The organism is Aquimarina besae (assembly GCF_042434905.1).
In the GTDB taxonomy this organism is placed as follows: Bacteria; Bacteroidota; Bacteroidia; order Flavobacteriales; family Flavobacteriaceae; genus Aquimarina.
The window spans coordinates 4,646,372-4,761,714 of the sequence record NZ_CP170199.1 but is presented as its reverse complement, the minus strand read 5'-3'; the positions used below and the strand labels follow the sequence as shown (position 1 = coordinate 4,761,714).

Genomic DNA, 115,343 nt, shown 5'->3' with positions numbered 1-115,343 from the left:
GCATTTTTTTTGTGGCTTTATGTTTTTAAAACCAATCTCTTCATGAAATCAATTATTGTAAGAACTATATTATTTTTTGTACTTCTGTCTCCCGTAAAAGTCAGTTATAGCCAAAGTACTTTAACCCTGAAAAAAGGAGTGGTAATAGATTCTCTTGCAGTACCTTCTAGCGAAGGCGTGTATAGTATATATCTACCTAAATCTTTTGACCTAAATAAAGGTTGGCCAATTCTTTTTGGTTTCGATAGTACCGGATCGATGAGCTCATTGACCCAACTTTTTAGTAAATCGGCGGAGGAGTTTGGATATATCGTAGTCGTTTCTAATTATGGTGAAAAATTAAGCGTAGATGATAAATCAACTTATGTAGAACTTTTTATAAAACATATAGTCTCTCTTTTTCCTGTTCAAAATAAAAGAATGTATGTTTTTGGTGTAGGTAAAGATGCTCCTCTCAATACTTCTTTACCACTGCTATATAAACAGTTTTATGGGGTTTTGGCAATTGGTGATGGTTATGATTATAAGCTAAAATTGAATAGGAATAGAAATTTCTCATATATCGGAATGGTAGGTGACCAAAATTTCAAATATCAAAATTTCGTAAATACGCACAAATATTTCAAGAAGAAAGGTATCGCTTCTGAAGTTTATGTGTACCAAGGAAACGAAGGATTACCATCAGAAAAAATAATTGCCAAGGCTTTGCCATACTTTACCTTGGATGCTATGATAAAAGGAAATATCCCTAAAGACTCTGTTTGGATTGAAAACGAATATCAAAAAGAACTTAAAGAAGTTGAACTATTAAAAAAAGATGGTAAATATCTTTTGGCATATGATCAATTAGAAAAAATGAGGGATAAATATGATCGATTTTTAGGAGATGAAGAGCTTAAAAATGCACAAAAGGGAATAAGAAAAATTAAATCCTTTAAAAAACAAAAAAGGCTTAGAACTAAGTACAAAAATCAAGAAATATATTTAAGACAGTTTTATGTTTTGGCACTAGACGAGGATATAGTACTTAGTGCTTATGATAATTTAGGATGGTGGCAGTATAGGATACAGGAACTAGACAAATTAAAGAAAGAGAATAATAAATATGCCGGCGATCTGGTGGTTAGAATAAGAGGATTTCTTAAGTATATTCTTTCTGAGTATAAAAAGGAGTTGTCGAGAGACCCCAAGTTAATAGATAAGATGATTTTATTAAATATTCTAAGTACAATAGTGGATAAACATGACTTTGACGCCTATCGAAAAATTATTTCTCTAAGTGTATTAGATGGAGATAATGGAACCGCTCTTTTCTATTTAGAAAAAATGTTGCAAAATGGGTTTAAAGATCTAGAAGCGCTCTACACTATAGAAGGAACTCTTCCTTTAAGAATATCAAAAGAGTATAATGAAATCATTAAAAAACACTTAGGGAGGTCGAAATATTTTTCTTTAGACTGATTGTATATTGCTTAAAAAGGTATTTCATCCTGTTAAATACGCATTTAATCGATATTTTGTTAATAACTTTTTAAAAGCATACCGTTTTGACTTAAAATTTAATATATCTTTATAAAACGTAAAATATAACATGTGTGTTATACAGATTAACGTATCAAGAAATATGACGATATGGATTTGAAATTTTAATTTGGAATACGCATTGGGATAAATTAAGTGTGAGGACATTAGTCTAAAGACCCCAAATCTAATAACTAAAGAGAGTACATAATTTACCCCATAAGAAAAAGCAATCTTTCCCTAGATTGCTTTTCTTTTTATACTACTTCCTAAGTTTGCTTTTCAATTAAGTCAGTAAATTCATCAGTAAAAATGTGGAGAAGTTTTTGTCTGGGCGATACTAATAACTATCCAGAATCATTAAATTTGTGTATTTCATCGATTTTTTAAGTTTTTTATCGGTTAAATTTTTGTGTTAACGATTTTTTTACAATATATTTACGATAACATAAAAATACTGGTGTATGACCAGAATTAACATTTTAAACTGTATGACGATATGGATTTAAAATTTTAGTTTGGAATACGTCAGGGCGCATTAAGTGTGAGGACATTAGTCTGAAAGACCCCAAATCCGGAAGCTAAAGAGAGTACGTAATTTGCCCTAAAATTGATGAAAGCGTTCTGTAAAAGAGCGCTTTTTTAATTTTTTGGTAGTTTGTTCTTATTTGGAAATTATTAAATGCGGAACGTCTTCTAATTTCCAGTCTATTACAAGTCCTTTTGCCAGTGATTGTGCAATTTCTACTCCGTATAAATATTCACATAAATATAAAGCAGCTTCAAAACTTTTGGCTCCTCCTGCAGAGGTAATGTATTTTCCATCGTGAACGAACAAAACTTTTTCCCTTATGTCCAGATCAGGAAACATATTGCGCATTTTATGGATGTCACTCGGAAAAGTAGTAGATACTACGTCATTTAGCAAACCTGCTTTAGCTAGCACAAAGGCACCATCACAATGCGAGGTTATGTAAGTAGCTGTCTGATCTACTTTTTTAACAAAATCAATCATAGCCGTGTCTTCCAGGTCGGTGTCTAGATGATGTTCTGCACTTGGTACTACCAGAATATCGATTTTTGGTAGTGAATCCTTGAGGTAATTGAAATCTGGTATAATTTTTATACCTTCAAAAGTAGTGATGGGGTCATCAGTGCTAGCAACAGTAAAAACATTCATTTGTTTAATGTTTTTACGGTACTGTGTATGTTGAAAAATATCAAAAGGAGCAGTAAATTCTGTATTGTAGGTACCATCCATAATTAAGAAAGCTACATTATATCGGTTGGGTTCCAGTGTAGGAAATGTTTTTTCTTTTTCAATTATTTGGATCGGCTGTTTCGAGTTCACCTTTGATGTCTCTTTCTCTTTTTCTGTACAACCAATAATTAGAATGCCTACCAATGTAAATAATAAGTACTTTATCATATTTTTTGTTAAAAAGATTTCAATATTTGTATTCTATTTTCTTTATCAACTTTCTGTTTCAGTATAAGTAGCAAAAATATTCCAATTGCAGAAATTGCCGCCATACATAACCAAGCATTATCGTAACCGTATTGATTAATAAATTGCATACCCGAATTATGTCCTAGGATATGGGCCATAGAAAAAGACATGCTATATAATCCCATATAATCCCCTTGCCTTCCTTTTTTTGATCGATCTAATGCAAAGGCGTTTCCAAAAGGAAACGAAATCATTTCTCCAATTGTTGCTATGATCATCCCAATAATGACTATTCCCGCCCAAGGAGTTATTAAAAGTATAGCAAAACTAATTCCCGTCAAGATAAATCCATTAATCACATTTCCAATTTTAGAAAATGAGGTAGATTCTAAATATGCAATCAAAGGCATTTCAAAAATAAAAATGAGTGCCCCATTTAATGCCAATAGTAATCCGATACTTTGTTCGGATAAAAAGTGAACTTCTTCGTAGTATAGCGGAATCGTAGAAAAATATTGAACAAAAATAAATCCGAATAGCGTTAAGGTGACTAGAAAAAGTATATAGTTTTTATCCATATATGCGGGTGTAGGATTATCTACGACAATTTCTTTGTCAATTACTCTGGCTTTTTTAGGATGTAAGGTTTTCATCATAAGGAAACTTGCAATGATACAGGTAATCCCATCTACCCAAAATAAGCCTGCATACCCGACCGCACCAATGATCAAACCTCCCAGAGCAGGTCCCATTGAAAACCCTAGATTTATAGCTAATCTTATAAAAGTTAAGGATCTGGTTTTATTTTCTGGTTTACTATAGGCACTTAACGCAACAAAAAATGCCGGGCGTGCAGCATCAGCAATGGCTATAAGAATAAAAAAACTAATACAAATACTCCAGAAACTAGTAAAATACTGAACGATAAAAAAAGAGATGCCCGTTAACAATAGTGAACCTAAAATTACTTTATAATACCCGATGCGATCACTAAGTTTTCCTCCTAGCCAGGCTCCTAATAAAGAACCCAATCCATAACTGGTCATTACCCAACCAATCTGTCCTAACGAAAAGCATAAATTATTTGATAAATACAAAGACAAAAAAGGGATGACCATAGCTCCCATTCTGTTTATTAGTGTAATAAGAGCTAACCACCAAACTTCTTTGGATAAACCAGAAAAAGTATCAAAATAGGTGAGTAACAGTTTTTTCAATTTGTTGATGGCAGGTTAGTTAAGAAACGATAAAATTAGCTTTTTGCCTAAAAACTAGATGCAATTTTAGAGAATATTAACTGGTTTATTGCGAATGCTTTGTACTTTTGCAAAAAAATAGGGGACAGTGTACAGATTATCTTTTTTATTATTACTATTCTTTGGTCATATTGTGGCTCAAGATTCTACAACTATTAAAAAAATATTGTTGTTTCAGGAAGAGCTAAATAAAGAGTTTGCCTCTGAAGAAAAATCACCATTAACTCCAAAAGATCTTAAGACTTTTAAGGAATTAGACTTTTTTGATATTGATACTACGTATAGTATTTTGGCAAAATTTGTGCGAACACCTTATGAGACTCCTTTTATTATGAAAACTACTACAAATAGAGAGCCTGTATATGTTAAATATGGAGAGGCTCATTTTGTACTCCAGGAAAAAGAGTGGATTTTAAATATATATCAAAATCAAGGATTAAAGACACAAGCTGAGTATGAAGATTATTTATTTCTTCCTTTTACCGATTTGACTAATGGAGAAACTAGTTATGGAGGAGGTAGATTTATGGATCTCAAAATACCAGAAGGTGAAGAAATTCTGATTGATTTCAATACTGCGTATAATCCTTATTGTGCCTATAGTGAAAGATATTCTTGTCCAATACCCCCAGAAGAAAATCATTTGGAAATAAAAATACCTGTAGGGGTAAAAAAGTATAACAAACACGAAGCTAACAGATAAAAAAAGCGCTCCTAGAAATCTTGGAGCGCTTTTAGCATAAACAAACAATATATTAAACTATAATATATTAAAACTTATAGATGGCACCGAGTACAAAAGATGATAAACTCTTTGTAAAATCACCATCATTATCCTGAAAAGTATCCTCAGAAGTAGCATCCAATCTTAATTCAGGTTTAAGTGTAAGGTTGCCAATGTCATAACTGCCTGTAAGTGTAGCAGCAACAACACTTCCGTCTCCGTCAGTATCTGTAACCAGAGCTCCGGCACCACCTTCAAATTCAGCAAAATATTCTCCTCTAAGTCCGATACTAAATTTTTCTGTCGCTTTAAACTGTGGATATAACGCTACCCCATAAAACCCTGATGCATCAGCATCTCCTTGATCTTCTGTAGTTAGATAAGTTGCATTAACTCCTAAGTAAAACTTTTCTGAAAGATCCCATCCTGTCGTTAAATCAACTTGAAAAGTAGGCCCTACTAATCCTGGCTCACCTTCATTTCCATATCTAAAGTTAAGGTATGCGCTACCATTATCAGCAGCATATCCTACCTGAGCACCAAAAATATAGGTGTCAAATGGATTGTTTTCAGTATAATCAGTTGGGTTCATAATGGCTACCATTGCAGACCATTTATCGCTAAGTGCAAAGTCCGCTTTTAGTCCAGTATGTGAAAATGGACCATAAGAGAACATATAAGAAGTAGAATAATTAAAGTTTCCTGTAGGAGAAATTACTTCGTATCCCAGATATGTATTGAAATTACCAAAGGTAAGTTTGAATTTTTCAGTCACATTCCAGTACACATATAACTGGTTAATAATTTGTGCAGAATCTGTCGAGTTAAAAACAGCATCTTCACCTCTTTGACCATATACAAGGTCAGCTACAAATCCTACTTTTTCTCCTTCATAACCAAGAATTACATTGGCCATACCCAGAGCAAATCCTGATTCATTAACAAAAGAAGTGGCAGGTGCTGTAGAATTATCATTTTGTGCCCCAAAATTATATCTGAAATATCCATCTACAGATCCATTAACAGAAAAATTATCGAACCATTTCTTTTCTTCTTCCTCTTGTGCGATTGATGTAAAGCTGAGTAGTGCTAAAGAAAAAAGACATACTTTTTTAAAAAGTTTTGTTACGGTTTTTGTTTTCATAATAAACATTAATTGGTATTAATTTGTTTTTAATTGGAGTTGTAAAACTAGTTCAAAAGTATTTCACCCCAATAAAAAAAGGGGCAATGACTGGCATTTTTATGTATTTTTAATTTTATACCCCCAAAAAATTAGACATTAACGTTTATTTAAAGGTTTTTTAAGAATTTGAAAGTCTATCTTTTATTCGTATTGTTAAATACAATAACAATCTGTAATAATTGTTAGATTTTGATAATGAAAATTACGAAGACCTGAATAGCACGAAATAAAAAAGGCTTATCAAAATCGATAAGCCTAACTTAAATAATAATTTTTTATTAGCTTAAAGCTTGATTACCGTGTTCTTCGGTTCGTATTCTATATGTATTTTGTATTTCGGATACAAATATCTTTCCGTCACCTATTTCACCAGTTTTAGCGGCATCAATAATTGTTCGTACCGTTTTTTCTTCAAATTCATCTGATACAACTAAAGAAAGATATCTTCGTTGTATATCTGATGTACTATAGGTAATTCCTCTATAGACGTGACCTTTTTTTTCGTTTCCAACACCGGTAACATCCCAATACGTAAAAAAATTCACTTCGATTTCGTGCAATGCATCTCGTACTTCTTTAAATCGAGATTTGCGTATGATGGCTTCAATTTTTTTCATATAGGGTTATTTGTTTTAGATTAAAAAATGTTAGGAAGGCTTAATTGGTGCTTTCGGCAATGATTTTTATTTTACCATCCACATACCTAAAAATACTAAAAGAAATCCTATGATAAAAGAACCAATGGTATAAATACCGAAACTTATAAAGTCTCCCGATTTTATGAGGATATGGTTCTCATAAGCAAAAGTAGAAAAGGTTGTCAATCCGCCACAAAATCCTGTAGCAAGTAATAAAACCGAGTTTTGTGATAAGAAATTGTTTTTTAGTGACAGTCCGAGAATAATACCAATGAGAAAGCTACCTAGAACATTGACTGTAAATGTTCCATATGGAATTCCAGAGGTATCACTATTTATATATTTGCTGATCAAAAATCTGGCTACACTACCTATACCACCTCCTATAAAAACCAGTATTAATTGTTTCATTTTGTAGGGTAGTTTGTAAGTGATCAAAAGCTAAAATTCGACTAACTTTTCTCGTCTAATCTTAGCTTTTGAAATTAATATACTATTCTTTTATTGGGATATATATTTCTGTGATCCATTCTGCTGGATTTGGTTGTATGCTTGGATCGGTTCTATATACTTCGAATGCTGGGGATGTTGGATTTGCCTCCATACCGTTATCTTTAATATATTTATAACCTTTATCCCAGGCTTCTTTCAGGTTTACATAATCTCCCTTCAAAGTAATTTTTACCACTTTTTGTTGAGGTAAAGAACCGCATAGAATATTGCTATCGGCTGGGGTTACTACTTCATTCCTAACGGGTATTCCTGTAGAATAAATTGCAGTTCCTTGTTCTTCATTATAATCATTGTAAATGGTAAGAGGCATTCCTGTTTGAGGTAAATTATTTCTTCTTATATATGACATTACAGCTGGTAGCATTTGTCCCATTTTCTCAGAAATTTCTGAGATTGGAGATGCAGTGGCCATATACATATAGAAACCGCCTCTGTGTTCTGTGACTCCATCGACATTTACCGAATATTCTTTCATTTTTTCGTTTACAAATGCATCTAGTTTCTCTAATCCCTCTGCATACATGGGTCTGATACTTTGAGATAGTGTGCTATCTTGTGTCATCCAGAAGGCTTTTTCCATAAAGGATTGTTCTCCCTTCATACCCCAAGTCACTTTAGTTTTTTTATCCTCTAGCTTTTCAAATTCCCAATAAATTTCGCTTTTACTCTCTCCCATTGGAGTTATAAAAGTAATCGTTTGATCGATACTGGTAAATGGCGCTAACTTCACCGTTTTCATACTTCCATCTCCCTGTGTTTCACTTTTCCAGCTATAAGATGCTCCTTTACCGCTCGTCTGGTTACCATATTCTAAAATCATATCATCAGAGTCGTCCATCCAGGGGCCCCATTTCTCCCAGGTTTTGTACTCATTTATGGTATTAAAGAGTAGCTCATCCGGAGCATCGATCACTCTGCTTTCTTCTACCTGAAAAGTGCCATCTGTCATAGCTATATAAGCACCACCCCCGATCACAACAAGTAATAATAGAAAGAATAAATATTTGATGATTTTCATGTTAGTTAGTTTAGATTGTTTCTGTAGCTAATATAATCAATTTTTGAGACGCTTTTTAGATCAAAGATTTTCAAGGAGTTGGCTGTTTCGATCTTTGTGTATTTTAGTTTTAACTCAAAATGAATTTTCAAATCTTGATTTTTTTTATTTCGTTACATTTGCTGAGAACAATAAACATAAACAAATGAAAATTAATCGTATACTATTTTTTATAGCTATAAGTATGATGCTTATAGCTTGTAAAAAAGATCCAAGCATACAGGATCAAATTAATCAACAAGAAACTGCTCAACAAGAAGTTGAAGAAAAATTTGACTATACGGTCGAGCAATTTGCTGATATCAAAGTGCTTAGGTATCAAATTCCCGGCTGGGAAAATCTTTCTTTAAAAGAACAGAAGCTTGTATACTATCTGGTACAGGCAGGTCTTAGCGGAAGAGACATTATGTGGGACCAAAACTATCGTCATAACCTTTCTATCCGTAAGGCATTAGAAAAGGTATATACTTCTTATACTGGAGATAAAACTACAGATGACTGGAAAGCATTTGAAACATATCTTAAACGAGTATGGTTTTCTAATGGAATCCACCATCATTATAGTAATGATAAACTTAAACCCGATTTTGATAAGGAATATCTGATTTCTCTGTTAAAGGAAACCAATACAGAGTTACCTCAGGCTGCGATTGATGTTGTGTTTAACGAAGAAGATGCTAAAAAAGTCAATCAAGGAAAAGGCATTGATAATGTAGCCTTATCAGCTGTTAACTTCTATGGACCCGGTGTGACTAATAAGGATGTAGAATCATTTTACAGTAAAATGAAGTCTCCTAATCCAGAAAAGCCATTATCGTTTGGCCTAAATTCTCAATTGATTAAAGAAAACGGAGAGCTCAAAGAGCGTGTTTATAAATCAGGAGGATTATACGGTGCTGCTATAGATGAAATTATCAAATGGTTAGAAAAAGCACAATCGGTTGCAGAGAATCAAGCACAAGGAGATGCTATAGGATTGTTAATCGAATATTACAAAACAGGAGATTTAAAAACTTGGGATGATTATAATGTTGCCTGGACCAAGGCCACAGAAGGTAATATTGATTATATTAATAGTTTTATCGAAGTATATAATGATCCATTGGGATATAGAGGGTCGTATGAAACAATCGTTCAGATCAAAGATTTCGACATGTCTAAGAAAATGGCGGTATTGTCTGACAACGCACAATGGTTTGAAGATAATTCTCCCTTAATGGATGAGCATAAAAAAGATAGCGTTGTTGGAGTTACTTATAAAGTGGTGACTGTTGCCGGAGAAGCCGGAGATGCCTCGCCAAGTACACCAATTGGAGTAAACTTACCTAATGCCAACTGGATTAGAGCCGCAGTTGGATCTAAGTCGGTATCCCTTGGAAATATTATTGATGCATATAACAATGCGGGTGGATCAGGAAGATTGAAAGAATTTGTTCACGATGAAGAAGAATATGAGCTGGAAGAAAAATATGGTAAATTAGCGGATAAGCTGCACACGGCATTACACGAAGTGGTGGGACATGCATCAGGACAATTGAATCCGGGAGTTGGAGAAACCAAAGAAACGCTTAAAAATTATGCATCTACTTTGGAAGAAGGGAGAGCTGATTTGGTAGGGTTATACTACTTGATGGATCCTAAATTACAAGAGTTAGGATTGGTCGTAGATTGGGAAAAAGTAGGTAAAGCTGCGTATGATGGATATATAAGAAATGGATTGCTAACTCAGTTAATACGTTTAAATCTTGGAGATGATGTAGAAGAAGCACATATGCGTAATCGCCAGTGGGTGAGTGCCTGGGCTTTTGAGCAAGGTGCCAAGGATAATGTTATCGAAAAGGTTACCAGAGACGGAAAAACATATTATAATATTAATGACTATGCAAAACTACGCGAGATCTTTGGTCGTTTATTGCGTGAAACCCAACGTATCAAATCTGAAGGAGATTATAAAGCGGCTGAAGCATTGGTAGAAGGATATGGAGTAAAAGTTGACCAGGCAATTCACGCTGAAGTACTTAAAAGAAACGAGAAGTTTACCGCGGCTCCGTATAGCGGATTTGTTAACCCGGTGCTAGTTCCTGAAATGGATGAAAATGGAGAGATTATTAAGATTAATGTAACTCAACCAAAGGATTTTGTTTCTCAAATGCTAGAATATAGCAAGACCTATGGATTCTTACCTGAAGTGAATTAATAAATAAAAATACTTTAAAATATAAATCACCTTCTGGATGAATCAATCCAAAAGGTGATTTTTTAATTTACGAAGCAATGTCCAGTACTCCAATTTTAGAGAGTTGTTTGGTTATCAAAATTTTGCTTTCGTCATCCAGATCACAATTGATTTTATGGATGGGTAACGGCTCGTTCTTTGTTATCAAGCTGTTTAGAAATGACTCACATTGTATCGGCATAGATAACTTTAAATCGTAGAATTTTACATCAATTTTCTCGCAATTTCTGTTCATTCTAAACTTATTCTTCTCTCGAATTTTAATTTTAGAATCTTTATCAATTTGATCAATATTCACCATCTGGTTCAATTGTCCTTGCGCAATAGGTTTTTGTCTGCTGTAGAAATCGTCGATGATTTCTTCGTCTTGTAGCAATTCTTTAATAAGAGTTATGACAACGTTCGTAACTTCATTTATTTCAGCATTTTTATCATTTTCGTCCATTGTGTGAAATTTGGTAAACTTTCTTAACGGAAGAATAGATTTAGACTTCTCAATTAGAACTTCTGCCAAATGTTCTGCCCAGGTTTTACCAATAATTCCTGTAGTGATGTGTCCAGAGTTTTGATTTGTACAGTAGGCATCGTGTACAATACCTCTAGGAATATATAAGACGTCTCCTTTTTCTAATGTGAATTCGTCAATTACCTTACCAGGAATAAAGGTTTCTTTATTAAAAGGAGTCGTCTTGTCAGCGAGCGGTAAAGCTTGATCATATATGCGCCAGTGTTTAGAGCCTTCAAACTGAAAAATAAAAACATCGTGAGTATCGTAATGAGTGGAAAACCCTTGAGATTTTTTAGGAGTCAGATAAATATTGGTTTGTATACGATGTTTGAAAAAAGTTTCTAACTCATTCGTTAGTTTTCTTAAACTATAAATTTTATTCTGAAGTCCTGACATCACTAAAGTACTTCCATTTTCAAAAGCATTGGAGAATTTCAATGGATCGATAATATCAGAACCTTTTATAGTATATTCCCTAGAGTTGGGTCTTTCTGTTTTAGAATGATCTGCTAACCTAAAATCAGGATGATGATTGGTCAAAGAAAACAAAATTGTATCCAAATCTTTTATCGAGAGTAATTCATCAAAGAAGTTTTTTTCTCTGTTCTTGATAACCAGATGTTTTTTTTCGAAATATTCTTCAAAAAAAGTAGCTGTCGCAACCGGATGTAGTATTTCTTGTAAATTCATAATCTAATGTTTTTAAATAAATGAAGTTTTTCTTTTGGTTAAGAGTATGGTTTGCAAGTGATTTATAAACGAATAGGATTGTGATAAGAACAAGAGGAGAGAATAAAAAGACAGCCGAAAAAAATGAAAATCTTTATCTTTTTTAGAATTATTGTTACAAAACCCGTGGTCATAATTTTAAGACTGGTTTGGATATAACTAATCATAATATAGGAGTTTACTATTATGTTAAAATTACATCGGGATCTAGCGAAAAAAAATACCCAAAAGAGGGTATTTTTCCAGTTACAATTTGATTTTTAGCAACTTTTTTGTTTCCGTAATTAATTAATCTGCATCTGCACAGTTGACACCGGCACCCACAGCATCTCCGCTGTTACTATCGGTACAAATTGGACTATCTGTAGTGCAAGAGGTTGTTACAGCTAATGACGACACTAATAAGGCTGAATAAAAGGTTCTCCTGAAATTGTAGTTTTTGGAAACATTGTCAATTTCGAAATCCGAAAGTTTCAATTTAGTCATAATTAAATAATTTAAAAGTTTCCTAAAGTTACTTGTCAGATAAGCACAAAAAAATACCCGGTTACAGGTATTTTTTTGACATAATTCAATTAATAAATGAATAAACTTAACTTTTTGTGTAGCTCAATGTATTAGAGTTTCCGCTATTGATCGTACCATTATAGGTGTTTACAGTACGACCATTATCTCTCACAGTTATGGTGTAAGATGTTGAATTACCACTGTAAATGTTTACATAGAATTGATAGGTTCCGGATGGTCCTCCATTGGTCCAAGTAATGTTTTCTGAATTACCTCCGGCACAGTTTCCGGTACAATCTACATCTAATGCGCCACCAGAGCTTGACTGGGGATTGCTAAAGGATAACGTTTCTCCACTAGGATCTCTTACATATAAATCTAAATCTGCGCTACCAGACCAGGTAAGATTAAATCGAGGACTTCCGTCTTGTCCCTGTAATCCACCACAATCTGCTGGATCGACTAGTCCTTGACAAGAAGGTTCATCACAATTACCGCAAAGCATGGCTACATCCCTGATATTACCTCTAGAAATGTTACCGGCCGATGTTTGTGCAAATTCATAACACTTAATATCGTGGCACACCTGTGAGAGGTCTGCACAAATGCCTTGGTTGATCAAGAAATCAAAATTTCCGGCTCCCGAAGTCGCTCCATTAGTATTTATCGGTACAAAATAAATCGGACCTGTAGTCCCAAAGCGCATTCCTACAGCATTGACATTACCGTTTGGGGCATTAAAAGAAATAGAATTAGTCATAGCCTGTCCCGAAGCGATGGGTACTACAGCAGAAGACCCATTACCGATAGTAATAGATTCGTCAATTTGTGCAGTACTTGGATCTACTACAAAAGAACCGGCAGGAAGAACTAAATTATCGTTCATGATATTTGCAATTTGTGCTGGATCAGAAATCCCAGGGTTTCCTGAATCGCCATTGTCCTCGCTACAACTGTAGCAGAAGAGTAATCCAATAATCGTAATTAGATAGAAATTTTTCATTTGAATGGTATTTTTTGTTCAACCAAATCTACCCAGCAAACAAGCACAAAAAAATACCCGTAACAGGGTATTTTTGGTTCATTATAAAAGTGCCTTAGGCACTAAAAATCATATTTTTTCTCAATGGCATAACGCAGCAGTTCTCCTTTTCCGTGGAGTCCTAGTTTACGAATGATATTTTTTCTGTGAGTCTCAACAGTGGATACAGAATTAAAACGAATAGTCGCAATTTCTGAGGAGGTTTTTCCTTGTCCGATAAGGGTTAATATTTCGCGTTCACTTTTGGATAAAACTGTTTTTTTTGTCTTCTGTTCAGTATCTTCTGAGAAGAAAGAAGGGTCAATCGTGGCATCATAATAAGTATTGCCTTTCATTACTTCATGAATCGCAGTTAGTACTTCTTCCAGGGGAGAGTTTTTTAGTAAATATCCTACAGCTCCGGCAGTTACCATTTGCCGTACTGCATCTTCCTGATCAAACATAGAGAATGCTATAATTTTAGTATGTGGTAGTTCTTTTTTAATGATTTTAGTAGCAGCAATCCCATCAATCTTGGGCATGCGGATATCCATAAGCACTACTTTGGGCTGTTTTCTTCGTACAATCTCCAGCAATTCCTCTCCATCATTGGCCATTCCTACGATGCTAATTTCTTCTTCATATTTTAATAATAAATGGATACCGTCTATAAGTGACTGGTGATCTTCTGCTATGGCTACTGTGATCATATTGGTATGTTTATGATGATGATGGTTCCTTTTCCTATGGTAGAATCAATCTCAAAAGTTCCTTCCATATGTTCTATCCGTTTTTCAATACTTTTTAATCCCATACCATCTTTTTCGGGTAGTGTTTTTGAATTAAATCCTTTGCCATTGTCCTCAACGATGATATTAAGTAGTGAATCGTGATTGGTTAACGAAACTTGGATTTCGGAAGCTTGAGCATGTTTAATGGTATTGGTAATAAGTTCCTGGATGATCCTGAAAATTGAAATCTCTAGAGCATTGTCCAATCGCTCGTCTAGTCCATAGTCCTGTACTTCTATTTGTAATTGATTACCGTTTGATGCTTTTTGCGCTAAATTCTTTACTGCTGGTAGCAATCCTTGTTTTGCCATCACACCACTGTTTTTTTCGTGTGCGATCGTTCTCACTTTTTGATAGGCTTCATCGAGCAGAATATTAGTTTTATGATACAATTCTTGGATATTTTGCGCTTTGGGATTGTTATGATTATTTTTTAAGTGATCAAAATGTAGTTTAACAGTGGCGAGCGTACTCCCTAAATTGTCATGCAGGTCATTGGCTAATCGTTGTCGCTCTTTTTCCTGACCGGAGATCATGGCATCAATAGCCGTAAGCTCCTGTTCTTTTAATAGTTTCTCGGTTTTTTGAATTTCGATTTCTCGTTCTTGTTCTGCGATCCGTTGTTTTCGTTTGGTGTTTCTGTAAATCAGAATAGCAATGATGCTTCCTAAAAAAAGGGATCCGCCTAGGCCTAGAGCAATGTTTTGATTTCGCTTCTTTTTTTGTTGCTCAATTAGTATTTGTTTTTCTTTTTCGGCCGTTCGGTATTTTGTTTCATATTCTGAGACAAGTTGAAGATTTTTTGCTTGATGATTATCAAGTTCATTAATTAAATACTTATTATAATATTGCATACTTTTAGCTGAATCACCTTTGGTTTCATAAACTTTATATTTCCAAAAATGTATGTAGGTCTTTAATAACTTAAACAAATAATCATCATTACTTATTTCAATATCATTAAGTAATCCTTCACTTTTTTTTAATAGTCCTTTTTCAAATTGTAAAACAGCATTATTTATTTTAGCAGCCTGCAGACGTTCTTTTTCAAAATAACCATTTAAATTCTTTAGTATACTTATGGAATTAGACAAATAAATGAGACTACTATCTAAATTTTTGGTAACTAGTTGATGATACGCAGAGTTTGTTATTTGAAGCTTAGCCTTTAAAAAACTTGGACTATCTTCATCAATAATATTGTTAGCTTTTATATAATAACGATGTATTCTCTCTGGGGTTTTATAGAAATATCTTTGTGTAATACGATAATCATAGAAGGTATATATTTGTTTGTCTAATTTACTACTGGCATTATCTTGAAATTCTTTTATAAAATATTTGTAGGATGTATCATCAATCATAATATTGAATCGTTCGTAGATTTCTAGTATATATTTAATTGATTCACGAATTAATATCTTGTCTTTTCTTTTTTTTGCAATTTCTAAGCTTTTTTTGAAAGCTTTAAAACCAGAGATTTCATTACCTTCTTTTAAGTAATAATATAAACCACTGTTTAATGTTGCAATATTGTTTCGAACAGAAATAGGATTACCCGTGTTTGCTTTTTTGTAATTTTCTGGAAAGAATCCTAGATGGATAATATTCAAAAATGTATTTAGTTCGCTTCTTATTTCATTGTTGGGTAATTCATTCAATAAAGTTCTTGCTTTATTGTAGTTTCCGGTATTAATGTAATTGAAAAAAATCTCCATCTCATTTGCATTTGATGAAATGGAGAACATTAAAAATATCAACAAAATTTTTTTCAAGTCTTTTAGTTTACTTTATAATAGAGCGATCAGGAATACACGGTCCATGTTTGCACCCAATATCTTTGGGAATGGGAAATGGTGCGTTAGAGCTCAATTTTCTGGTTGATATTTCAGAATAAGCCTCTCCATCTCTAATCAGACGGTAAGGATTTAAGTAAACAGATTTATCTGGGTTTGAAGGGTCAAAAAGATGTTGTGGAGGTGGGTTTAAAGTAAAATTAGTTTGTAATGTCATTCCTGCTTCAAGAGGTGAGTTAAGAATGATATCTTCATTAAGTATTTCATTATTAACAAGAAATGGGGATACTGAAATATTTAAAAATACATCAACTCCATCAACGCTATCTTCAAAATTCATATCAGGAGAGCCAGATAATCCCATAGTGATAGCTCCTCTATAATTTTGTAATTTAAAGTCGCAGTTATAAAGGTAAAAAGTGTTAGAACTTCCTCCTTGTGCAGGGATGTCTTGAATACTATTTATTTTGATATATATCATGTAGAAGGTTCCATAATCCTGTGAGCCAAAAACTGGTTGCCAAACATCTAAGTCTTCTAAACGAATTACGAATTTTAAATTTTCATGTGCCATAGTAGCGTTAATTATTTGTATAGTTATTTAGTCTTCAAAAAATATTCCTTTGGGTTGATTCTGTAATATCTCATAAAATTTATCAAATTCTTGCCAAGTTGCATCTAATTTATAGTTCAATGGAAAAGTGATAGGTTTTATTTCCTTATTACCCAGATTATCTCTTACTATCGCAGTAGTGAAAAAATCATTAAAGGTTACAATATATAAATCACTTATTTCTTCGTCAGGAGAAATTTTTTCTCTTATCTTTTCTAATATATCAAGTTCGGCATAAAAACCTATTGGGACTTTTGGAGTACACCTAATATCAGGAAATCGGTTAAAATCTTTCCAATCGTTGTTGAAATTTGCATTAATAAGTAATGGTACTTCAAATTCAAGATTCTTTTTTCTAAAGGAAATATTTACTTTAAAATTAGACTTAAAGTTATTTATTTTTTCAATTCTAGAACTGTAAGCTTTTGAAAACTCTTCTGGATCATTCGGAACCTCAGAATCTAGTTCTAAGTTTTTTTTGTTGATGTCAATTTTTTTGATTTTGGAAGTCCAAAACTTTGATATTTTTGAATTGGAGATATATTCATTTTTAAATAAATCAAAACGGATGTACTTTTCTCCGTAACCCGGGGAAGGATCACCAATAAATACATATTTACAACCGTTTTTCTCTCCATAACCACTTATTAAAACCATATGAGCCATAGAGGTATTTAATTTTAGAATAATAGGAGAATCATTTTTTTGGAGTTGCTCAATTATAAAATCAATGTTTTTAAGCTTATTAATTTCTTCTGATTCTTTGCATTTAAATCCTGCTTGATCAAAAATTTTGATAAAGTGTTTGTCTTTTAAACCAATATTACACTCATCAAAAACTTCGGTTGAATTGTTATAATTACAACAGTTAGTAAGGTTAGTTTTATCATCACTGTTGTTGGTTGAATTGTTCGTGGAATTATTTGTGGTCTTGTCTGAGGAGTCATTTGTTGTCAAAGTATGATTCTTGTAATAAGATACTATTTGACATTGACAATTACCTATTTTTGATTTAGATTTAAGTCCTTTAATCATTTTTTCTACACATGCTGCCCAACACCAATATGAGTTTTCGGGTTGTGAAACGTGTTGAAGGTCAATAAAGCGATAAAATCTATCTTCCATTTTCGGTTTTTTTAATCTCTCTAAATCTCCTCAAAAAAATAAAAGCATTCCATACCCAATACAAGGTATTTTTTCTTTTTCGGGTTCAATGATTCCAAAAAAGAATGTATCCACTTATCAAAAGATATGGATCTTATCTACAATTATTTAATTGAAAACTAGGGGTATAGTTTGTTTATTCTGGTCTCAAATACGTTTTTAACGCAAAAAGTAATAAAATAAAGATAATAAAACCGATGAGAATAAAGATACTACCTTTGTAATATTTACGATGTAGTTTTAGATCTTTTCGGTAACTAAATATCATCAAAATGACAAAAGCAACTACAAAGCAACCTGCAAATATCCACTGACCAGTACTAAACATAAATCTTTATTTTGCAGCAAAGATATAAGTTATTTACATATCATTTCTGATAAATTTATTACATCGAAGTTCTTTCCAGGATGTATGGGTGATCAAAATAAAGTTTAATAACTGTGTTGAAAAAGTTTTGGGTAAATTCAGATTGAAGATGATATATTTTTTAATTTTCGTCCTAAGAATTATCAAAACTTTTAACTACATAATGAAAGATAAAATCGCTGCTGTACAAGAATTTCATACAGCTTTTGAAATTGGATATAAAAATCAGCCTGTGGCCAATCTTGGAGAGGCTAAAAACAAACTTCGTTTCAATTTGATGAAAGAAGAAAATGAAGAATATCTTGAAGCTGCTCAGAACAATGATCTGGTAGAAGTCGCAGATGCCCTTGGAGATATGTTATATATTTTATGTGGTACGATTATCGAACACGGTATGCAGCATAAAATAGAAGAAGTGTTTTCGGAAATTCAGCGCAGTAATATGAGTAAGCTAGGAGAAAATGGCAAGCCTATTTATCGTGAAGATGGTAAGGTGCTTAAAGGACCTAATTACTTTAAACCCAATATCAAAGAAATTCTGGATAGATAAAAATGCAAAACAAAAAATGCCTCAAGGAATTCCTCGAGGCATTTTTTAATATCTAAATTCATAATTCGTAATTCGTCAATCGCAATTAGAGAATTACACCTTCACTCTCCATCCAAAAGGATCATCAGCTTTATTGTACTGTATATTCATTAACTCTTTTTTGAAATGAGAAGCGTAAGAGTTTTCTTGTTTGTCCAGTTCATAGTGCTCGCCTTTGTAACCAAAAGCTTTAACAGGACTAACTACAGCAGCGGTTCCCGCTCCAAAAATCTCCTTTAAACTACCATTTTTATGAGCTTCTACGATTTCACTGACTTTTATAGGTCTTACCTCTATGGTATATCCTTGTCTTTCTGCCAGAGCTATCAAACTTTTTCTAGTGATTCCATCCAAAATTCGATCGCTGATGGGGGCAGTCAGTAAAGTGTCGTTGATTCTAAAGAAAACGTTCATAGTCCCCGCTTCTTCTACATATTCGTGAGTATTAGAATCTGTCCAGATGATCTGTTGGTATCCCTGTTCTTTAGCAAGTTTTGTTGGATAAAACTGACCCGCATAATTACCTGCAGCTTTTGCGTATCCAAAACCTCCGCTAGCAGAACGGCTAAACTTTTCTGCAACCAATACACTTACGTCTCCACTATAGTACGACTGAGCAGGAGAACAAATAATCATAAAACGATATTGGTCTGCTTCTGATGCAGAAACGCTCGGTTGTGTTGCAATTACAAAAGGTCGAATATATAATGAATTGCCAAAACCCGGTTTGATCCACTCATTATCTAACTTGAGTAGAGTGTTTAAGCCATCAAAGAAATACTCTTCAGGAAATTCGGGCATTGCTAAGCGCTCCGCAGATTTGTTAATTCTTCTGAAGTTTTCATCAGGTCTAAACAGAAAAGTATCGCCTTGGTCGTCTTTATATGCTTTCATTCCTTCAAAGACTGCTTGACCGTAATGAAATACTCTTGCAGATGGATCGAGTGTAAGAGGTCCATAAGGAACAATTTTAGGTGTTTGCCATTCGCCATTTTCATAATCGCACACAAACATATGGTCAGTAAAAACTTTACCAAAAGCTAAGTTTTCAAAATCTACTTGTCCAATTTTAGACTGATTTACTTTAGTAATTTTGATCTCTTGCGGAACTGCATTTCTCATCCGATTGTTATTTATAAGGTTGTGAAAGTTTTTAATCAACTGCTTTACTGTTTCCCAACAGAACCTGAAGGATTCCTAATGTTGGGATATTTTATATTTTAAACAAAAATACCCTTTTCTTGTAAATTAAGAATTTTAAAAATGTTTAATTTTGCCAAACACTATTAATAATAATGTATTATGAAAAAAATCGGACTATTTTTTGCAGTATTGTCATCTTTGTTAGCTTGTAATTCTGTTCAAAAAGAAAAAGAATCTTTCTCGGTTCAGGATATAGCGTTAAGTGAATATAGTAGTTACGGAGGTGAAATCTCTGCTGAAACAGTTTTGTATAAAGGTGCTATTGCCGATAAATATAAAAGTCTTAAAGAAGGGGATACGATTGATGTGGCATTTTCTAGCACGGTAAATGATGTTTGTAAAGCAAAAGGTTGCTGGATGAAGGTGGCGTTGGATGACGAGCAGACTACGATGGTAAAATTTAAGGATTATGGTTTTTTTGTTCCAAAGGATATAGAAAACGATACTATCATTGTACAGGGCAGAGCATATGTATCAGAAACTTCGGTTGATGAGTTGCGTCATTTAGCCTCTGATGCAGGTAAATCTGAGGAAGAGATTGCAGCGATCACCGCTCCAAAGAAAACCTACTCATTTATGGCAGATGGGGTTTTAGTAAAGCAATAATGGAAAAAAACCTGAAACGTGAGATTATAATAACTTCTGATGGCTCTTCTACAATTCATTTTCCTGAGTTAGATGAGCATTATCATTCTAAACACGGCGCCATCATTGAGGCAAAGCACGTTTTTATCAAGCATGGCTTCGAGTATATTTTGTCTTCTAAAAAAAAGTCTGAATTGCGCATTTTGGAAATTGGTTTTGGAACCGGTTTGAATGCTTTCATCACATATCTTGAAGCAAAAAAAAATCAACAAAAGACTAACTATGTTGGAGTTGAGGCCTATCCTGTAGAAATGTCCGAAATTAAACTGCTTAATTATGTAGAACAATTATCTGCCGGTGAAGAACAGGAGGTTTTTGATAGAATGCACGAATCACCTTGGGAGGAGCAAAATACGGTATCCTCTAATTTTTCTTTAAAAAAACGTAAGCAGTTTTTTACACAGATTAAAGACGAGAATAGTTTTGACCTGATTTATTTTGACGCTTTTGGAGCAAGAGTGCAACCAGAATTATGGGGGGTAGAAATATTTACAAAAATGTATGATGCTCTTGTCGTTCAAGGGGTGCTGGTTACTTACGCTGCAAAAGGTAGTGTAAGAAGAGCGATGCAAGAAGTTGGTTTTGAAGTAGAAAGGCTTCCAGGTCCACCTGGTAAACGAGAAATGCTGAGAGCTATAAAAAAATGAATTTATAGTTTATTCAGAAAACTTGCCAATAGTTATTTGTTAAACCTATAATAAAGCGATAGGTTTTGTTAAAAGGGGATGCTATTTTGCAGTAAATAACGCAACAATGAAAGTTTTAATTACTGGGGCAACCGGGCTTATTGGTCAGGAAATTGTAGGGCTTTGTCATCAATCCAATATCGATGTAAACTACCTTACAACAAGTAAAGAAAAGCTTACTTCAGAAAAGAACTACAAAGGATTTTTTTGGAATCCGTCATCTGGTGAAATCGATATAAACTGCTTTGAGGATGTGGAGGTGATCATTAATCTGGTAGGAGCGACTGTAGCAAAACGTTGGACAAAAAAATATAAACAAGAAATTATTGATAGCCGTGTGGATACAGCTTCCCTTGTTTTAGAATCTTTAAAAAAAATCAAGCATTCCGTAAGACACATTGTTTCGGCTAGTGCTATTGGTGTTTATCCGGATTCTTTTCAAAATTATTATAAAGAAAATACAGATGAGGTGGCTTCGGGATTTCTTGGAGAAGTAGTTACCAAGTGGGAAGCGGCGGTTAGAGAATTCGAAACCTTAAATATCGAAGTAGGACTGCTTAGAATTGGTCTAGTGCTTTCTGAAAAAGGAGGAGCATTTCCGAAAATCTCAAAACCCATAGAAAAAGGTGTAGGCGCAGCTTTTGGAAACGGTAAACAATGGCAGAGTTGGATTCATCTAGAAGATCTGGCGCGCATGTTTATGTATGCAGTAGAAGAAGAATTATCAGGAGTCTATAATGCTGTTGCTCCTAATCCGATTTCTAATGATCGATTAACGCATGTGATTGCAGATCAAATGGGTAAAAAGATAATATTACCTAATGTACCTCGATTTATGATGAAACTGATTTTAGGAGAAATGCACGTTATACTATTTAGTAGTCAAAGAGTTTGTAACGATAAAATCGCAGAAGCCGGGTATAAATTTAAGTATGAAAACATTACTCAGGCAGTGGGAGATCTGGTATAGTGTTTCTAATAATTCACAAGATAAAAGGTCAGCATTTTTTCTAATGCTGACCTTTTTAGTATATTAATTCCTAATCTCGAACTATGCTTTGTTAGCTTTTAAGCTTACTTTAAGTTCGATATCATCGTTGATAAATTTATCTCCTAAGTTCTCAAAAACAGACTTAGAACCGTAATTTACTCCCCATTCTGTACGATTGATAGTAAATACTTCACTTGTTAAAGTCATTGTGTCTCCTTCTACAGATGTCGAAGCCGGAAAAGATATATTTTTCTTTATTCCTTTAATAGTAAGGTTTCCTTCAACCATTGATTTTCCATCTTTTTCAGAAATGCCTGTTACTTCAAAAGAAGCAGTTGGAAACTTAGCTACATTAAAGAAATGATCTTCTTTTCCTTCACCTTCACCTTTTAGATGTCCTTCTAGACCTGCTTTATCATCACCTTCCAGATCTGTTACATTAATAGAAGTCATATCAATTACAAAAGATCCACTTTGTATTTCTCCTTCCTGTGCTTTTACCTTTCCTTCAGAAATACTAATGGTTCCAGTATGTTCTCCGGTAGGTTTTTTACCAGTCCATTCTATAGTACTTGCCTCAGTATCTACTGCATATGTGATAGCTTCTGCAGGAGCTTCTACTACTTCTTCTGCTGCGGTTGCTTCAGATTCATTTTTTTTCTCACCCTTACAAGATGCTGTTGCTGCTATTATAGCAGTGATAGCAAATAAGTTTATTAATTTGGTTTTCATAATAATGTTAGTTTATAGTTTTAGAATACCAAAATTATTTTTTTAGAAAAGGAATATTCTTAAATATATACTAAAATATTCCTGTGACATTATGACATTTATTCAAAAATGGCAGTACTTTTGCATCTTCAAAAAGGAAACTAATAAAAAGTACTGTTTACATGAGTAAGAAAAATAAAAATACTGAAGATGTAAAGGATCAAGTAGAAGAGACACTTGATACAACTGTTGAGGAAACAGAAACAGAATTAGGAGTAGAAGATGTAGACGTTGAAACGCAATTAAAAGAAGACCTAGCAAAAGAAAAAGATAAATTCTTAAGACTTTTTGCAGAGTTCGAAAATTATAAAAAGCGTACTTCTAAAGAGCGAATTGAATTGTTTAAAACAGCAAGTCAAGATGTGATACAATCAATGTTACCTATATTAGATGATTTTGATCGTGCTCTTAAAGAGATTGAAAAATCTGCAGACAAGGACGTAATAAAGGGTGTAGAACTTATCCATAACAAACTTAAAGAAACTCTGAAAAGTAAAGGATTGTCTGAAGTGGAAGTTCAAGCAGGAGACGCATTCAACGCTGATGATCACGAAGCAATTACACAAATTCCTGCACCAAGTGATGATCTAAAGGGTAAGATTGTAGACGTAATAGAAAAGGGATATAAATTAGGAGACAAAGTCATTCGCTTTCCTAAGGTGGTAACCGGACAATAAGATAAATTACATGAAAGAAGATTTTTATGATATTTTAGGAGTTAGCAAAAATGCTAGCGAAGCTGAAATTAAAAAAGCATATCGTAAAAAAGCGATAGAATATCATCCGGACAAAAACCCAGGCGATGCTACTGCTGAAGAGAAATTTAAGAAAGCGGCAGAAGCATACGAGGTGCTAAGTGATCCTGATAAAAAAGCAAGATATGATCAATTTGGTCACCAGGCGTTTGAAGGCGCGGGTGGTTTTGGTGGTGGCGGAATGAATATGGATGACATATTCAGTCAGTTTGGTGATATTTTTGGTGGCGGAGGCTTTGGAGGTTTCGGTGGCTTCGGCGGTGGCGGAGGAAGACAGCGTCGTGTAAAAGGAAGCAATTTGCGCATACGAGTAAAGCTTACTCTAGAGGAGATTGCGAACGGAGTTGAGAAAAAAATCAAAGTAAAGCGTAAGGTTCAAGCTCCTGGAACAACCTATAAAACCTGTGGAACCTGTAATGGTAGTGGTCAGATGACAAGAATTACCAATACAATTTTGGGTAGAATGCAAACTTCTACTACCTGTTCTACCTGTGGTGGTGCCGGACAAACTATTGATCATAAACCATCAGATGCCGATGCACAAGGTTTAAAAGTTTCGGAAGAAACTGTAAGTATTAAAATCCCGGCAGGTGTAGAAGATGGAATGCAGCTAAAGGTAGCTGGAAAAGGTAACGAAGCTCCCGGAAACGGAATAGCGGGAGATCTTTTGGTTGCTATAGAAGAACAAGAACATCCATTATTACAGCGTGAAGGTGATAATCTTCATTATGATCTGTATATAAGCTTCTCTGAAGCCGCTTTGGGAGCGTCAAGAGAGATCGAAACGGTTTCAGGTAAGGTGCGTATTAAGATCGAAGAAGGAGTGCAGAGTGGAAAAATATTAAGACTTAGAGGAAAAGGAATCCCAAGTATTAACGGATACGGAAAGGGAGATCTATTAGTGCACGTAAATGTTTGGACACCAAAAACCCTTAACAAGGAGCAAAGAGAATTTTTTGAAAGAATGGCACAGGATGAGCATTTTAAGCCTAGCCCTGATAGCAAAGACAAATCATTTTTCGAAAAAGTAAAAGATATGTTTTCGTAGAAATATGGAATCATATGTACTATGATTATAATCATAGCTAAATGCTGATTTTGTTTAATAAAAATTTGTATATTTGAAACATCACTAGCGCATTTAGTGATAATTTTTCTTTTTCATAGCAATTTTTTTCCCATCCTTAATACTTGTATTTAGGGTGGGTTTTGTTTTTATAATGGTTAGATTTGATCATATGCTGCATTTTAATTTATACATAATTTAAAATAATTATGAGGCAAGATTATTACACAGCAAGACTTAATATGTGGTAGTTTATTTCATTTCATTAATATTTTGACGTACTTAGCATCGTATTTTAAACTTAAAGTAAATTACATTTTTATATGACCAATCTTTTGGAAGTACAACAAGCAACAAAGCAGTTTGGAGATTTTATTGCTCTGAATGATGTTTCTATAAAAGTGCCAAAAGGAAGTATTTTTGGATTATTAGGTCCTAACGGTGCCGGAAAAACAACTTTGATAAGAATTATTAATCAAATTACATTGCCCGATACAGGGAGTGTATTTCTTGATGGTGAACCACTGCAACCTCATCATATTAAAGATATAGGCTATTTGCCAGAAGAAAGAGGTTTGTATAAATCTATGAAAGTTGGTGAGCAAGCTTTATACCTTGCACAACTCAAAGGCTTGAGTAAAAAAGAGGCCAGAGAACGCTTAAAATATTGGTTTGATAAATTTGATATTTCTCATTGGTGGGATAAAAAAATACAGGAACTATCTAAGGGGATGGCACAAAAGGTACAGTTTATTGTTACAGTACTTCACAAACCCAAGTTGTTAATATTTGATGAACCTTTTAGCGGTTTTGATCCAATCAATGCTAATGTTATTAAGGATGAAATTCTTCAATTACGAGATGAAGGCGCTACAGTAATTTTTTCTACCCATAGAATGGAAAGTGTAGAAGAATTGTGCGATCATATAGCACTGATCAATAAATCCAATAAAATACTGGAAGGAAAAGTTTCTGATATTAAAAGAGAGTATAAATCAAATACATTTGAAGTTGGCCTTTTGTCTGACGACAAGGATGAATTACAGAAAAACTTGCAAGATAAATTCGTGATCACACCTGCTGACTTCAAAACCATAGAAGATCAGCTTAAATTAAAAGTATCATTAGATCAAAATACCACACCTAATGAACTGTTAAGATATTTATCCGATAAGGCACAGGTAGTTAGATTCAATGAAGTAATACCAAGTGTAAACGAAATATTCATTAAAACCATTACCGAAAATGAGTAGTAATTTACAGTTAATCATTAGAAGAGAATTTATCTCACGTGTACGCAATAGAACGTTTATTGTGATGACGTTCTTAAGTCCTTTAATTGTAGTGGGAATGATTGCTTTGATCACTTGGCTAACAACTCTTAATAATGATGATGTTAAAAAAATCGCGGTTGTTGATGAAACATCTTTATTTATTCCTGACCTAAAGGATACTGATGAAGTAACATTTATTGATTACAGTAAAGTGAATTTGGAGACTGTAAAGGATTCGGTGATATCAAAGAATCTATATGGACTGCTTTATATCCCAAAAAAAGACTCTAATCAAGAACTGTCTGGATCTATACAATTTTATGCAGAAGAATCTCCTAATTTTTCAGTGTTAAATAGAATAGAGCGCATTATTGCTAATAAACTCACTAAACAGAATTACATAGCTGAGGGGTTGAATTTAGAAACGATAGAAAATGCTAAAGCAAAAATAAATATTCAGATAGAAAACTTTTCGGGAGAGAAGACTTCTAAAATGTCAAATTATGTAAAAATGGCGTTTGGTGGTCTTGCCGGATATTTGTTAATGATGTTTATTATTATATATGGTAACATGGTTATGCGATCGGTAATTGAGGAAAAAACCAATCGTATAATCGAAATCATCATTTCTTCTGTAAGACCGATGCAATTAATGATGGGTAAAATTTTAGGAACTTCTTTTGCCGGAATCCTTCAATTTCTTGTTTGGGTAATCCTTGGAGGAGTTTTATTATTAGTAGCAACAACTGTATTTGGTGTTGATCCGCAACCGGTAGGAGTCGATCCATCCGTAGCTTTACAAGAGAATAATCAACAAGAAGTTCAACTTCTGATTCAAGATATATTGAAGCTTCCATTACTAACATTAGTACTTTCGTTTTTTGTGTACTTTATTGGAGGTTATTTTTTATACAGTTCGATCTATGCTGCGATTGGAGCAGCAGTCGATAGCGAAACAGATTCACAACAGTTTATGCTACCTATTATACTACCTTTGATGTTGGGTATTTATGTAGGTTTCTTTGCAGTAATAGAAAACCCACATGGCACTGTTTCTACAGTTTTTTCTATGATTCCGCTGACATCTCCGATCGTAATGTTAATGCGGATACCCTTTGGCGTTCCGTGGTGGGAAATATTGTTGTCTATAGTATTACTCATCGGAAGTATTATTTTTATGGTATGGCTAGCGGGTAAAATCTACAGAATTGGTATCTTGATGTACGGTAAAAAACCTAGTTATAAAGAATTGTTTAAGTGGTTAAAATATTGAGATGATTCAAGAAGAAATTAAAGAACAGGTTGAAGAAATAACAGAACAGGTAAAGGAAGTTATAGAAGAAGATGTATGGGGCACTATCAAGCATTTTCTAGACTATGAAATATTTCATTTTGGAACAAAAGATCCAGTAATACTCACCGTTCGCGTAGTGGTTTTGGTAGCCATCTCATTATTATTGGCTTCCATTTTTCTAAAGTTCGTTAGAAGGATTATTACAAAAAAACTAGCGCATCAGGATAAGATCAAATTTGAATCTGTATTTTCTTTTGCTAAGTATTTTATCTATCTGATTATCCTTTTTATTACTTTGGATAATATAGGATTTAATATTACTGCGGTTTTTGCAGCATCGGCCGCACTGTTGGTGGGAGTTGGTTTAGCACTGCAGACGTTAATTCAGGATATTATATCAGGCGTTTTTATTTTTATTGACAAGACCGTTCATGTAGGCGATATCATAGAATTAGACGGAAAAGTTGGTAGAGTAGAAGAAATAAAATTAAGAACTACAAGAGCGGTGACAATTGATAATAAGGTTTTGATAATTCCTAATCATAAATATCTTACTTCTACACTATATAACTGGACTCAAAATGGTTCGATTACTAGAGAGGCTGTAGAAGTTGGTGTCGCCTACGGCAGTGATACTGCTTTGGTAAAAAAATTATTAACACGCGCAGCATTAAGTAACAAAAGTACTTTAAAAGAACCACCTCCATTGGTATTGTTTACCGGTTTTGGTGATAGTTCTCTTAATTTTAAACTAGTTTTTACAATCAACGATAGTTTTCAGGCGGCAATTCCTAAAAGTGAAATAAGATTTGAGATCGATCGTTTGTTTAGAGAGCATAATGTAAATATTCCATTCCCACAACGAGTAGTGACTATGGTAACACCAAAAGAATAAACTATAGTAGCCCCTAGATAATTAATATGAATAATCAGAAATTACTTATAGTTTATTGTATAATGTTTGGCATGCTACATTCGATTAGATCTCAAGATACGGATTTGGCAAGAATCGAATATGCCTATATACCGCAATCTAAAAGTGATAATGCTTATAGTAGATTTAGAATTTCTGGTAATTATCCAATTAAGATAAATGAGAAAGGAACCTATTTAGTTTTATCTTTTCAGTATAGATTGAATAGCTTACAGTTAAATGATGATACTATTGTTGTAGACAAAGTTGGATTAGAAGAGTTTCATACGATTGGGTTTGAACTTGGGTATACATTCAAAATGAAAAATGATTGGAGATTTGGTGTGAAAGGGGGGGCAAGACTTTCTTCTAATCTGGAAGCTTCGGGAATTGATGAGGATGATTTTAGGTATGCAGGTTCAGTGTATTTTATAAAAAGCTACGGAGATAAGAATTCACCAAAGACGGCCAGATTAATTTTAGGCCTAAGATATGCATCACCGGCAAGTATTAATTTCCCCTTACCTATTATTAATTATTCAAAAAGATTTCATCCTAGTTGGTCTTATGCACTAGGAACTCCAAAAACGAGTATAAAATATTTTTTTAACGAAACAAATACATTACAAGCATTTATAAGTTTAGACCGTTTTTATGGTAATATTCAGAATAACAGAGTGTTTGTAGACGAAAATGGGGAGACCAAAGTGGCAGCAAATGCTTCCATGCTACTTATAAATAGTGCTTTGGGATATGAATATTATTTTACGGAACACTTATTGTTCTATGCATATGCCGGATATACGTTAAGCAATGAAATCCGTTTAAGAGATAGAAATCAAGAAAATGTTTTAATTCTCAACGATAGGAATACTTTTTATCTGCGAGGTGGAATTAAATTAAAATTATAATGGCGAAAATATTAGTAATAGAAGACGAGGCAGCAATCAGAAGAGTATTGGTTAAGATATTATCAGAAGAAAGCGATAAATACGAAGTTTCTGAGGCAGAAGATGGATTGGTAGGTATTGAGAAGATCAAAAATGAAGATTATGATTTGGTGTTGTGTGATATCAAAATGCCTAAAATGGATGGTGTAGAGGTTTTGGAAGCTGCTAAGAAAATCAAACCAGAGATTCCAATGGTTATGATTTCAGGACATGGGGATTTAGATACTGCAGTTAATACAATGCGATTAGGAGCATTTGATTATATTTCAAAACCGCCTGATCTCAATCGTCTGTTAAATACAGTTCGTAATGCCCTAGACAGAAAAGAACTTGTTGTAGAAAACAAAATGCTTAAAAAGAAAGTCTCTAAGAATTATGAGATGATTGGAGAGTCTGATGCAATTTCGGATATCAAAAATATTATAGAAAAAGTTGCGGCCACAGATGCCAGAGTTTTAATAACCGGACCAAACGGAACCGGTAAAGAATTAGTAGCGCACTGGATTCATCAAAAGAGTGAACGTTCTAAAGGCCCAATGATAGAAGTGAATTGTGCTGCGATTCCAGGAGAACTTATCGAAAGTGAACTTTTTGGTCACGTAAAAGGCGCATTTACATCTGCCAATAAAGATCGTGCCGGTAAGTTTGAAGCCGCTAACGGAGGCACCATATTTCTTGATGAAATTGGCGATATGAGTCTTTCGGCTCAAGCTAAAGTATTAAGAGCATTACAAGAAAATAAAATTCAGCGTGTAGGAAGTGATAAAGATATTAAGGTCGACGTCCGTGTAGTTGCTGCAACAAATAAAGATTTAAAAAAGGAAATTGCCGATAATAAGTTTAGAGAGGATTTATACCATCGACTAGCAGTTATTTTGATCAAAGTGCCAGCCTTAAACGACCGTAGAGAAGATATTCCTTTACTAGTTGACTATTTTACCCAAAAGATTGCCGGAGAACAAGGATCGACGGTAAAAACGTTTTCTGACAAAGCTATCAAGCAATTGCAGCAATATGATTGGACGGGTAATATCAGAGAGTTACGTAATGTGGTAGAACGACTTATTATTTTAGGAGGTAAAGAGGTAAGCGAAGAGGATGTTAAACTTTTTGCCGCGAAGTAAGAAGAATTCTTATCTTTCGACTTATCTCTAAAACTATGCGCCCCTAAAATGAAGAGAGTACTAATTACTATGATACTACTATGCGTTTGTTTGATGTCAAACGCTCAATATGAACCTAGCGCCATAAATTATGGTTTGGTAGCTATCAAAAGTTTTGGTTCTGCAGATGAGATTGGGTTAGGAGCTAGAATTGAATATGCTCCTAATTGTTACACTACGTATTTAGGAGAATATAATCGATTATTTTCACTCAGCGCTGATGATGAGGTAGAAGGCTATAACGAATTGGCTCTTGGAGTGAACCTGATTTTATTCAATTGGTATCCTACCACAATCACCGCAGGATTCGGTTATATAGGAAATGATAGTAGTGTGTTTGAGGAGATTGAAGATGATGCACTTATCGCTTTCAGAACAGGCAACTTTAATCACGGAGCCCAAATCAAGATAAGAGCATTACATCAGATAGCAATTCCTGTTCATATCTTCGCAGAACTAAATATAAAAAGCCTAGGTAATCAATATCATACCTTTCTTATAGGATTTAGCTATGATTTTGATGCAAGATAAATACTAAACATAATAGGTAAAGAAAGTATTAATTATTCCTATTCTACTGATTTTGATCAGCATGCTTTCACAGGAGGTTTATCAGAGCGGCACCATAGATTTTGGATTAGGAGCTGTTATAAGTGTAGGTTTACAAGAAGAAGTAGGCTTTGATATTAGATTTCAATTTATATCATCACCCAGAAAAACTAGCTACATTGTAGCGTATCATCGTTTTTTATCAAAGAACTCGAAAATGCTGGATTGTATAATGATATCGGTTTTTAAATAACATTCTATTCATTCATAACGAAACCCTCAATATAACTGCAGGAATTGGTTATGTTGGAAACGATTATGAAGTGCTAAGTAAAAAGAAGATATTTCTAATCTTTTATTTCTACAGGTAATTTAATAAAGGAGTCTTACTTAAATTTAGAGGATTATATAATAGTACTAATCCGATTCATCTATTTGTGGAGTTAAATCTGAAAAGTTTTAGAAGACTTTATGATACCTTCTCTTTTAGTCTTGCCTATTCTTATTCTTAGGATATTTAATCTTCCTTAACATTTTTCTTTTTAGAGGCATTCAAAACTTTAGTATCTTACCAGAGATAATACAAAATCAGAATATGACTAACATAAATCACGAGGATTTTCGGGTCACTAACCCAATAGACTTATCAAAAATCCCTACCTCTTATGACTTGGATGCCAGCGAAAAAAAGATAGAAAAAGAGCTGGAAGAGGTAAGAGAAAAACTAGGTAAATTTCAGGATACTATTTATGCACACGATAAATATGCTGTACTCATTTGTTTACAAGGAATGGATACAGCCGGAAAAGATAGTCTGATTCGCGAAGTATTTAAAGATTTTAATAGCAGAGGTGTTGTGGTACATAGTTTTAAAGTACCCACAGAATTAGAACTGGGGCACGATTATTTATGGAGGCATTATATTGCATTGCCACAACGGGGTAAGTTTTCTGTCTTTAATAGAACACATTATGAAAACGTTTTGGTAACCAGAGTACATCCGCAATACATATTGAGTGAAAAATTACCAGATGTCCATTCAATAGAAGATATTGACGATGCCTTTTGGGAAAAACGTTTTGAGCAAATCAGAAACTTTGAAAAGCATATAGCTGAAAATGGGACGTTGATTTATAAGTTTTATCTTCATTTATCTAAAGACGAACAAAAAAATAGGTTATTAAGAAGGTTAGAAAAGAAAGAGAAAAACTGGAAATTCTCTTCAGGAGATCTCAAAGAAAGAAAATTATGGGATAAATATCAATCCTGTTATCAGGACGCCATCAATAAAACCTCATTACCACACGCTCCCTGGTACGTGGTTCCGGCAGATAATAAACCTGTTGCAAGATATATTGTTGCAAGGACTTTATATGATACACTAAAAGAATACAATGACATCAGAGAGCCAGAACTGGACGAAGAAACAAAATCCAATATAGAGTTATACAAACAGCAATTAGAAAACGAATAATAATATCATTAAAGATTAACCAATAATAGCTAATAAAAATATTTCTGTGAAAAACATAATTTTAATTACTTTTTTAGTTTTTTCTTCGATTTCTTTTAGTCAAAAAAATGCAAGTAAAGAAGATTCGATAGCATTAAAAAGCTTTTACAGCACGTCATTATTAAAGGGGAAAAGTTACGCTTGGCTTGATCATTTATCTAATCAGATCGGACCACGATTATCAGGTTCTTTGAATGCCCAAAAAGCGGTTGAATGGACAGAGCAGGAATTAAAAACAATTGGACTTGATAAAGTGTGGCTACAATCAGTAATGGTACCAAAATGGACCAGAGGAGTTACAGAGTTTGCTTATATAGAAACCGAACCGGGACAATCTACTAATGTTCCCATTTGTGCGCTGGGTGGGTCCGTGCCTACACCTATTGGAGGTGTAAAAGCGGAAATTGTAGAAGTAAAAGGGTTAGAAGATCTTCGTAAGCTGGGAACCAGTAAAATAGAGGGTAAAATAGTATTTTACAACCGTCCTATGCAAGCGGATCTTATTAATACTTTTGAAGCATATGGAGGATGTGTAGACCAGCGATACTCGGGAGCGGCAGAAGCAGCTAAATTTGGAGCTGTTGGCGTAATCGTACGCTCTATGAATTTACGATTAGACGATTTCCCACATACGGGAACAATGAGTTACGGAGATTTAACAGATTTAGAAAAAATACCAGCTGCCGCTATCAGTACAAATGGAGCTGAACTATTACACTCGATGCTTGCATTAAATCCAAATATTAAGTTTTTGATGAATATGAATTGCCGAACCTGGAAAGATGTAGAGTCTTTTAATGTAATCGGAGAAATTACCGGAAGCGAATTTCCCGATGAATATATGGTAGTCGGAGGTCATTTAGATTCTTGGGATCTGGGCGATGGCTCTCACGATGATGGTGCTGGGGTAGTTCAATCTATGGAGGTGTTAAGGTTATTTAAAGAAACCGGATACAAACCAAAAAGATCTATACGAGTAGTATTATTTATGAATGAAGAAAACGGATTGCGTGGAGGAAAAAAATATGCTGAAGTTGCCAAAAATAAGGCAGAAAATCATGTCTTTGCTTTAGAAAGTGATGCTGGCGGTTTTACACCCAGAGGTTTCTCTTTTGATTGTAATGATGAAAACTTTACTCAGATTCAAAGCTGGAAACCACTGTTTGAACCTTATTTGATTCATTATTTTGCTAAAGGAGGTAGTGGAGCCGATATTGGTCCCCTGAAAAAAGATGGAATTGTTTTGGCAGGACTTCGTCCAGATTCTCAGCGATATTTTGATTATCATCACGCCAAGAACGATACATTTGATGCAATTAATAAACGTGAATTAGAACTGGGAGCAGCTACTATGGCAAGTCTGGTGTATCTTTTCGATAAATACGGTGTGAAATAATATATTTACGATCTAATCAAAGGTGACGATCAAAATTCCATTTACAGCATATGAATAATATCGCTATTACAATAATTCCAAAAATACTATTTATAAGGGATACAGTTGAGAATAGAAGAACTTCCATATTTTCTCGCTATAAATCAAATCCAACCACGAGCAACTCTACAAAATTGCTGGTATTGGGGTAAGAAACTATAGATAACAAGATGGTAATGGTGGTTTTACTATCTTATGATCAGGAACTATTAAACATCATAGCCGATATCATAATTATGGTAGTGTTGGTATATCAATAAACCAATGGCACGCTCGTTATGATTAGATAGATTGTATTTTTTTGCTTTTATTATATTCAATGGCTAAAAATGTTTCGTAAAATAGGTGTAATATTATTTTCTCATAGTACACTAGAAATTTATGTTTTTCATCCGATATTGCATCAGAATAGAGAAATTATGTAAGTTGTTTCTTGTTTAATTTTTTAACATTTTTAACAATATTTTCGTAAGAATTGTCTCTTGAAAATGACTTTTTGTTAAATAAGTTTGTGGTTTTACCCTTGTTAAGGTTTCATTTTTTTATAAAATCATCATTTCTTGATTTTATTTTTCTCTGTTTTTTCTTAGTATCTTCTTAACAATTTGGTTTTTCGTTTTTCTGAAATAAAATTTTTTTACGTTTTTCAATATTTGTCAATCCTCTTATAAATGTATGTTCTGAGCATAACTTACTGATTTACTTGAAGAAATAGAATGCAATGTTAAGATGTAGTAAAGGTGTAAGGAGCTATATTTTTACCTTCAAGATGTTATAACTTTAATCAATGTTCGTTGAGGTATTTCTGCTATTAGGTAATCACTCCATAACCAAGACCAGATAAAAAATAACTCGATAAACGAATAATGTAAGCACAATAATCGTCATATCAGAAACTTTTGTAATAATTGTTTTGATATGGTTTTTAAGAGAACATAAACTCAAAACTATACGAACCATGAATAATTTCACAATCAAAAATGGTATTTCACCATAGATTAATATGTTTATAGTAAACCCCTTACGTATGGGGTGTGCTAATAGTGAAGCATATTGCTTTTCGATCTTCGTCAAATATTAATGATAATTCAATTAATATTTGAAATCATGAAATAGATGTTTTAAAAAATTGGTTGACCAATTTAGAATCGAATTCTATTTATTTCCATTCAAATTCTATTCAAAGAACAACAAATAATAGTTAAGACCTTTAAACAATCAACCATAGGATTATTTTCATCCTAGATATTAACCTAAATACTAAAAAAGAACGACAGAAATTAATTCCAAAAACAATTTAAAAATTACACAAATCCATAAACTATACTAACAATGAAAAATTTTATTAAAATAGGCACGATAATGCTATGGTGCTTATTCTGCGTCAAATCTACAGCGCAGTTTAATTATGGAGAAGCACTTCAAAAATCGTTGCTTTTCTATGAAACACAGCAATCAGGAAAATTACCGGATTGGAACAGAATAAGTTGGCGATCCGATTCGGGTGTTAATGATGGGGCGGATGTAGGTCTTGACCTTACCGGTGGTTGGAATGATGCAGGAGACCACGTTAAATTTGGTTTCCCTATGGCTTTTTCTGTAACCGCTCTTAATTGGGGTTTTCTTGAATACAAAGATGGATACGATGCAGCAAATCAGACAGAGCACTTTAAGAGAAATATAAAATGGGTGACAGATTACTTCATAAAATGTCATCCTTCACCAAATGTTTTCTATGCACAGGTAGCCGATAGTAAATCTCAGGATCATAATTTTTGGATGCCGGCAGAGATGGTAGATGTACACCCAATGTATGGGCAACGTAAATCTTATGCTTTAACTACGAGTAATCCGGGGACAGATGTAGCGTGTGAAACCGCAGCGGCATTGGCTTCTGCCAGTATCATTTTTAAAGACAGTGATCCGGCATATAGTGCTACATTATTGAGTCACGCCATCGAGCTGTATGAATTTGGTGATAACCACAGAGGTCTTTATACTTCAGAAGGTAATATTCCTGCCGTAGGAACCTATACTTCAGGAAATTATCAGGACGAATTAACCTGGGGGGCACTTTGGCTCTACAAAGCCACCGGAGATCAAAAATATCTGGATAAAGCTGAAGCGGAATACACACAACCAGATTTCTTATGGAGTCTTGTATGGGAAGATAAATCCTATGGTAATATGGTTTTGTTGTCTATTATTACAGGAAAAGAGACTTACAAAGCGGATGCTGAGCGTCATTTGGATTGGTGGCAACAAGGAAACGGTGGAGTTAATTATTCACCAGGTGGTCAGGCTCATTTAACACAATGGGGATCATTACGTCACGCGATGAATGCTTCTTTAACAGCACTTATTTATAGTGATAATATAAATACTCCAAAAAGAGATCAATACCGCAATTTTGCCATTAATCAAGTTAACTATGCTTTGGGTGACAACCCTAACAATAGAAGTTTGGTGACAGGATTTGGAGTGAATCCGCCAACAAAACCACATCACCGAGGACAACACTCAAGTTGGACAAGAAGTAGTGCAAATCCGGTAGAATCCAGACATACTATGTGGGGAGCCTTGATGGGAGGTCCGTCTAAACCAGATGATGCTTTCGAAGAAGATCGTGATGACTTTCAGGCAAACGAAGTAGCTACAGATTATAATGCTTGCTATCAGGGGGTTTTAGCTAGAATGGTAATGGAATTCGGAGGATCACCATTGCCTAACTTTCCTCAACCCGAAACTCCTGGACTAGAATTTATTAATGAAGTGAAATTAAATAATGATCAGGCTAAATTTACAGAAGTTGCTATATGGTTAAATAACCGTTCAGGGTGGCCGGCTAGAGTTCCAAATACTTTAACCGCTCGTTATTTTATTGATATTTCTGAAGGAATTGCAGCCGGATATAATGCTAGTGATTATCAGTTAACTTCTCGTGGAGCTGGAAGTACCACCATCAATAATTTACAAGAATGGGATGCTGGTAGTAATATTTATTATGCAGAAATAGAAGTAGATCAGGATAAGATGCCTTTTCCCGGGGGTCAAGGAGAATATAGGAGTGAAATACAATTAAGAATTTCTTTACCAACAAGTGCGCCTGAATCAGCTTGGGATGCATCCAATGATTTTTCTTATCAAGGATTAAATAGTACATTAAAAATTTCTGAAAACGTACCAATTTATGCAGATGGGATTCTGGTAGGAGGAAATGAACCAAATGGAGGTGAAATACCAACTGCATCATTTACAGCAACTCCCGATTCGGGAACCGCACCATTAGAAGTGTCGTTTAATGCTTCAGCTTCTTCGGATCCTAATGGAGATGCATTGACATATAGTTGGGATTTCGGAAATGGACAGTCATCTTCTACAGTTGATCCATTAATCACATATACCGAAATTGGCTCATATTTGGTGACGTTAACTGTAAGTGATGGACAAAATACTTCTACAGCGTTCACCAGAACCATCACAGTCTTAGATGGTAATATTGCACCCGTAGCAGATTTTACAGCAACTCCAACTACAGGGATCGTTCCTGTAACGGTAAGTTTCGATGCCTCTGCTTCTTCTGATGAGAATGGAGACTCCCTAACGTATATTTGGGATTTTGGAGACGGAGAAACAGGTTCAGGAATAACAATTGATCACGAGTATGCGGCGATAGGTGAATACGAGGCAAAACTTACGGTAAGTGACGGTAGCAAAGAGGATACTAAAACCATTACAATTACGGTAACTGATGGAAGCCCAATTGCATCATTCACGGTGAGTACCGATTCCGGAGTGGCTCCATTAGAGGTTACTTTTGATGCCTCTGGCTCTTCAGATCCAACGGGAGGAAACCTTACATATAGTTGGGATTTAGGAAATGGTCAAACCGCTTCTACAGTATCAACATCTACAACGTATACAGCAGTTGGGCAAATAACGGTAGTATTAACAGTTACTAATACAGCTGGAGATACCGATTCTCAAACTAAAACCATTAATGTTACAGATGGTAGCGTTAGCTGTTCTTTTGACACACCAAGGGCAGATGCGTTACCTTCTATTAATTCAGAGTTTCAAAATATCTTTGTTCTAGGAGATGGTGGACCTAATTTTGATAATGTTGCCAAATTCAATATTAATTGGGACCTAGCAAATAATGGTTTGTATCAGTTTTCAATGAATACCGATAATGGTATTCCTAATTGGTGGAATGATTTTCTGCCAAATGTGACTCAAAATTTTAATGCTTCACAACCTGAAATAACTATTACAAATTCTGGATTTTCAGGATTTGATGGTTCTTATTATGCCACGATTAATGAAGGTGATTTTGTGTTAGTTTCCAAAACAGGTGGTTTCACTATTTATTTTAGCGCTGCTACTACAGCTCCAGATTGTGATGGGGGTACTACAGGGCCTGAAGGAGGTGTTATTGCCGGAGGACCATTTACCTTTACCGTTGGAGACGGAATCGCGGATAACGTTTCCGGAATCACTTTATCAGGAAATACAGGTGCTAATTCTCAATGGGTAGTAACCGATGATCAGAATACGATTTTAGGATTGCCGGCAAATATAGAAGATGTAGATTTTGATGGGGCAGGAACAGGTACTTGTTTAATTTGGCATTTAAGTTATGAGAACGGACTACAAGGTTTACAGGCAAATAATAATGTTTCTGCTTTAGAAGGTGATTTTGATTTCTCTAACTCCATATCGGTGATAAGAAATCCGGTAGATCAACCTGGTCCCGATGGCGGGGTGATTTCTGGAGGCCCATTTACGTTTACTGTCGGAGATGGTATTGCGGATAATGTTTCCGGAATTACTTTGTCAGGAAATGTGGGAACCAATTCGCAATGGGTAGTGACTGATGACCAGAATACCATTTTAGGATTACCAGCAAATATTGAAGATGTAGATTTTGATGGAGCGGGAACTGGTACTTGTTTAATTTGGCATCTGAGTTATGAAGATGGTTTACAAGGGTTATCGGCAAATGCTAATGTTTCTGACTTAGTAGGAGATTTTGATTTCTCTAACTCAATATCGGTTGTTAGAAACCCAGTTACAGATGGTGGTGGAGATTGTACCTTTGATACACCAATTTCAACAGCACTACCTAGTATAAATAATCGATATTCTCAGGTACACGTTTTAGGAAATGGTGGACCCAGTTTCAATAACTTTAGAGAGTTTTCAATTAATTGGGATTTACAGAATACAGGACTTTACGTATTTGCGATGAATACCAATGATGGACAACCAAATTGGTATGTTGATCTCAGAAGTAATCTAACATATAATTTTGGTGCTGCCAGTCCAGAAGCAACTCTAACTGGCACTGGGATATCGGGATTTGACGGAACTTATTGGGTAACTGTTAATGAAACAGATTTTGTCATGGTTTCTAAAAACGGAGGATTCACCATATACTTTAGTAATGTTGCAACGGCTCCTAATTGTAATGATGGTGACGGAGGCAATACAACGCCTATTGCAAATATATCAGCAACTCCTGTTTCTGGTGAGGCTCCTTTGTTGGTAACTTTTGATGCGTCAGGTTCTACTGATGTAGACGGAGATGCATTAAATTATAGCTGGGATTTTGGAGATGGAAATACGGCGAATGGTGTTACGGTAGAAAATACGTATGCCTCTATAGGAGATTACACAGCTACTTTAATTGTTGATGATGGAAACGGGGGAATAGATCAAGCAGTAATTACAATTACAGTTACTGATGGGGATATTATTATCAATCCGCCAACTGGAGATAATGCCTACATCAATCGTTTTATCGAAATGAGAAATGAATTTTACGATCCTGCTAATGGATATTTTAGTGCAGATGGATCGCCACATCATTCTATTGAGACGTTGATAGTAGAGGCTCCGGATTATGGACATGAGTCCACAAGTGAATTATATTCATATTGGTTGTGGTTGGAGGCGATGAATGGTAGAATTACCAATGATTGGGCGCCGTTAAGAAACGTTTGGAATAAAATTGAAGAATTCATAATTCCTACTAATGCAGATCAACCAACAAATGCTGCATACAACCCTTCTTCTCCGGCAGCATTTGCCAGTGAGTTCCCTTTACCTAGTGATTATCCTGCGCCACTCAATTTTAGTGCTCCGGTAGGATCAGATCCTGTTTCTCCAGATTTAACAGCTACCTATGGTGCTGATATTTATCAGATGCACTGGTTGCTAGACAATGATAATTTCTATGGATTTGGAAACAGAGGTGATGGAGTAAGTACTCCCTCATATATCAATACATTTCAGAGAGGAGAAGAAGAGTCTGTTTATGAAACTGTTCCTCATCCATCGTGGGAGAGCTTCGAATGGGGTGGGTCAGATGGATATCTTCCGCTATTTATAGAAGATCAGAATTATGCAAAACAATGGAGATATACGAGTGCTCCCGATGCAGACGCTAGAGCAGTCCAAGCCATGTATTGGGCTCAGGTGTATGCAAAAGAACAAGGGGCAAGCTTAGGAAATTTAGACTTAGATAAAGCCTCCAAAATGGGAGATTTCTTAAGACTGGCCATGTTTGATAAATATTTTAAGCCCTTAGGAGTGCAAAGTGCTTCTAGTGGAGCGGGATCTGGATATGACAGTGCACATTACTTAATGTCGTGGTACATGTCTTGGGGTGGTTCGGCAGATCCTGCTTCGCAATGGGCGTTTAGAATAAGTTCCAGCCATTGTCACATAGGATATCAAAACCCCATGGCGGCTTATGCTCTTACACAAGTTGATGAGCTAAAACCAATATCTCAAAACGGAGAAAGAGACTGGAATGAAAGTCTAAAAAGACAAATGGAATTCTATACTTGGTTACAGTCTAAAGAAGGAGCTATCGCAGGTGGCGCTACTAATAGTTGGAATGGAGATTATAGTCCTTATCCTGCAGGGAAATCCACATTTTACGATATGGCTTTTGATACAAACCCAGTATATCACGATCCCGGAAGCGGAACCTGGTTCGGATGGCAAGCCTGGTCTATGGAACGGGTTGCAGAGTATTATTATATCACCAATGATCCAATGGCAAAAAGGCTAATGGATAAATGGGTTGCTTGGGTGAAAAGTGAAGTTAGATTGATAGGAACAGATGATTTCGAAATACCTGCTACTTTAGAGTGGACTGGTGAACCAGATACTTGGAATCCGGATAATCCGGGAACTAACGAAAATCTAAGTGTTGTTGTAACAGACTATAGTGTGGATATTGGTGTTGCTGCTTCTATGTCAAAAGCCCTTATCTATTACGCTGCGGCTACTCAGAAGCACGCTACTTTTGATACAGATGCACGGGATCTGGCAAAAGAAGTACTGGATAGAATGTGGAACAAGTACAGAGATGACAAAGGAGTTTCTTCTCCTGAGGATAGAGGTGATTATACCAGATTATTTGAAGAAGAGGTTTTTATTCCTAATGATTTTGTAGGGGTTATGCCTAATGGAGATGAAATCAAACCTGGTGTTACGTTCCTGGATATCAGATCAGATTATAAAAATGATCCTGAGTTTGAACGATTAGAAACCGCATATAATGCAGGAGAAGATTATACTCAACGTTATCATAGAAGTTGGGCTCAGATAGAAGTTGCACTTGCAAACGCAGAGTTCGGATTCTTTTTTGGAGATCAAGAACCTGGAGTTAAAGCTCCTGAAGAGGTTTTTAAAGTTACTGCTACACCAAATCCGGCTTCAGATTATATAACGATTTCTACTAATTTTGATATGAAAAATACCAGAGTTAGAATAATAAATATTGCAGGAAATGTTATTAGAGCGGAGTCCTTGATTAATGAACAAAAGTCGTCCAGGCTTTCAGTTAATGGATTGCCTTCAGGGATGTATATTCTGGAAATTTTTGATATCACTACCGGAGAAAAATTCAGAAATAAAATTATCAAAAATTAATTTTAAAACAAGGAGAGAGGTTATGTGGCCTCTCTCTTTTTTTTATAGCTCTCTTCAAGTTTTGTAGATAAAAAAATCGTGTTGTCTTTATAACTAAGATCAGTTATTACCCTTGGGTTCACATCATCTTATTACAAGTCTACATAAACTGTTGTTTTACTTTCTTAACATTTTAATAGTGAAAAAATAAATACAAAAAATGAAACGATTCGTAAATTATTTGATTATTCTGTTATTGTCATTTGGCAATATTTCAGAAATTTTAGCACAACAACAAAATTTCTTGACAGTCTCAGGAAACAAATTATATGACACGACTGGAAAAGAAGTAAGGTTGACAGGAGTAAACTGGTTCGGTTTTGAAACATCCTTATATCAACCACACGGTATTTGGAGCAGAGACATGAAAAGCGTATTACAACAAATCAAAGATTTGGGTTTTAATACAATAAGAGTACCTTGGTGTAATGAAATGCTTAATCCTGGGGCAACTATAAACATCAATTCTTATGGAACGGATCCGTATACTGGAGTGTCTCCTATGAATGAGGAAGAAGCAACTGTAAGTAAACCAATAGAATTACTAGATATTTTTGTTCGCTGGTGTCAGGAAAACGATCTAAAAATTGTACTAGACAATCATTCAAGAGCAGCTGATGGATTCCTAAATGAAGCCGTTTGGTATACACCGCAGTATTCTGAAGAAAGATGGATTAATGATTGGGTTTTTATTGCAGATCGGTATAAAGATTTCTCGGCTGTTGTGGGGATGGATTTAAACAATGAACCACACGGATCGACCTGGGGCAATAGTAATCCGGCAACAGATTGGAACAAAGCAGCAGAACGATGCGGTAATGCTGTTCTTCAAGCAAATCCTAATGTTTTAATTATTGTAGAAGGTGTTGGAGAGTTTGAAGGAAATTCATACTGGTGGGGAGGACAATTAATGGGAGCAAAACAGTATCCTGTACAATTATCTGATCCCAGTAAATTGATGTATTCTGCACATGAATATGGTCCTGAAGTAGCACCACAAGATTGGTTCACGGCGAGTAACTTTCCTCAAAATATGCCCGGTTTATGGACAGATAATTTTCATTATTTATACGAAGAAGGCACCTCACCGATATTCGTAGGAGAATTTGGGATAAAAAATCAAGATGCTTTTGGAGGAATTGCTTATACCTGGTTCACAGAATTTACGGATTTTATGGGTGATATTTATTCCTGGACATTTTGGACAATGAACCCTAATTCTGGAGATACCGGAGGCATTTTACAAGACGATTGGGCAACCGTAAACCAGTGGAAAATGAATGTACTGAGTCCACATTTTGCACCGTTGATTCCTAATGTAGTTGGAGGAACCGGTAATCGTCCGCCGGTTGCAAGATTTACGAGCAATATAACTTCTGGTGATGCACCTTTAACTGTTTCATTTGATGCATCAACTTCTTCAGATCCAGATGGCGATAATCTAACATTTAGTTGGAATTTTGGAGACGGAACAACAGCTACAGGAGAAAGTATTTCTCATCTGTTTACAGATGTTGGAGAGTATCAAGTGATTTTAACTGTAAGCGATGGAACGCTTAGTGATACAGAAACTCTTACAATCACTGTTAATGATCCAGATGTTAATACACCAGTGGTAACAGCTAATATTTCTACTGATGTTAATGGCGGTGTGGCACCGATAACTATTAATTTTGATGCTTCGGGTTCTATGGTATCTGATGGAAGTGCATTGACCTATGCCTGGGATTTTGGAGACGGTACATCCGGTAACGGTATTGCCATAAATCATCAGTATAGCAATGCAGGGAGTTATACCGTAATACTAACCGTTGCTAATTCAGATGGGATTTCAGATACCGACAGTACTACAATTACCATAACTGAACCAAATACAGGAGGCGATTGCAGTTTCGGAGCACCTTTATCGAATCCATTACCTACTATTGCGAATGTAGCTTATACCAAGATGTATGTCCTGGGATCAGAAGGGCCTGATTTAAGTAATGTTACTAATTTTACAATCAATTGGGATCTACAAAATAATGGATTATGGCAGTTTTCTATGAATACGAATAATGGGATTCCGAGCTGGTGGAACGATCTAAAAAATAATGTAACTAGTCAAAACTTCAATTCATCACAACCTAGCATCACGCTTTCAGGTACAGGGTTTCCAAACCTTGATGGGCCTTATTATGCAACTATCGATGATGATAATTTTGTCTTAGTTTCTAAAAACAAAAATTTTACAATTTATTTTAGTAATAGTGACGCGGCTCCAAATTGTGAGAATAGATTAAGGAATTCAGTTTCTGAAAACCAAATAGGGTTTGAAGTTTATCCAAATCCAGTAAAAGATAGATTACAAATCAAAACAAATGATTTTATTGAAAACGGAAAGATATATCTTGTTGATATCACAGGAAGGATCATTAAAACGCTATCTATTCCTTCAAAAATAAAAGAGTTCGAAATAGGAACCGCAGATCTTTATTCAGGGTTGTATTTTGTAAAGATTCAATATAATAAAGTTACCACAACAAAAAGAATCATAAAAAAGTAAACTACTCTACTTCTATCGATGATGGTACGGGAAAAAATCATTTGCCTTATAATATGTATTCTTTCCCTTGCTTTCTTTTAAAATGAATCTCTTTTAAGAGGTTAAAAAAAAGTTAAATAAATAGTGATAGGAAGGAAAGAAAGACGTGCCAATCTGATAGCTCGCAGAAGTAATGATTGTTAGATAGAAATATTTTAAATCGAATTCTTAACGTATTTATACGAATTCTATTTAGAAAGAGTCAGATAATAGTTTGATGAAATACAACAAACTTCTGATGTTGTAAATTGGAGAGTTTTAAAATCGATAAATTCTTGTTAAATACTGTTAACTAGTTAGTTGCTGATTTTTTGAGATAGAATTTAATGCAATAAAAAACGTTCTTTAAACATAAGGTAAATAAACAAATATCTTAAAACCAAACACACACAATCATCAAATTTTAATTTATGAAACCAACCAAACTCAGAATTTTAATCACATTCTTATTTTTTGGACTTCTGCTACAAGCGCAGACTCCAGAAGGAGAATTAAAAAGATGGCATAAGGTCACTTTAACATTTAACGGTCCAAATACATCAGAGACTGCAAATCCAAATCCTTTTTCGGATTATCTTTTAGAAGTAACGTTTACACATCAGGGTAGCAATAGAAGCTATAAAGTTCCGGGGTATTTTGCTGCCTGCGGCAATGCAGAAAATAACAGTTGTAATTCAGGAAACAAATGGAGAGTACATTTTGCACCAGATGAAACCGGAACATGGAATTGGTCAGCTTCTTTTAAATCAGGAACTAATGTGGCTATTGACGGTGGGGGATCTAACGCCGGATTTATGAACGGAGATACGGGTTCTTTTAATATAGCTGAATCTGATAAATCTGGAAGAGATCACAGATCTAAAGACAAAGGAAGAATAAAATATGTTGGTCAGCACTATCTTAAACATATAGGTACGAACCCATCTAGCCCAAATGGCGATTGGTTTGTTAAAGCTGGTGCGGATGCTCCAGAAAACACACTAGCCTACGAAGATTTTGACAACACACCGAATAGAGGTAATAGAAGAAAAAATTGGAATCCTCACCAACAAGATTATTCTGCAAGTGATGCTGGTGCATATACTTGGGATGGCGGAAAAGGAACTGAACTACTAGGAGCTGTTAAGTATTTATCAGATAAAGGAGTTAACGCATTTTCTTTTTTAACTTTAAGTCTTCACGGTGATGATGAAAATGTATTTCCTCATTTGTTAAAAGTTCCTGTTTCCACATACAATGGTTATAATGACGGACAACAATGGAACCAAGGTGTACATAAGGACAGGTTCGATGTATCTAAACTAGCTCAGTGGGAAAAAATATTTGAATATGCAGATAAAAAAGGAATGTACATGCATTTCAAAACCATGGAGACTGAGAATGACAACATTATGGACGGAAATAATTTTGGCCGTCAGAGAAAACTGTATTATCGGGAGTTAATAGCACGTTTTGGTCACCATTTAGCACTTAATTGGAATCTTACAGAAGAAACTACGATACCGGATGATGTTGTAAAAAGCACCGCCTCTTTTATCAAACAGCAAGATCCGTATGATCATCATATTGTAATTCATACGTATCCGAACCAACAAGATGAGAGATACAATCCTTTATTAGGGAGTAGCTCTGAACTAACAGGAGCATCTTTACAGACAAATAATCTTTTGAATTCCCATAGAGATGTAAAAAAGTGGGTTGACAAATCCAGACAATCTGGTAAAAAGTGGGTTGTAGCATTAGACGAACCTGGCAATGCTCAAATAGGTGTAGATAAAGATCCTAACGATAATAAATTGGTGAGACACGAAGTATTATGGGCTACGTTTATGGCAGGTGGAGCAGGTGTAGAATATTATTATGGATATAGCACAGGTCAAACTGATTTATCGGCTCAAGATCATAGATCCAGAGATAAAAAATATTCTGATGCGGCCAGAGCCCTAACATTTTTTAATAACTATTTGCAAGATGATCTTATAGATATGGTTTCCTCAGATGGTATCACATCTGATAACAATGACTACGCTTTTGGTAAGGCAGGAGAAATATATGCCGTTTACAGACCTAATGGTGGTTCTACGGGCATAAATTTACCATCTGGAAACGGAGAGTATGAAGTTCAATGGTATAACCCACGTGGAGGTAGTGGTTTAACTAATGCAGCAACACTAGGGGGAAATCTTGTTGCTCCTGATAATAATGACTGGGTGGCGCTTATTAAGAAAAAAGATGGCGGTGGCGGAGGCGGTCCCGATCAATGTGTAGCTTTAGAACAAAATGGTATTGTTGCAGTAGAAGCAGAACATTTTGAGAGCCAGACCAAGACTAATAATAGACAATGGTATGTATTGGATGGAAGTGGTGGAACTCCAACTCCTGACCCTGACCCTGACCATTCTTCTGGAGCAAGTAGTGGTGGATATCTAGAGATTTTACCTGATACTAGAGTTACCCACGATGATCCTTTAGGAAATGGTGTAAGTTTTTCTAACACACCAGGACAAGTAGCCATTATTAATTACAAGGTGAAATTTACAACTCCAGGTAAATATTTTGTTTGGGTGCGTGCCTATTCTACCGGTTCAGAAGACAATGGAGTGCACGTAGGGCTTAATGGTAATTGGCCTGCTTCAGGACAAAGAATGCAGTGGTGTCAAGGAAAAAATCAATGGACTTGGGAAAGTAAGCAACGTACAGATGCTAACCATTGTGGAGAAGCTCAACAAATATATTTAGATATACCTTCTGCAGGAATTCATACCATTTCATTTTCGATGAGAGAAGATGGATTCGAGATGGATAAATTTGTATTGTCAAAGAGTTACACAAAACCTACAGGCAATGGTCCGGCTGAAGTTTTGGTAGATTGTGGAGATGAAAACACTTCCCCACAAGTATCGATAACATCGCCGGCTAACGGAGCTAGTTTCGAAATAGGAGAAGCAATTCCGCTTATTGCTAATGCTTCTGATGGGGATGGTACTATTGAAAAAGTTGAATTTTTTATCAATAATAGCTTGGTAGCAACAGAGCTTTTGATACCTTATGATACTTCTACCACTATTGATTCTCCTGGAAACTATACGATCGTGGCAAAGGCTACTGACAATGAAGGAGCAGAAACTACATCACAATCTGTAAATATTACGGTAGAAGATGATTCAGTTCCTCCAACGGATATTATTGATATACCAGGATCTTTTGAAGCAGAAGATTTCGAAATAAAATCTGGTAGCGTTCGTATTGAAAATACGCCGGGAACAACTTCTGATAGAAACCTAGGATATATTAGAAATGGAGATTTCGTAGATTATGCAGTAAATGTTGATACCACAGGTGAATATACATTTGATTTTTACGCTTCTAGCAAAGGTGTAGGAGGAAAAGTAGATATCGTTGAGTCAGGAACAGTAGTCGGTTCAATTAATATTCCTGTAACGGGAGAATGGCACAATTATAAAAAATATAGTACAACGGTTTCTTTAACATCAGGAGAGAAAACATTAACGTTGTCTTTTGTTGGTGGATCAGGATATTTATATAATATTGATAAAGTTGTAGCGACAAAAGTTCAGCCTGTAGAGCAGACAATAACATTGTCGCCAATCCACGATGCCTTTTTAGAAGGATCTAGAAGATATAATTCTGATATGGTTCGAATAGAATTGAATAAGAGAACCGGATATTTGATGTTCGACCTTTCTTCTATTAATGGAACAATCACCAAAGCAGATTTAAAGTTTACAGTGTATTCAGATCCTGGAAATGGAAACATAACCATCAATAAAGGGAATAGTAACAACTGGACTGAAAATAATTTATCCAATTCTAATAAACCAGGAAAAGGAACTCAACTAGGTTCATTAAATGCTAATTTCCCGATAGGAAGTACAAAAACGATACCGTTGAAAACGGCTCAGATTTCTGGAAATAGACTTTCGCTCATTATTGACGCAGTTTCTGGTAATGATTTTGCCTTTGCATCTAAAGAAAATGGATCAGTAGCAAAACCCCAATTAGTTCTTACATATACTACAGGTAGAGATGATTTTGGTAATGCTGATGACATCAGTTTTTATCCGAATCCTGTAGTTAATGTACTGAACATTTCTGGAGGTACTGCAGGTAAGACAATTAAGATGTACAATTCTATTGGAGTTCTCGTAAAACAAGTAGTTCTGGAAGAAGGTCAAAATACGGTCGATATGACTGATTTGTCATCAGGAATATACATTATGAACATTTTAGAAGCTGGAAAAACCAATAAGGTACTATCCGCCAAAAAAGTGATCAAACAATAATTCAACCACAAACTCAACTTTAAGAAAGGGCTGTCTGAATAAGATAGCCTTTTCTTTTGCCATTAAAGTTGCGTTAAGGATGGTGTATTCAGAAAAGTAATCTCCTTATCTTTGGCTGTTCTAAAAAGAAATAATGTTACAACAATACACAAAAGAATTTGGCTATAATCTACGATTAGCAGCACCTGTAATGCTAGGTATGTTAGGACATACTTTTGTGGGCTTGATTGATAATATTATGGTAGGACAGCTGGGAACAGCCGAGTTAGCAGCCGTATCTCTGGGAAATAGTTTTATGTTTATTGCGATGTCTCTCGGTATTGGCTTCTCTACAGCAATTACACCATTAGTTGCAGAAGCCGATGGAGAGCATAATTTTGCTAAGGGTAAATCGGCGTTTAAACACGGATTGTTTTTATGCACTACACTTGGGATAGTTTTATTCGTTGGTATATTATTCGCGAAACCTTTGATGTATCTAATGAAACAACCGGTTGAGGTGGTGGAATTGGCAATCCCTTACTTAGATTTAGTGGCAATATCCTTAGTTCCTTTAATAGTCTTTCAGGCATTTAAGCAGTTTTCGGATGGATTATCTATGACCAGATATCCTATGTATGCAACGCTGATTGCTAATATTGTTAATGTAGTTTTAAATTACTTGTTGATCTTCGGGAAATTTGGCTTTCCACAAATGGGGATAGTTGGTGCCGCAGTGGGTACACTGGTGTCTAGATTAATTATGGTTGTCTTTCTATGGGTCTTTCTTAGATATAAAGAAAAGTCAAAAGCATATGTGACCAACATTAAAATTTTTGTACTTCAGAATAGTATGCTCAAAAAGATTCTAATGTTAGGTTTTCCGTCAGCATTACAGATGTTTTTTGAGGTAGCTATTTTTACTGCTGCTATTTGGATTTCAGGAATTTTAGGTAAAAACCCGCAAGCAGCTAATCAAATAGCATTAAATCTAGCAGCAATGACCTTTATGGTTGCAATGGGATTAAGTGTAGCAGCCATGGTGAGAGTAGGGAATCAAAAAGGATTGCAGCAATTTAGAGAATTACGAAGAATCGCATTTTCGATTTTTCTATTAACACTCTTCATAGAGATTGTTTTTGCATTATTTTTTATTGTTTTTAATGATGTGCTACCTGAGATTTACTTAAATGTAAAAGATGTAGAAAATTTTGCAGATAACACTGAGGTGATTGGTATTGCGGCAAAACTTTTAGTAATCGCAGCATTGTTTCAAATATCAGATGGAATACAGGTAGCAGTTCTTGGTGCCTTAAGAGGATTACAGGATGTTAAAATTCCAACGATCATTACATTTTTTGCTTATTGGGTTGTAGGTTTTCCTATTAGTTATTATATGGGATTGTATACAGCATATAAGAGCTCGGGTATCTGGATAGGCTTATTAGCAGGATTAACAACCTCTGCATTATTACTATACATAAGATTTAATTATTTGAGCAAAAATTTGGTAGCAAAAAAGGGTAATGGTTCGCTATCTTTATAATCTTTTTTAACAGTTACAATATACGTGATATTACACCGTTTCTTTTTTTGGACTAGTTTTTGTTACTTGTCAAAGTAAATTTTATATTAAGAAATATTTAACTATATTTCGAGTATATCTAAACCTGAAAAGAAAAGAGATGAATAGCCCAAAATCTAACCTTAACCTAATACTAATTTCCATTTTTGTTATTGGTTTTATTAATAAGTCACAAGCACAGAATTTAATTCCAAATCCTAGTTTTGAAAATACAAACGCAGCAGTCAAAAAACTGAAGCACGAAATGCGAAATTTTGGTGTTCTTTCAGATTGGAAATCTTTGACCAATTCACCCGATGCACATCATCCAGCAGTGAGCGAAGTTAATTTCGCTCATAAAGCTCCCGGATTTTTAAAACAGTTTGGTCCTCAAGAGCCAAGAACAGGAGAAGGTAAAATAGGGTTATACGTAACCGGTAATAATACAAAAGAGTCTGTTGTTGCAAAACTAGTAAGTCCATTGAAGGCAGGGAAATATTATTATTTTCATATGTATGTTTCTCTTGGAGAAGGACTTGTTAGTAATTCTTGCACTTCATCAATTGGATCTTATTTTACGGCACGAGTTCCAAAAATCACAGAGACTTCTAAATATAAGTTGCACATTGAGTCCTCTGAAATGATTTGTGACACAAAAGAATGGACAAAAGTATGTGGTGTGTACAGAGCCAAAGGGACAGAAAAGTATATCTCATTAGGTTATTTTTCAGATAGTCCAAATGGTAAATCTTTACGATCAGGCCAATCATTTAGTGACGCATACTATTATATTGATGATGTAGAACTAAGAGAAATGCAAGATGTACAAGGAGTTGATGTTGATAATATTTGTAATATGGCTCTGGATTTCTCTGATATTGAATATTTAATTGGTGAAAGTGAGGTGTATGAAGAAATAAAGACTGCACTGGATTCGTATTTACAATATTTAAAAGTGTTTAAATTCAATAGTATCAAAATTGTAGGCCACGCAAATGATTCTGAAATTGAATTTGAAAACGAAATTTTATCATCGGCTCGTGCAGGTTTTGTTAGAGAATATTTAATAGAAAATGGAATCGATGAAACCTTAATTGAATACGAAGGAGTTAGTAATAAACAACCTAAGGAAACGGAGGAAGTTGATAATAACGAATTAGGTTCAAACGCCAGAGTACAGATAATTATTGAATAAAGTTCAGTAAAGAGAATATGTGGCAAGAGGTAAATTTTAGTTCTAGAATTTACCTCTTGTTGTTTTTGTTAGTTTACAAGTAAACTTCGTAGTTTTGTTTCATATAATTTACAGCATATGAGCTTTCCAAAATTCTTATTAGGAGATAATACAGATTATCCAGAAGCGATCTTTGTCATTCATACAGAATTTCCAAGGTTTATTATTAATCTACAAAATGATGAAGTAGAATGGTTAGAAGAATTTGATAAAAGTGACGAGAAAGAATTAGAAAGCGAAGCACAGAATCTTTTTCAAGAAGCAAATGACTTTTATGATCGGGAGATACAACGATATGAAGAATAATGAGTTTAGCTTTAAAAAAACAGAACCAATAGGCATTAAAAATTATGGAAGAACTAATACAGCTGGATAAAGATTTAATGATATTCTTAAATAACTTGGGTAGTGTTACTTGGGATAGCTTTTGGTTATTTATGACTGAGAAGTTTTATCAGATTCCGTTGTATCTAGTGCTGCTCTATTTTTTTTACAAATACTTTGGTGTCAAAGGAACAATTATCACTTTAATTACGGTTGCACTTCTAATTACAGCATCAGATCAAATTTCTGTTTTATTCAAAAATGTTTTAGTGATGCGCCCCAGACCTTGCCGGGCAGAAGGCGTAGCAGAGTTTCTTAGAACGATTGAGGTTAATTGTGGTCGTTTCGGTTATTTTTCGGGTCACGCAACCAGTTCGATGGCACTTGCATTTTTTACCGGTTTAGCATTACAGAAACATTTGAAGTATATTTTCCCTTTTATGGTTATCTGGGCATTGATTGTTAGTTACAGCAGAATTTATCTTGGAGTTCATTATCCGTTGGATGTAATAACTGGTCTGGCTGTAGGTATTATCTTGGGCTTTGGCGCATTTAAGCTTCATACATTTTTAGCAAAGAAATATGCTTAGTTAGAAGGCACATCGATAAAATACTACTATTTATTAACCACTACAGGAAAGAGAGATAATCTACATATGTTACTTATTTCGAAATTTCTTCTTTTTTTTCTTTTTGCTGAAAAGTCTTTTTAAGAAATGATCGCGTTTTTCGGGTTTACAGTTTAAATCTTCGAGTACATTATTTGATGGTTTTTCAAAACTACTTTTGGTAATCGCATCAAATGTTGGATCGTCATTCATTCTTTTATAGAGCTTTCCAAAAATGGGAAGGGCAGAATTGGCACCTTGTCCTTGCAAAGTACTTTTAAATCCTACAGCATAGTTATCATTGCCGACCCAAGTAACAGTAACCAGTTTCGGTGTAATCCCCACAAACCATCCGTCTTTATTGTCCTGAGTTGTTCCGGTTTTTCCTGCTATTTCATTTGTCAATCCATAAGTAGATCTTAATCTTTTAGCTGTTCCATTATCTACGGTAGACTTCATCATTTCTAATAATACTTGCCTCGTATAATCGCTAAAAGCAGCTTTTTCTGATATTTCAGGTTCAAATGAGGCAACAAGATCTCCATTTCTATCTTCTACTTTAGTAATATAAAATGGTCGTACTGATTTGGACTGATTCACATAACTTGCGTACGCTCCTGCCAATTCTTTGATTTTTATTCCTCCTGTTCCCAGAGCTATAGACGGTTCCTCTGGAAGCTCTTCATTAATTCCCATTTTTTGTACTTGTTCAAGTACTTTAGTTACACCGATTTGATCTATAACTTTCACTGCAATAGTATTGATAGAATTGCTTAACGCCGTTTCTAGGTTATAATTGAGATGAGGGTCTTTTTCTTCAGAAGAGTTTTTCGGAGTCCAATCTTCCAAGTTGGTATAGGTTACTTCCTTAAGAGAAAAATATGTACAAGGTTTCATACCATTTTCTATGGCAGCAGTATATACAAATGGTTTAAAAGTCGAACCGACTTGTCTTTTGCTTTGAGATACGTGATCATATTTAAAGTATCTAAAGTCAATACCGCCCTGATATGCTCTTACTGCTCCATTTGTTGGATCAACGGCAATCATTCCGGTATTTAAAAACTTTAAGTAATGTTGTACACTATCTTTTATAGAGACATTTTTTGTGATGTTTCCTTCCCACTCAAAAAGTTCCATTTCGCGATTATTGGATAAAGAATCAGCTATTTGTTTTGGACTTAAACCTAGTTCTTGATATCTTCTATACAATGGTAGCTTTTTTAGGGTATTGTCAAGCAAACTGTTGTTTGTTTTCCACGGAGCTTTTTTACCATACTCATTTTCAAATTCCTTTTGTAAATCTTGCAAATGTTCTTTCATCGCTTGTTCAGCCAATAATTGCATTTTGGAATCCAATGTGGTGTAAATAACCAATCCATCCTTATAGATATTATAGGAACTCCCATCTTCTTTTTTGTGCTTTTTTAGAATTTCGGTAAGTTCTTTTTTTACTTCCTCTCTAAAATAAGGAGCTAACCCTGTATTGTGATCAAAGTATTGATAATCCAGCCTAATATTTGTATTCATCAATCGGTCAGCTTCTTCTGTCGCTATATAGTTATATTTGACCATTTGTTGCAGAACAACATCTCTTCGTAATTGACTTCGTTTTGGAAAAAGTCTGGGATTATAACTATGATTTGCTTTTAAGCTACCTATAAGTGTACTAGCTTCAGATAATGTTAATTCTTTTGTGGTTTTATTAAAAAACTTTTGAGAAGCACTCTCAATTCCATACGTATTGTCTGGAAATGGGACGGTGTTAAAATATTGTGTAAGAATTTCTTCTTTGGTATAAATTTCTTCAATACGTTTGGCAGCGATGGATTCTTTGAGTTTATTAACCACTATACTAAAAGCTCCATAATCCTTTCTCCCAAAAATGTTTTTGACTAGTTGTAGGGTGATTGTGCTTCCTCCTCCAGAAGATTTGTCTCCAAGTAAAATCGTTTTAAAAAACACCCTCAATATACTAACATTATCTACGCCATTGTGTTCATAAAAACGTACATCTTCTGTAGCAATCAAGGCATCAATTAAGTGTTTAGGAAGATCTTGGTAAGTTATTGGTTGTCTATCATAGATAAAATATTTGCCTATCAACTGCCCGTCTTTATCCAGTACTTGACTGGATTCGGCTTGTTTTATAGAGCTTAATTCATTTTTGGTAGGAATTTTTCCCCAAAACCCTAAATAGATACTACCATAAAAAGCAAAAAGAATCAAAAACATTCCTCCAATAGCAATTAATGGCCACTTTATACATTTTTTTTGTAAGAGTTTTTGTCCTATCATATTGAGTAAGTGATAACGCAAAAAATATTTTATTATTGAGTATGGGGTTTTAACAAAGCTTTTTGGTTTATTTTCAGCTGTTTAAGAATCAGTATTAAGGAAAACACTTACTTTTTTTGAAGCTTATTTTATAAAATTTTAATTTTTTTATTTTAAATTGTAGTAATCGAAATAAACAAATTAATATCAGATGAAATTAACTTAAGGACATCAATCCAAAGATGCTCTTAATGTATTGTAGAAATTGTAACATAACACATCGTTTTATTTACTATTTATTAGTGAAGTAACCAGCTAAAACTACACACTATGAAAAGAGTAATTGTTGACTACAAAAAGCTGAACAAAAACATTTTAAACCTTTTAGTAGAGAAATTCCCTGATGGGTATTCAGATAATGACATTATTTCCTTTAAAAATCATCATCACGATACAATCGAAGCAGTAGAGGTAAGAACCGATGATACTGTTTATTTAGTAAAGATTAGTGAGCGCCTTGCGGGTGTAATGCAGGATTATGATGATGATAATTCAGAGAGCGATATACCGGCTGGTGTCTCAAAAGAAGAAGTGGGAGGTGAGGTAGATTTTAGTGATTGATAGAGTTGTCAATCTAAAAAAACCTTCAATTTAATCCAATTTTGTGTGCTTAACTACCGAAATCCTTTGATTGGTATTCTCTTTGTTATTTCGAAAGCAAAATATACGTTAGGAGGCTTTATTTAAATGAAGTTGTTTTTGTCTATAATTTTCTTAATTATTCAAATTTAACATAATTTTATATTTGCTAGTTAAAAATTTTTATATTTGCACGTTTGATGTAATTCTTAAGATTTTTCTTTTCTGAATATTTTTTGATTTAGAAAGAAATCAAAATCGTAAGGTAAGGGGTCAATTAATTATTTTTTAGGGTTTATTTGTTTTTACTTGTTTATAGTAAATAGGTGTGATCATTTTTTATGATTATGCGATAAACTCAATTTATTAAACTCAACAATAAAAAAGAACTATGAAGTTAAAGATTACCTTTAAAATTGTTTTGTCGATGATATTGTTATTCAGTGGTTTAACTGTTAATTCACAGAATATCCAAAAATCTATCGCAAAATTACAACAGCAAACGAATGCTATCGTAACTGTTGATGAAAATTCTGGACTAACAGAATTCGTAAAGTTCCCAGCTGGAAATGCGATGAAAGCTAATGGAGGAACTGTAGAGCAAAAAGCATTTAGCTTTTTGGAAGATTACAAGTCCTTATATCGTATAGAATCGGTTAATAATTCTTTGGTTTTAGGGAAAACTAAGAAAGATAATTATGGATTGGAACACGTTGTACTTAGGCAAAAATACAATGGAGTTCCTGTCTACGGGGGTGAATTAAAATTTCATTTTGATTCGAATAAAAATATTACTTCAATAAGTGGTAAGGTTATCCCAATATCAGAACTTAATACAGAACCAAGATTAAATGAATCTCAGGTAAATGCTATAGCTCTATCAACTGTAAGAAAACAGGGATTAAATAAATCAGGTGTTCCTTTAAAAGTGAATAAAACTAATCTTTTTGTTTTTCAAAAAGGTATAATTAAAGGGATAGATGGTCCTTTGTATTTGGTATATGAAGTTGAAGTGCGTAATGATAGTGATGTTAGAGAATATGTTTTTGTGAACGCTCAAAAAGGAAATGTTGTAGAACAAATTACTGGAATGGCTCATGCTATTAGTAGGGAATTGTATAATGAAAACACTGATAATCTTGTTTGGCAAGAAGGAGATGCGTTTCCTGGAATTCTAGATGAATGGCAACAAACTGAAATTGAAGCTGCTGGGCATACGTATAATTTTTTCAAAAATGCTTTTGGTTATGTCTCTTATGATGGCCAGGATGCAAAAATGAGGACTGTACATAATGACCCTACCATAAGTTGTCCAAATGCAAATTGGAACGGTGTTACTGCTAACTATTGTACAGGTACAGCTGCTGATGATGTAGTCGCCCATGAATGGGGACATGCATATACGGAGTACACTTGTAATTTGATATATGCATATGAATCTGGAGCTATAAATGAATCTTTATCAGATATTTGGGGAGAAACTATTGATTTGTTAAATAATTATGCAGACGATGGAGAAGATGTTTCACTGCGAACAGGTTGTGGTACGTCAATGAGGTGGATGATGGGAGAAGATGCTTCCGCTTTTGGGGGTGCTATCAGGGACATGTGGAGTCCAAGCTGTGCTGGGGACCCTGCAAGTGTTAGTGACTTCAGATACTTATGTGGTGAAGCTGATAATGGAGGAGTGCATATTAATTCCGGTATTCCTAATCACATGTTTGCATTGTTAGTGGATGGAGGAACTTTTGGAGGACAAACCATCAATTCGATTGGTTTAACAAAGGCTGCGCATATATTTTGGAGAGCACAAAGTGAATATTTAAATTTGGTAAGCGATTTTGCAAATCTTGCAGACGCATTAGAAGCTTCTGCCAATGATCTTTTAGGAGTTAACCTGGAAGGATTATCTACCAGTATTACACCAGCTGGTCTTTCGGGTGAAATGATAACGGCTGCCGATATCATCGAAGTACAAAATGCTCTGTTAGCCGTTCAACTGAGAACAGGAAATTCTTGTAGGTATACTCCTTTGTTATCTAATAGAGGAACATTGTGTAGTAATGCAACGACCAATGCTATTTTTTATGAGGATTGGGAGACAGGAGCTAGTAGATGGACTATGGAGCAACTTCCAGAAGATACTAGTACGTGGATTTCTAGGGACTGGGTTTTAGAGTCTTCCCTTCCTGATGGAAGAGCAGGACAAGCTATTTTTGGCACAGATCCAAGCCTTGGGGACTGTCAAACTAGCTTTCAAAATGGTATTATACGTTTACAGAGTCCAGTAATAAATATTCCAACAGTTGTTGAAGGGGGAACTTTTGAAATGTCTTTTAACCATTTTGTAGCTACAGAAGCTGACTGGGATGGAGGTAATATTAAATATAGCTTAAATGGTGGAGCTTGGACACTTTTACCGTCTTCTGCTTTTGTAAGAAGCCCTTACAATGCTATGGTTATTACAGATCAGGATTTTGAATTAAGTGATGGAAGTACAATAAATGTAGAAAATGACAACCCTTTGAGAGGTGAAGTAGCTTTCACAGGTGTTGATGAAGGTTCTAACACAGGAAGCTGGGGTAGAAGTCAAATAGATCTGTCATCAATTGGTGTTACTGATAATTCTACTATTCAGTTCAGATTCGAAATGGGCACGGATTCTTGTAGTGGTTTATTTGGTTGGTATATTGATGAGATAACAGTTTTTAATTGTGCTCAAACTACTTTGTCTGTAGCAGATAATGAGTTTATATCAAAAAATATTACTGTATATCCCATTCCTTCTAATGGAACAGTAAATCTTAGAAAACTTACAAATATTGAATTAGTAAAAGCTGAGATTTATGATATTAACGGAAGAATGCTAAAAACTATCGATCTTTCTAATGTAGCTCTTGAAAAGGAGATTGATATTACCGATCTTACAAGTGGAGTTTATTTTATGTCGATCAATACAGGAACTGTAAATGGTGTGATTCCAATCGTAAGAAAATAGATTATTAATTTATAAAAGTATATAACTTTTAGTACTGCATAATAACATGGTTATTATGCAGTACTTTTTTTACAGAAAATTTTAATTATAACAAATGAAGATCATTGTTTGTCATCAAACCAGACTTAACAAATACCGAGCGGCTGCAAATGGAGTTGTTTTATGCTGCTGTACTGCCTTAATTTGTTTAGATAATGCTTGCTTAACTTTGGGATGATTATAGAAAGAACTTTTTAGTTGTTCCTCTATAGTTTGTAATAACCAGAACTTATTTTGTTCGATTCTGTTTTTTTCGAAATAACCGTTACTAGTTGTGGTGCCAAAATATTTTGAAATGAGTTCCCAGATTTCTTCGATGCCATAATTTTCAAGAGCACTACAGGTTAGTACTTCGGGAGACCAACTACTTTCCGTCATTGGATATAGATGTAAGGCCTTCCTAAATTGATTTTTGGCTTCGCGAGCTTGATTTAAATTATCTCCATCTGCTTTATTTATAACAATGGCATCCGCCATTTCTATAATTCCTCTCTTAATCCCTTGTAACTCATCACCAGCTCCGGCTAATTTTAATAATAAAAAGAAGTCTACCATTCCGTGTACTGCGGTTTCACTTTGCCCAACACCAACGGTTTCTATAATGATTACATCATATCCGGCAGCTTCACAAAGAATGATGGATTCACGTGTTTTTTGTGCTACCCCACCTAGCGAATTTCCGGATGGAGAAGGTCTTATAAATGCTTCAGCACATCTAACGAGTGATTCCATTCTTGTCTTATCACCTAAAATGCTGCCTTTAGAAATCGTACTGCTGGGATCGACTGCTAATACAGCTACTTTTTTGCCTTTTTTTATGAGTAGGTTCCCTAACGCCTCAATAAATGTGCTTTTTCCCACACCTGGAACCCCAGTAATACCTATTCTGATAGATTCATTAGCGTACGGCAAGCATTTTTCAATTAATTCTTGTGCTTTTTTCTGATGCTTATTTTGCGTGCTTTCTATCAAAGTAATTCCTTGACTAAGCGCTGCAGTATTTTTTGAAATAATTCCTTCAAAAATATTAAGTATAGAAATTTCTTTATGTTGAAGTTTTTTAAAACGATCAATCGCCTGGGGAGTTGTACCAGGTGGTGTTTTAGAAGATTGATCTTGATGTTCCATAATACTTTTGTTTATAAAGTGGCTTCGCAACAAATTTATAAATTCATTTTAGGATACTTCGCTATAATTTTGCACAATGTAAAAAGAAGTTTGTCTACTTTTGGGTGATAGGCACGGCAATAGCGGTTTGATCCCAGGCCAGATACATAATGGTGAAATTATTTGCTTCTTGAAAGTAAATAGAAAATTGCTCTACAATATTAAGCAATCGTTGGACAGGAACTTCTATTGTTAAAGCATCATATTCTGGATTGCGTGAAGGACTTCCGTCGGTAAATTTTACTCCCCAATTATATTTTTTAGTGTTAAAAATAACTTTCCACGAATTTTCTCCAGGGATAGTCCATAAAGTATACGTTCCTGCTTTTAGTATCGAACCGTCTACAAGAATGTCTTTATCAGTGGAAAAAGTGGTTGCTTCATTTGCTCCGGTTCGCCATACCTGATCAAATGGAATCAGGTCTCCAAAAATACCCCTTCCTTTTTTAAACGGTCTATTGTAGAACACCGTGAAATTGGTTTCTCCACTACGATGAATAACAGTTTCTTCAGGACTGTGTTTTTTTGTATACGATTTTAGGATAGATACTCCTGTAAAACCAATAATTCCAATTCCGATGAATAATAAGAGCAATCTTTTTAGAAGCTTTGACATATGTTGGGATTTGGTCATTAAAGATAACTTATTTGGTTATGAAAGTACATATAATTGCTTACTTTTGGACTCTTACAACTGGTTTATGGTCGAAAAATCCTATAAAAAGTTTTCTCCTGAAATTGAATTTACTGATGATACCTATGTCATCATAGGTTCTGGAGTTGGAGGCTTAACTACAGCAGTTTTTTTGGCTAAAGCCGGAAAAAAGGTTGTGATTTTAGAACAACATTATACCCCGGGAGGATTTACCCATACTTTTAAAAGACGAAAAGGTCTGGTTTGGGATGTAGGAGTTCATTATGTCGGAAATATGGAAGAAGATTCAGGATTGCGAAGAATCTTTAATTATTTATCTGACAATAAATTAGAATGGGATTCAATGGGAGACCCTTACGACGTCGCATATATTGGCGACCGCAAATTTGAATTTGTTTCTGGAAAAGAAAATTTTAGAAATAAATTTCATCAATACTTTCCTAAGGATAAGCATGCCATTGACAAATATCTAGAGTTATTGCAGAAATCAACAAAAAAGAATCTTCTCTATTTTGTACAAAAGGCTTTGCCAGGTCTTTTAAATATTATACTAGGCCCAATTTTTAGAAGGATTCAAAAACCTATTGCCAGTAAAACCACCTACGAGGTACTTAGCGGTATAACGAATAATCAGGAACTCATTGCAGCATTATGTGCTCAATGTGGTAATTATGGATTATCTCCTAAAGAAAGCAGTTTTGCTTCTCATTGCATTGTAATCAATCATTTTATGGAAGGAGGTTATTACCCTAGAGGTGGGGCCAATCGTATCCACGAAACCATAGTCGATAATTTGGAGTCATTAGGGGTTGAGGTCTATATAAAAGCAAATGTCGAAAAGATTATTACGAAAGGGAAATCTGTAACAGGATTATTAATAAACGGTAAAGAATTTTCTTGTAAAAAGGTAATAAGTAATGCAGGTGCTTACAATACTTTTAAGCGTCTACTTGATTCTTCTGTTAGCAATAATAGAATTAAGGATATTAATAAAATTGATCCATCTACCTGCCACCTATGCTTATATATCGGACTAGATAAAGGTGATGAAGAGTTAAAATTACCAAAGTATAATATATGGTGGTATGCCAATAAGGATACCGACGCTATTTTAAATGATAAAGCAAACTTAAGTCAGGATAAATTGTCATTTGCATATATTTCATTTCCATCTGCAAAGGATAGTCTTTGGACCGTTGATCATCCCGATAAAGCCACCATTCAGTTAATTGGAAGAGCGTGGTATAAGGATTTTCGTGAATATGAAGACAAACCTTGGTTAAACAGAGGTGAAGAGTATAATGAAATCAAAGAACAGTTTAAGAAAAAAGGGCTGTCTTTATTAAAAGAGTTATACCCTCAATTAAAGGGGCATATTATCCACGCCGAAGTTTCTACTCCAGTTTCTACAAGAAAATTCAGTAATTACAATCAAGGTGAAATTTACGGAGTCACACATGCTCCGGAGCGTTATAAAACTAGAATATTACGACCTAGAACTCATATAAAAGGATTATACCTTACCGGTCAGGACATTACCTTAGTAGGAGTAGGGGGAGCTATGGGAAGCGGTGTATTAACAGCAACAACTATAATAAAATGGAATATGAGCAAACAGTTTAAAGAAATTGCTGCAAAATATTAAGCTTACTATTAATAGTTTGACAGGTGTATTTTTTTTAGTGTCCCTCATAAAAGTCACCGTTTATTTTTGAAATTTGTTTTAGTATCTGTAAACGTTCTTCATATAGCCTTTTAAGAATACTATGCGGAGTACTTTCAGATCTAATAATGTCATCGATTTGATCAAGAGCTTGGTTAATCAGATACATGTGATCCGTTGTATACGTTTTAAACGGATTTATAGTTTTGATTAAAAATGATTCCATAATAACAAGTGTTTACTGGTAATTTTCAAGTTTAGCACCTTTAAGTTCTTTTTTAGACATGCCTAGTTTTTGATTCATAATAGTAATAGCAAGGATGCTACGCTCTCTTTTTAGTTTTTCGAAAACTAATTCAGACATTAATTTAGATTGTAAAGTTTGATCTATTTTGTGTATTATATTCTCCATTTGAGAGGTGTTTGTCAAATCAACGTAATTTTGGGTAGCTAGAACTTTCATAATTTTATTTTAGGGTTTATACAAATACATACGATAAAAAAGTTAAGATGGTTTTATTAAAATATTTTTTTTGAAACCATTGATATTTTGGAACAATGATTGCTGTTATATCGTTAGAATAACTATTTATTTGTTGTTAAGTATTTGGTATCCAATATCTTTTATTTTATTTGATGTTTTTATCAGTAATTTTGCAACAAGTAGATCTAGAATTTCGTCTTTAGAAGAGAATAGTAACTAGAACAGTTTTAAGAAAACAATCACTAACCAAATAATTCGAAAAGTTTGTTACAGAGCGAGCTAATAGAAAAATGTAGAGCGAACGATCGTAAAGCGCAGATGAAGCTTTATAATAAATACTGTGATGGTATGTATTATGTTGCTTTACGCTTTCTGAAAGATCCTTTTGAGGCAGAAGAAGCTATGCAAGAGTCATTTATTAAAGCTTTTACAAAATTGCATCAGTTTACAGGAGATGTAACTTTTGGAGCGTGGCTTAAGCGCATTGTTATCAATAAGAGTATTGATATGCTCAAAGCAAAAAAGATGAATATGGTTGCTATTAATGAACAAGTGATGTCTACCGTAGAAGAACAAGACGATTGGTCTGTTTCGGATGCTACAACGGTTGATGAGGTAAAGAGTGCAATAGAAAGGTTACCAGAAAAATATAAATATGCTGTAATGCTCTTTTTAATAGAAGGGTACGATCACAAAGAGATTAGTGAAATCTTAGATATTACTCCGGTTGCATCTAGAACCTTAGTGCATCGAGGAAAGAAACAGCTTCAGGATCAATTAAAACATTTGAGAGATGGGACAGGATATTAGAGAATTGTTGAAAAAGGACACCAGAATTCCTGCAGAACGCCTAGCAGAAGGTCACGAGAACCGTTTTATGGCAAGGTTAGAAGCAGAACTTCCTAAAAAAGCAAGAAAGTTTAATTACGGTTGGTTAAGGATTGCTGCTAGTGTTGTGGTTATTTTATCCGTTTCCATGTTGGCTTTTAATGAGTTTGGTGAAAAAAGTATAAACGACTCCCAGATTGTTGATACAAATGTGATGGATTCAAAAAATTCTACCGTAGTGTTGACCAAACAAACGTCACCGCTAGCCGAAATGTTTCCTGAATATGAGGAAGCAGAAAATTATTTACTTACAGGCATAAAATTTCAATTGTCTCAGATTACTGTAGATGATTCTAATAGAGAATTAGTAGAAAGCTTTATGAAACGATTAGCGGATTTAAATAAAGAATATCAAGATCTTAATAAAGAGTTAATCGAAGTTGGGCCGAATGTACAAAGTGCTGAAGCGATGATCGAAAACCTAACCCTTAGACTTTCTCTATTAAACAGACTAAAGGACAAACTAAAAGAATTAGAAAAAATTGAAAATGAAAATTACATTGATATACAAGCTTAATTTTATAGCACTTAATTTGATATGTGTTTCCGGAGTTTTTGCTCAGAATAGACAATCAAAACTGAGTGAAAAGTTTGTTGTGAATAATGATGTTACAATCAATCTAAACACTAGTCACACTCAAATTGTATTTGAAACCTGGAATAAAAATTCTGTAGAAATAGAAGCTTATATAGAAGGGGAGAATATTACAGAAGAGAACAAAGAACGTTTGTTACAGAATTGGCAGATAGAGGCTTTAGGTAATAGTCGAGAAATCACAATCAATTCTATTACCGGAAACTTTTGGTCAGGTAATGTAACTGCTTCAACAGTTAAGAAAGCAGATTTACCAGAATTTAGAAGATTGGAACCTATGATATCTGATATGCTTAGACCAATTCTTGAAAATATTGAGAATAATCCAATGCCAAGAGCCCTTTCTGAAAACTTAGCAAGTATGAATTTTGATACTAATAAGTTTAAAGAAAATGAAGAAAAGTATATTCAACAATGGGGAGATCAAATTAAAGAGAAATTTGGTGAGAATTATGAAAATGTCGTAAAAAGCTGGACAAAAGAATTAAGTAAAAATTCAGGTCAAATAGAAGCGAACACTAACGTTGCTCCTAATAATTGGGGAGGAGAAGAGTTTGCCAGAAGAATGCAGGCTTGGGCTTCTCAATTTTCTGGTGATTTCGAAATTACACAAACAAATGGATCTAATGTTACTGTATATAGATATAGTTCCAAAATCAATAATACCAGAACCATAGATAGAATCGTAAAAGTTAAATTACCTAAAGATGCATTACTTAAGTTAAACATAAGACACGGTGATATCAAATTAGCTGAGAAAACAACAAATATGATTGCTTCTTTATCACATACTAGTCTGGAAGCAAATATCATTGATGGTGATAGAACATTTATTAGAGCGTCGTATTCTCCAGTGGTTATTAGACAATGGAACAACGGAAGATTAGCAGTCAATTACGTTAAGAATTGTAGAATACAGAACGCGAAAAATCTAAGAGTTAATTCTGACTCGAGTAATATTTTTATTCAGGAACTAGAGGATAATGGAGCGATTTCTGGTAGTTTTGGAGCAATTACTATTGCAAATTTGTCTGAGTCGTTTTCCACGTTGGATTTAGCTGTCGAGAATAGTGATTTTAAATTAAAGTTACCGGATACTGCTTTTAATATTGCATATAGCGGCATACAAAGCAGGATTTCTTTGCCAAAAACAGTAGAAGCAAATGCCAGAAGAAACTTTGGAAATGTATTTGTTAATGGATTTAATAAAACTCGCGATACAGATAAAGTGATTACAATAAATGCCAAGTATAGCGATATTATATTACAATGATTTTATATAATGTGTTAATTGTAAAAAGTCTTACTAATCAATATAGTAAGGCTTTTTTTATTGTATGTTTTTACCTGTAAAAAATAATTTTTCTGTAAATATCAGCTTACATTTTTAATCTTTAGCTGGTTTCGTCGTATTTCTCACCGTAATTAAAACTACTTAAGGTCAAAAAGTTTCCGTCTTCTTTTTATTGTTCTGTTTTGTGGTATTTTCTATGTGGGAAATATAAAACATATAGCTCTAATTTTTAGCAGCTTATAAAAAAATCATTACTAATTTTTTCTTTAATGTGTGCAAAATTTTTGTTTGGAAATCACGAAGATGACGAGAGTCTCATCATCATCATACGTAATGGAAATAGTATAACTGTAGAAGACTTTAAAGAAAGAGACAAGTCAAATTATTTGAATTAAAAACAAGTAGGATTGTCACCTACAAAACTAAAAGAGAAATACTCGATTTTAGCCAACTTCCAGTAGGTAAATAACTTTTAATTGATAAAGATGGACGAGAAATTGTAGTCGATAAATGGTTCGATTCCAGATTTTTTGTTAAATGAAGATAGAGTAATCAATAGGATATAAAGTGGAGGAATCGTAGTTAAATTTGTTAATTTTATTCACATATTCTGTGAATTATTGATATTTTTTTAAGAAAGCTATAACAGTTTGAATTGTAAGTTTTGGTTTGTTTATCCAAAATATATGCTTTTAATCTATGTTTTAGTTTGTTTTTTATATTTAAAATATTGATAATCAATAAATTAGTATTTTAAAACCAGAAAAAACTGTTTTTTTGTGTCATTTATCGAAAATCGAAAACGTTTGATCTAAAAATGTGTCATTTTTTTCGAGAAACGGTATTTTAACGATATTATTGTATGGTAATCACGTAAAATAATTACAATTTAAAAATCCAGACAATGAGAACCTTAGCATTTATTTTTAGCTTATTTTTCTTGGCAAATCTTAATGCTCGAAATGAAGATGATAATTTGCAGATTGCAAGAGAGGGTTTTGTTGTAGTAGTTGTAGATTTTAAAGAAGGTGATAAGATAAAATTGTTTGAGGTTGAAACGGGAGCTCATATTTTATCAAAAACTCGTGGGCAAATAGATCTTACGCAACTACCTTTGGGTAAATACCTGTTAGAGAACAGTGAAGGAAAATCTGTGGTTATTGAGAAAACCGAAGTAGATATATTTGTGGAGAAAGAACTAGGTTCGGAATATATTGTAGCATACGATAGTGAAACTGCAACTAATAACGAGGTAACAGTTGAAGAAGAGTTGGAAGAGTATTACTTTACCAGTGAAGTAAATCCATTGGCTATCACAAGGGATGGTGATATGATTACTGTTCTTGATTTTTTAGATGGAGACAAAATCAAATTATTCGAAATGGTTGGTAAAATTCACGTTTTAACCAAAACCACAAAAAAAGTTGATCTTACGCAGTTGGCGTCAGGGAAATATATTTTAGAAAATGATAGAGGTCAGGCTGTAGTTGTTGAAAAGTTTGATGTAGAACTAGAATACGAGGATACAGTGGCCTACAATTAGAAGAGTAGATTTATTTTATTGCTATAAAATAAGTAGAATTTGGGGGAAAGACCTATCAGAAATGATAGGTCTTTATTATTGATATCATAATCATAGAGAGTTGTTTTATTTATCAAGATTCTTAGTCATTGTAAAGCCTGTAAATAATCCTACTCCGGCCATCAGAAAAATAGTACCTGGAAACGCAATGCTTTCTTCTACATCTAAAGAGTAGTGCAATATACCTGCAATGAATATTCCAACACCGATACCCATTAATAATAGAGAAAAATTAAGAATAAAAACTTTCCATACAGGCGTTACTCTTTTCTCTTTACTACTAAAAAAAATAGATGCATCTGCTCCCTTATCGATAAGTGCCATTCGTTCCTTATTCCTAGCAGTGAAAAATAAATAGAAAATACCAAAGATGCATCCGAATATAGACAATGGTATTAATGCTTCAATAAAACTCATAATTTTTAGATTTAAAGATTTAACTGTTCGTTTTTAGCTATGACGCATAATGTTGGATTTCGGTTACAAAAAATATAAAAAAATATATTTTGTATCTTTTTCATAGAAAGGTGTAACCAAAAAGAAATCTGTACCGTCTTATGTCTAAATGAACCATCAATCAGACCAATATTACATTAAACAAGTGTTAGAAGGTGATACTAATGCATTTTCTATACTTGTACAACGTTATCAAAGTATGGTGTATACGGTTGTTTACAGAATGTTAAGAAACAAAGAAGAGGCAGAAGAGGTAGCTCAAGATACCTTTGTAAAAGCATATAAGTCTTTGGTAAATTATAGAGGAGAAGCAAAATTTTCTACTTGGTTATATACCATCGCGTATAGAAAAAGCTTAGATGCCATCAAAAAAAATAAACGTTATATAGTTACAGAACTCATTGAGGAAATTACAGAAGGTGAAATTGGGATGGTGCAAGATGCACTAAGTTATTTACAGGAAAAAGAGAGAAAACAGGTAGTCGCAGAGAGTATCCTGAAACTACCAGAAGAAGAAGCAGCTATAATCACGCTGTATTACTTTGAAGAGAAAAGCATAAAGGAAATTAAAGACATTGTAGGCCTCACAGAAGATAATATTAAAATAAAACTATATCGAAGTAGAAAAAAACTATATTCGATACTGAAGTGTCACGTTTCACCAGAAATTAATACTAATAATGGAAGAGCAATATAAGGATATAGAGAAATTAGTTAAGGAAGCCGGAACAGAACTTCCTTCAATAGATTTTTTACAGAATGTGATGATTGAAATAGAATCTACATCTATAGAGAAACCCGTTACATATCAACCATTGATATCTAGAAAGGCCTGGATATTTATCAGTATTTTTGTTACGATATTGCTTGTTTCTGTGCCGTTTTTCTCTGAGGACACATCGATTCTTGATAGGCTAGACCTTACCTTTTTTAGTTTAGATATTATTAAAAATCCATTTTCTGATTTTAAGTTCCATAGCACCACTTCCTATGGAATCATATTCTTATCTATTTTATTTATGTTCCAAATTACCATCATCAAAAGGCGTATTGATAAAACATACACAGTTTAGGTAGTATGAATTGTTAAGCGAAATCGATAAAATATTTTTTATACTTCAATACATTCTTTATTTTACAAACATATTTTGTTTACATCAGGTATGAAAAGAAGAATATGTGTCATTGGAGCAGGTCCAAGTGGGATTACAGCTCTCAAAAACCTGAAAGATAAAGGTCTTCAGGTAGTTGTCTATGATCGTAATGAAGAGGTTGGTGGTAATTGGATATTTACTGAAAATATAAGTCATAGTAGTGTTTTTGAAACTACCCATATTATAAGTTCTAAAACATTATCTCAATATGAAGATTATACTTTTGACGATTTTGATACTACAGTAGCAGATTATCCATCACACGATGAGTTACGGAGGTATTTTCAGGCATATGCAAAGCATTTTAATCTTTATCCATACATAGAATTCGGCACTACGGTAGAACGATGTGAACGGATAAGTAATAAAGAATGGCTTGTAAGAATCACACAAAACGGTAAAGAACGAACGGAAACCTTTACAGATTTAGTAGTGTGTAATGGTCATCATTCGGTTCCGAGATTGCCTGAGTATCCGGGTAATTTTTCTGGAGAGTTTATGCATTCTCATACATACAAAAAAGCAGCTCCTTTTACTGGTAAAAGAGTTTTGGTGATTGGAGGAGGTAATTCTGCTTGTGATGTAGCGGTAGAAACTAGCAGAGTTAGTAAAAAAACGGCAATCAGTTGGCGAAGAGGGTACAGGATTATTCCTAAATTCTTTTTTGGGCTGCCTTCTGATATAGTCGGAGCCAGATCTGCTTGGCTTCCTGTAAAAATTCGAAGTTGGTTTAATGATAAATTGCTTAACATTATGTTGGGCAAAAATAAGTTATACGGGCTACAAGAGGTTAAAACTAAATTTGGCGAAACGCATCCTACAATCAATGATGAACTCTTATATAAGGTTAGACACGGAAAAGTGCATCCAAAAGTAGATATCGAAAAGCTGGATGGTAATACAGTTTATTTCAAAGACGGAAGCAAAGAAGATTTTGATGTTATTATTGCGTGTACAGGATACGTCTTGAAACATTCATTTCTTGATCCGTCTTTAATTGATTACAGTAAAGGGCCGGTACCATTGTATCTTAAAATGTTTCATCAAGAGTATCATAATTTGTTTTTTATTGGTATGTTCCAGCCGTTAGGATGTATATGGCCTGGATCCGAACTACAAAGCAAAATAGTTGCAAATTATCTCACTGATAGCTGGAAAATGCCTGCAAATATCAAAAAACTTTGTGAAAGAGAAGTTACTCATCCTCACTACAAACAAATTGATACACCCAGACATACCATAACCGTAGACTATCATAAGTTTAGAAAAGCATTATTAAAGCAATTACCTAAAAACTGGATTTCTAAAGAACCAATTAAAATCTCAAAAAGCGCTTAATGAGACATACTGCATTTTCAAAGTTTATCGAAAGTTTATCTCAAAATTTTGTACCCGTTGTGGATTTAAAATTTTGTAGAGAAGATTATATTCCTATCGATCTATCGTTGGATAATGCAAATTTACAATCAACAGATGTATCTTCTTCTAAAGACTTCGATATGTATATAAACCATTATTTGACTAGAAATAATGCAAAAGTTGCTTACGGTGGTTATAACGAGGTGCGAGGTATTTACAGTAGAAGTGATCACTTTAATAAGAAGGATCCCGAAACCGAACGTAATATCCATATAGGATTGGATGTTTGGTGTGATGAAGGAACTGATGTGCTTGTGCCTCTAAGAGGAACCGTACATAGCTTTAAAAATAATAAGAACTTTGGTGACTACGGCCCTACGATTATATTAGAACATAACACTGATAATGTTACATTTTATACACTATACGGGCATTTAAGTCTAAAATCTATTGAAAATATAGAGGTCGGACAGGAATTTAAAAAAGGCGATATTCTGGCAACCTTAGGGGACGCTTCTGTAAATGGAGACTATGCCCCGCACTTACATTTTCAGATCATTAAAGACATGCAAGGAAATACTGGAGATTATCCTGGAGTATCAAATAAAAAGGAGCTCGCTTTTTATCTTCAAAATTGCCCTGATCCAAATTTGTTATTGAAAATATGAAATAAAGGATTCATTTAAAGCCTACTATCTCCTTTTAGGTTTTACTCCAAAATTAATTTCGAAGAAAAAAACAGGTTTATACTTGATACTTGTGTTTTTAAACGATAAAAAACAACTCTTTGTCATTGGTTTAAAGATGTTTTTATAATTAAAATACTGAAAATCAATTATTTATATTTTTAATTAACATTTTTTTGGTAGTTCAACGAGAATCTGGGTGTTTTGGTCTAAAAGTCTGATTATTAGTTGGTGGCACAGAGATTTAGCACTATACTTGTATGGTAAAGCCGTAATACTTTAACTTCAAAGCCCCCAAAATTATGAAAGTTACAGCCCTAATATTTAGTTTGTTTTTATCGATTTCAGTATTTGCTTATTCTGATGATGAGCTTTCCGTTTATCAAGATGGTCTTACTGTCGAAGTAGCAGATTTTGAAGACGGAGATGAATTAAAACTTTTTGAACTGGAAACAGGACATCATATTCTTTCAAAATCTTACTCTCGTGTTGATTTGAGTCAATTACCTGTAGGATCTTATTTGTTAGAAAATAATGAGGGTAAGTCCATTATAATCGACCGCTTAGAGGAAGAATTGGTAATCAATGGAGTAGTAGTAACACAAGAAGAAGAGCTTATTGTAGAAGATACAATGGATGTTGTTGCAGAAAATGAAGCTTCACAAACAGAAGAAGTATCAAGCGAAAACTATATGAGTTCAAGCGAAAATCAATTAGCAATTGAAAGAGAAGGCAATATCATCGAAGTTTTGGATTTTGAAGACGGAGATAAAATTAAGTTATTCGAAGTGAAAGATACGATTCACGTGTTATCAAAGACCACGAATATTATTGATTTAAGTCAATTGCCAATAGGTGTTTATCTGCTGGAAAATAATAGAGGAGATTCTGTAATTGTTGAAAAGTTTACAGAAGCTCAGAACAGTGTTACAGATTTATAGAATAATTAAGTAAAAAGGGGAATAAAACTAAAGCGGACTCATTTTGAGTCCGCTTTTTATATATGATATGTTCTATCTCATTCATTTAGAATATCTCTAAGGATGTATTCGTTGCCTTCACCGTGTGTAAATACACCTGTCAGTTGTTCTTGATTATTAATTTTGGAAGATAGTTCATCACATAAATCCTGACAATCTAGCTTAATTAAAGAATTAATTAAAAAATAATTACCTTCTTGATCGATGGTAACCCAATCGTCATAACTTCCATTCGTATTATTCAGTGTTAAACGAACAGAAAACTGAGTATCCCGTGAAACAGGAGTTTTTGAAATGATCTCTAAAAGATCAATTCTTGTACTGGATGCGTCTTCTGGCGGATTAGCCAATCGTGTTATAGAAACTTTTAAATCAAAGATATAACCTAATTCATAATCAAAACCGTTAATTCCATTAAAAGTTGGTGTAAAGTTATCTTGTCCGATCTGATTACCTTCTTCAATCAATAACACAGTACCTAAACCACTAAAAAAGAATCCATTGGTTGTGGTTTTATAATGATTTACTCTAATCGTAGTAATTGCAATTACTTCATCATCATCGCTACAGGAAACAAGAGTTAGCAATACGACCAGTATTAGGAGTGTCTTTTTCATAAGAATCATTTTTTATAAGATAATAAAAACTAAAAAGGTTGCTTCAGCTTTTTTGTTTAATGGTGATGAAAAATATAACGTCAGAGTTTTGTGAAAAAATAATACATAGAATTATGATGTATTGTAATTTTATGTATATTTGTTCTATGTATTCAAAAGAACTACTTAAAGGGACATTGTCGGTCATTATTCTGAATTTACTTTCAGAAAAGAAGCGAATGTATGGTTATGAGATTTTTCAGCAGGTAAAGGAGCGCTCCGATGGCAAGATCTTATTAAAAGATGGGTCTTTGTATCCTGCTTTACAAAAGATGAAGAAAGATGGTTTATTGACTTGTGAAGAAGAATACATAGGCAAAAGGGTTAGAAAATATTACCTGCTTACTTCTAAAGGAGAGGAAGAGAAAGTGAATTATATAGAAGAGCTTAAGGATTTTATGACAACACTTAATAAAGTTATTTTTCCAAAACTAGATGTTATATGAAGCTAAGTGATGCACAAGAAGAAAAGATCAAACAAGTTATAGATAAACAAGGATTAAAACTGCCGGCTTTGAGAGATGATATAATTGATCATTTATGTTGTGTGGTAGAAAGTGAGTTAAAAGCGGGTAAAACATTTGATCAATCATTACAGGGTGCTATATCAGAATTGGCGCCTAATGGTTTGATAGATTTAGAAAAGAAAACACTTTTTTTATTAAACTCAAAACGAATAATTATGATGAAAAAACTGATGTATTTTATTGGATTTATTGGAGCAATAACTTTGACAACCGGAATCACATTTAAAATTTTGTGGTATCCGGGTGCGAACAAACTTTTTATCACCGGATTTTTATTGCTGTTATTGGTTTTTGTTCCAATGTTAGCTTTTGATCGGTATAAGGTCGCAATTGCTAAAACACTTTCAGAGAGGCTGAAAATCGTGTTGGGTTGTATTTCTGGAGTTATTATCGGGATGTCCGGATTGTTTAAGGTAATGCATTGGATGGGGGCAGAGGTGTTATTATTAGCCGGTGCTTTTATTTTCGCAATTGGATATCTACCGTTTTTGTTCTTCACGATGTATAAACGATCATTTGCCTAGGGTAAAAGTGGGATTGATAATGACAAAAAAAACCTGAAGTAATATTTCAGGTTTTTTTGTTTTTATTGAACTGTTTTTTTAGGACTATTCATTCATCAGTACCCATTCTCCTTTTTCAATTAAAGGAATAGCTTGTTTGTATTTAACAGTCTTGCTTTCTCCGCTCATGATGTGTTTGATAGTAACTTTATCATTACGACCGATTTTTGGTTGCTCACGAACGATAGTCTCAGTTACTTGCTGTCGCTGCTGTGTTTGTCCTGCAGCTCTGTTCTGAGCAGCACGCTCATCCATATTAGGAATTTCTTCTTTAGACGTTTCCAGATTCTCTTTTCTGCGTATTTGACGGGCTTCAGAAATGTCCTGAGTATTACCTGTTGGTAGTTCACCTTTAAATAGGAAAGAGATTACATCCTTATTTACCTCTTCGATCATGGCTTTAAACAACTCGAAGGCTTCAAACTTATAGATCAATAATGGATCTTTCTGTTCGTGAACTGCAAGCTGTACGCTTTGTTTTAACTCATCCATTTTACGTAGATGTGTTTTCCAGGCATCATCGATAATCGCTAAAGTGATATTTTTTTCGAAATCTGTAATCAACTGCTTTCCTTCACTTTCGTATGCTTTCTCCAAGTTGGTGGCAACATTCAGACTTTTTACTCCATCTGTAAAAGGAACTAGGATACGCTCATACTTGCTTGAAGGATCTTCATATACTTGCTTGATCACAGGATATGCAGCTTCAGCGTTACGCTTCATCTTATCTTGATAATGTTCGTACGCAGCTTTATAAACTTCTCCTGCAATTTTCTGAGCATCCATTTTTTCGAATTCCTCTACCGTAATTGGACTACTCATTGAGAAATAACGAATCAATTCGAATTCAAAGTTTTTAAAATCCTGAGCGTTTTTGTTACTTTCTGTAATAACTTCTGCGGTATCATAGATCATATTAGCAAGATCTACACGAAGACGTTCTCCAAACAACGCGTGATAACGACGTTTGTAAACCACCTCACGTTGTGCATTCATGACATCATCGTATTCTAGTAATCGTTTACGAACTCCAAAGTTGTTTTCTTCTACTTTTTTCTGAGCTCTTTCAATAGATTTAGAGATCATAGAATGTTGAATTACTTCACCTTCTTTTAATCCCATTCTATCCATCATCTTAGCAATACGTTCTGATCCAAATAAACGCATCAAATTATCTTCTAACGATACATAGAACTGAGAACTTCCCGGATCTCCCTGACGACCTGCACGACCACGTAACTGTCTGTCTACACGACGCGAATCATGACGTTCTGTACCTATAATAGCTAAACCACCGGCTGCTTTTACTTCATCACTTAACTTGATATCCGTTCCCCGTCCGGCCATATTGGTAGCAATTGTTACTACGCCTGGATTACCAGCTTCAGCAACAATGTCTGCTTCTTTTTTATGGAGCTTTGCATTCAGTACGTTATGAGGTACTTTTCGGATAGTAAGCATTCTACCTAATAATTCTGAGATTTCTACAGAAGTGGTACCGATTAATACCGGTCTTCCTGCTCTCGAAAGTTCTGTAACCTGATCAATTACCGCATTATATTTTTCTCGCTTGGTTTTGTAAACCAAATCTTCCATATCTTTTCTGGCGATAGGTCTGTTTGTAGGGATCTCTACCACATCTAATTTGTAAATTTCCCAAAGTTCTCCTGCTTCTGTGACTGCAGTACCTGTCATACCTGATAACTTGCCGTACATTCTAAAGTAGTTCTGTAATGTTACGGTAGCAAAGGTTTGTGTAGCGTCTTCAATCTTTACATTCTCTTTTGCTTCAATAGCTTGATGCAGTCCATCGCTATAACGGCGACCATCCATAATACGCCCGGTCTGCTCATCAACAATCTTAACTTTATTGTCCATTACTACATATTCTACATCTTTTTCAAATAAAGAATATGCTTTTAATAATTGGCGAAGTGTATGGATACGCTCACTCTTTACACTATACTCCCTAAATAGGTCTTCTTTCTTTTCTGCTTCTTCTTCTTTAGATAAACCAAGATCTTCGATTTTGGCTATCTCCATTCCAATCTGCGGTAAAACGAAGAAATCAGGATCATCTTTACCAGAAAGATAATCCACACCTTTATCAGTTAGGTCAATTTGATTATTTTTTTCCTCTATCACATAGTAAAGATCCGCATCTATCTTATGCATCTCACGATTATTATCCTGCATATAGAAATTCTCAGTTTTTTGAAGTAACATTTTTACTCCTTCTTCACTTAAGAATTTAATGAGTGCTTTGTTTTTAGGGATCCCTCTGTATACCTGAAGTAACTTAAATCCTCCATCCTTTGTGTTTCCTTCTTTGATCAGTTTTTTTGCTTCGGCAAGAACAGAAGTTAAATATTTTTGTTGTACCGATACGATATCAGCAATTTTAGGTTTTAACTCATCAAATTCGTGGATATCCCCTTTCGGGATTGGTCCTGAGATAATTAAAGGTGTACGTGCATCATCAATTAATACAGAATCCACTTCATCAATTATAGCGTAATTATGAGGACGTTGAACCAGATCTTCTGGAGCATGAGACATGTTATCTCTTAGGTAATCAAAACCAAATTCATTATTCGTTCCGTAGGTAATATCAGCATTGTATGCAGCTCTCCGCTCTGCAGAATTTGGTTTGTGATTGTCAATACAGTCTACAGTTAGGCCATGAAACTGAAAAATTGGTGCCATCCATTCGCTATCACGACGAGCCAGATAATCATTTACGGTTACCAGGTGAACACCATTGCCAGATAAAGCATTCAGATAAACAGGTAAAGTCGCTACTAACGTTTTACCTTCTCCCGTTTGCATCTCGGCAACTTTTCCTTCGTGTAGTGCAATACCTCCAATGAGCTGTACATCATAATGTACCATATCCCACTTTACCTCTTTTCCTGCGGCATCCCAACTTGTAGACCAAATAGCCTGATCTCCATCTAAAGCAATATGTTCTCTTGTGCCGGAAAGTTCACGATCATAAGCGCTAGCTTCTACAGTAATAGTATCGTTTTCTGCAAATCTTTTAGCGGTTTCTTTTACCACGGCAAAAGCTTGAGGTAAAATTTCATTTAAAGCTTTCTCAGTAGCTTCATATGCATCCTTTTTCAATTTATCAATCTCTGCATAGATGTCTTCTTTTCGGTCGATATCTTCGGTGGCATCTGCTTCTTCTGTAAGAGCGTCAATTTGGGCTATAATATCTGCACGAGCTTCATTTACAAAATTTTTGAATTCCACTGTCTTAGCGCGAAGTTCATTATGAGAAAGAGCAGCAATTGCTTGTTCTTCTTTTTTAATTAAATCAACCTTTGGTTGGATTTCTTTTATGTCTTTTTTGGATTTATCTCCAACGAATACTTTTAATACAGAATCTAAAACTCCCATGGTTTATGGTTAAATGTTTTTTATGAGATTAACTATTGAAAAGAAACTAACTTAAAGAACCTTTTTCAAGGTGATTTTTAAGTTTCATTTCAGTTTCAGGAAACTATTGTAACCTCAATGCCTCTAAGGCGATATTATACAATGCTTTTACGGCTATAAGATAGCTCGAAAAAGTGGCGTAATTTACGCAAAAAAAAAGCCTCTTGCGAGACTTTTAATACTATTTAAATATTTTTTTAATATTCATCCTCATTCCAAAGATAATCTTCATCAGTAGGATAATCCGGCCATATTTCTTCTATAGAATCATACGAATCTCCTTCATCTTCAATAGATTGTAGGTTCTCCACAACCTCTAGCGGTGCTCCCGTACGAATTGCATAGTCAATTAACTCATCTTTGGTTGCTGGCCAAGGTGCATCACTTAAATATGATGCTAATTCTAAAGTCCAATACATATGCTTACTGGTTTAATTTTTTTGCAAAAATAATTTTTTAGTTTAAAAAGTCAAGTAAAAAATTAATTATTTCAACAATAATTATAAGAACGTGATTTTTTGGGTGTTACCCTTAAGTTATTTTCAGGCTTTCAAAAACCTTAAGATTTCTTTTGAGGAATCCATTGTATCTCTTCTGCCTGCAAATCGTATGACAACTTTCGTGCCAGTACAAAGAGGTAGTCAGATAGTCTGTTTACGTACTGTAAAGTAGTTTCTTCAAAAGGTTCTAATTCATATAAAGCAGTGGCTAAGCGCTCTGCTCTTCTACAAACGCAGCGAGCAATGTGACAGAATGACACGGTTTGATGTCCGCCAGGTAATACGAAATGTGTCATCGGGGGCAGCGACTCATTCATTCGATCCATTTCTGTTTCCAATAATGTAATGTCTTCTGCAGAAATTGTTGGAATGTTTAGTCTTTTTTCACCACTTTTTAATATCGCTTTTTTAGGATCTGTGGCTAATACAGCCCCAACAGTGAATAATTTATCCTGAATGTTAATCAGTACTTTCTTACTTAATTCATCAATTTGTTGGTCTCTAATAAGGCCAATATGTGAGTTTAGCTCGTCTACTGTTCCATAACTGTCGATACGGATATGATGCTTTGGTACTCTGGTGCCACCAAATAATGCAGTTGTGCCCTTATCTCCTGTTTTTGTGTATATCTTCATCTAGGTCTTTTTGATTTTTTTTATAATTTGTGATGTCTTTCTTGGCTTTAGCTACATTTAGATACACGTAAATTGTACCAATAACTATAGCCAATAGTAACCACTCAAGACTCATTTCTTCTTTTTATTATAATAGTTTTTTCTAAAATCTCTTTTGTCCCGATCGTATAGTTTTTTTTTATTTCTACCTGAGTTCCACCTAACGGCAAAAAATAATAGTGCAATGGCGATCACCACCAAAATCAATTGGGTTTCTTCAGAGAGTGAGTCAAACATGATTTGTTCTTTTGTGGTAAAATTAGTAAAATAGTATGTGAGTTTTTGAGTTTATGAGTTTTTTGGAAGATACAAAATACAAAGAGGATTCTATATGAAACATCAATATAGATTCTAACATAAGCTATTGTTGGCTTATCTGAGTAAAACTAAATTACCCAAATACTAGTAATCCAGCTACTCAAATACTCATCACTATTTATTACCTTTGTCTCGCTATGGAATTTTCATCAAAATTATTGGAAAATGCAGTGTATGAAATGTCTCAATTACCGGGTATAGGTAAACGAACGGCACTGAGATTGGTATTACATTTATTGCGGCAACCTGAAACCCAAACACAGCATTTGGTCAAAGCACTTGGAACCTTGAGAGAAGAAGTGAAATTTTGCAAAAAATGCCATAGTATAAGCGATGTAGAAGTTTGTGATATATGTAGTAACCCTAACAGAATTCAGAATATTATTTGTGTGGTTGAAGACATCAGGGATGTAATGGCTATTGAAAGTACAAGTCAGTACAGAGGTTTGTATCATGTTTTAGGTGGGAAGATAAGTCCAATGGATGGTATTGGTCCTCAGGATCTAAAGATTCATTCATTAATAGAAAAAGCAAAATCCGATGATATAAAGGAACTGATTTTTGCATTAAGTGCAACTATGGAGGGTGACACCACTAATTTTTATATCTATAAACAATTAGAAGGTGTAGAGGTGAAAACATCTACTATTGCACGAGGAATTGGGGTGAATGATGAATTAGAATATGCTGATGAAGTAACCTTAGGAAGAAGTATTATCAATAGAATCCCTTTTGAAAATGCATTGAAGAATTCATAATATGTGCCACTTATAAAATCTTGCCTGCTGAAACTTTCTGTAATCATTCTTAACTACAATGTTCGCTATTTTCTGGAATTGTGTATTCTTAGTGTCCAGAAGGCTATAACATCGCTCGAGGCAGAGATTATTGTTATTGATAATAACTCATCTGATGATAGCTGTGAGATGGTCAAAAAAAACTTTCCGACAGTTACATTAATAGAAAATAAAGAAAATATTGGTTTCGCTAAAGCTAATAATCAAGGAGTTGCTGTAGCTAAAGGTGAGTATTTATGCATTCTTAACCCAGATACGGTTGTAACAGAGGATACTTTTGTTACCATGATCAATAAATCAGAGAAACTCTTACTTGCAGGAATGATTGGCCCTAGGTTAATTGATGGCACAGGAAATTTTTTACCTGAAAGCAAGCGCAATGTACCTTCGCCACTAACATCTTTTAAAAGGTTATTTGGGATTAAACTAGGAAAAGTAAAAAATTATTATGCAGATCATATTGCAGAAACACAGATTGGAGATGTAGATATTTTAGTAGGTGCTTTTATTCTTACTAAGAAACTAGATTATGAATCTGTGGCAGGTTTTGATGAAGACTACTTTATGTATGGAGAAGATATTGATCTCTCCTATAAGATGAAAAAGAAAGGTATGGTAAATTATTATATCGGAACCGTTCCTGTAATTCATTATAAAGGAGAAAGTACAGATCGAAATACAGAATATATCAAACGCTTTTATGGAGCGATGCGTTTGTTTTATGACAAGCACTTTAAAAGTAATTGGTTTTTAGATCTTATGGTATCTACCGGAATACGTTTAACCTCGGTTGTACAATCGTTCAAAAATCATCAAAGAGAAAAGCAGACGGTTAATCAGTATTATTTAATTTCAGAAAATGAAGCCTTAAGAGATAAACTCATTCAGGTTTTACAGAAAGAAGTACAGTTAATATCTTTAGAATCCATAAAGAATTTGGGATATACTAATAACGAACTTATCTTTGACAATGAGATACTAAGTTTTGGTGAGATCATAAAAGCAATGCAGCAATTAAGAATGTCGAACACTACGTTTAAAATCAAACCTGCTGGTTGTGATTATATTTTAGGAAGTGATTTTAGTGATGGAAAAGGGGAGGTAATCACTTTTTAAATAAACTTTAATAAATAAAAATTAATTTAAGAGTATAACTTTTATTAATTTCGCAAAAAATATAACTAATAAATACCTTTGATTAAGAATATGGCAAAATTTGAGCTTAAACTTCCGAAGATGGGTGAGAGTGTTGCAGAAGCAACAATAACAACTTGGTTAAAAGAAGTTGGAGATACTATCGAAATGGACGATGCAGTATTGGAGATTGCTACAGACAAAGTTGATAGTGAAGTCCCTAGTGAGGTAGAAGGTGTTTTGGTAGAAAGACTTTTTGAAGTTGATGATGTGGTAAAAGTTGGTCAAACCATTGCAATTATAGAAACAGAAGGAGAAGGTGAGGCAGAAACCGCTCCTCAAGAATCAAAAGAAAAAGTAGCTGCTACTCCAGAAGCAGTCGCACAAACTATAGAAAACGATATTGCTGCTGTAACAGAAACGATGACAAAAACTGACTTTTCCGAGAGTTCTAAGTTTTATTCTCCGTTAGTAAAAAATATCGCTGCGGCAGAAGGTGTTTCAGTAGCAGAATTAGAAGGTTTGACAGGAACTGGAAAAGATGGTAGAGTTACTAAAAATGATATCTTACAATTTGTTGAAGATCGTAAGACTGGTAAAACGGCAAAAGATTCTGTAACTTCTGCTACAGCAACAGGACAAAAAACGGCTCCAATAGCTCCGGTTCAGAAAACTGAAGTGCCAAAAGCCGTTCCTGTGGTAGCGTCGGGAGATGATGAAATCATTGAAATGACCAGAATGGGTAAACTGATTGCACATCATATGGTAGCGTCCGTTCAGACTTCTGCGCACGTGCAATCTTTTATTGAAGCCGATGTTACTAACATCTGGAATTGGAGAAAGAAAGTAAAAGGAGATTTTATGAAGAGAGAAGGAGAGAACTTAACGTTCACCCCTATCTTTATGGAAGCGGTGGCAAAAGCGATCAGAGATTTCCCAATGATTAATATTTCTGTTTCTGGTGATACAATTATCAAAAAGAAAAATATCAATTTGGGTATGGCTGCTGCCTTGCCTGATGGTAATTTAATTGTTCCGGTAATCAAAAATGCCGATCAATTAAATCTTGTAGGCATGACCAAAGCAGTGAATGATTTGGCAAACCGTGCTCGAAATAACAATCTGAAACCAGATGATATTCAAGGAGGAACCTATACAGTTACTAATGTGGGTACTTTTGGGAGTATAATGGGTACACCTATTATCAATCAACCACAAGTTGCTATTTTAGCGTTAGGAGCGATTCGTAAAGTGCCTGCTGTTATTGAAACACCGGACGGGGACTTTATCGGGATCCGTTATAAAATGTTCTTATCACACTCCTACGATCACAGAGTCGTAAATGGCGCGCTGGGAGGACAGTTTGTACAGCGTGTAAAAGATTACTTGGAAGCTTTTGATCCGAATAGAGAGTTTTAAAATTTTGTGATACAATAGCTCCCTTTCTCTGTTGGAAAATTAAGGTTAGGTATTTTATAAAAATATATGACAAGTAAAGAACCACTACACTATTTGTTGTGGTTTTTTTAATGGAAGGAATTGTAGTTTATTTAATGGAAAAATTAAGGTCATCATATCGTTGATCAAAAAAAAGCTTTAAAGGAGTAACTTTTTTCTTTCTTTTGGTAAGTATGTTTGCTATTACTTGCTAATCTGATAAGCAATTTAAAAACAAATATTAGCATGTTTAAGGCAGAGGTCAAAAGTGCTGTAGATGAGGATATCTGTATTCTTATAAAAGTCGATAATCATCCGTATAACTACATATGCGATTGCGGTGAAGCAAAAAGTCTGAGCGTAAAAGAATGTCAAAATACAAATGCCATCTTTATAAGTCATACGCATATTGATCATTTTGTAAATTTCGATACCATCTTAAGACATCAAATTGGGATTCAAAGAAAGGTTGTGATATCTGGTCCAAATGGGATTATTGATCAAGTTCAGCATAGAATACAAAGTTATTGTTGGAACTTGATTGATAAGAATGCAATAACGTACGAAGTAAGAGAGATTTTAGAACAGGGTGTGTACAAATCTGCTCTGCTGCGTCCTCCTCTTTGGTTAAAAGAAGAAGAAAAAATAGTTGAATCTGCTACGATTTTTGAAGAAAAACAATTTGAGGTTTCGTATGAGGTGTTAGATCATAAAACCGACACCATTGCTTATCTTTTTGCAGCTTATGATAAGGTCAAAATAGAACTGACGGGGGATTTAAAAGGAGGTAAATGGGTTCGAGAATTAAAGGATGCTTATGAGGACGTAGATCCTGAAAAAATAATAAAAATTGAAGACAAGACATATAGATCTAAAGAGTTATTTCATTTGATTCATAACAAAAAAGGAAAAAAACTGGGAGTTATTCTAGATCACGCTGCTACAACTGCAAATCATACTAAAATTAAAAGATGTTTTACCAATGCTGATGAGGTTTATATAGAATGCTTTTATAAAGATGAAGACAAAGAATTTGCAAAGAAAAACCACCATAGTTATGCGTCAGAATCTGGTAAAATTATGAATCTTTGTGGGGTGCAGCGTGCAATTCCGGTTCATTTCTCACGCAAATACGAAGATCAAGATATTAAAGAGTTGATTGAACAATTTGATAATGCAAAGAACAAGAACTACTTAAATGATTGAAAAGCATGAAAGAATCAAATAAAGAGCTTTCGCTAATCGATAAAATCTTGATTTTCTTCTTTGGGTTAGATTTGGAAAGATCTTTCGATTCCAATACTTGTATAACTTATAGGCGTCTGGTAAACAAAAACGCCACGCAGTTCTACTGTATTATGCAGGGATTTTATTTTAGGGATTGTATTCAATTTTCTATGGTATTTCGCCAATAAAAACTCAGAATAACTATTGAGTTGAGAAATGATAGAAAATAGTCAAAATAAAACCCCCGATCCTAAGATCGGGGGGCAATGTTTTTCTGTTGTCTGTATTATTTAAGCTTGTAATATACAATCCTTACAATCCTTTACTTCTCCATAATAAGTTTCTCTGTATTTATGGAGTGTAGTTATTGGAACTCCTAATAAATACTTCTTAATAGAGGTTACATGAGTACTTAACCGCCCCATGTTTTTAGAATGTATATTTCTAATTCTGGTTTTTCTTTTAATTTTAATAATCTTCATCGGTCAATTTTTGGGTTTATAAGTTGGTTTGAATTTTAAAGTGCGTTACTGGTGCATACAACTTCCCAGTAAGACATTTCAGAAAATTCTTTACACTTTCTGCTGTTAATTTTGGTTTTCCAGTAATCAATTTCGTTTTTTACTTTTTTACCATCTTTTGTTTTAATTGTTCTTCCGTTTTGTTGTGGAATAAAGGTATTTACTGACATATGTAGTTTTAAATATTTAAAATATTATTGATAAGTATATTGTAATTTGGCCTTAAATAGAATGTATTACAGCATTTATATTATGACGGGCTACCAATTTCTCTGTAAAAGATTTGTGCCCACGAGGCGCCAATAAATGTAGTTTTCCTCGTTTCATTTGAGCCATAAATCCTAGAAGTTTCCATCTTACCACAAGGGTTTTGTCATCTTCATTTTTTAAAGCAATATCAGAAAAATGCTTTGATCCTCCGTGTGTGACAAAAGACATGTCTGGCTGGATCTTTAGATTAGTTTTTGTACTTCTAAAAACTTTGGGGTCCTCATAGCCATCAGGTGTTGCTTTCAAAGATATTGTTGCTCTTTTTTCTGCCCAGGCTAATGCTTTCTCCAAATATGTTTCTTTTTTCATACTAATCTTTTAAGTTATCTATTTTGTTCTAACTCCTATTACTAACAGGAGTTTACAAAGTTACAAAAAATATAGTTCGTATAGAAACTATTAATGTTTTTATTTTTAAAAAATCCTTTATAATAATATTATTTTTGGTTATTTAATATTGTTTATTTAGTATTTAACTGATATTTATTTTCTATAGGAAATAAATAAAGTGTAGTCAGAACACGTGTAGTGTATGCTAGAAAGCTAGGGGTCAAGCTCAAAGATCCCTGTAGCTAAGAAAATAAATCAGGGAAAGGATTTTATTCGTGAGATTTATTGTCTTCAGAAGACATCTCTTTTATGGTAATCAAAGGAGCTGCGTCTATATTCTCTGCGTCCATAATAGATGCTAATAGTTCTATGTTTCGATCCAGCTCATCAATTTGTTCTTGAGTAAGTTTTTGCAACTTCTCTGTGGTTTTTTCCTGTAAAGTTGTTGGGGATCGGTGTAAGACATCCGCACCCTTCGCTGTAAGTGTAATATATGTGGTTCTTTTATCGTTAGGCTTTGGGAGTTTAGCTACTAGACCTTTTGATTCTAACCTGCTAATAATTCCTGATATAGTACTGGCATTCAGGTTGATATAAACTCTTATTTCCTTGGCAGAAGCTCTGTAATCTTCTTGTTCTGATAAAAATTGTAATACTAGTAATTGTGGGATACTGATACCAAACTCTTTTTCGATCTTCTTACTTTCCAGATTGATAGATCTAATTATTTTACGAAGTTTTACAAGTATTTCAATATATTTCACAATGGATGTCTTTTACTAAGAAGTGCAAAGATAGAAACATTGTAAACTATCCCGTAATAATGTATCAACAATATTATGATCTGCATTATTCATCAGACAATTTTTAATGATATGACAAGAATTTATAGAGGTGTTGTTTGTAACATTTCTAATTTAATGAATACTAATGATACAGTGTATGACTTTTAATACTAAACAGGTGAACTATGGACATTCATGAAGCATCTAAATTTTTTAAGAACCTGATTACAGAAACTGAAGATAGATCTGAGATTAAGATGTATAAAAAGTTCATTATTATTCTGTCTCAACTTAACAATAAAAATTTGTCAGAACTGCAAATACACGTTATTGAAGATAAGTTAGATACGATCAGCACAGAAATACCTAGAGAAAGCAGAAAAAAATATTACCGTAAAAAACTCAATGAATTTTTGTCTTTCTTGAAGAAGGAGTTTTCGCTGATATCCGAATCGTATTATATGACTATTTGTATGAGTTTAGGTATGTGTTTTGGGATGAGTATAGGAATGACTTTTGGAGTGGCATTTGGCGGGTCTCAGGGACTTGTTTATGGCATGACCTTCGGATTGATGATTGGAATGTCTATAGGACTTGCTATAGGAGCTGCAATGGACATTAACGCAAAAAAAGAAGGTAAAGTGTTAAGTGTAAAGCATACTTAAAACTTTTTTAGAAACACTCTAAGTAAACAACTTCGTTAAAATCCTTACATTTCTTATATGATTAAAAGGGTTGCTTACATCACCGATACTCATATTGATGAAGATTTTCCGAAAACCGTCGGGGTAAATGCACGCAAAAACTGGATTACAATTCTCAATGATATAGCCTCCAGAGGGATTGGCGAAATCATTTTTGGTGGCGATATTGGAGAGAAATCTTCAAACTCTTGGTTTTTTGAATCCCTTACAGTTTATGAAATATGTATTTCTTTAGGAAATCACGATGATTTTTCTGAAGTGATCAAATATTATAAGACAAATGTCCTTGCCAATCCTAAGGAGCTTTTTTATAGCAGGGAATTAGATTTTTTTAAGTGTATATTTTTAGATTCAAGTAAAGAAGTAATAAGTGAGACACAACTAACCTGGCTAAAAACCGAATTGATAACTACCAAAAAAGTATTGCTTTTTGTGCATCACCCTATTTTGGCCATACCCAATATGATGGATAAACGTTTTTCTTTGAAGAGAAGAGAAAAAATTCAAGATGTATTAGAACAAGTACCTAATGATATTACCATTTTTTGTGGTCATTATCATATGGAGGATCATTATCGTTATAAAAATATAACCCAGTTCATTACTCCTGCGGCTTCTTATCAAATAGAAAAAAATCCTAAAGAAATAAAAGTGCATAATAATGTTTTTGGGTATAGGGTTATAGAGTTACTTGAAGATCAAATATTAACAGAGGTAATCTTGTTGTGAAGATTTATTTTTCTTAAAACCTAGTTATTCTTTTTCCTTTCTTTCGCTTAGGTTTTCTTGTAATTTCTTCAGTAAACTCGTCCAGGCTCAAAATAGGATAGTATAGCTTTTTGTCCTTTTTTACAAAAGGTAGTTCAATATTTTCTCTTGTATATCCTTCTTCATTCATTTTTCTCCAAAACACAGGAGATAATAAATTGTTTTTACTATCAATATCAACCTCTAGAAATTGAACTTTTTTATCATTTAGTTTTTGTTTTAAAGAATCACACCTTACGCAGTTTTGCGCTGTGTAGACAAAAAGTTTATACTGTGATACCGTTTGCGGTGGTATTTCTTTTGGTTTTCCTTTTTGTTGTTTTGCATCAATGTTTTCTAATTCTTCATTCACCACGAGGTCATAGGTGTAAGAAGATTCTACATCTGTCAAAGGAATTAAAATGAGCATTTCTTCCTTGCTGTTAGCTGGTATATTTTTAATAATTGGTCTTTGTGCACTTCTTCGATAACCGGTGGGAGTTATTTTAAGAAAGACGCTTTTATCTGAATCTGTATCATTTTTCACATAAATAATTGTTCGTTTTTTTTGAACGTCTTCAACTAAATAAACAGTTTTATCTTGCCCTAGCGTTGAGATTGGTATAAGAAAAACCGATGAAAAAAGAACATAAATACAGGTTTTTAGAAATTGCATGATCTTCATTTTTGATAAAAATAAGCCATTAATTTTAATCCATCAAAATGGATCATACCTCTTTTGGGCTTATCCCCTAAATAAGAAAAATCGATCTTTCATCTTTTCGATTTCAGAATTTTTGTTGGTTACAATGTAATCGATCGCTTCGTTGGTAAAATGTTGTCCCTTTTCAGTTAATGAAACTATATCATTTTCAATTTCTATCATATTATTTTTTAAGGCAAGTTCTAACACAGATTTTGCCTTCACTTTTTGCCAGTTGATATGCTCTGTCAAGTGTTTTACGTGTCTCTCTGTCTGATCATCCACGTGGTTACCCAAGTGTAATAAAAATGTAAGTAAAGAAACCTCAATACGTTGTTGTTTTTGACGATATAAAACAGAGAAATACCCTCTGTTCGGAGCAAATAAGTATACGATCAAAAAAATAATTCCAAGAACACTGGTCATCGATCCTGAGATAGAAGTGTCTAATCCGTGTGCCAACCAATAGCCTGCTATTGCAGCAATAACGCCGAACATGCACGCTAAAAGTAGCATTTTTTTAAGATTGTTGGTCAATAAATAAGCTATTGCAGCAGGCGCTATCATAAAGGCAATGACCAAAATAGCCCCAACAGCATCAAAAGCTCCGACGGTTGTAATAGAGGCTACAGTCATCAGTCCGTAATGCATAACGACCGGTGATAATCCCAATGCTGCTGCCAATCCTGCATCAAACGTACTTACTTTTAGTTCTTTAAAAAATGCGAAAAGTAACCCTACTGTTACTAGTAGTATGATACCTATAATCCATAAAGACTTGGGTCCGATATCAGAACCGCTGATAACTAGTCTGTCAAAAGGAGCAAAAGCTAACTCTCCAAGTAACACAGCATCTATATCAAGATGAACATCATTCGCATTCTGAGCAATCATAATGACCCCAATGCTAAACAGTGCCGGAAAAACTAAACCAATGGCAGTGTCTTCTTTTACCAAACCGGTTTTTTGAATAAACTCTACCAAGACCACTGTGAGCACTCCGCTCAAAGCGGCAAGAAGTATCAAGAGTGGAGAGGAAAGATCATGGGTGATGAAAAAACCGATTACAATACCTGGTAAAATAGAATGGCTGATAGCATCAGTTATCAAAGCCATTTTACGAAGTACCAAGAAGGTTCCTGGTATTGCACAAGCAACAGCGACCAAACTGGCGATTAATTGTATTTCAATCTGTGCGCTACTCATTTTCTGTTTGCGTTAATTGATTGTATAGATTTGCAGCGGTCCTATATCCGGAATCGGTTAAAGACCACATATTTCCTTGAATTTTTACGTAATTCTTATCTTCAAGTTTTTGCAAGGATCTTTTTGTGAACCCTTGGAAATTATTCAATATTTTAATGGCATGCGGATGCGAAATATTTTCGTGATCTTTGACGATGTTATACATAAATGATAGTGTTTTGTGTAACTGAAGATCGTTTCTGTTTTTTCTAAAGCGAATTTCTCTGAATAGTAATCCACGACCTGGAGAAAATATAAATGAAATTAATACAAATACTGCCGCTACCAATACGATGACTGGCCCGGTCGATAAATTATTATGACTGGCACTAATCGCTGTACCCACCACTCCCGAAAAAGCACCAAAGATTGCAGCCAAAATTACCATAACTGATAAACTATTGGTCCATTGTCTCGCAGCTGCTGCTGGAGCAAGAATCATAGCGCTCATTAAAACAACACCCACCGTTTGTAGACCTAAGACTATGGCGACAACTATAAAAGTAGTGATCAGTATGTCCAAGAACTTAGTGTTAAAACCTAAAGTTTTGGTGTAATCGCTATCAAACACAGATAGCTTTAGCTCTTTCCAGAAAAGTAATAAAACGATAAGACATATTCCGGTGATCACAGACATCATCCAAACATCACTTTCCAGCAGTGTAGCCGCTTGGCCAAAAAGGTAGTTCTCTAATCCGGCTTGATTTGCATTAGGTAGTTTTTGAATATAGGTTAATAAAAGCATGCCAAAACCAAAGAATAAGGAAAGTATAAGTCCTAAAGCGGTATCAGATTTAAGATGCGTTTTTTTAATAATTCCTCTAATCCAAAAACTACCAATTAAACCGCTTATCAAAGCCCCTAACAGAAACGCATTACTATTTTTGGCTCCTATGATCAAAAAGGCTATCGCAATGCCAGGTAAAGCGGCGTGAGAAATAGCATCTCCTAGCAAACTTTGCTTTCTCAAAACGGCAAAACTTCCCAGCATTCCACAAATTGCGCCCAAAACAGCTGTTCCCAACGTAATGGTGCGTAGGGTGTAATCTGTAAAAACAAGTTCTATATACTCTAGGATATCCATAATAATAGTCTTTAGTCTTTAGAAGGTAGTTGGGAGTGCATCATGTTTTACTTTTAAGGTATTTCTGTAAACTTGTAATCATCTTGGATAGTTCAACTAGTTTTGTTCTAGCGTCCTGATCACTCTCGTGTGAAATATAATTTCTTTTTTTAGCAATTGTAGAACAAACTATACGTTCTCTAATAGATCCTAACGCAATTTGTAAATAACGATTAGACTGCGCTTCAGTATTTCCGGATCCTTCAGAAATGTTTAATGTAATAGAAGTAGCAGCTCTAATATATTGAGAGGAAAGATTGTAGGTTTCAGTGTTAGGAAATTTTTTGCAAGTATCATATACCGAATCCACAAAATCTAAACCTTTTTGATATACCGTTAAATCTTCAAAATTAAATTTCAAATCTTCCATTAAAAATAATATTTGTAGTTTTTACAAACAACTAACTGCTATTACTGTTGCACACTTACTTTATAATTAATCCCATAAGTTTTTGTCAAGTTATCATCATTAAAAATATCTTTTACAGGTCCGGTTGCAATCTTTTTTACATTTAGGAACGTTACCCAATCAAAATATTCTGGAACTGTCTGTAGGTCGTGATGTACTACTATGACAGTTTTTCCAGCTTTTCTAAGTTCTTTTAAAATGTTTATGATTGCTTTTTCTGTAGTAGCATCAACTCCCTGAAAAGGTTCATCCATAAAATAAATGGATGCATTTTGTACCAACGCCCGGGCTAAAAAAATACGTTGTTGTTGTCCTCCGGAAAGTTGACTGATCTGTCTGCTTTTAAAAGCTAGCATCCCCACTTTTTCCAGTGCCTCTAGTGCTGCTTTTTTTTCTTTTTGTCCGGGTCTTTTGATCCAGCCTAAACTTCCGTATGTTCCCATCATGACTACATCCAGAGCGGTAGTAGGAAAATCCCAATCTACACTGCCTTTTTGCGGTACATAGGCCACAAGAGATCGTTGTTTTTTATAGGGTTTGTTATATATAGTGACACTTCCGGCTATGGGTTTGATAATGTCTAAAATTGACTTGATTAATGTGGATTTTCCTGCGCCGTTAGGTCCAACAATCGCCATAAGAACACCTTCAGGAATGGCCAAGTCAATATCCCATAACACAGGCTTATAATTGTAGGCAACCGTAAGGTCATCTATTTGCACGGCGATTTTGTTTTTCATTTCTAATAATTTTAAGAAAATAAAGATATGTTTAATATAAAAGAAATCTTAGCTATAACATATTAGATAAGAAAGATTATGTATTTTCGTTTTAGGAAAATTTTCATAAGTATCATATTCTATGTCAAAAAAAATTAGATTTTCCCCTACAGTTAATCTTCAAAATTAAATCTCATATCTTTTATTAAAGTAATTTTTCTGACTTCTGCTATGCGTCAACTGTTTATTACTTAAGTGCGTTTATGATAGTATTCACATTGTATTCAAACATCCCGATGTAGGTTCCTTCAATAGTGCCCGGATTACCGAGGGCGTCAGAATATAAAGTTCCACCAATAGTTACTTCGTGATTTTTAGATTTTACAGCAGCCTGTAGAGCTTCAATAGTGCGTTTAGGAACTGATGTTTCTACAAAAATAGCTTTTACTTCGTTTTCTATAATAAACGAAGCTAATTTTTGTACATCTTGCACACCAGCTTCTGTAGCGGTGGATAGGCCTTGTAATCCTACCACATTAAACTCATATTCCTGACCGAAATAACTAAAAGCATCGTGGGCTGTGACAAGGATTCTTTTTTCTTTAGGTAATGTCTCGATAGTTTTTTTAAGTTTAACTTCAAGAACCTTTAGTTTTTCTAAATATACTTTTCCATTGGTTTCAAAAGCTATGGCGTTTTTCGGGTCTAGTTCTTTTAGTTTTTGAATGGTAAAAGCAGCTACTTTTTTCCAGTTAGTAATACTAAACCAAATATGTGGGTCATAATTAGAAGCAAAGTAATCGGATCCGATGAGAGTGGTCTTGTCTAAAACTTCTCCGATAGCAATAGTTTTCATGTTTTGATTTCCCATTTTTTCAAATACTTCAACTAATTTGCCTTCAAGATGTAGGCCATTATAAAAAATGACATCGGCGTTGACTAGCTTTGTGACATCACCTTCACTAGCCTTATATAAGTGTGGATCTACTCCAGAACCCATTAATCCCTGGACAGTTATGAGATCACCTCCAATATTTTTTACTAGATCGGTAATCATCGTGGTGGTGGTCACCACATTAAGTTTTTGATTTGGATCCTTAGCTTCCTGTTTACAAGAGAGTAAAAGGCTGAGAGCTATAATTGTAAACACTATCTTTTTCATAACTATTGATTTGTTTTTGTTTCTGAAATTGAATATTATTAGTTTGGTAGCCTAACACTAATTCCTGCGCTTAATAATAAATTTTGTCCTTCTGTAATTCCGGATCCTATGGTGGCGTCTAATTGTATATTGTCACTCAATAAATATGTAATCCCTGCATCCCAAAGATGATTAGCGCTGCTGTCTTCAGGTAAATCTCCGTACAATTCTGCATAGATTCCAAAAGCATTAGTAATGCTATATCCATAGGCAATGGTATATACATATGCAGCCTCGGGAGAATCGTTTCCCCATTCAGCTCCAAGGTTGTAGGATAAACTTGATTTTTCGCTAAGCGTATGCGCAAATGAAAATCTAAAGTCAACACCTGTGTTTTCTGGTCTAAAGTCTTGTCCTGCAGTAAATGGTAAAAATAGATGTCCAATAATACCTATCTCCGGCAGTAACCCTTGCTCATTGCTAATTCCAATTTTTGCTCCCAATAATAAAGGTAATAATCCGCTTTCTACATTGTCAAGTTCAGTGCCATTAATTTCTGTTTTTATTTCGGCAAAATCCCATCCTACCCTAAGTTCCAGATTATCTAATAATCCATATCTTAACAAAGCAGTATTAAAAGTTGTAGTTTTTTGTTTGAAAGCATTGTCTCCTGCATCTTCAAAAAATGCTCCTGTTTCTATTTGTAAATATCCTTTAGGAACTACCGTTGGCGATTCGGTAGCGTCTGGTCTGTCGGTGATAAGCGGTCCCAATGAATTGGTTTCCTGAGAGAACATGGAGTTAAAACTTAGACAGCTCAAAAAAGTAAGTAAGATGATTCTTTGCATTTGCATTAGGTTTAGTACTTTTGTTTTATTATTGATGCAAAACTAAAGAAGTTAGTTATGACTAACAAATTAAATTTGAATAATTTAACAAAGAGTGAAGAGGATTACTTAAAAGCTCTTTTTCAGTTACTTATAGAAGATAGTTCTGGTAAGGTAGGAAATAATCAACTTGCTGATTATCTTAAGGTTTCTCCTGCTTCAACAAACAATATGATCAAAAAGCTGAAAGCTAAAAAGTATGTTGTAAGTGAAAAATATGGTAAGTTGGAACTTACAGAAGGAGGGAGGTCAATTGCAGTCCGTCTGATTAGAAAGCATAGATTATGGGAAACATTTCTTTGTAAATATTTGAATTTTAGTTGGGATGAGGTGCATGAGGTAGCAGAACAATTAGAGCATATTAAATCTCAGAAATTAATTAATGAGCTGGATCGTTTTATGGATTTTCCTGCTAGGGATCCTCACGGAGAAGTTATTCCCAATGCAGATGGAGAATATTCAATTTTACCTAAAATCACATTATCGTCTCTAAAAGAAGGCGCTGTTTGTAAATTAGTATCTGTAAACGATGCCTCGGTCACATTTCTTAAGTATGTATCAGAAATAGGATTAGCCCTTAGTAGTGAAATCAAAGTTTTGGAAGTACGAGAATTTGATGGTTCAATAAAAATACAATTTGATAAAGTCGAAGAAACAGTAACTAGAAAATTTGCAGACAATGTTTTTGTCAAGGTGATATAAAAACCTAACAAATGTTAAAAAAAGTAAGACTTTAATGGTTTGTAAGATATACCTGTTATATTTGAATCTCACAATCAATTTATGGAGCTTAATTTAAAAAAACCGATCTGTTTTTTTGATCTGGAGACGACGGGTATAAATATTTCAAAAGATCGAATTGTAGAAATTTCTATTCTTAAGATTTTTCCTAATGGAAATAAGGAAAGTAAAACTTGGCTTGTCAATCCAGAGATGCCGATTCCACCAGAAACCACAGAAGTACACGGGATTACAGATGAAAAAGTAGCTAATGAGCCCACTTTTAAGCAACTGGCTAATAACATTAGCGAAATGATTAAAGGGTGTGACCTGGGGGGATTTAATTCTAATCGTTTCGATATTCCATTACTAGCAGAAGAATTATTACGTGCTGATGTTGATTTTGATATGAAAAACACTGTGGCAATAGATGTCCAGACTATTTTTCATAAGATGGAAAAAAGAACCCTGGCAGCCGCTTATAAGTTTTATTGTGACAAAGATTTAGAAGATGCACATTCTGCAGAAGCTGATACAAATGCAACATATGAAGTTCTGAAGGCACAACTCGATAGATATCCAGAATTAGAAAATGATACCAAATTTCTTGCAGAATTTAGTGCTAGAAAACAATTTGCGGATTTTGCTGGTTTTATAGCATATGACAAAGAAGGAAGAGAAATATTTTCATTCGGGAAGCACAAAGGTAAGTTGGTAGAAAAAGTGATGGAAGATGAGCCCGGGTATTTTGGATGGTTACAAAATGCGGATTTCCCGTTATATACTAAAAAAGTACTTACTGCGGTTAGGTTGCGAAAACTTAATAACAGTCTTAAACTTTAATTCTTTATAATATTTGTATGAAGCTTATTTGTATAGGTCGTAATTATACCGATCATATTGAAGAATTAGAAAATGAAAAACCATCGGATCCTGTGGTTTTCATGAAACCTGATACGGCTATTTTACTAAAAAAACAGCCTTTTTTCATACCCAATTTTTCTGAAGATGTGCATCATGAAGTTGAGATTTTGGTAAAAATCAAAAAAGTAGGAAAACATATTGATAGAAAATTTGCTCATAAATATTATGATGAAATCGGGTTGGGTATTGATTTTACAGCTAGAGATTTACAGGCTAAATTGAAGTCAAAAGGGTTGCCCTGGGAAAAAGCCAAAGCTTTTGATGGAGCTGCCGTGATTGGAAATTGGGTGTCTAAAAAAGAATTTGCTGATATTGATAATATTGATTTCCATTTAGAAAAAAATGGAGAGGTTGTACAAAAAGGAAATACAAGGTTTATGCTCTGGAAGATTAACGAATTGATAGAATATGTGTCAAAATATTTTACTTTAAAGATAGGAGATGTTATCTTTACGGGAACACCGGCAGGAGTTGGCGCTGTGAAAGCAGAGGATACGCTTACCGGTTTTATAGAAAAGCAACAAATTTTTTCAATTAGAATTAAGTAAATGAGCAAAGGGTATAGCTTAGAAAGTGTTAATGAATTGTCTGGCGGAGATGATGAATTTATAACAGTATTGGTACAAACTTTTTTAGAAGAAATACCTCCCGATCTTAGTGGTATGGTGCAGGCGGTAAATGATAATAATCCTCAGACAGCCTATCAGTTCGCCCATAAGATGAAACCAAACCTTCAGTTGTTTGGAATAGATCTTTTGAAAGAGATAAAGCAGATAGAAGCTTGGTCAAAGTCTGGTAAGCAGCAATCAGAAATTGAGCCTATATTAAATCACATCGTGATTACAGTGAAAGGAGCAATTGAAGATCTGAAAGCCGACTTTCAATAATTATGCAGGCAGAAATAATCACCATTGGAGATGAAATTCTAATCGGTCAGATTGTAGATTCTAATTCTGCTTTTATTGGTAAAGAACTCAATAAAATCGGTATTGATGTATATCAAATTACTTCTGTCCAAGATGATAAGAAACATATTCTTGAAGCTTTAGAAAATGCTCAGAATAGGGTAGATGTTGTACTGATCACCGGTGGACTGGGTCCGACAAAAGATGATATTACCAAACATACTATTTGCGAGTTTTTTGATGACACGCTTATTCAGGATGATGCTGTTTTGCAACATATTGAAGATCTTTTTGCAAAATATATTCACACTCCGGTTACAGATATTAATAAAATGCAAGCGCTTGTTCCTAGTACATCTACAGTTTTGAAGAATAATTTTGGTACTGCACCAGGAATGTGGCTTGAAAAAAACAACACAGTTTTTGTTTCCATGCCCGGAGTGCCTTTTGAGATGAAAAATTTGATGAAAGATGAAGTGCTTCCAAGACTTCAGACAAAATTTGAACGCCCGTACATTATTCATAAAACGATATTAACTTATGGGTTAGGCGAAAGTGCAATTGCAAAAAAAATAGAGAAGTGGGAAGATGATTTGCCGTCTTTTATAAAGTTGGCATATCTTCCTAATTTAGGTAGAGTAAGGCTACGTCTTTCTGCTCGTGGTTTAGACGAAAAGCTTTTAAAAGATACCATAGAAGAAAGAATTGCCGACTTGCACACTTATATTGGAGATATTATTGTGGGTTTCGAAGAGGACGAACCCATTGAAGTATTAATAGGTAAAATTCTATGTTCTCGTGGACAGTTCTTAGCAGTCGCCGAAAGCTGTACAGGTGGAAAAATAGCGGAATCTATAACTGCTCACGCAGGTTCTTCATCTTTTTTTAAAGGAGGTGCTGTTACTTATGCTACGCAATCTAAAATTGATGTTTTAGGAGTAGAAGAAGAAATAGTAAAAAAATTTACTGTAACAAGTCATGAAGTTGCAGAAGCAATGGCTGTAGGTGTTAAGAATCAGTTTAAATCTGATTACGCTATAGCTACCACTGGTAATGCTGGTCCGTCAAAAGGTGATGGTGATGTGGAAGTAGGTACCGTTTATATTGCAATTGCTAATCCAAACGGTGTATTTTCTGAAAAATTTGTATTTAGTAACTCTAGAGAAAGAACTATTGGGAAAGCGGTGAATAAATCTTTCGAGTTACTTCTTAATGAACTGAATTAGTAGGTTCTTATTTAATGGCTTCATTTTTTGTCCATTCAATAGCATCTTGAAGATTTTTAAAATTATAAAAAGGTCTTTGAGCAAAGTGCTTTTCAATTTCCGTAGATATTGTACTTATTGAATTGTAAGTAACTACACCATATCCTTTAAAATTATCCATATATTTTAGTGGACAATTCAGATAATCTGTAGGTACAATAGAATGTGAGTTTACTCTGTCAGAAATATAGGTAAAAGGTCTACCGTCGCCATAATGTTTTAGTATTACGGGTATTAGGTCGTCAAGTTTTCCCAAAGTAATTACTTCACCTTCTTTGATCTCCGCAATCATATATTGATCATAGATGTAATAAGTGCCTAGATTGAGGTCGTACTTTTGAATCAATGTGTCATTTAGTCTAACGCTCATAACTTTTATTTTTCTGTTAGTTATGAATACGTCGAGAAAGAGTGGTAATAATTTCTTTTTAGGTGTTGAAATTCAGTATTTTAAAATATTTTTAAGAATTTCAAACGTTATAGCCTAGCCGACACCAGTTTTATTTTCTTTGGAAATTAATAAAACATTAACAAAACAATAAAAATTGTATTTTGGATCTCAATTGTAATTAATTATTCCAAAAATGCAATGTATTTAATATTGCTGTAGAAGATTAAGTCTATTTATTAAGAGATTGTCTAGCCTTTGTTAAGGATTTGAGTCTGTACTGTTTGGTGCCGTAATGAGATTGTCTACCCAGAGGATGGCTTCATCCAAATTATCAAAAATTTTAGTTTCATTTTCAAGAAATGATTGTTCTAATGCTGCCACTTTTGTGTTAATTGCATCATAAGTCACTACTCCATATCCAATAAAATTGGGGAATAGTTTTGAAGACTTGAAATGTCCAGTCGGGACAAACGAATAAGAATTTTTTCGGTTTGATATGTAAACAAAAGGAGTTGTGGTTCCGTAGTGCGAATGAATTAATTCAAATAAGTCAGTACAGTTTTCAAAAGTGAGTATTACACCTTCCTTTATTTCAGAGATGATATGATTCTTATAAAAATAAAATGCTCCAATAGCAAGTTCGTGCTTATTAATAAGCTTTTTATTAAAATCGTGAACCATTTTTAGCCTTGACGTTTTCCAATTACAACCGTAATATAGTGTTTTTTAATACATCTTTAAAAAACTTCCTGTTATTTTAAATAAAAAACATTTTTTGTGTTAATTATTTATGTTTTAAAGGGTATGAAATAATTTAGTCGTGTACGATTAGTTCATCAACCCACTGTACTGCGTCTTCAAGATTGTCAAAAATTTTAGTAGGTACATCAAGAAAAGATTGTTCAAGTGAGGCTATTTTATTGTTGATAGAATCGTAAATAACCGCTCCATAGCCTTTTAAATTCGGGAAAAGTTTCGCCGATTTAAAATGTGTTGTAGGTTTAAACGAATATGAGTTTACTCTATTAGTTATATAAACAAAAGGAACATTGTTGCCATAATGTTCTTTGGTTAATAAAAACAATTTAGAAGCTTTATCGAAGTCAATTGAAACCCCTTCATTCATTTCTGCTATAAGAAAGTTGTCATAAAAATAAAAGGTTCCAATATCTAAAACGTGCTTGCGCACTAGTTTATGAGTACTGTTTTGGAGCATAACATTTTTTTATTCAATATACGATTTCGGACTTTAAAAATCAACCAATTGAATAAGTTCTTTAGTATTTTTTTTGTAGGAAAAAAAGAATTGTAAGAATTTATAATATTGGATCCAAGTACATACTATGATAAATAAAAAAAGCGGATCTTTTTTAGATCCGCTTGTTTACTACTCAATTACCCCATATCAAGTAGTTAGTTACAGTTATGAAAACTAACTGGTGTAAAAGTAATGGGTATGTATGATATGTGATATAGGTATAAATACCTGTTTTATTCAGATGAATTTCCTTAGTACTCTTGTGGAATATTTTATACTAGTTTAATAAAGCTAAAAATAGGAACATCATTTTACAAAAAAGTCTATACCTATGGTGTTTTGACAGGGATTGACAGAAAAATTAAAAAAACACCAAAAAATTACAAAACTATTATTGGTGGTTCGGTAAATAATTCGTTAATTTGCACCCTGTTTTGAAATAATACCAAAATCAAGAAGAGATGTCAAGAGTTTGCGAGCTTACAGGTAAAAAAGCGATGGTGGGAAATAATGTTTCTCACGCTATGAATAAAACAAAACGTAAATTCAACGCGAATTTAATAAAAAAGCGTTTTTATATTCCAGAAGAAGATCGTTGGGTAACACTTAAGGTGTCTACTGCAGCTTTAAAAAATATTAATAAAAACGGTATTGCTGCTGTTTTAAAAGAAGCAAGAGCTAAAGGTTTCTTGACAAAATAAATCAGCTTTTAAAAAGATACTACAATGGCAAAGAAAGGTAATAGAGTTCAGGTAATTTTAGAATGTACAGAGCATAAAGCTTCTGGTCAACCAGGTACATCTAGATATATTACTACAAAAAATAAGAAGAATACTCCTGATAGAATGGAAATAAAGAAATTTAATCCTATTCTAAAGAAAATGACTGTTCATAAAGAAATAAAATAAGAAAATGGCAAAGAAATCAGTAGCATCGTTACAGACAGGGTCAAAGAGATTGACAAAGGCTATTAAAATGGTCAAGTCTCCAAAAACAGGAGCATATACTTTTGTAGAGTCAATTATGCAGCCTGATGCTGTAGATGACTTTTTTAAGAAAAAGTAATTCCTTAAAAAAATATTTTAAAAAGAAGCCGTTTCAATCTAATTGGAATGGCTCTTTCTTTTTATATTTATGCGATTTTATGGTGAATCCATACATTTAAATGATTAGTATCCTGAATACAACACATGAGTTTGTTTAAAAAAATATTCTCTTCTGAGAAAAAAGAAACCCTAGATAAAGGGTTAGAAAAATCCAAAACCAGCTTTTTTTCCAAATTGAGCAAGGCTGTAGCCGGTAAATCTAAGGTAGACGATGATGTACTGGATAACCTCGAAGAGGTTTTGGTATCGAGTGATGTAGGTGTAAAGACTACGATTAAAGTTATAGAAAGAATAGAGGATCGAGTTGCAAAGGATAAATACCTAGGAACTGAAGAGTTGAATCAAATTCTTCGAGAAGAGATTGCAGGTTTACTTTCTGAAACTAATTCTGGAGAAGCTACGGACTTTGAAATTCCAGAAGGTAAGAAACCATATGTTTTAATGGTGGTCGGTGTTAATGGAGTTGGTAAAACTACAACCATCGGTAAGTTGGCTTATCAGTTTAACAAAAAAGGATTAAAGGTGGTTTTGGGTGCTGCGGATACTTTTAGGGCGGCAGCTATTGATCAATTACAAGTTTGGGCTGATCGGGTTAATGTTCCTATCGTAAAACAGGATATGGGTAGCGACCCGGCATCTGTAGCTTTTGATACATTGCAATCCGGAGTAAATCAAGATGCTGATGTGATCATTATCGATACGGCCGGACGATTGCATAATAAAGTGAATTTGATGAATGAGTTGACTAAGGTGAAACGTGTAATGCAGAAGGTTGTTGGCGATGCTCCGCATGATGTCTTGTTAGTGTTGGATGGCTCTACCGGTCAGAATGCCTTTGAGCAGGCAAAGCAATTCACTGCAGCAACAGAGGTAACTTCACTTGCGGTAACAAAACTGGATGGAACTGCAAAAGGAGGAGTGGTAATAGGGATAAGTGATCAATTTCAGATTCCGGTAAAATATATTGGAGTAGGAGAAGGTATAGAAGATCTTCAGGTGTTTAATAAATACGAATTTGTAGATTCTTTTTTTAAGTAGTATACCACTGTTACGAAATAGTTAAAAAGGTGTTGTGATATAGTCAGAGCACCTTTTTTTTATATTTTCAGTTCTTAAAATATCTTCATAACAGTCATTCTATGAGAAAATTAGTATTTATTTTTATATCACTTTTGGTCTTGGGTTCCTGTAAAAAAGAAAAACAAGAATCTAAAAAAGAGATACAATCTAGAGTAGTTTGGGAGCCTTATGATGAGTCTGAAGACTTAAAGGCTACAAGGAATCTTGATCAAGAAAGAATGCATTTGAAACTTGTGAATTCTAAAGTTTTAGATAAGAATGATATATGGAGATCCTTAGAATCGGAATTAGATTATTTTTCCGCAGAAGATTACAATAAGTTGAAGAAATTTATCATTGAAAAGGATATACCTGCTATTCAGCAAAGTGTAAAAGAAGGTAAGCTTTCATATGAAGAGTTGGTTAAGTTTTTTATTTATAGAATTAGAAAATATGAGAGTGATAATTCTTTATCTCTAAATGCAGTTATATCTTTAAATCCAAAAGTTGTAAAACAAGCAAGAGAATTGGATAAAGTGGATAAAAACACTATTGATGTTAATTCTGTCTTTGGAATACCAATTATGCTTAAGGATAATATTGGTACTAAGGATATGCCGACTACAGCAGGTGCAATCGCATTGCAAAATAATATAACAGATAACGCTTTCATAGCAGACAGGTTGTTAGAGCAGAATGCTTTGATTTTAGGCAAAGCCAATCTAAGTGAATGGGCTTATTTTTTCTGTTCAGGATGTCCGGTGGGATATAGTGCTATGGGTGGACAAACGCTTAATCCTTACGGAAGGATGGTTTTTGAGAGTGGAGGATCTAGTTCAGGGAGTGGTGTGGTGGTTGCAACTAATTTTTGTGTTGCAGCAGTTGGAACAGAAACGAGTGGTTCTATACTTTCTCCATCTAGTCAGAATTCTATTGTAGGATTGAAACCGACAATCGGTTTGTTGAGTAGATCTGGAATAGTACCTATTTCCGGCACTCTGGATACGCCCGGGCCTATGACAAAAAGTGTTGTCGATAATGCAATATTACTAAATGCTATGGTTGGCGAAGATTCTAGTGACAGTGCCTCAGTGTCTTCTACGGTTGATTTTTTAGAATCAATAAAAGAATCAGTCCTCAAAGGGAAGCGTTTTGGCGTGGTAAAATCATTTTTAGAAGATTCTTTGTACGCTCAATCTGTTGATAAAATAAAGAAAGCAGGAGGAGAGATGGTTATCGTAGAACCAGAGCAAGTGGCACTACCAGGTTTTTTAAGTATTTTGAATGTGGATATGAAAAAAGATCTTCCAAGATATATAAATTTATATGCAAGTGATGATATTACTGTCAAAACTGTTGAAGATGTTATCACTTTTAATTTGCAGGATACTCTCGTTAGGATTCCATATGGTCAAGGAGTTTTTGAAGGAATTATAAAAGATACTACCACAATCAAAGAGCTAAAAAAAATAAAGCAAAACCTTCAGGATGTAGCCCAAAATTATTTTGATAGTCAGCTTAATACTTATCATCTCGATGTTTTTTTGTCTATAAATAATTATCATGCAGGATACGCAGCTGTAGCAAAATATCCTGCGCTTACCGTACCGATGGGGTACACTGATAAAGGAGAACCTAAAGGACTTACTTTTATTGGTAAACCTTTTACAGAATATAAATTACTGCAATTAGGACACGGATATGAATCAATATCAGAAGCACGTAAGATGCCCGAAAAATATTTGGATTAAGTCAAAAAAATAGCTACCAAATCGGTAGCTATTTAAATGTATTTTAAAAACTGTACAAGCGTTTAGAGTTTCAATTTTTTTAGTACACTGTCTGCAACGCAGTTCTGTCTCCAGAAGTAAAAGGACGATCGGTACCGTTGCTACAAGCTAACATCCAAGATCCATTTTCTGGTCCTGCGGGCGTACCTGGAATGTAAATAGCTCCTACGCCTGCTTGTCCTTCGTCAGCTGTTGATCCACCACAGCTAAAAGAACGATCAGAATAATCAGTGTGTCTAAATCCAATAGCATGTCCTATTTCGTGAGCAATTACAGTCGCTGCATCTGCAGGAATGCCTCCTCTACGTGGATTGTAGATATCAGAATTTAGTACAATTGGTGATGCTGGGTTTCCATTTGCATCAGGAAAACCTGCACTTCTGCCAAGAATAATACCGCCTCCCGGAGCTCTTCTTAATTTTTGAGATAAAATATCAATATCCGCTCCTTCAGTATTAGCTCTTTGGAAAGAGATGTCCAGTCCTAAACTGTTATAACGGTTTAATGCATCATCAAAAGCGGCTTGCATGGTTGAATTGAATTTAGAATCCATATAAACCATAACCGTTCTTGGGGTGCTGACTACATTAGTGGTTCTATAGTGTTTGTTGTTTTCGTTTCCGAATGCTACTGTTGGTAACATTTCTTCAATCTGTTTTTCTGTTAGAAAGATATCTTCTACAGCAAAACCTTGTTTCCCGTCGAAGGTGTCTTCAAACGCTGTTTCTGTATCAAATCCTAAGGTTTCTAATTTTGCTTTTACTAATGGGTCAATTGATTGTATTTCTTCTGTAGAATCGGATTCACAGGAAATAAACAAAGAAGCTGTTAGTAACGCAGCTCCGAACATTGGTAATAGTCTACCTTTTTTCATAAGTTGAGTGTTTTTTGAGTTAAATAAAATAGATGTACAACAAGATCTTGAAAAGACTTGTTGAAAAAATGTATAAAAAAACGCATCTATATGAAATAGATGCGTTTGTGTAGTATGTTTAATTTGCTAAAGATTCTCTGGCGCCACCATCTTCTAGCACAGCTCTCATTCTAAGTTTTTGACCATTAGAAAACATGTACATGCAGGCGTCATCTACATAATCCATATAGTTCATAGTCATATCAGTAGATTTACAATGAGTCGTTGGGTACGCTGGGCATCCATAGTTTGCTCTGTCTGAAGATGGAGTGTCAATTACGAAATCATCTTGTCTACAACGACCATCTCCCCAAATGTGTCTTAGGTTTAGGTAGTGTCCTACTTCGTGAGTGGTGGTTCTACCGCCATCAAAAGGAGCGGCAACATAGCCTTGTGTTCCAAAATACTGAGGAGCGATTACTACTCCATCGGTGTCTGGACTTCCTCCTGGAAACTGTGCGTATCCCAAAATTCCGCCACCAATATTACAAACCCACATATTTAAATAATTTGAAGGATCTACTGGGTCAACGCCACCTTGACTTGATTTTTTCATATCGTCTCTGGTTCCCCAGGAAGTTCTTGAAGAAAAAGTTCTGGTAACTCCAGCAAGCGTAAAGTTGATTTGAGTATCAGCAGCTTTATCTGCAAATTCATTAGGAATTTGATTAGCATCAGAATTGGTCATTCTAAAGTCTTTGTTTAGAACTGCCATCTGCGAATTGATTTGAGCGTCACTAATATTCTCTTGGCTTGTGTTGTAGATTACATGAACATATACTGGAATATTAACTACAGGAAAATCAGTTGCTGGTTCATCACCACCTCCGCCGCCGTTTCCGCCGCCGCCATTTCCATTTCCGTTTCCTGGTCTTTTGGAGTCAACAAAACGTTTAGTTTTGGATTCGATTGCAGCTAATTTGTTAGCAAGTTCAGGATTTTCTTCTAATTGTTTTTTTAGGATATAATCAGAATGACAAGCTCTAGCTTTTCCTGTGATTTCCCCGTTTTCTTTGATGATTTGTTCTTGTGTGATCTCCTGTTCAGGAATTTCATCTTTAGAACAAGCCGTTACGATTAGTGCGAGGGCCGCAAAGCCCATAAATACTTTTTTCATAAAAAAATATAAATTGAGTTAAATGATTCGTTCAAATGTAATTAAAAGAATGTTAAATACGCAAAATATTTTATAAAAACTTGTGATATTTTTAATTAATATAATGCTTTTTTGTATACTAAACCATTGATAATTAAATTTTTAAGTAATAATAAATAAAGTAGTATTTTTACTACTAAAGATAAGTTAATAAAAAAAGGAGAGGTCCTTTTTGGGACATCTCCTTTTTACCAAAATAAAGATATAATTGAAACCTCTGCAGTGATAGAGAAATTGGTCTTACGTATGAAAAATTAATGCTATTCTCAGAGATTTCGGATGGTTGAATACTTACTACAGATTCAACTCAATTTTCCCCAACTTATTTGTTGGTAGTTTATAATTTTACGGTTATTAAAAATAATGAGGTGCAATAGATAACTATAAAGCCTCCATATACTAAGATCTGATGTTTTTCTACTAAATTTAATATTGACATAGGGTAGTGATATTTGTTAGGTTTAATTCAGTGAGTATCTACTTGTCATCAATAATCCTCTAATAAATTATTTGATGTAAAAGTTACGCGTCTTGTGATGTGTCAATTCTATAATAGTTTAGTGTTTTTTATTATTTATACTCTTTTCTAAGAGTCTTCATCATCTTGATCATCCTCGATACAGAATTCTATGAACATTGCCCAGCTATTTCCAGGGAAATCATTTCCGGCAGCCCAAGCTGTTTCTTCACCACAATAATCATCATTGTCTGATTTTGTAGTCTTAGTGTCTTCATCATCCGTGTCATCATCATTGTCTTCATCTTCACAATCTCCGCAGTCAACTTCGGCGTGAGCAGCAAGACAAAAACATGTTCCGATATCTGCTAATGGAATTGTATACGTAAATTCACTTACACCATCACCGTGCTCAGTTTTATAAGGAAATTTACCTATTTTAGGATTTCCTTTTTTAGTTGTTGGTAGGTCTTCGCAATTACCTACATATAAGTGTGTTGCTTTTAGCGTCCAGCTCCCGGTGTTTGTAGATGTGTTTAAGCGACTTTCAGTCTCGTCTTCTTGAGAGCAATTGGTTTTATAGGTAACATAAAGGTTTGTCTCGTCGGCAGTAACTTCTACTGTACCTGCTAGGTGGTGTTGTCCTGCCATAAGATCCATACTAAAAGGAAGGACTTCGCCATTTTCTGAAACAGTTAAAGATTTTATATTTATTCCTGTTTCTATTTCTTTTGTTTCATCAAATGAATTTAATGTTTCGTTTTCGCAACTTGATAAAAACAACGTGGTTAACGAAATAAAGATTAGAGATAAAACTGAGGTGATTTTAATTTTAAAGTAGTTTGTCATAATAGTTAATTTGTGTGTTATTTTGAGGTTTTTATTTAAGCCCTGTCAAAGAATAATTCATCGTTACTAATACCATCTCCATCTCTGTCATCAAGCATGATTCTATTCTCTTTTATTTTTTTGACATTCCAATTGTTGTTCAGCTTGTTTAAAGGAGCTTCAGTTCCAAAATCCAGTATAGCTTCTAGTCCACCATCAGCTCTGGTACGTACAGACCAGGTACCGTTGGTGATTTCATTGTTGCTATCATCACCGTCGTTGTCTTCTAATGTGATGATTACAGTGCCATCTTCTGAAAAATCAAAAGTGTAGTTTCTGTAATTATTGGTTTCGTTGCTTTGGTTGTCTTTATATTTTTGAACTTCTAGTAACTGACTTGTTATAACTCGTGTAAAACGTTCTTCACCTAAATCATTTTCATCGCAATCGTCTATGGAGTCTTCAATTGTTTCTTCAAGATCATCAAGGCTATTGATAAGAATTTCTGAACCATCAGAAAGAATTACAGTGATAGGGAATCCGATATTTACTATATCATCTTCATCTAGATCCTCAATAAAATTGTATAATTCTTGATCACTAGTAAAAGTGATCGTTTCTAGTAATTCACTATTTTCGTTAAATACCGATACTGAAAAAGGGTATTGAAAGTCTATACATTCGATATCATCGTCCTCATCTTCTTCATCTTCCTCACAATCTTCTATGAATGTTTCTAATTGATTTTCATTTTCTATAATCATTTCAGAAAAATCACTGAAAATTATCGTGATCGGAAAAATAAATTCTAAATTATCAATATCATTTTCGAATTCGTCAAAAATATCCTCTATTAGTACGAAGTCATCTTCGCTGTCGATCGTTATATCAATCCCATTAACATTGAGCATAACGGGTAATGCTACATCAAAACAGCTGGTGCCATCAAGAATATTATCACCTGATCCATCATTCATGGCTGTCTTAAGCATTAGATCAGCAACTTTTGAATTTGCAGCAAGTGTTCGATCCTGTGGTGCGCCAATTTCTTCATCAAGTTCTGTTCTGCATGACGAGGTTAGGACGAACATAGAGATCGTTAAACAAAGTAGTAAAGAGTTGATTTGTGTTTTCATGATATTTTGGGTGCTAATAAGTCGGTCTTGTAGATACTAAAACAACTAACTTCTAAAAACTCCTTTTATTTTTTTGCTTTTTTCTACATTTACCTTCAAATCTTCTTTGCGTATGTCAAAAGAATTACAGGAAAATGTTTGTGATGAAAAGGTGTTTTCGATGATATATCGAAAGTACTCTAAGGACATATATAATTTTCTCTACTATAAATATGGAGAGACTTTAGAGCCTAACGATAAGATGCAGGATGTTTTTATCAAACTATTGTCTAACTGTAAGGAGGTCTCACCTCAAAAAGCAAAAGGTTTTTTATTTAAAGTGGCAAAAAATATGATGCTCAATGCAATCAAACATCAAAAGGTAGTACTTAAGCATAGAGAGATAAAACCAAAAGATTACACCAATGAATCACCAGAATTTATTTTAGAACAACAACAGTTTTTGCAAAGGTATCAGGAGGCATTAAGTAGATTAACTGATGATCAACGTACTGCTTTTTTATTAAATAAAGTAGAAGGAAAAAAACATGAAGAAATTGCCGAGATGCTGGGAATTACCAGAAAAGCTGCAGAAAATAGAATATATGCGGCGTATAAAAAGCTAAAAAACGAAATAGAAGGATTTAAATAAAGGAGTTTTTAGAAGTTAGTTGTTATATATATAGACCCAAAAGTGAAATGGATAAAGAATATCTTATAAGGAAGTGGTTAGCAGAAGAACTAACCGACCCCGAACTTGAGGCTTTTAAGAAATTGGATGATTATCACATGCATACCAAAATTCTTGAAGGTGCTCAATACTTTAGGGCCTCAGATGTTTCAGAAATAGCAGATGTTGAGGAAATATATGCTAAAATGAATTATCCTTTGGAAACAGTTTCTAAAAAAAGAAATTGGTACCAACCGCTATTTAAAATTGCTGCGGCCCTAGTTGTGCTGATTGGTATAACGTTCTTTTTCTTTACAAATAGCGATAGTGCATTCAAAACAATGGCAAGTGAAAAACTAAGTTTTGAACTTCCGGATCAGTCTGAAGTAGTTATTAATTCGAAATCAGAGATTTTCTTTAATGAAAATACCTGGAATGATAAAAGAGAAGTGAATCTGGATGGAGAAGCATTTTTTAAAGTAATGAAAGGTTCTGCCTTTGATGTGATCACAAAAGATGGTAAAGTTACCGTTTTAGGTACTCAGTTTAATGTAAAAAATAGGGATAACTATTTTGAAGTTAAATGTTTTGAAGGCCTCGTAAAAGTTAAAACTTTAAAGCACAACCAAAACCTACCAGCGGGAAGTGCTTTTAAAATCATAGATGGGAAGATTACTTTTGAAACTATTGATCTAAACCGCCCCCAATGGTTAAGTAATATTAGTAGTTTTAAAAGTATTCCATTCTATGAAGTTATAAATGAGTTTGAAAGACAGTTTGATGTGCGCATTGTTGTTAAAAATGTTGACACAAAAAGACTCTTTACAGGAGGTTTTAAACATAATGATATGGAAGATGGGTTAAAATCTATAACTTTACCCTTAGATTTGACTTATAGTATTGAAAATTCAAACAACATCATACTACGCACTAAAGAATAATAAAATAGGAAGAGATTTTATCATCTTCCTCCTTTTTGTTTCTATTTTTTTTCAAGTAAATGCCCAAAATACAGAAACAAGGGAATCTCTACCCTTGGTTGATGTTTTAGCACAGATCGAAACAAAATTTTCTTATCAATTTACATATGCAGACGATACAATAAAAGATGTCTTTATTTCGGCTGTTCCAAAAGGTGTATCCTTTGATCAGGTTTTAAATTTTCTAAGAAAAGAAACAGGACTCAAATTTACTGTTGTTAACGATACTTTTATCGCTGTAAATAAAGGGAGTCAGTCTTTCTTTATTTGTGGATTCATCAAAGAATTAACCACAGAAATCCCACTTTCTGGAGTAACGATAAGAGGAAAAAAAACATCTACCATAAGTAATGAACAAGGGTACTTTGAATTAGAAGTTTTTGATAAAAAAGAAATTATAACCATTAGTTACTTAGGTTTTAGAACCATTTCTAGAATAATCAGCTCTTTTGTTGGAGATATTTGTGCACCTATTTACTTAACACCAAAAACTGAAATTTTAGCAGAGGTAATTCTAAAGGATTATTTAACAAAAGGGATTAATAAAACGGATGATGGTGCTTTTCAGATTGACTACGATGAATTTGGAATATTGCCGGGTTTGATTGAAGCTGATGTGCTACAAACGATACAGGCGCTTCCGGGTATTCAAAGTGCAGATGAGACGGTTTCCAATATAAATATACGCGGTGGTTCACACGATCAAAACCTAATTCTTTGGGATGGAATTAAAATGTATCAATCCGGACATTTTTTCGGTCTTATTTCAATTTTTAATCCATCTATTACACGAAAAGCAACGGTAATTAAAAACGGAACAGATGTAGAATATGCTGACGGTGTTTCAGGAACAATTTTAATGAATACAGATACTACAATAAATACTGATTTTAAAAGTACGATTGGAATTAATCTTATAAATGCCGACATATTCGCAGATATTCCTGTAGGTAAAAAATCATCTGTACAAGTTTCTGCAAGAAAAGCGATAAATGAATTTTTTGAAACGCCAACTTACCAGCAATATTTTGATAGGATCTCTCAGGATAGTGAGATTGGTGATAATAATGAAACAGATATCGGATTTGACTTTTATGATATTAATCTGCGATGGAACTGGAAGATCTCAGAAAAAGACTTCGTAAGAATCAACTTTCTAGGAATTAGTAATGAATTGGTATTTACAGAAAATGCTACGATAAACTCAGTGAATACTTCCAGACAAAGTAGTCTAAATCAGAATAGTATAGCAGGTGGGATTTGGTATCATAGAAACTGGAATGATAAGTTTACATCTACTTTACAAGTTTATGAAACAGATTATACGCTGAAATCTGAGAATGCTGACCTACAGAATCAGCAAAGATTTTTACAAGAGAACATTGTATCTGAAACAGGTGTAAAACTTAATACACGCTATTTATTAAAAGATCATATTACATGGCTTAATGGATATCAACTTATGGAAACCGGAGTGTCTAATCTTAATGATATTGATAATCCTGTTTTTCGAAGAAATAGAGTGAGAGTCATACGAAATCATAGTGTATTTTCACAAATTGGTTATAAAGGAAGAAACATACGTAATTCGGTTAATGTTGGAATTCGATATAGTTTTAATGAGAAATTCAATACCCATATTATTGAACCAAGGTTTAGCTATAATCAGAAGTTTTTAAATTATTTTAATTTTGAAATATTGGGGGAATTCAAACATCAGAATACGTCTCAAATTATTAATTTTCAAAATGATTTTCTAGGTATAGAAAAACGGAGGTGGGTTTTAGCGAATGATGAAGATATTCCTGTGATTAAAGGCAAGCAAGTTTCTGCAGGATTACAATACAATCGAAAAGGATGGCTGATCAGCTCTGAAGGATACCATAAAATTGTAGAAGGAATTACTGCTCGAAGCCAAGGATTTCAGAATCAATACGAATTTGTAACGGCAATCGGTGAATATACAGTTACGGGTGTAGATTTTCTTGTGAATAAAAGATTTAGAAATCTAAGTTCCTGGTTGGGATATTCATATGCAAATAACCAATATACTTTTGAAGCTTTTGAGGAGAACCTGTTTCCGAATAATATAGATATAACGCATTCATTCAATTTGGGAGTAGCATATACTATTAAAGACTTAAAAGTATCTGCAGGCTTAAATTGGCATTCTGGTCTGCCAACTACAAGACCCGAGTTCATGAATGAAGTATCAAACAACGAAATTAATTATAACCCTGCTAACAGTAGTAGGCTTCCTGAATATATGCGATTGGATATCTCTGCTACTTATGATTTTGAACTTACTAAAAAGTTAAAGTGTCACGCGGGTATTTCTGTTTGGAATTTTTCTGACAGGAATAATACCATTAGTAACTATTACCGGATCGATCAAGATAATCAGCCTAAAGAAATAGTCAATTCTTCTCTAGGGATCACTCCTAATGCAACTTTTAGAGTATCTTTTTAATATTTTTTAGTCTATTAATGCATTTATTCTAATCCATAATTCATTATCAAAACTTGAGGGTCCCAACAAAGCTTCACCAGTATCGCCTCCCATTCTAACAATTACCAAATTTTGACTAGGAACTACGTATAGTTTTTGATCATCTTTGCCCAGGCCGGCAATAAGATCATCCGGACCATCCGGCATTAATTCTCCAGAGAATTCAGTTTCGAAAGCTGGTGCTCTAAAACTTGATTTACCATTTAACCACCATAAATATCCGTAAGATTGATTCAGGTTTTGCGAAGTAGTGGTCATTTCGGTAAAGTAGTTTTGATCTGTAAGGATTTCAGTGGTATCCCATGTTCCTTTATTGAGGTTTAGGAGACCAAAACGAGCCATACTTCGGGCTGTGCTGTAGTAAATGTTTGCATATCCAAGACTCACCCAAGTGCCATTCATTCCAATTCTATCCTTTAGTTTGGTGTCAAAATAAGTACTGTAATCTGTATTAACGGCTCCAGCTACGATATCTGTTAGTATCGTATACGCTGCATTATGATAATACCAAAAATCACCTGCTTCGTTAAGATACGTTAGACAGTCAAAATCAGTGCAATTTTGATTCGATACGTTGTAATTTAGACCAGTAGTCATCGTTAAATGGTTTCTCACAGTGATTGCTTGTTCTTGATTGTTGGTAATATCTGCCCATTGTGTTCCTAAATATATTGCAGAAGGTTCGTTGATATTCAATAGACCTTCTTGTTGCGCTATGCCTACAGTAAATGCAGTTAACGTCTTTCCGGCAGAGTACCAAGGATTGTTGTCTGAAGCTGAGCCTCCATTAAAATATTTTTCAATGACAATTTTTCCATTTTTGAGGATTATAAAAGCTTTGGTGTCTTTTTCCTCAAGAAAATTATAAAGAGGTGCTGCTGCATCAGCATTCCATCCCAAATCAGCAATTGTTATGGTTTCCCATTCCTCAGAATTTATAGGCGGGAAATACATGCTGTTTTGATCAGGATTCGGTTCTTCAATAAAAAGTTCATTAGAGTCATCAGAACAGGAAAAGATAAGACCAAGAATTAGGAATACAAGAGGAGTCATTTTGTTTTTCATATGTTGGGGTTTACATAGATTAAGACTATGCAATATACAAAAGGTTTAAAAGACTTATTTCTTAAAGCCTAGAGTTATTGGTAATTATATGCTAAACTTTAGTTATTCATTGTATCTTTGCAAACCTTTATTCAGAAGATATGAGAACAAAGACTTTAAAGAAGAATAAGATCAATGTGGTTACATTGGGATGTAGTAAGAACGTATATGATAGTGAGGTTCTTATGGGGCAACTGAAGGCCAATAACAAAGAAGTGGTACATGAAGAAGAAGGAAATGTTGTGGTCATTAATACCTGTGGTTTTATTGCAAATGCCAAAGAAGAATCTGTAAATACTATTTTGGAGTATGTGCAGAAAAAAGATCAGGGTATTGTGGATAAGGTTTTTGTTACAGGATGTTTATCGGAAAGATATAAACCGGATTTGCAAAAGGAAATTCCAGATGTGGATCAATATTTTGGAACTACAGAACTTCCTGGATTACTGAAGGCTTTGGGAGCAGATTATAAACACGAACTCATTGGAGAAAGATTAACGACGACTCCAAAGAATTATGCTTATTTAAAAATAGCTGAAGGTTGTGATCGTCCTTGTTCTTTTTGCGCGATTCCTTTAATGCGTGGTAAGCATAAGTCAACTCCAATTGAAGAGTTGGTTACAGAGGCAGAAAAGTTAGCTGCTGACGGAGTAAAAGAATTAGTTTTAATTGCTCAGGATCTCACATATTATGGTTTAGATCTTTATAAAGAAAGAAAATTGGCAGATTTACTTCGGGAATTGGTAAAGGTTGACGGAATAGAATGGATACGTTTGCATTATGCATTTCCTACAGGATTTCCGATGGAAGTACTAGAAGTAATGAGGCAAGAGCCTAAAATTTGTAATTATATCGATATCCCATTGCAACATATTGCAGATCCAATTTTAAAATCGATGCGTCGCGGCACCACCAAGGCTAAAACGACTAAACTTCTCAAGGAGTTTAGAGCGGCGGTACCAGAAATGGCAATTCGTACCACATTAATTGTTGGATATCCGGGTGAGACACAAGAGGATTTTGAAACATTAAGAGATTGGGTAAAAGAAATGCGTTTCGAACGCTTGGGATGTTTTACGTATTCTCACGAGGAGAACACACATGCTTACAATTTGGAAGACGATGTGCCAGAGGAGGTAAAAATGGATCGTGCTAACGAGATTATGGAGATACAGTCACAAATCTCCTGGGAATTAAACCAACAGAAAATAGGGCAGGAGTTTAAAGTAGTGATTGATCGTAAAGAAGGGCCTCATTTTGTAGGTAGAACAGAGTTTGATTCCCCCGATGTGGACAATGAAGTACTTATAGATGCGTCTAAATTTTATCTAAAAACTGGAGAATATACTACTGTGAAAATATATGAAGCCGAAGATTTTGATCTGTACGGAGAGGTTGTCTAATTTTCCGTAATAGGTTTATAATCACCATCAAATACTATTTTCCAGGTTTTACCCTGATCGGTACTTTGTGACCATATTTGTCTAACCGTATTATCAGTATTTTTTTGCCAAGATATTTTATTGGATAGTGATCCTTTTTTAGTAGTGATATTATTTTGAAGAATCATCTTTCCATCCACAAGGTTTCCCTGAATATGTAATGTTAGTCCAGAGTTATCTACCCAAAATTGTTCCCATTGATCAGTTCTTGGGTTGTATTTGTTTAAGCTAGTTCCGTGATATTTGGATGTGGTAGCGTGATAGGTTTCTTTGATAACTTTGTTGTCAATAATAGCTTCAATTGTGCTTTTACCAACAATAGTATCGGTTCCGTGTTTATAGACATTCCATTCTCCAATCCAAAAATCAAATTCCGAGTATTTATGATCCTTATTTTTTTGAGCTGACACATTGTTGATCACCAAAAGTAATAGCAAAAAAGGTATGCCGAATTTAATCATTTATGATATGGTTTTAGGATTGTCTAATACTTAAAGATAAAAAAATCGAGGATTATAGTTAATCCTCGATTTTGCTGCGTCTTACTCTTCTAGATTTTTTGGCTAATTCTATATATAAGAGAACATTATGTCATTATTTTATTATGGGGACAAAGTTTTATGTTAAACGCATTTTTTTTCATTTAATTTTATTCGGGCGCAAAAGTATTCAAAAAAGGGATACGAAAACTCAATTTTTGAGCTAGTATCTTTGCATTTTTTTAATCAACAAGAAGATAACGTTACCATTTTCGTAATGTCTAAAAGACAGGGGTTGAGAGATTAATAGGATAATAGAAAAATGAGTTGTCTGAATGTATTATTTTTTGATTTTTATTGAAAGATATTCAATGCTTTTTTTCTTCAAAAAACATCAAACTTAACAATTTAATAACATTAGAGTTTTAAGATCAATCTTAGCTGTTTTATCCTTGATAATAAATAAAAATAGTTGATGAAAAAGCAATAAGCGGGTTTTGGTTTCTTGCTAGTTCTATTGATGATATATTTGGGGTATACAAAAAAAGGCTTGAGTTTTTAACCTCAAACCTCTATTTCCATAGTTTGTTAGACTGACTAAATAGTTTCAAACAACTTACTAAAAGGCTTACGAACTTTTTTGTTGTGCTGCGTTGCATCTTCTTCTGAGCGATATCCGATGGTAGCGATCACTGCAGCAGATAGTCCTTTTTCTGATAGTCCTAAAATTTCATCATATCCTTCGGGTTCAAAACCTTCCATCGGACAAGCGTCAATCTGCAATTCTGCGCAGGCTGCCAGCAGATTCCCTAATCCTATGTATGTTTGTTTTGCTGTCCAGGCTTTTGTGGTTTCATCAGAAAGCGTAGTAACTTTAGATTTCATAAAATCACCATAACCTTTTAAATCATCAAAATTCAATTCTTGTATGCCTGCTTTTAATTTTAGATAGTCATCGATCACGTGTTCATCTACTTTTGTATAATTACAAAATACAATCAATTGAGAGGCATCTACGATTTGAGATTGGCCCCAGGATTTTGGTTGTAATCTTTTTCGAATTTCTGGATCTTCTATAATTAAAACTTTATAAGCTTGTAATCCATAAGATGAGGCAGATAAAGAAATTGCTTTTTTGATTTTTTCCAGATCGGATTCAGATATCTTCTTTGCTGAATCAAATTTTTTGGTAGCGTAACGCCATTCCAGATTTTTTAATAGTTGCATTTGTGTATAATTTTATTGTGTTATCGGAACCTCCATTAATAATATCTTGGAAGACTCATTTGAGGTAAGTTTAATTTGCTCAACATCCCAGATACCTAATCCATCTCTTTTTTCCAGAACTTTGTCTTCGATAGAAATGCTACCTTCTAATACAAAAGCATAAACACCATTTTTTTTATCCTTTAACGTATAGGTTTGTGTGTTTTGGGATTCTAGTTTTCCGAGATGAAACCAAGCATCCTGATGAATCCAAACACCATCATCATCTGTATTAGGAGATAGAATTTGATACAGATTGTTTTCTAAGTTTTCCTCATCAATACTGATCTGGTCATATCTGGGGGCTACATTTTTTTTATTTGGTGTTACCCAAATTTGTAAAAACTTAACTTCTTTATCGGTGTTTTTATTAAACTCACTGTGAAAAACACCGGTTCCTGCACTCATAACTTGTATATCTCCTTGTTTGATAACCGTGATGTTACCCATACTATCTTTATGTTCTAAATCTCCTTCTAGAGGGATAGATACAATTTCCATGTTATCATGAGGGTGTTTACCAAACCCCATTCCCGCAGAAACTGTATCATCGTTCAGCACTCTTAAGGCTCCAAAACTCATTCTTTCAGGATTGTAGTAATTTCCAAAACTAAAAGAATGGTATGAGTTTAACCATCCAAAATTAGCAGTTCCCCTGCTATCTGATGTGTGCAATATAGTTTTCATAATATTCCTTTCTTTATAATTGAATACAAAGTTCTGGGTTTATATTACGATCTGAAATATGAGAATACGGAAGAATATTGTAAAAATC

General features: G+C 34.2%; 109 protein-coding genes. 60 read left to right on the top strand and 49 right to left on the bottom strand.

Annotated features, from left to right (window positions below):
* Positions 1 to 42: 42 nt before the first annotated feature.
* Entirely contained in the window at positions 43 to 1,461 is a 1,419-nt protein-coding gene (locus tag ACE94K_RS21090) for a hypothetical protein (RefSeq protein WP_378177218.1), read from the top strand.
* A gap of 724 nt (positions 1,462 to 2,185) precedes the next feature.
* On the opposite strand, the gene ACE94K_RS21085 is transcribed toward ACE94K_RS21090, so the two are convergent.
* Positions 2,186 to 2,950, bottom strand: coding sequence for a DJ-1/PfpI family protein (locus tag ACE94K_RS21085; protein WP_378177215.1), 765 nt, complete (start codon positions 2,948 to 2,950; stop codon positions 2,186 to 2,188).
* A gap of 8 nt (positions 2,951 to 2,958) precedes the next feature.
* A complete protein-coding gene (locus ACE94K_RS21080) occupies positions 2,959 to 4,188 on the bottom strand; it encodes an MFS transporter (protein WP_378177212.1) in 1,230 nt (409 codons plus the stop codon).
* A gap of 127 nt (positions 4,189 to 4,315) precedes the next feature.
* Between ACE94K_RS21080 and ACE94K_RS21075 the strand changes: the two genes are divergently transcribed.
* Positions 4,316 to 4,930: a DUF1684 domain-containing protein gene (locus ACE94K_RS21075; RefSeq protein WP_378177209.1), complete on the top strand. Its 615-nt coding sequence runs from the start codon at positions 4,316 to 4,318 to the stop codon at positions 4,928 to 4,930.
* A 67-nt stretch (positions 4,931 to 4,997) separates the two neighbouring features.
* On the opposite strand, the gene ACE94K_RS21070 is transcribed toward ACE94K_RS21075, so the two are convergent.
* The 4 genes from ACE94K_RS21070 to ACE94K_RS21055 all read right to left on the bottom strand — a co-directional run bounded on the left by ACE94K_RS21070 (position 4,998) and on the right by ACE94K_RS21055 (position 8,306).
* Positions 4,998 to 6,095 (bottom strand): porin, encoded by a 1,098-nt coding sequence (locus ACE94K_RS21070; protein WP_378177206.1) that lies wholly within the window; start codon positions 6,093 to 6,095, stop codon positions 4,998 to 5,000.
* 320 nt (positions 6,096 to 6,415) lie between these two features.
* A complete protein-coding gene (locus tag ACE94K_RS21065; protein ID WP_378177203.1) occupies positions 6,416 to 6,754 on the bottom strand; it encodes a P-II family nitrogen regulator in 339 nt (112 codons plus the stop codon).
* Between the two features lie 66 nt (positions 6,755 to 6,820).
* Positions 6,821 to 7,186: a fluoride efflux transporter CrcB gene (crcB, locus tag ACE94K_RS21060; protein WP_378177200.1), complete on the bottom strand. Its 366-nt coding sequence runs from the start codon at positions 7,184 to 7,186 to the stop codon at positions 6,821 to 6,823.
* 82 nt (positions 7,187 to 7,268) lie between these two features.
* Positions 7,269 to 8,306, bottom strand: coding sequence for a GyrI-like domain-containing protein (locus ACE94K_RS21055; protein ID WP_378177197.1), 1,038 nt, complete (start codon positions 8,304 to 8,306; stop codon positions 7,269 to 7,271).
* A 184-nt stretch (positions 8,307 to 8,490) separates the two neighbouring features.
* On the opposite strand from ACE94K_RS21055, the gene ACE94K_RS21050 reads away from it, so the two are divergent.
* Entirely contained in the window at positions 8,491 to 10,542 is a 2,052-nt protein-coding gene (locus tag ACE94K_RS21050; RefSeq protein ID WP_378177193.1) for a dihydrofolate reductase, read from the top strand.
* Between the two features lie 67 nt (positions 10,543 to 10,609).
* Here ACE94K_RS21050 and ACE94K_RS21045 read toward each other — a convergent pair whose 3' ends face one another.
* From ACE94K_RS21045 to ACE94K_RS21010, 8 genes are all read right to left on the bottom strand, one after another.
* The gene (locus ACE94K_RS21045) at positions 10,610 to 11,779 is read right to left on the bottom strand and encodes a cupin domain-containing protein (RefSeq protein WP_378177186.1); all 1,170 of its coding nucleotides are present in this window, start codon (positions 11,777 to 11,779) and stop codon (positions 10,610 to 10,612) included.
* Between the two features lie 327 nt (positions 11,780 to 12,106).
* Positions 12,107 to 12,304: a hypothetical protein gene (locus ACE94K_RS21040; RefSeq protein WP_378177183.1), complete on the bottom strand. Its 198-nt coding sequence runs from the start codon at positions 12,302 to 12,304 to the stop codon at positions 12,107 to 12,109.
* Between the two features lie 106 nt (positions 12,305 to 12,410).
* Complete coding sequence (locus ACE94K_RS21035; protein WP_378177180.1) at positions 12,411 to 13,328, bottom strand: YfaP family protein; 918 nt, start codon at positions 13,326 to 13,328, stop codon at positions 12,411 to 12,413.
* 101 nt (positions 13,329 to 13,429) lie between these two features.
* On the bottom strand, positions 13,430 to 14,056 hold the full coding sequence (locus ACE94K_RS21030) for a response regulator (protein WP_378177177.1): 627 nt from the start codon (positions 14,054 to 14,056) through the stop codon (positions 13,430 to 13,432).
* On the bottom strand, positions 14,053 to 15,855 hold the full coding sequence (locus tag ACE94K_RS21025; RefSeq protein ID WP_378177174.1) for a sensor histidine kinase: 1,803 nt from the start codon (positions 15,853 to 15,855) through the stop codon (positions 14,053 to 14,055). The genes ACE94K_RS21030 and ACE94K_RS21025 overlap by 4 nt, the downstream gene beginning before the upstream one ends.
* A gap of 67 nt (positions 15,856 to 15,922) precedes the next feature.
* Entirely contained in the window at positions 15,923 to 16,507 is a 585-nt protein-coding gene (locus ACE94K_RS21020; RefSeq protein ID WP_378177171.1) for a hypothetical protein, read from the bottom strand.
* Between the two features lie 27 nt (positions 16,508 to 16,534).
* Positions 16,535 to 17,671 (bottom strand): hypothetical protein, encoded by a 1,137-nt coding sequence (locus ACE94K_RS21015; protein WP_378177168.1) that lies wholly within the window; start codon positions 17,669 to 17,671, stop codon positions 16,535 to 16,537.
* A gap of 175 nt (positions 17,672 to 17,846) precedes the next feature.
* Positions 17,847 to 18,038 carry a hypothetical protein gene (locus tag ACE94K_RS21010; protein WP_378177166.1) on the bottom strand — a complete coding sequence of 64 codons (192 nt, stop codon included), beginning with the start codon at positions 18,036 to 18,038 and terminating at the stop codon, positions 17,847 to 17,849.
* A 202-nt stretch (positions 18,039 to 18,240) separates the two neighbouring features.
* Here ACE94K_RS21010 and ACE94K_RS21005 point away from each other — a divergent pair, with 202 nt between their 5' ends.
* The gene (locus ACE94K_RS21005; RefSeq protein WP_378177163.1) at positions 18,241 to 18,627 is read left to right on the top strand and encodes a hypothetical protein; all 387 of its coding nucleotides are present in this window, start codon (positions 18,241 to 18,243) and stop codon (positions 18,625 to 18,627) included.
* A 93-nt stretch (positions 18,628 to 18,720) separates the two neighbouring features.
* Here the strand turns inward: ACE94K_RS21005 and ACE94K_RS21000 are convergent, their stop codons facing one another.
* On the bottom strand, positions 18,721 to 19,788 hold the full coding sequence (locus tag ACE94K_RS21000; RefSeq protein ID WP_378177161.1) for a branched-chain amino acid aminotransferase: 1,068 nt from the start codon (positions 19,786 to 19,788) through the stop codon (positions 18,721 to 18,723).
* A gap of 180 nt (positions 19,789 to 19,968) precedes the next feature.
* Between ACE94K_RS21000 and ACE94K_RS20995 the strand changes: the two genes are divergently transcribed.
* From ACE94K_RS20995 to ACE94K_RS20985, 3 genes are all read left to right on the top strand, one after another.
* Positions 19,969 to 20,475 carry a DUF4920 domain-containing protein gene (locus ACE94K_RS20995; RefSeq protein WP_378177159.1) on the top strand — a complete coding sequence of 169 codons (507 nt, stop codon included), beginning with the start codon at positions 19,969 to 19,971 and terminating at the stop codon, positions 20,473 to 20,475.
* 11 nt (positions 20,476 to 20,486) lie between these two features.
* Positions 20,487 to 21,161: a tRNA (5-methylaminomethyl-2-thiouridine)(34)-methyltransferase MnmD gene (gene mnmD, locus ACE94K_RS20990; protein WP_378184342.1), complete on the top strand. Its 675-nt coding sequence runs from the start codon at positions 20,487 to 20,489 to the stop codon at positions 21,159 to 21,161.
* A gap of 106 nt (positions 21,162 to 21,267) precedes the next feature.
* Complete coding sequence (locus ACE94K_RS20985) at positions 21,268 to 22,170, top strand: TIGR01777 family oxidoreductase (protein WP_378177157.1); 903 nt, start codon at positions 21,268 to 21,270, stop codon at positions 22,168 to 22,170.
* An 81-nt stretch (positions 22,171 to 22,251) separates the two neighbouring features.
* Here the strand turns inward: ACE94K_RS20985 and ACE94K_RS20980 are convergent, their stop codons facing one another.
* Complete coding sequence (locus ACE94K_RS20980) at positions 22,252 to 22,923, bottom strand: YceI family protein (RefSeq protein ID WP_378177154.1); 672 nt, start codon at positions 22,921 to 22,923, stop codon at positions 22,252 to 22,254.
* Positions 22,924 to 23,084: 161 nt separating this feature from the next.
* Between ACE94K_RS20980 and ACE94K_RS20975 the strand changes: the two genes are divergently transcribed.
* From ACE94K_RS20975 to ACE94K_RS20890, 18 genes are all read left to right on the top strand, one after another.
* On the top strand, positions 23,085 to 23,639 hold the full coding sequence (locus ACE94K_RS20975) for a nucleotide exchange factor GrpE (protein ID WP_378177151.1): 555 nt from the start codon (positions 23,085 to 23,087) through the stop codon (positions 23,637 to 23,639).
* A gap of 10 nt (positions 23,640 to 23,649) precedes the next feature.
* Entirely contained in the window at positions 23,650 to 24,765 is a 1,116-nt protein-coding gene (gene dnaJ / locus ACE94K_RS20970; RefSeq protein WP_378177148.1) for a molecular chaperone DnaJ, read from the top strand.
* A gap of 341 nt (positions 24,766 to 25,106) precedes the next feature.
* Entirely contained in the window at positions 25,107 to 26,036 is a 930-nt protein-coding gene (locus tag ACE94K_RS20965; RefSeq protein ID WP_378177145.1) for an ABC transporter ATP-binding protein, read from the top strand.
* Positions 26,029 to 27,330 carry an ABC transporter permease gene (locus ACE94K_RS20960; RefSeq protein WP_378177143.1) on the top strand — a complete coding sequence of 434 codons (1,302 nt, stop codon included), beginning with the start codon at positions 26,029 to 26,031 and terminating at the stop codon, positions 27,328 to 27,330. The genes ACE94K_RS20965 and ACE94K_RS20960 overlap by 8 nt, the downstream gene beginning before the upstream one ends.
* A gap of 1 nt (position 27,331) precedes the next feature.
* On the top strand, positions 27,332 to 28,246 hold the full coding sequence (locus ACE94K_RS20955) for a mechanosensitive ion channel family protein (protein ID WP_378177140.1): 915 nt from the start codon (positions 27,332 to 27,334) through the stop codon (positions 28,244 to 28,246).
* Positions 28,247 to 28,317: 71 nt separating this feature from the next.
* Complete coding sequence (locus ACE94K_RS20950) at positions 28,318 to 29,175, top strand: DUF6268 family outer membrane beta-barrel protein (RefSeq protein WP_378177137.1); 858 nt, start codon at positions 28,318 to 28,320, stop codon at positions 29,173 to 29,175.
* Entirely contained in the window at positions 29,175 to 30,338 is a 1,164-nt protein-coding gene (locus ACE94K_RS20945; protein ID WP_378177134.1) for a sigma-54-dependent transcriptional regulator, read from the top strand. Before ACE94K_RS20950 ends, ACE94K_RS20945 begins: the two co-directional genes overlap by 1 nt.
* Positions 30,339 to 30,386: 48 nt before the next feature.
* Positions 30,387 to 30,908: a hypothetical protein gene (locus ACE94K_RS20940; RefSeq protein ID WP_378177130.1), complete on the top strand. Its 522-nt coding sequence runs from the start codon at positions 30,387 to 30,389 to the stop codon at positions 30,906 to 30,908.
* 61 nt (positions 30,909 to 30,969) lie between these two features.
* Positions 30,970 to 31,179, top strand: coding sequence for a hypothetical protein (locus tag ACE94K_RS20935; protein WP_378177127.1), 210 nt, complete (start codon positions 30,970 to 30,972; stop codon positions 31,177 to 31,179).
* Between the two features lie 342 nt (positions 31,180 to 31,521).
* The gene (locus ACE94K_RS20930; RefSeq protein WP_378177124.1) at positions 31,522 to 32,400 is read left to right on the top strand and encodes a PPK2 family polyphosphate kinase; all 879 of its coding nucleotides are present in this window, start codon (positions 31,522 to 31,524) and stop codon (positions 32,398 to 32,400) included.
* Positions 32,401 to 32,446: 46 nt separating this feature from the next.
* Positions 32,447 to 33,835 carry a M20/M25/M40 family metallo-hydrolase gene (locus ACE94K_RS20925; RefSeq protein WP_378177121.1) on the top strand — a complete coding sequence of 463 codons (1,389 nt, stop codon included), beginning with the start codon at positions 32,447 to 32,449 and terminating at the stop codon, positions 33,833 to 33,835.
* 1,371 nt (positions 33,836 to 35,206) lie between these two features.
* Positions 35,207 to 41,821, top strand: a complete 6,615-nt coding sequence (locus tag ACE94K_RS20920) for a glycoside hydrolase family 48 protein (RefSeq protein WP_378177118.1) — start codon at positions 35,207 to 35,209, stop codon at positions 41,819 to 41,821.
* 199 nt (positions 41,822 to 42,020) lie between these two features.
* On the top strand, positions 42,021 to 44,405 hold the full coding sequence (locus ACE94K_RS20915; protein ID WP_378177115.1) for a cellulase family glycosylhydrolase: 2,385 nt from the start codon (positions 42,021 to 42,023) through the stop codon (positions 44,403 to 44,405).
* 449 nt (positions 44,406 to 44,854) lie between these two features.
* The gene (locus ACE94K_RS20910; protein WP_378177112.1) at positions 44,855 to 48,748 is read left to right on the top strand and encodes a carbohydrate-binding protein; all 3,894 of its coding nucleotides are present in this window, start codon (positions 44,855 to 44,857) and stop codon (positions 48,746 to 48,748) included.
* A 130-nt stretch (positions 48,749 to 48,878) separates the two neighbouring features.
* The gene (locus tag ACE94K_RS20905; RefSeq protein ID WP_378184340.1) at positions 48,879 to 50,273 is read left to right on the top strand and encodes an MATE family efflux transporter; all 1,395 of its coding nucleotides are present in this window, start codon (positions 48,879 to 48,881) and stop codon (positions 50,271 to 50,273) included.
* Between the two features lie 139 nt (positions 50,274 to 50,412).
* Positions 50,413 to 51,486 carry an OmpA family protein gene (locus ACE94K_RS20900; RefSeq protein WP_378177109.1) on the top strand — a complete coding sequence of 358 codons (1,074 nt, stop codon included), beginning with the start codon at positions 50,413 to 50,415 and terminating at the stop codon, positions 51,484 to 51,486.
* A 117-nt stretch (positions 51,487 to 51,603) separates the two neighbouring features.
* On the top strand, positions 51,604 to 51,831 hold the full coding sequence (locus ACE94K_RS20895) for a hypothetical protein (RefSeq protein ID WP_378177106.1): 228 nt from the start codon (positions 51,604 to 51,606) through the stop codon (positions 51,829 to 51,831).
* 44 nt (positions 51,832 to 51,875) lie between these two features.
* On the top strand, positions 51,876 to 52,439 hold the full coding sequence (locus ACE94K_RS20890) for a phosphatase PAP2 family protein (RefSeq protein ID WP_378177103.1): 564 nt from the start codon (positions 51,876 to 51,878) through the stop codon (positions 52,437 to 52,439).
* 69 nt (positions 52,440 to 52,508) lie between these two features.
* Here ACE94K_RS20890 and ACE94K_RS20885 read toward each other — a convergent pair whose 3' ends face one another.
* A complete protein-coding gene (locus ACE94K_RS20885; protein ID WP_378177100.1) occupies positions 52,509 to 54,755 on the bottom strand; it encodes a transglycosylase domain-containing protein in 2,247 nt (748 codons plus the stop codon).
* A 309-nt stretch (positions 54,756 to 55,064) separates the two neighbouring features.
* Here ACE94K_RS20885 and ACE94K_RS20880 point away from each other — a divergent pair, with 309 nt between their 5' ends.
* Together ACE94K_RS20880 and ACE94K_RS20875 are read left to right on the top strand one after the other, a co-directional pair.
* Positions 55,065 to 55,355, top strand: a complete 291-nt coding sequence (locus tag ACE94K_RS20880) for a hypothetical protein (RefSeq protein WP_378177097.1) — start codon at positions 55,065 to 55,067, stop codon at positions 55,353 to 55,355.
* Between the two features lie 409 nt (positions 55,356 to 55,764).
* Positions 55,765 to 58,371 carry a M4 family metallopeptidase gene (locus ACE94K_RS20875; protein ID WP_378177094.1) on the top strand — a complete coding sequence of 869 codons (2,607 nt, stop codon included), beginning with the start codon at positions 55,765 to 55,767 and terminating at the stop codon, positions 58,369 to 58,371.
* Positions 58,372 to 58,485: 114 nt separating this feature from the next.
* Here ACE94K_RS20875 and meaB read toward each other — a convergent pair whose 3' ends face one another.
* Complete coding sequence (gene meaB / locus ACE94K_RS20870; RefSeq protein WP_378177091.1) at positions 58,486 to 59,538, bottom strand: methylmalonyl Co-A mutase-associated GTPase MeaB; 1,053 nt, start codon at positions 59,536 to 59,538, stop codon at positions 58,486 to 58,488.
* 94 nt (positions 59,539 to 59,632) lie between these two features.
* The gene (locus ACE94K_RS20865) at positions 59,633 to 60,193 is read right to left on the bottom strand and encodes a DUF2911 domain-containing protein (protein ID WP_378177088.1); all 561 of its coding nucleotides are present in this window, start codon (positions 60,191 to 60,193) and stop codon (positions 59,633 to 59,635) included.
* On the opposite strand from ACE94K_RS20865, the gene ACE94K_RS20860 reads away from it, so the two are divergent.
* Complete coding sequence (locus ACE94K_RS20860) at positions 60,156 to 61,877, top strand: phytoene desaturase family protein (RefSeq protein WP_378177085.1); 1,722 nt, start codon at positions 60,156 to 60,158, stop codon at positions 61,875 to 61,877. The genes ACE94K_RS20865 and ACE94K_RS20860 overlap by 38 nt on opposite strands.
* A gap of 34 nt (positions 61,878 to 61,911) precedes the next feature.
* Here the strand turns inward: ACE94K_RS20860 and ACE94K_RS20855 are convergent, their stop codons facing one another.
* Both ACE94K_RS20855 and ACE94K_RS20850 read right to left on the bottom strand, forming a co-directional pair.
* On the bottom strand, positions 61,912 to 62,121 hold the full coding sequence (locus ACE94K_RS20855; protein WP_378177083.1) for a hypothetical protein: 210 nt from the start codon (positions 62,119 to 62,121) through the stop codon (positions 61,912 to 61,914).
* A 12-nt stretch (positions 62,122 to 62,133) separates the two neighbouring features.
* On the bottom strand, positions 62,134 to 62,307 hold the full coding sequence (locus ACE94K_RS20850; protein ID WP_378177080.1) for a hypothetical protein: 174 nt from the start codon (positions 62,305 to 62,307) through the stop codon (positions 62,134 to 62,136).
* A 390-nt stretch (positions 62,308 to 62,697) separates the two neighbouring features.
* On the opposite strand from ACE94K_RS20850, the gene ACE94K_RS20845 reads away from it, so the two are divergent.
* From ACE94K_RS20845 to ACE94K_RS20825, 5 genes are all read left to right on the top strand, one after another.
* Positions 62,698 to 63,189 carry an RNA polymerase sigma factor gene (locus tag ACE94K_RS20845; protein ID WP_378177078.1) on the top strand — a complete coding sequence of 164 codons (492 nt, stop codon included), beginning with the start codon at positions 62,698 to 62,700 and terminating at the stop codon, positions 63,187 to 63,189.
* The gene (locus ACE94K_RS20840; RefSeq protein ID WP_378177075.1) at positions 63,173 to 63,784 is read left to right on the top strand and encodes a hypothetical protein; all 612 of its coding nucleotides are present in this window, start codon (positions 63,173 to 63,175) and stop codon (positions 63,782 to 63,784) included. Before ACE94K_RS20845 ends, ACE94K_RS20840 begins: the two co-directional genes overlap by 17 nt.
* Positions 63,756 to 65,135, top strand: a complete 1,380-nt coding sequence (locus ACE94K_RS20835; RefSeq protein ID WP_378177072.1) for a hypothetical protein — start codon at positions 63,756 to 63,758, stop codon at positions 65,133 to 65,135. Before ACE94K_RS20840 ends, ACE94K_RS20835 begins: the two co-directional genes overlap by 29 nt.
* Positions 65,136 to 65,425: 290 nt before the next feature.
* Positions 65,426 to 65,551 (top strand): hypothetical protein, encoded by a 126-nt coding sequence (locus ACE94K_RS20830; protein WP_378177070.1) that lies wholly within the window; start codon positions 65,426 to 65,428, stop codon positions 65,549 to 65,551.
* 509 nt (positions 65,552 to 66,060) lie between these two features.
* On the top strand, positions 66,061 to 66,699 hold the full coding sequence (locus ACE94K_RS20825; protein ID WP_378177067.1) for a hypothetical protein: 639 nt from the start codon (positions 66,061 to 66,063) through the stop codon (positions 66,697 to 66,699).
* A 105-nt stretch (positions 66,700 to 66,804) separates the two neighbouring features.
* On the opposite strand, the gene ACE94K_RS20820 is transcribed toward ACE94K_RS20825, so the two are convergent.
* Positions 66,805 to 67,155 carry a DUF6249 domain-containing protein gene (locus ACE94K_RS20820; RefSeq protein ID WP_378177064.1) on the bottom strand — a complete coding sequence of 117 codons (351 nt, stop codon included), beginning with the start codon at positions 67,153 to 67,155 and terminating at the stop codon, positions 66,805 to 66,807.
* A 148-nt stretch (positions 67,156 to 67,303) separates the two neighbouring features.
* On the opposite strand from ACE94K_RS20820, the gene ACE94K_RS20815 reads away from it, so the two are divergent.
* The 5 genes from ACE94K_RS20815 to ACE94K_RS20795 all read left to right on the top strand — a co-directional run bounded on the left by ACE94K_RS20815 (position 67,304) and on the right by ACE94K_RS20795 (position 71,334).
* Positions 67,304 to 67,891 (top strand): RNA polymerase sigma factor, encoded by a 588-nt coding sequence (locus ACE94K_RS20815; RefSeq protein WP_378177061.1) that lies wholly within the window; start codon positions 67,304 to 67,306, stop codon positions 67,889 to 67,891.
* A complete protein-coding gene (locus ACE94K_RS20810; protein ID WP_378177058.1) occupies positions 67,875 to 68,267 on the top strand; it encodes a hypothetical protein in 393 nt (130 codons plus the stop codon). The genes ACE94K_RS20815 and ACE94K_RS20810 overlap by 17 nt, the downstream gene beginning before the upstream one ends.
* Before the next feature lie 90 nt (positions 68,268 to 68,357).
* Positions 68,358 to 69,686, top strand: coding sequence for a flavin-containing monooxygenase (locus ACE94K_RS20805; RefSeq protein WP_378177055.1), 1,329 nt, complete (start codon positions 68,358 to 68,360; stop codon positions 69,684 to 69,686).
* Complete coding sequence (locus ACE94K_RS20800) at positions 69,686 to 70,375, top strand: peptidoglycan DD-metalloendopeptidase family protein (RefSeq protein WP_378177052.1); 690 nt, start codon at positions 69,686 to 69,688, stop codon at positions 70,373 to 70,375. The genes ACE94K_RS20805 and ACE94K_RS20800 overlap by 1 nt, the downstream gene beginning before the upstream one ends.
* A 320-nt stretch (positions 70,376 to 70,695) precedes the next feature.
* Complete coding sequence (locus ACE94K_RS20795; protein ID WP_378177049.1) at positions 70,696 to 71,334, top strand: hypothetical protein; 639 nt, start codon at positions 70,696 to 70,698, stop codon at positions 71,332 to 71,334.
* Between the two features lie 77 nt (positions 71,335 to 71,411).
* Here ACE94K_RS20795 and ACE94K_RS20790 read toward each other — a convergent pair whose 3' ends face one another.
* Positions 71,412 to 71,990 carry a DUF4377 domain-containing protein gene (locus ACE94K_RS20790; RefSeq protein WP_378177046.1) on the bottom strand — a complete coding sequence of 193 codons (579 nt, stop codon included), beginning with the start codon at positions 71,988 to 71,990 and terminating at the stop codon, positions 71,412 to 71,414.
* Positions 71,991 to 72,103: 113 nt separating this feature from the next.
* Here ACE94K_RS20790 and ACE94K_RS20785 point away from each other — a divergent pair, with 113 nt between their 5' ends.
* Both ACE94K_RS20785 and ACE94K_RS20780 read left to right on the top strand, forming a co-directional pair.
* On the top strand, positions 72,104 to 72,475 hold the full coding sequence (locus ACE94K_RS20785) for a PadR family transcriptional regulator (RefSeq protein ID WP_378177043.1): 372 nt from the start codon (positions 72,104 to 72,106) through the stop codon (positions 72,473 to 72,475).
* Positions 72,472 to 73,080, top strand: a complete 609-nt coding sequence (locus ACE94K_RS20780; protein WP_378177040.1) for a hypothetical protein — start codon at positions 72,472 to 72,474, stop codon at positions 73,078 to 73,080. Before ACE94K_RS20785 ends, ACE94K_RS20780 begins: the two co-directional genes overlap by 4 nt.
* Before the next feature lie 84 nt (positions 73,081 to 73,164).
* Here ACE94K_RS20780 and secA read toward each other — a convergent pair whose 3' ends face one another.
* From secA to ACE94K_RS20760, 4 genes are all read right to left on the bottom strand, one after another.
* Positions 73,165 to 76,521, bottom strand: a complete 3,357-nt coding sequence (gene secA / locus ACE94K_RS20775) for a preprotein translocase subunit SecA (RefSeq protein ID WP_378177037.1) — start codon at positions 76,519 to 76,521, stop codon at positions 73,165 to 73,167.
* Between the two features lie 236 nt (positions 76,522 to 76,757).
* Positions 76,758 to 76,979 (bottom strand): DUF2795 domain-containing protein, encoded by a 222-nt coding sequence (locus ACE94K_RS20770; protein WP_006989959.1) that lies wholly within the window; start codon positions 76,977 to 76,979, stop codon positions 76,758 to 76,760.
* Positions 76,980 to 77,119: 140 nt separating this feature from the next.
* Positions 77,120 to 77,695, bottom strand: a complete 576-nt coding sequence (locus ACE94K_RS20765; protein WP_378177032.1) for a cob(I)yrinic acid a,c-diamide adenosyltransferase — start codon at positions 77,693 to 77,695, stop codon at positions 77,120 to 77,122.
* A 111-nt stretch (positions 77,696 to 77,806) separates the two neighbouring features.
* Positions 77,807 to 77,971 (bottom strand): hypothetical protein, encoded by a 165-nt coding sequence (locus tag ACE94K_RS20760; RefSeq protein ID WP_378177029.1) that lies wholly within the window; start codon positions 77,969 to 77,971, stop codon positions 77,807 to 77,809.
* A 218-nt stretch (positions 77,972 to 78,189) separates the two neighbouring features.
* Between ACE94K_RS20760 and recR the strand changes: the two genes are divergently transcribed.
* From recR to ACE94K_RS20740, 4 genes are all read left to right on the top strand, one after another.
* Positions 78,190 to 78,810 (top strand): recombination mediator RecR, encoded by a 621-nt coding sequence (recR, locus tag ACE94K_RS20755; RefSeq protein WP_378177026.1) that lies wholly within the window; start codon positions 78,190 to 78,192, stop codon positions 78,808 to 78,810.
* Between the two features lie 3 nt (positions 78,811 to 78,813).
* Positions 78,814 to 79,965, top strand: a complete 1,152-nt coding sequence (locus ACE94K_RS20750; protein WP_378177023.1) for a glycosyltransferase family 2 protein — start codon at positions 78,814 to 78,816, stop codon at positions 79,963 to 79,965.
* Positions 79,966 to 80,055: 90 nt separating this feature from the next.
* A complete protein-coding gene (locus tag ACE94K_RS20745) occupies positions 80,056 to 81,402 on the top strand; it encodes a dihydrolipoamide acetyltransferase family protein (protein ID WP_378177020.1) in 1,347 nt (448 codons plus the stop codon).
* A gap of 264 nt (positions 81,403 to 81,666) precedes the next feature.
* Positions 81,667 to 82,626, top strand: coding sequence for a peptidase (locus ACE94K_RS20740; RefSeq protein WP_378177017.1), 960 nt, complete (start codon positions 81,667 to 81,669; stop codon positions 82,624 to 82,626).
* A gap of 311 nt (positions 82,627 to 82,937) precedes the next feature.
* On the opposite strand, the gene ACE94K_RS20735 is transcribed toward ACE94K_RS20740, so the two are convergent.
* The 4 genes from ACE94K_RS20735 to ACE94K_RS20720 all read right to left on the bottom strand — a co-directional run bounded on the left by ACE94K_RS20735 (position 82,938) and on the right by ACE94K_RS20720 (position 84,532).
* On the bottom strand, positions 82,938 to 83,129 hold the full coding sequence (locus tag ACE94K_RS20735) for a hypothetical protein (RefSeq protein WP_378177014.1): 192 nt from the start codon (positions 83,127 to 83,129) through the stop codon (positions 82,938 to 82,940).
* A 35-nt stretch (positions 83,130 to 83,164) separates the two neighbouring features.
* On the bottom strand, positions 83,165 to 83,338 hold the full coding sequence (locus ACE94K_RS20730) for a hypothetical protein (RefSeq protein WP_378177011.1): 174 nt from the start codon (positions 83,336 to 83,338) through the stop codon (positions 83,165 to 83,167).
* 52 nt (positions 83,339 to 83,390) lie between these two features.
* On the bottom strand, positions 83,391 to 83,747 hold the full coding sequence (locus ACE94K_RS20725) for a hypothetical protein (protein ID WP_378177008.1): 357 nt from the start codon (positions 83,745 to 83,747) through the stop codon (positions 83,391 to 83,393).
* 290 nt (positions 83,748 to 84,037) lie between these two features.
* A complete protein-coding gene (locus ACE94K_RS20720; protein WP_378177006.1) occupies positions 84,038 to 84,532 on the bottom strand; it encodes a MarR family winged helix-turn-helix transcriptional regulator in 495 nt (164 codons plus the stop codon).
* Positions 84,533 to 84,738: 206 nt separating this feature from the next.
* Between ACE94K_RS20720 and ACE94K_RS20715 the strand changes: the two genes are divergently transcribed.
* Positions 84,739 to 85,218, top strand: a complete 480-nt coding sequence (locus ACE94K_RS20715) for a hypothetical protein (protein ID WP_378177003.1) — start codon at positions 84,739 to 84,741, stop codon at positions 85,216 to 85,218.
* Positions 85,219 to 85,275: 57 nt separating this feature from the next.
* Positions 85,276 to 85,986: a metallophosphoesterase family protein gene (locus ACE94K_RS20710; RefSeq protein WP_378177000.1), complete on the top strand. Its 711-nt coding sequence runs from the start codon at positions 85,276 to 85,278 to the stop codon at positions 85,984 to 85,986.
* Positions 85,987 to 85,999: 13 nt separating this feature from the next.
* Here the strand turns inward: ACE94K_RS20710 and ACE94K_RS20705 are convergent, their stop codons facing one another.
* From ACE94K_RS20705 to ACE94K_RS20675, 7 genes are all read right to left on the bottom strand, one after another.
* On the bottom strand, positions 86,000 to 86,680 hold the full coding sequence (locus ACE94K_RS20705) for a hypothetical protein (protein WP_378176997.1): 681 nt from the start codon (positions 86,678 to 86,680) through the stop codon (positions 86,000 to 86,002).
* A gap of 69 nt (positions 86,681 to 86,749) precedes the next feature.
* Positions 86,750 to 87,913, bottom strand: coding sequence for an iron chelate uptake ABC transporter family permease subunit (locus ACE94K_RS20700; RefSeq protein WP_378176994.1), 1,164 nt, complete (start codon positions 87,911 to 87,913; stop codon positions 86,750 to 86,752).
* Positions 87,906 to 89,036, bottom strand: a complete 1,131-nt coding sequence (locus ACE94K_RS20695; protein WP_378176991.1) for a metal ABC transporter permease — start codon at positions 89,034 to 89,036, stop codon at positions 87,906 to 87,908. The genes ACE94K_RS20700 and ACE94K_RS20695 overlap by 8 nt, the downstream gene beginning before the upstream one ends.
* A gap of 40 nt (positions 89,037 to 89,076) precedes the next feature.
* The gene (locus ACE94K_RS20690) at positions 89,077 to 89,445 is read right to left on the bottom strand and encodes a four helix bundle protein (protein ID WP_378176987.1); all 369 of its coding nucleotides are present in this window, start codon (positions 89,443 to 89,445) and stop codon (positions 89,077 to 89,079) included.
* Positions 89,446 to 89,486: 41 nt separating this feature from the next.
* A complete protein-coding gene (locus ACE94K_RS20685; RefSeq protein ID WP_378176984.1) occupies positions 89,487 to 90,224 on the bottom strand; it encodes a metal ABC transporter ATP-binding protein in 738 nt (245 codons plus the stop codon).
* Between the two features lie 226 nt (positions 90,225 to 90,450).
* Complete coding sequence (locus ACE94K_RS20680; RefSeq protein WP_378176981.1) at positions 90,451 to 91,365, bottom strand: metal ABC transporter solute-binding protein, Zn/Mn family; 915 nt, start codon at positions 91,363 to 91,365, stop codon at positions 90,451 to 90,453.
* Between the two features lie 38 nt (positions 91,366 to 91,403).
* Positions 91,404 to 92,192 carry a transporter gene (locus ACE94K_RS20675; protein ID WP_378176978.1) on the bottom strand — a complete coding sequence of 263 codons (789 nt, stop codon included), beginning with the start codon at positions 92,190 to 92,192 and terminating at the stop codon, positions 91,404 to 91,406.
* A 57-nt stretch (positions 92,193 to 92,249) separates the two neighbouring features.
* Between ACE94K_RS20675 and ACE94K_RS20670 the strand changes: the two genes are divergently transcribed.
* The 5 genes from ACE94K_RS20670 (at position 92,250) to ACE94K_RS20650 (ending at position 96,006) form a co-directional block, all read left to right on the top strand.
* Positions 92,250 to 92,933 carry a metal-dependent transcriptional regulator gene (locus tag ACE94K_RS20670; protein WP_378176975.1) on the top strand — a complete coding sequence of 228 codons (684 nt, stop codon included), beginning with the start codon at positions 92,250 to 92,252 and terminating at the stop codon, positions 92,931 to 92,933.
* 81 nt (positions 92,934 to 93,014) lie between these two features.
* On the top strand, positions 93,015 to 93,794 hold the full coding sequence (locus ACE94K_RS20665) for an exonuclease domain-containing protein (RefSeq protein ID WP_378176972.1): 780 nt from the start codon (positions 93,015 to 93,017) through the stop codon (positions 93,792 to 93,794).
* A 17-nt stretch (positions 93,795 to 93,811) separates the two neighbouring features.
* The gene (locus ACE94K_RS20660; RefSeq protein WP_378176969.1) at positions 93,812 to 94,423 is read left to right on the top strand and encodes a fumarylacetoacetate hydrolase family protein; all 612 of its coding nucleotides are present in this window, start codon (positions 93,812 to 93,814) and stop codon (positions 94,421 to 94,423) included.
* Positions 94,424 to 94,762, top strand: a complete 339-nt coding sequence (locus ACE94K_RS20655) for an Hpt domain-containing protein (RefSeq protein WP_378176966.1) — start codon at positions 94,424 to 94,426, stop codon at positions 94,760 to 94,762. It begins immediately after the preceding gene.
* Between the two features lie 2 nt (positions 94,763 to 94,764).
* Positions 94,765 to 96,006, top strand: a complete 1,242-nt coding sequence (locus ACE94K_RS20650) for a competence/damage-inducible protein A (RefSeq protein WP_378176963.1) — start codon at positions 94,765 to 94,767, stop codon at positions 96,004 to 96,006.
* Positions 96,007 to 96,013: 7 nt separating this feature from the next.
* Here ACE94K_RS20650 and ACE94K_RS20645 read toward each other — a convergent pair whose 3' ends face one another.
* The 3 genes from ACE94K_RS20645 to ACE94K_RS20635 form a co-directional block, all read right to left on the bottom strand.
* Positions 96,014 to 96,415, bottom strand: a complete 402-nt coding sequence (locus tag ACE94K_RS20645) for a hypothetical protein (protein ID WP_378176960.1) — start codon at positions 96,413 to 96,415, stop codon at positions 96,014 to 96,016.
* Positions 96,416 to 96,694: 279 nt separating this feature from the next.
* Positions 96,695 to 97,117, bottom strand: coding sequence for a hypothetical protein (locus ACE94K_RS20640; protein ID WP_378176957.1), 423 nt, complete (start codon positions 97,115 to 97,117; stop codon positions 96,695 to 96,697).
* A gap of 133 nt (positions 97,118 to 97,250) precedes the next feature.
* Positions 97,251 to 97,652, bottom strand: a complete 402-nt coding sequence (locus tag ACE94K_RS20635) for a hypothetical protein (protein WP_378176954.1) — start codon at positions 97,650 to 97,652, stop codon at positions 97,251 to 97,253.
* A gap of 503 nt (positions 97,653 to 98,155) precedes the next feature.
* On the opposite strand from ACE94K_RS20635, the gene rpmB reads away from it, so the two are divergent.
* The 5 genes from rpmB (at position 98,156) to ACE94K_RS20610 (ending at position 101,610) form a co-directional block, all read left to right on the top strand.
* Positions 98,156 to 98,395, top strand: a complete 240-nt coding sequence (rpmB, locus tag ACE94K_RS20630) for a 50S ribosomal protein L28 (protein ID WP_118461811.1) — start codon at positions 98,156 to 98,158, stop codon at positions 98,393 to 98,395.
* Positions 98,396 to 98,419: 24 nt separating this feature from the next.
* Entirely contained in the window at positions 98,420 to 98,602 is a 183-nt protein-coding gene (rpmG, locus tag ACE94K_RS20625) for a 50S ribosomal protein L33 (protein ID WP_013868805.1), read from the top strand.
* Positions 98,603 to 98,606: 4 nt separating this feature from the next.
* Positions 98,607 to 98,759 (top strand): DUF4295 domain-containing protein, encoded by a 153-nt coding sequence (locus ACE94K_RS20620; protein ID WP_378176949.1) that lies wholly within the window; start codon positions 98,607 to 98,609, stop codon positions 98,757 to 98,759.
* A gap of 125 nt (positions 98,760 to 98,884) precedes the next feature.
* Positions 98,885 to 99,838: a signal recognition particle-docking protein FtsY gene (gene ftsY, locus ACE94K_RS20615; protein WP_378176946.1), complete on the top strand. Its 954-nt coding sequence runs from the start codon at positions 98,885 to 98,887 to the stop codon at positions 99,836 to 99,838.
* 101 nt (positions 99,839 to 99,939) lie between these two features.
* A complete protein-coding gene (locus ACE94K_RS20610; protein ID WP_378176943.1) occupies positions 99,940 to 101,610 on the top strand; it encodes an amidase family protein in 1,671 nt (556 codons plus the stop codon).
* A 79-nt stretch (positions 101,611 to 101,689) separates the two neighbouring features.
* Here ACE94K_RS20610 and ACE94K_RS20605 read toward each other — a convergent pair whose 3' ends face one another.
* The 4 genes from ACE94K_RS20605 to ACE94K_RS20590 form a co-directional block, all read right to left on the bottom strand.
* On the bottom strand, positions 101,690 to 102,523 hold the full coding sequence (locus ACE94K_RS20605) for a M57 family metalloprotease (protein WP_378176940.1): 834 nt from the start codon (positions 102,521 to 102,523) through the stop codon (positions 101,690 to 101,692).
* A 118-nt stretch (positions 102,524 to 102,641) separates the two neighbouring features.
* Positions 102,642 to 103,679, bottom strand: coding sequence for a zinc metalloprotease (locus tag ACE94K_RS20600; RefSeq protein ID WP_378176937.1), 1,038 nt, complete (start codon positions 103,677 to 103,679; stop codon positions 102,642 to 102,644).
* Between the two features lie 625 nt (positions 103,680 to 104,304).
* Positions 104,305 to 105,024 carry a hypothetical protein gene (locus ACE94K_RS20595; RefSeq protein ID WP_378176934.1) on the bottom strand — a complete coding sequence of 240 codons (720 nt, stop codon included), beginning with the start codon at positions 105,022 to 105,024 and terminating at the stop codon, positions 104,305 to 104,307.
* A 35-nt stretch (positions 105,025 to 105,059) separates the two neighbouring features.
* A complete protein-coding gene (locus ACE94K_RS20590) occupies positions 105,060 to 106,139 on the bottom strand; it encodes a hypothetical protein (protein ID WP_378176931.1) in 1,080 nt (359 codons plus the stop codon).
* Between the two features lie 112 nt (positions 106,140 to 106,251).
* Here ACE94K_RS20590 and ACE94K_RS20585 point away from each other — a divergent pair, with 112 nt between their 5' ends.
* From ACE94K_RS20585 to ACE94K_RS20575, 3 genes are read left to right on the top strand one after another with little or no spacing between them, the layout of a single operon-like run.
* A complete protein-coding gene (locus ACE94K_RS20585) occupies positions 106,252 to 106,770 on the top strand; it encodes an RNA polymerase sigma factor (protein WP_378176928.1) in 519 nt (172 codons plus the stop codon).
* A 47-nt stretch (positions 106,771 to 106,817) separates the two neighbouring features.
* Positions 106,818 to 107,729, top strand: a complete 912-nt coding sequence (locus ACE94K_RS20580) for a FecR family protein (protein ID WP_378176925.1) — start codon at positions 106,818 to 106,820, stop codon at positions 107,727 to 107,729.
* Positions 107,689 to 110,238: a TonB-dependent receptor plug domain-containing protein gene (locus tag ACE94K_RS20575; protein WP_378176922.1), complete on the top strand. Its 2,550-nt coding sequence runs from the start codon at positions 107,689 to 107,691 to the stop codon at positions 110,236 to 110,238. Before ACE94K_RS20580 ends, ACE94K_RS20575 begins: the two co-directional genes overlap by 41 nt.
* 6 nt (positions 110,239 to 110,244) lie before the next feature.
* Here ACE94K_RS20575 and ACE94K_RS20570 read toward each other — a convergent pair whose 3' ends face one another.
* Positions 110,245 to 111,342 carry a serine hydrolase domain-containing protein gene (locus ACE94K_RS20570; protein ID WP_378176920.1) on the bottom strand — a complete coding sequence of 366 codons (1,098 nt, stop codon included), beginning with the start codon at positions 111,340 to 111,342 and terminating at the stop codon, positions 110,245 to 110,247.
* A gap of 140 nt (positions 111,343 to 111,482) precedes the next feature.
* Between ACE94K_RS20570 and rimO the strand changes: the two genes are divergently transcribed.
* Positions 111,483 to 112,784, top strand: a complete 1,302-nt coding sequence (gene rimO, locus ACE94K_RS20565) for a 30S ribosomal protein S12 methylthiotransferase RimO (protein WP_378176917.1) — start codon at positions 111,483 to 111,485, stop codon at positions 112,782 to 112,784.
* On the opposite strand, the gene ACE94K_RS20560 is transcribed toward rimO, so the two are convergent.
* The 3 genes from ACE94K_RS20560 to ACE94K_RS20550 all read right to left on the bottom strand — a co-directional run bounded on the left by ACE94K_RS20560 (position 112,781) and on the right by ACE94K_RS20550 (position 115,255).
* Positions 112,781 to 113,284, bottom strand: a complete 504-nt coding sequence (locus tag ACE94K_RS20560) for a hypothetical protein (RefSeq protein WP_378176915.1) — start codon at positions 113,282 to 113,284, stop codon at positions 112,781 to 112,783. The two genes, rimO and ACE94K_RS20560, sit on opposite strands and share 4 nt — an antisense overlap.
* A gap of 615 nt (positions 113,285 to 113,899) precedes the next feature.
* Positions 113,900 to 114,529, bottom strand: a complete 630-nt coding sequence (locus ACE94K_RS20555; protein ID WP_378176912.1) for an NAD(P)H-dependent oxidoreductase — start codon at positions 114,527 to 114,529, stop codon at positions 113,900 to 113,902.
* Positions 114,530 to 114,541: 12 nt separating this feature from the next.
* Positions 114,542 to 115,255 carry a pirin family protein gene (locus tag ACE94K_RS20550; protein ID WP_378176909.1) on the bottom strand — a complete coding sequence of 238 codons (714 nt, stop codon included), beginning with the start codon at positions 115,253 to 115,255 and terminating at the stop codon, positions 114,542 to 114,544.
* Positions 115,256 to 115,343: the final 88 nt, after the last annotated feature.

Coding starts and splice junctions, on each gene's coding strand:
- ACE94K_RS21045 (WP_378177186.1), bottom strand. CDS start 11,779: ATGAATTTACAAGAAATACTACATCCGGTTGCGACAGCTACTTTTTTT.
- ACE94K_RS20900 (WP_378177109.1), top strand. CDS start 50,413: ATGAATAGCCCAAAATCTAACCTTAACCTAATACTAATTTCCATTTTT.
- ACE94K_RS20690 (WP_378176987.1), bottom strand. CDS start 89,445: ATGGAAGATTTGAAATTTAATTTTGAAGATTTAACGGTATATCAAAAA.
- ACE94K_RS21000 (WP_378177161.1), bottom strand. CDS start 19,788: ATGAGAAATGCAGTTCCGCAAGAGATCAAAATTACTAAAGTAAATCAG.
- ACE94K_RS21050 (WP_378177193.1), top strand. CDS start 8,491: ATGAAAATTAATCGTATACTATTTTTTATAGCTATAAGTATGATGCTT.
- ACE94K_RS20770 (WP_006989959.1), bottom strand. CDS start 76,979: ATGTATTGGACTTTAGAATTAGCATCATATTTAAGTGATGCACCTTGG.
- ACE94K_RS20855 (WP_378177083.1), bottom strand. CDS start 62,121: ATGGAATCATTTTTAATCAAAACTATAAATCCGTTTAAAACGTATACA.
- ACE94K_RS20700 (WP_378176994.1), bottom strand. CDS start 87,913: ATGAGTAGCGCACAGATTGAAATACAATTAATCGCCAGTTTGGTCGCT.
- meaB (WP_378177091.1), bottom strand. CDS start 59,538: ATGGAACATCAAGATCAATCTTCTAAAACACCACCTGGTACAACTCCC.
- ACE94K_RS20825 (WP_378177067.1), top strand. CDS start 66,061: ATGAGAACCTTAGCATTTATTTTTAGCTTATTTTTCTTGGCAAATCTT.
- ACE94K_RS20660 (WP_378176969.1), top strand. CDS start 93,812: ATGAAGCTTATTTGTATAGGTCGTAATTATACCGATCATATTGAAGAA.
- ACE94K_RS20960 (WP_378177143.1), top strand. CDS start 26,029: ATGAGTAGTAATTTACAGTTAATCATTAGAAGAGAATTTATCTCACGT.
- ACE94K_RS20635 (WP_378176954.1), bottom strand. CDS start 97,652: ATGCTCCAAAACAGTACTCATAAACTAGTGCGCAAGCACGTTTTAGAT.
- dnaJ (WP_378177148.1), top strand. CDS start 23,650: ATGAAAGAAGATTTTTATGATATTTTAGGAGTTAGCAAAAATGCTAGC.
- ACE94K_RS20880 (WP_378177097.1), top strand. CDS start 55,065: ATGAAAAGAGTAATTGTTGACTACAAAAAGCTGAACAAAAACATTTTA.
- ACE94K_RS21020 (WP_378177171.1), bottom strand. CDS start 16,507: ATGGCACATGAAAATTTAAAATTCGTAATTCGTTTAGAAGACTTAGAT.
- ACE94K_RS20955 (WP_378177140.1), top strand. CDS start 27,332: ATGATTCAAGAAGAAATTAAAGAACAGGTTGAAGAAATAACAGAACAG.
- ACE94K_RS20745 (WP_378177020.1), top strand. CDS start 80,056: ATGGCAAAATTTGAGCTTAAACTTCCGAAGATGGGTGAGAGTGTTGCA.
- ACE94K_RS20800 (WP_378177052.1), top strand. CDS start 69,686: ATGAGACATACTGCATTTTCAAAGTTTATCGAAAGTTTATCTCAAAAT.
- ACE94K_RS20965 (WP_378177145.1), top strand. CDS start 25,107: ATGACCAATCTTTTGGAAGTACAACAAGCAACAAAGCAGTTTGGAGAT.
- ACE94K_RS20840 (WP_378177075.1), top strand. CDS start 63,173: ATGGGACAGGATATTAGAGAATTGTTGAAAAAGGACACCAGAATTCCT.
- ACE94K_RS20685 (WP_378176984.1), bottom strand. CDS start 90,224: ATGAAAAACAAAATCGCCGTGCAAATAGATGACCTTACGGTTGCCTAC.
- ACE94K_RS21040 (WP_378177183.1), bottom strand. CDS start 12,304: ATGACTAAATTGAAACTTTCGGATTTCGAAATTGACAATGTTTCCAAA.
- ACE94K_RS21025 (WP_378177174.1), bottom strand. CDS start 15,855: ATGGAGATTTTTTTCAATTACATTAATACCGGAAACTACAATAAAGCA.
- rpmG (WP_013868805.1), top strand. CDS start 98,420: ATGGCAAAGAAAGGTAATAGAGTTCAGGTAATTTTAGAATGTACAGAG.
- ACE94K_RS20805 (WP_378177055.1), top strand. CDS start 68,358: ATGAAAAGAAGAATATGTGTCATTGGAGCAGGTCCAAGTGGGATTACA.
- ACE94K_RS20650 (WP_378176963.1), top strand. CDS start 94,765: ATGCAGGCAGAAATAATCACCATTGGAGATGAAATTCTAATCGGTCAG.
- ACE94K_RS20895 (WP_378177106.1), top strand. CDS start 51,604: ATGAGCTTTCCAAAATTCTTATTAGGAGATAATACAGATTATCCAGAA.
- ACE94K_RS20920 (WP_378177118.1), top strand. CDS start 35,207: ATGAAAAATTTTATTAAAATAGGCACGATAATGCTATGGTGCTTATTC.
- ACE94K_RS20665 (WP_378176972.1), top strand. CDS start 93,015: ATGGAGCTTAATTTAAAAAAACCGATCTGTTTTTTTGATCTGGAGACG.
- ACE94K_RS20740 (WP_378177017.1), top strand. CDS start 81,667: ATGTTTAAGGCAGAGGTCAAAAGTGCTGTAGATGAGGATATCTGTATT.
- ACE94K_RS20735 (WP_378177014.1), bottom strand. CDS start 83,129: ATGAAGATTATTAAAATTAAAAGAAAAACCAGAATTAGAAATATACAT.
- ACE94K_RS20620 (WP_378176949.1), top strand. CDS start 98,607: ATGGCAAAGAAATCAGTAGCATCGTTACAGACAGGGTCAAAGAGATTG.
- ACE94K_RS20645 (WP_378176960.1), bottom strand. CDS start 96,415: ATGAGCGTTAGACTAAATGACACATTGATTCAAAAGTACGACCTCAAT.
- ACE94K_RS20910 (WP_378177112.1), top strand. CDS start 44,855: ATGAAACCAACCAAACTCAGAATTTTAATCACATTCTTATTTTTTGGA.
- ACE94K_RS20705 (WP_378176997.1), bottom strand. CDS start 86,680: ATGCAATTTCTAAAAACCTGTATTTATGTTCTTTTTTCATCGGTTTTT.
- ACE94K_RS20610 (WP_378176943.1), top strand. CDS start 99,940: ATGAGAAAATTAGTATTTATTTTTATATCACTTTTGGTCTTGGGTTCC.
- ACE94K_RS20915 (WP_378177115.1), top strand. CDS start 42,021: ATGAAACGATTCGTAAATTATTTGATTATTCTGTTATTGTCATTTGGC.
- ACE94K_RS20715 (WP_378177003.1), top strand. CDS start 84,739: ATGGACATTCATGAAGCATCTAAATTTTTTAAGAACCTGATTACAGAA.
- ACE94K_RS20890 (WP_378177103.1), top strand. CDS start 51,876: ATGGAAGAACTAATACAGCTGGATAAAGATTTAATGATATTCTTAAAT.
- ACE94K_RS20820 (WP_378177064.1), bottom strand. CDS start 67,155: ATGAGTTTTATTGAAGCATTAATACCATTGTCTATATTCGGATGCATC.
- ACE94K_RS21015 (WP_378177168.1), bottom strand. CDS start 17,671: ATGGAAGATAGATTTTATCGCTTTATTGACCTTCAACACGTTTCACAA.
- ACE94K_RS20580 (WP_378176925.1), top strand. CDS start 106,818: ATGGATAAAGAATATCTTATAAGGAAGTGGTTAGCAGAAGAACTAACC.
- crcB (WP_378177200.1), bottom strand. CDS start 7,186: ATGAAACAATTAATACTGGTTTTTATAGGAGGTGGTATAGGTAGTGTA.
- ACE94K_RS20570 (WP_378176920.1), bottom strand. CDS start 111,342: ATGAAAAACAAAATGACTCCTCTTGTATTCCTAATTCTTGGTCTTATC.
- ACE94K_RS21090 (WP_378177218.1), top strand. CDS start 43: ATGAAATCAATTATTGTAAGAACTATATTATTTTTTGTACTTCTGTCT.
- ACE94K_RS20975 (WP_378177151.1), top strand. CDS start 23,085: ATGAGTAAGAAAAATAAAAATACTGAAGATGTAAAGGATCAAGTAGAA.
- ACE94K_RS20985 (WP_378177157.1), top strand. CDS start 21,268: ATGAAAGTTTTAATTACTGGGGCAACCGGGCTTATTGGTCAGGAAATT.
- ACE94K_RS20765 (WP_378177032.1), bottom strand. CDS start 77,695: ATGAAGATATACACAAAAACAGGAGATAAGGGCACAACTGCATTATTT.
- ACE94K_RS20815 (WP_378177061.1), top strand. CDS start 67,304: ATGAACCATCAATCAGACCAATATTACATTAAACAAGTGTTAGAAGGT.
- recR (WP_378177026.1), top strand. CDS start 78,190: ATGGAATTTTCATCAAAATTATTGGAAAATGCAGTGTATGAAATGTCT.
- ACE94K_RS20555 (WP_378176912.1), bottom strand. CDS start 114,529: ATGCAACTATTAAAAAATCTGGAATGGCGTTACGCTACCAAAAAATTT.
- ACE94K_RS20940 (WP_378177130.1), top strand. CDS start 30,387: ATGAAGAGAGTACTAATTACTATGATACTACTATGCGTTTGTTTGATG.
- ACE94K_RS20835 (WP_378177072.1), top strand. CDS start 63,756: ATGAAAATTACATTGATATACAAGCTTAATTTTATAGCACTTAATTTG.
- ACE94K_RS21005 (WP_378177163.1), top strand. CDS start 18,241: ATGAAAGATAAAATCGCTGCTGTACAAGAATTTCATACAGCTTTTGAA.
- ACE94K_RS20560 (WP_378176915.1), bottom strand. CDS start 113,284: ATGATTAAATTCGGCATACCTTTTTTGCTATTACTTTTGGTGATCAAC.
- ACE94K_RS20780 (WP_378177040.1), top strand. CDS start 72,472: ATGAAGCTAAGTGATGCACAAGAAGAAAAGATCAAACAAGTTATAGAT.
- ACE94K_RS21010 (WP_378177166.1), bottom strand. CDS start 18,038: ATGTTTAGTACTGGTCAGTGGATATTTGCAGGTTGCTTTGTAGTTGCT.
- ACE94K_RS20850 (WP_378177080.1), bottom strand. CDS start 62,307: ATGGAGAATATAATACACAAAATAGATCAAACTTTACAATCTAAATTA.
- ACE94K_RS20885 (WP_378177100.1), bottom strand. CDS start 54,755: ATGATAGGACAAAAACTCTTACAAAAAAAATGTATAAAGTGGCCATTA.
- ACE94K_RS20860 (WP_378177085.1), top strand. CDS start 60,156: ATGAATAATAAGAGCAATCTTTTTAGAAGCTTTGACATATGTTGGGAT.
- ftsY (WP_378176946.1), top strand. CDS start 98,885: ATGAGTTTGTTTAAAAAAATATTCTCTTCTGAGAAAAAAGAAACCCTA.
- ACE94K_RS20670 (WP_378176975.1), top strand. CDS start 92,250: ATGACTAACAAATTAAATTTGAATAATTTAACAAAGAGTGAAGAGGAT.
- ACE94K_RS21070 (WP_378177206.1), bottom strand. CDS start 6,095: ATGAAAACAAAAACCGTAACAAAACTTTTTAAAAAAGTATGTCTTTTT.
- ACE94K_RS20875 (WP_378177094.1), top strand. CDS start 55,765: ATGAAGTTAAAGATTACCTTTAAAATTGTTTTGTCGATGATATTGTTA.
- ACE94K_RS20995 (WP_378177159.1), top strand. CDS start 19,969: ATGAAAAAAATCGGACTATTTTTTGCAGTATTGTCATCTTTGTTAGCT.
- ACE94K_RS21030 (WP_378177177.1), bottom strand. CDS start 14,056: ATGATCACAGTAGCCATAGCAGAAGATCACCAGTCACTTATAGACGGT.
- ACE94K_RS21035 (WP_378177180.1), bottom strand. CDS start 13,328: ATGAAAAATTTCTATCTAATTACGATTATTGGATTACTCTTCTGCTAC.
- ACE94K_RS20980 (WP_378177154.1), bottom strand. CDS start 22,923: ATGAAAACCAAATTAATAAACTTATTTGCTATCACTGCTATAATAGCA.
- ACE94K_RS20590 (WP_378176931.1), bottom strand. CDS start 106,139: ATGAAAACACAAATCAACTCTTTACTACTTTGTTTAACGATCTCTATG.
- ACE94K_RS21065 (WP_378177203.1), bottom strand. CDS start 6,754: ATGAAAAAAATTGAAGCCATCATACGCAAATCTCGATTTAAAGAAGTA.
- ACE94K_RS20600 (WP_378176937.1), bottom strand. CDS start 103,679: ATGAAAAAAGTATTTATGGGCTTTGCGGCCCTCGCACTAATCGTAACG.
- ACE94K_RS20945 (WP_378177134.1), top strand. CDS start 29,175: ATGGCGAAAATATTAGTAATAGAAGACGAGGCAGCAATCAGAAGAGTA.
- ACE94K_RS20695 (WP_378176991.1), bottom strand. CDS start 89,036: ATGGATATCCTAGAGTATATAGAACTTGTTTTTACAGATTACACCCTA.
- ACE94K_RS20595 (WP_378176934.1), bottom strand. CDS start 105,024: ATGACAAACTACTTTAAAATTAAAATCACCTCAGTTTTATCTCTAATC.
- ACE94K_RS20640 (WP_378176957.1), bottom strand. CDS start 97,117: ATGGTTCACGATTTTAATAAAAAGCTTATTAATAAGCACGAACTTGCT.
- ACE94K_RS20930 (WP_378177124.1), top strand. CDS start 31,522: ATGACTAACATAAATCACGAGGATTTTCGGGTCACTAACCCAATAGAC.
- ACE94K_RS20730 (WP_378177011.1), bottom strand. CDS start 83,338: ATGTCAGTAAATACCTTTATTCCACAACAAAACGGAAGAACAATTAAA.
- ACE94K_RS20675 (WP_378176978.1), bottom strand. CDS start 92,192: ATGCAAAGAATCATCTTACTTACTTTTTTGAGCTGTCTAAGTTTTAAC.
- secA (WP_378177037.1), bottom strand. CDS start 76,521: ATGGGAGTTTTAGATTCTGTATTAAAAGTATTCGTTGGAGATAAATCC.
- ACE94K_RS20585 (WP_378176928.1), top strand. CDS start 106,252: ATGTCAAAAGAATTACAGGAAAATGTTTGTGATGAAAAGGTGTTTTCG.
- ACE94K_RS20795 (WP_378177049.1), top strand. CDS start 70,696: ATGAAAGTTACAGCCCTAATATTTAGTTTGTTTTTATCGATTTCAGTA.
- ACE94K_RS20680 (WP_378176981.1), bottom strand. CDS start 91,365: ATGAAAAAGATAGTGTTTACAATTATAGCTCTCAGCCTTTTACTCTCT.
- rimO (WP_378176917.1), top strand. CDS start 111,483: ATGAGAACAAAGACTTTAAAGAAGAATAAGATCAATGTGGTTACATTG.
- ACE94K_RS21085 (WP_378177215.1), bottom strand. CDS start 2,950: ATGATAAAGTACTTATTATTTACATTGGTAGGCATTCTAATTATTGGT.
- ACE94K_RS20830 (WP_378177070.1), top strand. CDS start 65,426: ATGTGTGCAAAATTTTTGTTTGGAAATCACGAAGATGACGAGAGTCTC.
- ACE94K_RS20935 (WP_378177127.1), top strand. CDS start 30,970: ATGCTTTCACAGGAGGTTTATCAGAGCGGCACCATAGATTTTGGATTA.
- ACE94K_RS20550 (WP_378176909.1), bottom strand. CDS start 115,255: ATGAAAACTATATTGCACACATCAGATAGCAGGGGAACTGCTAATTTT.
- ACE94K_RS20710 (WP_378177000.1), top strand. CDS start 85,276: ATGATTAAAAGGGTTGCTTACATCACCGATACTCATATTGATGAAGAT.
- rpmB (WP_118461811.1), top strand. CDS start 98,156: ATGTCAAGAGTTTGCGAGCTTACAGGTAAAAAAGCGATGGTGGGAAAT.
- ACE94K_RS21055 (WP_378177197.1), bottom strand. CDS start 8,306: ATGAAAATCATCAAATATTTATTCTTTCTATTATTACTTGTTGTGATC.
- ACE94K_RS20865 (WP_378177088.1), bottom strand. CDS start 60,193: ATGTCAAAGCTTCTAAAAAGATTGCTCTTATTATTCATCGGAATTGGA.
- ACE94K_RS20655 (WP_378176966.1), top strand. CDS start 94,424: ATGAGCAAAGGGTATAGCTTAGAAAGTGTTAATGAATTGTCTGGCGGA.
- ACE94K_RS20950 (WP_378177137.1), top strand. CDS start 28,318: ATGCTACATTCGATTAGATCTCAAGATACGGATTTGGCAAGAATCGAA.
- ACE94K_RS20845 (WP_378177078.1), top strand. CDS start 62,698: ATGAAGCTTTATAATAAATACTGTGATGGTATGTATTATGTTGCTTTA.
- ACE94K_RS20605 (WP_378176940.1), bottom strand. CDS start 102,523: ATGAAAAAAGGTAGACTATTACCAATGTTCGGAGCTGCGTTACTAACA.
- ACE94K_RS20785 (WP_378177043.1), top strand. CDS start 72,104: ATGATGTATTGTAATTTTATGTATATTTGTTCTATGTATTCAAAAGAA.
- ACE94K_RS20760 (WP_378177029.1), bottom strand. CDS start 77,971: ATGTTTGACTCACTCTCTGAAGAAACCCAATTGATTTTGGTGGTGATC.
- ACE94K_RS20810 (WP_378177058.1), top strand. CDS start 67,875: ATGGAAGAGCAATATAAGGATATAGAGAAATTAGTTAAGGAAGCCGGA.
- ACE94K_RS20790 (WP_378177046.1), bottom strand. CDS start 71,990: ATGAAAAAGACACTCCTAATACTGGTCGTATTGCTAACTCTTGTTTCC.
- ACE94K_RS20725 (WP_378177008.1), bottom strand. CDS start 83,747: ATGAAAAAAGAAACATATTTGGAGAAAGCATTAGCCTGGGCAGAAAAA.